At 71.0% G+C, this 115,343-nt stretch carries 80 protein-coding genes (2 of these 80 only partly in view); 43 read left to right on the top strand and 37 right to left on the bottom strand.

Going from position 1 to position 115,343, the window contains the following annotated elements; all coding sequences use genetic code 11:
- From NQZ70_RS25465 to NQZ70_RS25455, 3 genes are all read left to right on the top strand, one after another.
- Positions 1 to 1,286: the 3' portion of a vanadium-dependent haloperoxidase gene (locus NQZ70_RS25465; RefSeq protein WP_129576512.1), read on the top strand. The gene continues 43 nt to the left of window position 1, outside the view; only the last 1,286 of its 1,329 coding nucleotides appear in the window; the start codon falls outside the window, past its left edge; its stop codon occupies positions 1,284 to 1,286.
- Positions 1,287 to 1,592: 306 nt separating this feature from the next.
- Positions 1,593 to 6,830, top strand: a complete 5,238-nt coding sequence (locus NQZ70_RS25460; RefSeq protein ID WP_129576511.1) for an AAA family ATPase — start codon at positions 1,593 to 1,595, stop codon at positions 6,828 to 6,830.
- 139 nt (positions 6,831 to 6,969) lie between these two features.
- Positions 6,970 to 8,187 (top strand): PAS domain-containing protein, encoded by a 1,218-nt coding sequence (locus NQZ70_RS25455; RefSeq protein WP_129576510.1) that lies wholly within the window; start codon positions 6,970 to 6,972, stop codon positions 8,185 to 8,187.
- A gap of 60 nt (positions 8,188 to 8,247) precedes the next feature.
- On the opposite strand, the gene NQZ70_RS25450 is transcribed toward NQZ70_RS25455, so the two are convergent.
- Together NQZ70_RS25450 and glmS are read right to left on the bottom strand one after the other, a co-directional pair.
- The gene (locus NQZ70_RS25450; RefSeq protein ID WP_129576509.1) at positions 8,248 to 9,549 is read right to left on the bottom strand and encodes a nucleotide sugar dehydrogenase; all 1,302 of its coding nucleotides are present in this window, start codon (positions 9,547 to 9,549) and stop codon (positions 8,248 to 8,250) included.
- 110 nt (positions 9,550 to 9,659) lie between these two features.
- Positions 9,660 to 11,480, bottom strand: a complete 1,821-nt coding sequence (gene glmS, locus NQZ70_RS25445) for a glutamine--fructose-6-phosphate transaminase (isomerizing) (protein ID WP_129576508.1) — start codon at positions 11,478 to 11,480, stop codon at positions 9,660 to 9,662.
- Positions 11,481 to 11,955: 475 nt separating this feature from the next.
- Between glmS and glmM the strand changes: the two genes are divergently transcribed.
- Genes glmM through trpA form a run of 11 tightly spaced genes read left to right on the top strand, consistent with a single transcriptional unit; the run spans position 11,956 to position 25,194 of the window.
- Positions 11,956 to 13,311, top strand: a complete 1,356-nt coding sequence (glmM, locus tag NQZ70_RS25440) for a phosphoglucosamine mutase (RefSeq protein WP_129576507.1) — start codon at positions 11,956 to 11,958, stop codon at positions 13,309 to 13,311.
- 23 nt (positions 13,312 to 13,334) lie between these two features.
- Positions 13,335 to 14,519, top strand: a complete 1,185-nt coding sequence (locus NQZ70_RS25435) for a Gfo/Idh/MocA family protein (protein ID WP_165374152.1) — start codon at positions 13,335 to 13,337, stop codon at positions 14,517 to 14,519.
- Positions 14,516 to 15,658 (top strand): DegT/DnrJ/EryC1/StrS aminotransferase family protein, encoded by a 1,143-nt coding sequence (locus tag NQZ70_RS25430; RefSeq protein WP_129576505.1) that lies wholly within the window; start codon positions 14,516 to 14,518, stop codon positions 15,656 to 15,658. Before NQZ70_RS25435 ends, NQZ70_RS25430 begins: the two co-directional genes overlap by 4 nt.
- Positions 15,655 to 16,764, top strand: a complete 1,110-nt coding sequence (locus tag NQZ70_RS25425; protein ID WP_129576504.1) for a DegT/DnrJ/EryC1/StrS aminotransferase family protein — start codon at positions 15,655 to 15,657, stop codon at positions 16,762 to 16,764. Before NQZ70_RS25430 ends, NQZ70_RS25425 begins: the two co-directional genes overlap by 4 nt.
- Entirely contained in the window at positions 16,757 to 17,626 is an 870-nt protein-coding gene (locus NQZ70_RS25420; protein WP_129576503.1) for a sugar phosphate isomerase/epimerase, read from the top strand. The genes NQZ70_RS25425 and NQZ70_RS25420 overlap by 8 nt, the downstream gene beginning before the upstream one ends.
- Positions 17,623 to 18,945: a M20/M25/M40 family metallo-hydrolase gene (locus NQZ70_RS25415; RefSeq protein ID WP_129576502.1), complete on the top strand. Its 1,323-nt coding sequence runs from the start codon at positions 17,623 to 17,625 to the stop codon at positions 18,943 to 18,945. The genes NQZ70_RS25420 and NQZ70_RS25415 overlap by 4 nt, the downstream gene beginning before the upstream one ends.
- A complete protein-coding gene (locus tag NQZ70_RS25410) occupies positions 18,942 to 20,063 on the top strand; it encodes an Ldh family oxidoreductase (RefSeq protein ID WP_129576501.1) in 1,122 nt (373 codons plus the stop codon). The genes NQZ70_RS25415 and NQZ70_RS25410 overlap by 4 nt, the downstream gene beginning before the upstream one ends.
- 2 nt (positions 20,064 to 20,065) lie before the next feature.
- On the top strand, positions 20,066 to 21,397 hold the full coding sequence (locus NQZ70_RS25405; protein ID WP_324293065.1) for a Gfo/Idh/MocA family oxidoreductase: 1,332 nt from the start codon (positions 20,066 to 20,068) through the stop codon (positions 21,395 to 21,397).
- A gap of 1 nt (position 21,398) precedes the next feature.
- Positions 21,399 to 22,433, top strand: a complete 1,035-nt coding sequence (trpD, locus tag NQZ70_RS25400; protein WP_129576500.1) for an anthranilate phosphoribosyltransferase — start codon at positions 21,399 to 21,401, stop codon at positions 22,431 to 22,433.
- Positions 22,434 to 22,441: 8 nt separating this feature from the next.
- On the top strand, positions 22,442 to 24,394 hold the full coding sequence (gene trpB, locus NQZ70_RS25395; protein WP_165374151.1) for a tryptophan synthase subunit beta: 1,953 nt from the start codon (positions 22,442 to 22,444) through the stop codon (positions 24,392 to 24,394).
- Positions 24,395 to 24,396: 2 nt separating this feature from the next.
- Positions 24,397 to 25,194 (top strand): tryptophan synthase subunit alpha, encoded by a 798-nt coding sequence (gene trpA, locus NQZ70_RS25390; RefSeq protein ID WP_129576498.1) that lies wholly within the window; start codon positions 24,397 to 24,399, stop codon positions 25,192 to 25,194.
- Between the two features lie 192 nt (positions 25,195 to 25,386).
- On the opposite strand, the gene NQZ70_RS25385 is transcribed toward trpA, so the two are convergent.
- The 4 genes from NQZ70_RS25385 to NQZ70_RS25370 all read right to left on the bottom strand — a co-directional run bounded on the left by NQZ70_RS25385 (position 25,387) and on the right by NQZ70_RS25370 (position 32,008).
- Complete coding sequence (locus NQZ70_RS25385; protein ID WP_165374150.1) at positions 25,387 to 26,286, bottom strand: DMT family transporter; 900 nt, start codon at positions 26,284 to 26,286, stop codon at positions 25,387 to 25,389.
- Between the two features lie 211 nt (positions 26,287 to 26,497).
- Positions 26,498 to 29,263: a hypothetical protein gene (locus NQZ70_RS25380; protein WP_237245598.1), complete on the bottom strand. Its 2,766-nt coding sequence runs from the start codon at positions 29,261 to 29,263 to the stop codon at positions 26,498 to 26,500.
- Between the two features lie 269 nt (positions 29,264 to 29,532).
- Complete coding sequence (locus NQZ70_RS25375; protein ID WP_129581571.1) at positions 29,533 to 30,993, bottom strand: NCS1 family nucleobase:cation symporter-1; 1,461 nt, start codon at positions 30,991 to 30,993, stop codon at positions 29,533 to 29,535.
- A gap of 115 nt (positions 30,994 to 31,108) precedes the next feature.
- Entirely contained in the window at positions 31,109 to 32,008 is a 900-nt protein-coding gene (locus NQZ70_RS25370; RefSeq protein WP_237245596.1) for a PAS domain S-box protein, read from the bottom strand.
- Between the two features lie 590 nt (positions 32,009 to 32,598).
- On the opposite strand from NQZ70_RS25370, the gene NQZ70_RS25365 reads away from it, so the two are divergent.
- Positions 32,599 to 33,681 (top strand): transaldolase family protein, encoded by a 1,083-nt coding sequence (locus NQZ70_RS25365; RefSeq protein ID WP_129576495.1) that lies wholly within the window; start codon positions 32,599 to 32,601, stop codon positions 33,679 to 33,681.
- A 133-nt stretch (positions 33,682 to 33,814) separates the two neighbouring features.
- Here NQZ70_RS25365 and NQZ70_RS25360 read toward each other — a convergent pair whose 3' ends face one another.
- The 11 genes from NQZ70_RS25360 to NQZ70_RS25310 form a co-directional block, all read right to left on the bottom strand.
- Positions 33,815 to 34,702: a MurR/RpiR family transcriptional regulator gene (locus NQZ70_RS25360; RefSeq protein ID WP_129576494.1), complete on the bottom strand. Its 888-nt coding sequence runs from the start codon at positions 34,700 to 34,702 to the stop codon at positions 33,815 to 33,817.
- On the bottom strand, positions 34,703 to 36,202 hold the full coding sequence (locus tag NQZ70_RS25355; RefSeq protein WP_269467653.1) for a CoA-acylating methylmalonate-semialdehyde dehydrogenase: 1,500 nt from the start codon (positions 36,200 to 36,202) through the stop codon (positions 34,703 to 34,705).
- A gap of 31 nt (positions 36,203 to 36,233) precedes the next feature.
- A complete protein-coding gene (locus NQZ70_RS25350; RefSeq protein WP_129576493.1) occupies positions 36,234 to 37,022 on the bottom strand; it encodes an SDR family NAD(P)-dependent oxidoreductase in 789 nt (262 codons plus the stop codon).
- Between the two features lie 7 nt (positions 37,023 to 37,029).
- On the bottom strand, positions 37,030 to 37,803 hold the full coding sequence (locus NQZ70_RS25345) for an SDR family NAD(P)-dependent oxidoreductase (RefSeq protein WP_165374149.1): 774 nt from the start codon (positions 37,801 to 37,803) through the stop codon (positions 37,030 to 37,032).
- A gap of 9 nt (positions 37,804 to 37,812) precedes the next feature.
- Positions 37,813 to 38,430, bottom strand: a complete 618-nt coding sequence (locus NQZ70_RS25340; RefSeq protein ID WP_129576492.1) for an ATP-binding cassette domain-containing protein — start codon at positions 38,428 to 38,430, stop codon at positions 37,813 to 37,815.
- Positions 38,427 to 39,116 (bottom strand): ABC transporter ATP-binding protein, encoded by a 690-nt coding sequence (locus NQZ70_RS25335; RefSeq protein WP_129576491.1) that lies wholly within the window; start codon positions 39,114 to 39,116, stop codon positions 38,427 to 38,429. Before NQZ70_RS25335 ends, NQZ70_RS25340 begins: the two co-directional genes overlap by 4 nt.
- Positions 39,109 to 39,858 carry an ABC transporter ATP-binding protein gene (locus NQZ70_RS25330; protein WP_129576490.1) on the bottom strand — a complete coding sequence of 250 codons (750 nt, stop codon included), beginning with the start codon at positions 39,856 to 39,858 and terminating at the stop codon, positions 39,109 to 39,111. Before NQZ70_RS25330 ends, NQZ70_RS25335 begins: the two co-directional genes overlap by 8 nt.
- A complete protein-coding gene (locus NQZ70_RS25325) occupies positions 39,845 to 40,822 on the bottom strand; it encodes a branched-chain amino acid ABC transporter permease (RefSeq protein WP_129576489.1) in 978 nt (325 codons plus the stop codon). The genes NQZ70_RS25330 and NQZ70_RS25325 overlap by 14 nt, the downstream gene beginning before the upstream one ends.
- Before the next feature lie 72 nt (positions 40,823 to 40,894).
- Complete coding sequence (locus tag NQZ70_RS25320; protein WP_129576488.1) at positions 40,895 to 41,800, bottom strand: branched-chain amino acid ABC transporter permease; 906 nt, start codon at positions 41,798 to 41,800, stop codon at positions 40,895 to 40,897.
- 3 nt (positions 41,801 to 41,803) lie between these two features.
- Positions 41,804 to 43,093: an ABC transporter substrate-binding protein gene (locus NQZ70_RS25315; RefSeq protein ID WP_129576487.1), complete on the bottom strand. Its 1,290-nt coding sequence runs from the start codon at positions 43,091 to 43,093 to the stop codon at positions 41,804 to 41,806.
- Positions 43,090 to 43,989: an NAD(P)-dependent oxidoreductase gene (locus tag NQZ70_RS25310; RefSeq protein WP_129576486.1), complete on the bottom strand. Its 900-nt coding sequence runs from the start codon at positions 43,987 to 43,989 to the stop codon at positions 43,090 to 43,092. Before NQZ70_RS25310 ends, NQZ70_RS25315 begins: the two co-directional genes overlap by 4 nt.
- 600 nt (positions 43,990 to 44,589) lie before the next feature.
- Here NQZ70_RS25310 and NQZ70_RS25305 point away from each other — a divergent pair.
- The gene (locus tag NQZ70_RS25305; protein ID WP_165374148.1) at positions 44,590 to 45,966 is read left to right on the top strand and encodes a porin; all 1,377 of its coding nucleotides are present in this window, start codon (positions 44,590 to 44,592) and stop codon (positions 45,964 to 45,966) included.
- Positions 45,967 to 46,009: 43 nt separating this feature from the next.
- On the opposite strand, the gene NQZ70_RS25300 is transcribed toward NQZ70_RS25305, so the two are convergent.
- Together NQZ70_RS25300 and NQZ70_RS25295 are read right to left on the bottom strand one after the other, a co-directional pair.
- Entirely contained in the window at positions 46,010 to 46,513 is a 504-nt protein-coding gene (locus NQZ70_RS25300; protein ID WP_129581568.1) for an SRPBCC family protein, read from the bottom strand.
- 2 nt (positions 46,514 to 46,515) lie between these two features.
- Positions 46,516 to 46,839: a helix-turn-helix transcriptional regulator gene (locus tag NQZ70_RS25295; protein ID WP_129576484.1), complete on the bottom strand. Its 324-nt coding sequence runs from the start codon at positions 46,837 to 46,839 to the stop codon at positions 46,516 to 46,518.
- A 144-nt stretch (positions 46,840 to 46,983) separates the two neighbouring features.
- Between NQZ70_RS25295 and NQZ70_RS25290 the strand changes: the two genes are divergently transcribed.
- Positions 46,984 to 47,718 (top strand): TetR/AcrR family transcriptional regulator, encoded by a 735-nt coding sequence (locus NQZ70_RS25290; protein ID WP_165374147.1) that lies wholly within the window; start codon positions 46,984 to 46,986, stop codon positions 47,716 to 47,718.
- A gap of 6 nt (positions 47,719 to 47,724) precedes the next feature.
- Positions 47,725 to 48,936 (top strand): cytochrome P450, encoded by a 1,212-nt coding sequence (locus NQZ70_RS25285; RefSeq protein ID WP_129576482.1) that lies wholly within the window; start codon positions 47,725 to 47,727, stop codon positions 48,934 to 48,936.
- A gap of 35 nt (positions 48,937 to 48,971) precedes the next feature.
- On the opposite strand, the gene NQZ70_RS25280 is transcribed toward NQZ70_RS25285, so the two are convergent.
- From NQZ70_RS25280 to NQZ70_RS25270, 3 genes are all read right to left on the bottom strand, one after another.
- On the bottom strand, positions 48,972 to 51,707 hold the full coding sequence (locus tag NQZ70_RS25280; RefSeq protein WP_129576481.1) for a bifunctional acetate--CoA ligase family protein/GNAT family N-acetyltransferase: 2,736 nt from the start codon (positions 51,705 to 51,707) through the stop codon (positions 48,972 to 48,974).
- A gap of 281 nt (positions 51,708 to 51,988) precedes the next feature.
- Complete coding sequence (locus tag NQZ70_RS25275) at positions 51,989 to 53,587, bottom strand: hypothetical protein (RefSeq protein ID WP_165374146.1); 1,599 nt, start codon at positions 53,585 to 53,587, stop codon at positions 51,989 to 51,991.
- Between the two features lie 410 nt (positions 53,588 to 53,997).
- Positions 53,998 to 54,825, bottom strand: coding sequence for a TetR/AcrR family transcriptional regulator (locus NQZ70_RS25270; protein ID WP_207217941.1), 828 nt, complete (start codon positions 54,823 to 54,825; stop codon positions 53,998 to 54,000).
- 1,079 nt (positions 54,826 to 55,904) lie between these two features.
- On the opposite strand from NQZ70_RS25270, the gene NQZ70_RS25265 reads away from it, so the two are divergent.
- The gene (locus tag NQZ70_RS25265; protein ID WP_165374145.1) at positions 55,905 to 59,291 is read left to right on the top strand and encodes a glycosyl hydrolase 115 family protein; all 3,387 of its coding nucleotides are present in this window, start codon (positions 55,905 to 55,907) and stop codon (positions 59,289 to 59,291) included.
- Between the two features lie 232 nt (positions 59,292 to 59,523).
- Positions 59,524 to 60,597: a mannonate dehydratase gene (gene uxuA, locus NQZ70_RS25260; RefSeq protein ID WP_207217940.1), complete on the top strand. Its 1,074-nt coding sequence runs from the start codon at positions 59,524 to 59,526 to the stop codon at positions 60,595 to 60,597.
- 165 nt (positions 60,598 to 60,762) lie between these two features.
- Here uxuA and NQZ70_RS25255 read toward each other — a convergent pair whose 3' ends face one another.
- Entirely contained in the window at positions 60,763 to 61,236 is a 474-nt protein-coding gene (locus NQZ70_RS25255) for an SH3 domain-containing protein (protein WP_129576478.1), read from the bottom strand.
- 642 nt (positions 61,237 to 61,878) lie between these two features.
- Between NQZ70_RS25255 and rnk the strand changes: the two genes are divergently transcribed.
- The 4 genes from rnk (at position 61,879) to NQZ70_RS25235 (ending at position 66,778) form a co-directional block, all read left to right on the top strand.
- Complete coding sequence (gene rnk / locus NQZ70_RS25250; protein WP_129576477.1) at positions 61,879 to 62,301, top strand: nucleoside diphosphate kinase regulator; 423 nt, start codon at positions 61,879 to 61,881, stop codon at positions 62,299 to 62,301.
- A gap of 257 nt (positions 62,302 to 62,558) precedes the next feature.
- Positions 62,559 to 63,539, top strand: coding sequence for a mechanosensitive ion channel family protein (locus NQZ70_RS25245; RefSeq protein ID WP_129576476.1), 981 nt, complete (start codon positions 62,559 to 62,561; stop codon positions 63,537 to 63,539).
- Positions 63,540 to 63,669: 130 nt separating this feature from the next.
- Positions 63,670 to 65,361 (top strand): serine/threonine-protein kinase, encoded by a 1,692-nt coding sequence (locus NQZ70_RS25240; RefSeq protein ID WP_129576475.1) that lies wholly within the window; start codon positions 63,670 to 63,672, stop codon positions 65,359 to 65,361.
- Between the two features lie 73 nt (positions 65,362 to 65,434).
- On the top strand, positions 65,435 to 66,778 hold the full coding sequence (locus tag NQZ70_RS25235) for a PEGA domain-containing protein (protein WP_129576474.1): 1,344 nt from the start codon (positions 65,435 to 65,437) through the stop codon (positions 66,776 to 66,778).
- Between the two features lie 119 nt (positions 66,779 to 66,897).
- Here the strand turns inward: NQZ70_RS25235 and NQZ70_RS25230 are convergent, their stop codons facing one another.
- Entirely contained in the window at positions 66,898 to 70,545 is a 3,648-nt protein-coding gene (locus tag NQZ70_RS25230; RefSeq protein ID WP_129576473.1) for a hydantoinase B/oxoprolinase family protein, read from the bottom strand.
- A 139-nt stretch (positions 70,546 to 70,684) separates the two neighbouring features.
- A complete protein-coding gene (locus NQZ70_RS25225; RefSeq protein WP_129576472.1) occupies positions 70,685 to 71,323 on the bottom strand; it encodes a winged helix DNA-binding protein in 639 nt (212 codons plus the stop codon).
- 195 nt (positions 71,324 to 71,518) lie between these two features.
- Between NQZ70_RS25225 and NQZ70_RS53145 the strand changes: the two genes are divergently transcribed.
- The 4 genes from NQZ70_RS53145 (at position 71,519) to NQZ70_RS25210 (ending at position 75,343) form a co-directional block, all read left to right on the top strand.
- Positions 71,519 to 71,743 carry a hypothetical protein gene (locus NQZ70_RS53145; protein WP_324293074.1) on the top strand — a complete coding sequence of 75 codons (225 nt, stop codon included), beginning with the start codon at positions 71,519 to 71,521 and terminating at the stop codon, positions 71,741 to 71,743.
- Positions 71,685 to 72,578, top strand: a complete 894-nt coding sequence (locus NQZ70_RS25220) for an Rpn family recombination-promoting nuclease/putative transposase (RefSeq protein ID WP_324293064.1) — start codon at positions 71,685 to 71,687, stop codon at positions 72,576 to 72,578. The genes NQZ70_RS53145 and NQZ70_RS25220 overlap by 59 nt, the downstream gene beginning before the upstream one ends.
- A gap of 151 nt (positions 72,579 to 72,729) precedes the next feature.
- Positions 72,730 to 73,545 carry a hypothetical protein gene (locus NQZ70_RS25215; RefSeq protein ID WP_129576471.1) on the top strand — a complete coding sequence of 272 codons (816 nt, stop codon included), beginning with the start codon at positions 72,730 to 72,732 and terminating at the stop codon, positions 73,543 to 73,545.
- Between the two features lie 130 nt (positions 73,546 to 73,675).
- Positions 73,676 to 75,343, top strand: a complete 1,668-nt coding sequence (locus NQZ70_RS25210) for a serine/threonine-protein kinase (RefSeq protein ID WP_129576470.1) — start codon at positions 73,676 to 73,678, stop codon at positions 75,341 to 75,343.
- 18 nt (positions 75,344 to 75,361) lie between these two features.
- Here the strand turns inward: NQZ70_RS25210 and NQZ70_RS25205 are convergent, their stop codons facing one another.
- Positions 75,362 to 76,318 (bottom strand): LysR family transcriptional regulator, encoded by a 957-nt coding sequence (locus tag NQZ70_RS25205; RefSeq protein ID WP_129576469.1) that lies wholly within the window; start codon positions 76,316 to 76,318, stop codon positions 75,362 to 75,364.
- A gap of 160 nt (positions 76,319 to 76,478) precedes the next feature.
- Between NQZ70_RS25205 and NQZ70_RS25200 the strand changes: the two genes are divergently transcribed.
- Positions 76,479 to 77,333 carry an SDR family oxidoreductase gene (locus NQZ70_RS25200; RefSeq protein WP_129576468.1) on the top strand — a complete coding sequence of 285 codons (855 nt, stop codon included), beginning with the start codon at positions 76,479 to 76,481 and terminating at the stop codon, positions 77,331 to 77,333.
- Positions 77,334 to 77,355: 22 nt separating this feature from the next.
- Here the strand turns inward: NQZ70_RS25200 and NQZ70_RS25195 are convergent, their stop codons facing one another.
- Positions 77,356 to 78,300, bottom strand: a complete 945-nt coding sequence (locus NQZ70_RS25195; protein WP_129576467.1) for a bifunctional methylenetetrahydrofolate dehydrogenase/methenyltetrahydrofolate cyclohydrolase — start codon at positions 78,298 to 78,300, stop codon at positions 77,356 to 77,358.
- Positions 78,301 to 78,512: 212 nt separating this feature from the next.
- Positions 78,513 to 79,319, bottom strand: a complete 807-nt coding sequence (locus NQZ70_RS25190; RefSeq protein ID WP_129576466.1) for a hypothetical protein — start codon at positions 79,317 to 79,319, stop codon at positions 78,513 to 78,515.
- 576 nt (positions 79,320 to 79,895) lie between these two features.
- On the opposite strand from NQZ70_RS25190, the gene NQZ70_RS25185 reads away from it, so the two are divergent.
- A complete protein-coding gene (locus NQZ70_RS25185; protein WP_129576465.1) occupies positions 79,896 to 84,821 on the top strand; it encodes an MG2 domain-containing protein in 4,926 nt (1,641 codons plus the stop codon).
- A 55-nt stretch (positions 84,822 to 84,876) separates the two neighbouring features.
- Here NQZ70_RS25185 and NQZ70_RS25180 read toward each other — a convergent pair whose 3' ends face one another.
- Positions 84,877 to 86,451: an endo alpha-1,4 polygalactosaminidase gene (locus NQZ70_RS25180; RefSeq protein ID WP_237245592.1), complete on the bottom strand. Its 1,575-nt coding sequence runs from the start codon at positions 86,449 to 86,451 to the stop codon at positions 84,877 to 84,879.
- A gap of 252 nt (positions 86,452 to 86,703) precedes the next feature.
- Between NQZ70_RS25180 and NQZ70_RS25175 the strand changes: the two genes are divergently transcribed.
- Complete coding sequence (locus NQZ70_RS25175) at positions 86,704 to 88,215, top strand: sigma 54-interacting transcriptional regulator (protein ID WP_129576464.1); 1,512 nt, start codon at positions 86,704 to 86,706, stop codon at positions 88,213 to 88,215.
- Between the two features lie 341 nt (positions 88,216 to 88,556).
- Here NQZ70_RS25175 and NQZ70_RS25170 read toward each other — a convergent pair whose 3' ends face one another.
- The 3 genes from NQZ70_RS25170 to NQZ70_RS25160 are packed head-to-tail and all read right to left on the bottom strand — an operon-like array spanning position 88,557 to position 92,213.
- On the bottom strand, positions 88,557 to 89,411 hold the full coding sequence (locus NQZ70_RS25170; RefSeq protein WP_129576463.1) for an SUMF1/EgtB/PvdO family nonheme iron enzyme: 855 nt from the start codon (positions 89,409 to 89,411) through the stop codon (positions 88,557 to 88,559).
- Positions 89,411 to 90,451 carry a hypothetical protein gene (locus NQZ70_RS25165; protein WP_165374144.1) on the bottom strand — a complete coding sequence of 347 codons (1,041 nt, stop codon included), beginning with the start codon at positions 90,449 to 90,451 and terminating at the stop codon, positions 89,411 to 89,413. The genes NQZ70_RS25170 and NQZ70_RS25165 overlap by 1 nt, the downstream gene beginning before the upstream one ends.
- A 4-nt stretch (positions 90,452 to 90,455) precedes the next feature.
- Positions 90,456 to 92,213 carry a serine/threonine-protein kinase gene (locus NQZ70_RS25160; RefSeq protein ID WP_129576461.1) on the bottom strand — a complete coding sequence of 586 codons (1,758 nt, stop codon included), beginning with the start codon at positions 92,211 to 92,213 and terminating at the stop codon, positions 90,456 to 90,458.
- Between the two features lie 356 nt (positions 92,214 to 92,569).
- On the opposite strand from NQZ70_RS25160, the gene NQZ70_RS25155 reads away from it, so the two are divergent.
- Positions 92,570 to 92,776 (top strand): hypothetical protein, encoded by a 207-nt coding sequence (locus NQZ70_RS25155; protein WP_129576460.1) that lies wholly within the window; start codon positions 92,570 to 92,572, stop codon positions 92,774 to 92,776.
- Positions 92,777 to 92,854: 78 nt separating this feature from the next.
- On the opposite strand, the gene NQZ70_RS25150 is transcribed toward NQZ70_RS25155, so the two are convergent.
- The gene (locus NQZ70_RS25150) at positions 92,855 to 93,250 is read right to left on the bottom strand and encodes a VOC family protein (RefSeq protein ID WP_129576459.1); all 396 of its coding nucleotides are present in this window, start codon (positions 93,248 to 93,250) and stop codon (positions 92,855 to 92,857) included.
- Positions 93,251 to 93,524: 274 nt separating this feature from the next.
- Between NQZ70_RS25150 and NQZ70_RS25145 the strand changes: the two genes are divergently transcribed.
- Entirely contained in the window at positions 93,525 to 94,553 is a 1,029-nt protein-coding gene (locus NQZ70_RS25145; protein ID WP_129576458.1) for a hypothetical protein, read from the top strand.
- A 61-nt stretch (positions 94,554 to 94,614) separates the two neighbouring features.
- Here NQZ70_RS25145 and NQZ70_RS25140 read toward each other — a convergent pair whose 3' ends face one another.
- The 3 genes from NQZ70_RS25140 to NQZ70_RS25130 are packed head-to-tail and all read right to left on the bottom strand — an operon-like array spanning position 94,615 to position 98,393.
- Entirely contained in the window at positions 94,615 to 95,589 is a 975-nt protein-coding gene (locus NQZ70_RS25140) for an SUMF1/EgtB/PvdO family nonheme iron enzyme (RefSeq protein ID WP_129576457.1), read from the bottom strand.
- Between the two features lie 6 nt (positions 95,590 to 95,595).
- Positions 95,596 to 96,228, bottom strand: coding sequence for a hypothetical protein (locus NQZ70_RS25135; protein ID WP_129576456.1), 633 nt, complete (start codon positions 96,226 to 96,228; stop codon positions 95,596 to 95,598).
- Positions 96,225 to 98,393: a hypothetical protein gene (locus NQZ70_RS25130; RefSeq protein ID WP_237245590.1), complete on the bottom strand. Its 2,169-nt coding sequence runs from the start codon at positions 98,391 to 98,393 to the stop codon at positions 96,225 to 96,227. The genes NQZ70_RS25135 and NQZ70_RS25130 overlap by 4 nt, the downstream gene beginning before the upstream one ends.
- Positions 98,394 to 98,633: 240 nt before the next feature.
- Here NQZ70_RS25130 and NQZ70_RS25125 point away from each other — a divergent pair, with 240 nt between their 5' ends.
- The gene (locus NQZ70_RS25125) at positions 98,634 to 99,500 is read left to right on the top strand and encodes an alpha/beta hydrolase (RefSeq protein WP_324293055.1); all 867 of its coding nucleotides are present in this window, start codon (positions 98,634 to 98,636) and stop codon (positions 99,498 to 99,500) included.
- A gap of 97 nt (positions 99,501 to 99,597) precedes the next feature.
- Entirely contained in the window at positions 99,598 to 100,788 is a 1,191-nt protein-coding gene (locus NQZ70_RS25120) for a cytochrome P450 (RefSeq protein WP_129576455.1), read from the top strand.
- 15 nt (positions 100,789 to 100,803) lie between these two features.
- Here NQZ70_RS25120 and NQZ70_RS25115 read toward each other — a convergent pair whose 3' ends face one another.
- Complete coding sequence (locus NQZ70_RS25115; RefSeq protein ID WP_237245589.1) at positions 100,804 to 101,658, bottom strand: hypothetical protein; 855 nt, start codon at positions 101,656 to 101,658, stop codon at positions 100,804 to 100,806.
- Between the two features lie 520 nt (positions 101,659 to 102,178).
- On the opposite strand from NQZ70_RS25115, the gene NQZ70_RS25110 reads away from it, so the two are divergent.
- The 8 genes from NQZ70_RS25110 to NQZ70_RS25075 form a co-directional block, all read left to right on the top strand.
- The gene (locus tag NQZ70_RS25110) at positions 102,179 to 103,498 is read left to right on the top strand and encodes a CmpA/NrtA family ABC transporter substrate-binding protein (RefSeq protein WP_129576454.1); all 1,320 of its coding nucleotides are present in this window, start codon (positions 102,179 to 102,181) and stop codon (positions 103,496 to 103,498) included.
- A 55-nt stretch (positions 103,499 to 103,553) separates the two neighbouring features.
- A complete protein-coding gene (gene ntrB / locus NQZ70_RS25105; RefSeq protein WP_129576453.1) occupies positions 103,554 to 104,351 on the top strand; it encodes a nitrate ABC transporter permease in 798 nt (265 codons plus the stop codon).
- Between the two features lie 5 nt (positions 104,352 to 104,356).
- Complete coding sequence (locus NQZ70_RS25100) at positions 104,357 to 105,187, top strand: ABC transporter ATP-binding protein (protein WP_129576452.1); 831 nt, start codon at positions 104,357 to 104,359, stop codon at positions 105,185 to 105,187.
- Entirely contained in the window at positions 105,184 to 106,065 is an 882-nt protein-coding gene (locus NQZ70_RS25095) for an ABC transporter ATP-binding protein (RefSeq protein ID WP_129576451.1), read from the top strand. Before NQZ70_RS25100 ends, NQZ70_RS25095 begins: the two co-directional genes overlap by 4 nt.
- Positions 106,066 to 106,397: 332 nt before the next feature.
- A complete protein-coding gene (locus tag NQZ70_RS25090) occupies positions 106,398 to 111,479 on the top strand; it encodes an AAA family ATPase (protein ID WP_129576450.1) in 5,082 nt (1,693 codons plus the stop codon).
- Between the two features lie 173 nt (positions 111,480 to 111,652).
- Positions 111,653 to 112,702, top strand: a complete 1,050-nt coding sequence (locus NQZ70_RS25085) for a sugar-binding protein (RefSeq protein WP_129576449.1) — start codon at positions 111,653 to 111,655, stop codon at positions 112,700 to 112,702.
- 46 nt (positions 112,703 to 112,748) lie between these two features.
- Positions 112,749 to 114,272, top strand: a complete 1,524-nt coding sequence (locus tag NQZ70_RS25080; RefSeq protein ID WP_129576448.1) for a sugar ABC transporter ATP-binding protein — start codon at positions 112,749 to 112,751, stop codon at positions 114,270 to 114,272.
- Between the two features lie 36 nt (positions 114,273 to 114,308).
- Positions 114,309 to 115,343: the 5' portion of an ABC transporter permease gene (locus tag NQZ70_RS25075; RefSeq protein WP_129576447.1), read on the top strand. The gene runs 99 nt beyond the window's last position; the window shows 1,035 of its 1,134 coding nt (coding positions 1-1,035); it begins with the start codon at positions 114,309 to 114,311; its stop codon lies beyond the right edge, outside the window.

The raw sequence follows: 115,343 nt of genomic DNA, 5'->3' as shown, positions 1-115,343 counted from the left end.
CGGCCGCCGCGCTCGTGTGGTCCGAGGACGCCAGAGCCAACCAGGAGGTCCGCGACTGGAACACGGTGATGGCGCAGATGGAGCCGCTGACGGGGTTCTTCATGGCGTCGAGGCTCTCGGCGCTCCTGCACGTCTCGATTCATGACGCGCTCAACTCGATCCCCGAGGCCGCGCGCTACGAGACCTACCTGCCGCCCGTGGACGCCGAGGGGCCCGCCTCCCCCGAGGCGGCCCTGGCCGCGGCGGGGCGGACGATGCTGGCGACGTACATCGATTTCTACTCGAACCAGAGCCTCCCGCCGGAGTTCGCGAGCCCGGGCCTCCAGGACCTCTTGCCGATGGTGGAGGCCGTCTACGACGCGCAGCTCTCGGCGATCCCCGACGGCCCCGAGAAGGAGGAGGGCATCCGGATCGGCGAGGCGGCGGCGATCAACCTGTGGAACGAGCGCCTCGGCGACGGGTGGAACAACCCGGATGATCTCGAGTTCGAGTGGCCCGACAACGACGGCGACGGCGACCCGATGACCGGCCTGCCGGGGGAGTACGTCATGCTCGACCCGGCCGACACGTTCCCCGGCACGTCGCAGCCGTTCTTCTTCTGGTGGGGGGACATGACCCCCTGGACGATGCGGGACAACGACCAGTTCCTGCCCCCGCCGCCGCCCCGCCCCAGGAACGGCGCGTTCCGCAGGGACCTGGAGGAGACCCGCGCCTACGGCGCCGTGGACAGCGCCGTGCGCACCCCGCAGCAGGCCTTCGAGGCCCTCTGGTGGGAGGCCTGCGACGGGTTCGTCTTCAGCGGCACGTACGCGTTCACCCGCCAGCTCGTCTCGGACTTCGAGCTGGACAACTACGAGGCCGCGCGGGTGTTCGCGCTCGCGATGCTCACCCAGGCCGACGCCATGATCTCCAACGTGAACAGCAAGAATCACTACAACTTCTGGCGGCCGATCACCTCGATCAACGACTACCATCCGGGCTCGGACTGGAAGCCGCTCATGACCACCTCGCCGAACCAGGAATACCCCGCCGGCCACCCGATGGTGAGCGGCGCGACGCTCTACGCGCTGATGGAGTTCTTCGGCGGCGGCGACCTGGATGAGCCGCTCGTCGGGACGAACACGTGCGGAGACATCGTGTTCGACTCCCTCAAGGACGCCGTCGAGGGGGTGATCAACGCCCGCGTCTGGGGAGGCATCCACTACCGCGGCTCGGGCGAGGTCGGGGCCAGGACGGGCAAGAAGATCGCCAAGTACGTGCACCAGCGCTTCCTCGAGCCCCTGTAGGCCCGTCGCGCGGCGTGCTCAGCCGCTTCGGCGCCGCCGGACGGTGTGCCTTCATGCGCCGACACGACCTCATGATGGCACCGCTCGGAATGTTTTCGTTCCCACTTGTTTGAGCCAGGACAACCGGAATAGTATGGTCTCCTGACCAGGGGGCCTTGGTCTTGCCGGTTCGGACGCCGCCACGCGCTCGTGGCCGCCTGTAGTGTCTGTGGGCCTGGGTGATGTCTTCGCTCGGGGGATGCTACATCGGCCTCCAGCGCACGGGCAGCTTCGAGCCGGGCTCGATCGCGGGCGCGGGAGGTTTGAGTGAGCCGGTTCACAATCACGGAGGAGATCCAATCGGGTCTGGATACCGCTCTCTACCGCGGTTACCGCAATTCCGATCATGCGCCGATCTCGGTGAAGCTCCTCAAGCGCTCACACGAGAGCCCTCGAGAGGTCGCGAAGCTCCGCTACGAATACATGATGATGCGCGACCTCGGGCTGCCCGGGGTCGTCGCGGCGTACGGCCTGGAGCGGCACGAGAGCGGCCTCGCCCTCGTCATGGAGGACCTCGGCGGGCAGGCGCTCCACGACGTCGTCAAGGCGCAGCGGCTCGACCTCCGGACGGCGCTCAGGATCGCCGCCTCCGTCGCGGAGACCCTGGACGCGCTCCATCGCCGGCACGTCATCCACAAGGACATCAACCCCAGGAACATCCTCGTCAACGTGCGCACGGGCGCGGCGAGGCTGAGCGACCTCAGCGTCGCGACGCGCCTGTCCCAGGAGACCCAGCCGGCCCAGAGCCCTGACGCGATCGAGGTGAGCCTCGCCTATATGTCGCCGGAGCAGACCGGCCGGATGAATCGCACCCTCGATCACCGGACGGACCTCTACTCGCTCGGCGTCGTGATGTACGAGGCGCTCACGGGCCGCCTGCCGTTCCCGGCGTCGGACCCGATGGAGATCGTGCACAGCCACATCGCGAGGAGGCCGGCGCCGCCTCACGAGGTCTCGCCCGAGGTCCCGAGGGTGGTCTCGGACATCGTGATGAAGCTCCTCGCGAAGGCCGCGGAGGACCGCTACCAGGGCGCCTTCGGGCTCGCGGTCGACCTGAGGGAGTGCCTGGCGCAGATCGAGGCGAGCGGAGAGGTCGCGCCCTTCCCGCTGGGCCAGCGCGACCTCTCCGGCGAGCTCCACATCCCCCAGCGGCTCTACGGCCGCGAGGCCGAGACAAGGGATCTCCTGCTCGCGTTCGATCGCGTGGGCCAGGGCGGCGTCGAGCTGCTCCTGGTCGCCGGCTTCTCGGGCATCGGCAAATCGGTGCTCGTCAACGAGGTCCACAAGCCGATCGCGGCGCGGGGCGGCGCGTTCATCTCGGGCAAGTTCGACCTCCTGAACCGGAGCGTCCCGTACGCGCCGATCGCGAACGCCTTCGGGGACCTCATCCGGGGGCACCTCCAGGGCTCCGACGAGGAGCTCGCGGGCCTGAAGGAGCGGCTGCTCGCCGCGCTCGGGCCGAACGCGCAGCTCATGATCGACCTCATCCCGGAGCTCTCGGGCATCCTGGGGCCGCAGCCGGGCGTGCCGGAGCTCGGGCCCACCGAAGCGCAGAACCGGTTCGTCATCGTCTTCCAGAGCTTCCTCCGGGTCTTCGCCACGAGGGAGCGCCCGCTGGTGCTCTTCCTCGACGACCTGCAGTGGGCCGACTCGGCGTCGCTCCGGCTGCTCCAGGCCGTCCTCGCGAACCCGGAGAACGCGTATCTCCTCGTCCTCGGGGCGTACCGCGACAACGAGGTCGGCCCGGCCCACCCGCTCGCGCTGACGGTCGAGGAGATCAGGAAGGCGGGGGCGAAGCTCGGCGAGATCACGCTCAAGCCGCTCGCGCCGTCGACCGTCGCCCAGATCATCGCCGACACCTTCGCCACCGACACGGACCGGGTGGCGCCCCTCGCCGCGATCGTCTCCGAGAAGACGCAGGGCAACCCGTTCTTCATGAGCCAGCTCCTCGGGGCGCTCCACCGGGACAAGCTGATCGGCTTCAACGCGGGGACCGGAGCGTGGGAGTGGGATCTCGCGCGCATCCAGCAGGCGGACATCACGGACAACGTGGTCGTCCTCATGGTCGGCAAGATCCGGAAGCTCGCGCCCGGCACGCAGCGCATCCTGAAGCTCGCCGCGTGCATGGGCCACCAGTTCGAGCTGAGGACGCTGGCGATCATCCACGAGAAGACGCCCGCCGCGACGGCCGCCGATCTGTGGGAGGCGCTCCGCGAAGGGTACGTCGTGCCGCTCACGTCCGAGTACCGCTTTCTCCACGCGCCCAGGGGAGAGGACGTCGAGGACCAGCACGACCTCGAGGCGCTCCGGATCTCGTACAAGTTCTTGCACGACCGCGTCCAGCAGGCCGCTTACTCGATGATCGAGGAGGACCGCCGGCAAGAGGTCCACCTGCGGATCGGCAGGCTGCTCAGGAGATCTCGCGCGGACGAGGGGCACGTGGAAGACGTGTTCCAGATCGTCCACCACACGAACCTGGGCGCCGCGCTGATCGCCGAGCGCGGCGAGCAGGTGGACGTCGCGCGGCTGAACCTCGCGGCCGGCAAGCGGGCGAAGGCCGCGACCGCGTTCCAGACCGCGGTCGGGTATTTCCGGGCAGGCGCCGCGCTGCTCGGCGAGGCCGGGTGGGGAGACGAGTACGCGACGACGTTCGAGCTGTCCGCCGAGCTCGCCGAGGGCGAGTACCTGATCGGCCGCCACGAGGAGGCGGAGGCGCTCTTCGACGTCATCCTGCGCCGGGCGCGATCGACGCTCGAGCGCGCGCAGATCCTCAACCTGCGGGTCGTCCTCTACTGCATGCAGATCCGGTATGTCCAGGCCATGGAGGTCGGGCGCGCCGCGCTCGCGCTCCTCGGCATCCGCGTGCCGGAGGCGGAGGACGAGTGCCGGGCCGCGCTCGAGGCGGAGCTCGCGGCGGTGCGCGTGAACCTCGGCGGGCGCCGGATCCGCGAGCTCATCGACGCGCCGTCGATGACCGATCCCGAGCAGCTCATCGCGCTCAAGATCCTGGCGAACCTGTGGGGGGTGGCGTTCATCATCAACCCCGTGCTGCTCGCGCTGGTCTGCGTGATGCCGGCGAACATCTCCCTCAAGCACGGGCACTCGGAGGAGGCCGCCTTCGGATACCTGACCTACGGCTTCGTGCTGGCCACGCGCGGCGAGTACGACGCAGCCCACGAGTTCGGCCAGCTCGCGCTGGATCTCAACGAGAGATACAACAACATCTCGATCAAGTGCCGGCTCCACTACATGTTCGCGCTCAACGTGAGCTTCTGCAAGAAGTCGCTCCGTCTGTCGCTCGAGCATGCCCGGCGCGCCATGCGCGCAGGGCCCGAGTCGGGCGACCTGAACTATCTGTCGTATACCCTGTCGAACATCGTCTGGACGCGGATCGCCCTGGGCGACGAGCTCGGCGCCGTCGGCGAGGAGATCGAGAAGCTCCTCCTCCTTGTGCGGCAGACGTACAACGCGGCGAGCACGGCGAACGTGACGATCGGGCGGCAGCTCGTCGCCTGCCTCCGGGGACGCACGGCGGGTCTCCACTCCATCGGGGACGAGACGCTGGACGAGCCGGCCTTCGTGGACAGCATCGTGGCGCCAGAGCTCGTGAGCACGCTGTGCTGGTACGCCGCGGCCAAGCTCCGGCTGGCGCTGCTCGCCGAGGACTACGCCGGCGCGATCGAGATGGGGACCATCGCCGACCAGACGATCGGCGGGAGCGCGGGCCTCATCCTGTCGGTCGACATGGCGTTCCACCTGTGCCTCGCGATCCTGGCGCTGCCCCCGGCGCGGGCGGCCCGGGAGCCGCTCGGCGGCATGCTCGCCCGCTACCGGGGCAAGGTCTTCTCGTACGCCGCGGGCTGCCCCGAGAATTTCGAGCACAAGCGCCTCCTGATCGAGGCGGAGGAGGCGCGCGCCGCCGGGCGCCGGGTCGAGGCGATGGACCTTTACGACCGGTCGATCCAGGCGGCCAAGACGAACCGCTTCGTGCACGACGAGGCGCTCGCGAGCGAGCTCGCGGCCAGGTTCTACCTCGGCCTCGGCCGGGACAAGGTCGCCGGCGTCTACATGACCGAGGCCCACCGGTGCTACCGCGCGTGGGGCGCGTCCGCGAAGGTGGCGCAGCTCGAGGGGCGATACGGCGCCCTCCTCGCCGCGCGCGCCCCCTCGGCGTCGGAGCGGCTCGGGCTGCCGGCGGGGCCGTCGGCGATCGATCTGATGGCGGTCATCAAGGCGTCCCAGGCGCTCTCCGACGAGATCGACCTGGAGCGGCTGCTCCAGAAGCTCATGAGGATCACGATCGAGAACGCGGGCGCCGAGAAGGGGTACCTGCTCCGGGATCAGGCGGGGACGCTGCTCCTCGAGGCGGAGGCGTCCGCCGCCGGCACGGTGGTGAGCGTCTGCAGCCCCGCGGCGCCGCTGCCTTCGTCGGCCGCGCCCATGACCCTGCTCGGGCATGTCCGGCGGGCGAGAGAGCGCGTCGTGCTCGACTATGCTGCGGGCGAGCCGCGGTTCGCGGACGACGAGTACGTGCGGCTGAACCGGCCGAAGTCGGTGCTGTGCATCCCGCTCCTGCGGCAAGCGGCGCTCGTGGGTCTCCTTTACCTGGAGAACAACCTGACCGCCGGTGCGTTCACGCCGGAGCGGGCGCTGACGCTGGATCTCCTGGCGTCGCAGGCCGCGAGCTCGCTGGAGCACGCGCGGCTCTACGCGGCGCTGTCGAGGGAGAACGCCGAGCGCCGGCGGGCGGAGGAGGCGCTCCGGGAGCTCAACAGCGAGCTGGAGCTCCGGATCCAGCAGCGGACGGCGCAGCTGCGGGTGGCCAACAAGGAGCTGGAGGCGTTCAGCCACTCCGTCTCGCACGACCTGCGCGCGCCGCTCCGGGTCATCGACGGGTTCAGCCTCGCGCTGCTCGAGGATTACGGCGACAAGCTCGACGAGGAGGCACGCGACTTGCTCTCGCAGGTGCGCCGGGGGAGCCAGCGGATGTCGGAGCTCATCGATGACATGCTCAGGCTGTCGCGCGTGACGCGCGCCGAGATGCAGCGCGAGCGCGTCGACATGAGCGCGCTCGCGCGCGAGGTGCTCGCCGCGCTGCAGCGGCCAGAGCCGGATCGCGCCGTGGAGTGCGTGGTCGCCGAGGGCGTGGCGGCGGACGGCGACCCTCAGCTGCTCAGGATCGTGCTGGAGAACCTGCTCGGCAACGCGTGGAAGTTCACGAGCAAGCGGGCGGACGCGCGGATCGAGCTCGGGCAGATGGAGGGTGGGCAGGAGGAGCAGCGGGGCGGCCGCGCGACGTATTTCGTGCGCGACAACGGGGCCGGGTTCGACATGAAGTACGCCGCGAAGCTGTTCGGCACGTTCCAGCGCCTGCACACCGAGGAGGAGTTCGCGGGGACCGGCGTCGGCCTCGCGACCGTACATCGCATCGTCGAGCGCCATGGAGGCCGCATCTGGGCCGAGGGCGCCGTCGGCCAGGGAGCGACGTTTTATTTCACGCTCTAGGCCAGGATCTCATCTGTTCGCGAGGAACGCCATGAACCACGGAACGAACCCCCTCGTCGATGACAACGCGCGGGCCGCTCGCGCGGGCCACGACCACCCTCGGATGAACGCGGTCGCGCGGCCGGGGAGCGCGTCCTAGATGGGCGCGCCGCTGCGCGTCCTCCTGGTCGAGGACTCCGAGCAAGACGCGCGGCTGATCCTGCGCGAGCTCAAGCGGGGGAGCTACGATCCGTCGCACGAGCGGGTGCACACGCCCGAGGGGATGACCGAGGCGCTCTCGCGGCAGGCGTACGACGTCGTGCTCTGCGATCACAGCATGCCCCGGTTCGACTCGCTGGCGGCGCTGCGCATGATCAAGGAGCGCGGGCTGGAGCTGCCCTTCATCATCGTCTCGGGCAGCATCGGTGAGACGACCGTCGCCGAGGTCATGCGAGCCGGCGCGAACGATTACGTCCTGAAGAGCGAGCTCAGGCGCCTCGCCACCGCGATCGAGCGCTCGCTGCGCGACGTGGCGGAGCGGGCGGAGCGCCGGCGCGCCGAGATGGCCCTCAAGGAGAGCGAGGAGCGGTTCGCCCTGGCCGTGCAAGGCTCGCGCGACGGGCTCTGGGACTGGAACCTGGCCGCCGGGGGCGCCTATTACTCCGAGCGCTTCAAGGACATCCTCGGCTGTCGGGACGGCGAGCTCGGCGATTCTATCGAGTCCTTCCTGCGCCTCGTCGGCGAGGAGGACAGGGACCTGGTGGAGGCCGCGCTCCGCGGCCACCTGGATCGGCGCGCGCCGTACGACGTGGAGTTCCGGCGCCGCACCGACGCGGGCGAGCTGCGCTGGCTCTGCTCGCGCGGGCAGGCGCTCTGGGACGAGCAGGGGAGGGCCACGCGCATGGCGGGCTCGCTCAGCGACATCACCGCGCGCAAGCGGGCGGAGGCGGTGCTCCTGGACAAGCTCGACATCATCGAGCGGCAGCAGGAGGCGATCCGCCAGCTCTCGACGCCGATCATCGAGGTCTGGGAGGGCGTGATCACCATGCCGGTGTTCGGGTCCGTCGACGAGCGCCGCGCCGAGCAGATGATGGAGGTGCTGCTCCAGGCGATCATGCGCACCCGCTGCCGCTCGGCCATCATCGACCTGACCGGCGCCGACGGGCTCGACCACCGCACGGGCGATCACATCGTGAGGCTCGTCCGCGCCGTCGAGCTCCTCGGGGTGCGCGGGATCGTGGTGGGCATCCGGCCCGAGGTGGCGCAGACCATCGTGTCGCTCGGCGTGGATCTCTCGAGGATCGTCACCCTCGCGAACCTCCGGGACGCCCTGGTTCGCTGCATGCAGGGCCCCGCGCGGAGGGAGCGGCGGCCCTGAGCTGTCGCGGGGAGGGCCGCTCGTCGACCTCCTGGAAGACCCGCTCAGGTTCGCCCCGGCCTACAGGCGCACCACCTTGGACTTGTCGCCGTCCAGCGTCCGCAGCGCGTCCCGCGTGTCGACGATGAGCCTCGACTCCGAGAGCATTCGGGCATAGTCGGTGTCGGAGTGGTCGGTGACGACCACCACCGCGTCATAGCGTCCGTAGTCGACGCTCGGGCATACGCTCCTCATCTCCAGCCCGTGCTCGCGGACCTCGGGCACGTGCCGATCGACGTAGTCGACCTCGGCCCCCAGGCCGCGCAGGCCGTGGATCACGTCGATCGCCGGCGACTCGCGGTAATCGGCGACGTCCTTCTTGTAGGCCACGCCCGAGACGAGCACCTTCGCGCCGTTCGCCGGCACCCGGTGCCGGTTGAGCGACTCGTGCACCAGGGAGACGACCTCGCCCGGCATCGCGCTGTTGATGCTGTCCGCGACATCGATGAACCGCGCCTGGTACTTGAGGCCGCGCATGCGCCAGGACAGGTAGAGCGGATCGATGGGAATGCAGTGCCCGCCGAGCCCCGGCCCCGGGTAGAAGGGCATGAAGCCGAAGGGCTTCGTCGCCGCCGCGCGGATCACCTCCCACACGTCGACGCCGAGCCGCCGCGACATCAGCGCGACCTCGTTCACGAGGCCGATGTTCACGGCGCGGAACGTGTTTTCGAAGAGCTTGACCATCTCGGCCGTGTCGGTGCTGCAGACCGGCACGAGGGTGTCGATGATCGCCCCATAGAGGGCCCTCCCCACGGCGAGGCACGCCGGCGTCATTCCGCCGATGACCTTGGGCGTGTTGCGCGTCTTCCACCGCGCATTGCCCGGATCCACGCGCTCGGGGCTGAAGGCGACGAACACGTCCTTGCCGAGCTCGTAGACCCCGCGCGTCAGCGTTGGCGCGAGCACCTCGCGCGTCGTGCCCGGGTAGGTCGTCGACTCCAGCACGATCAGCATCTCGGCGTGCTGCCGCTCCGCGATCTCCTCCATCGCCTGGGTGACGAAGCTCATGTCCGGATCCTTGTTCTTGCTCAGCGGCGTCGGCACGCAGACGACGACGGCGTCCGCGGTGCCCAAGACGTCCAGATCGGCGGACGCCGTGAGCTTCCCGGTGGCGATGAGCGGCTCGAGCTCCGCGGAGCGGATGTCGTCGATATACGATTCGCCGCGGCCGAGCCGGCGCACCTTTTCGGGATCCTTGTCATAGCCCGTCACGGCGAAGCCCGCCCTGGCGAGCTCGACCGCGAGCGGCAAGCCGACGTAGCCCACACCCACCACCACCACGTTCGCGTCGCGGCGCTCGATCTTCCTGAGGAGTCTTTCCATATCTCGGTCTCTCTGTTTGGTTCATTCGATGCTGGCGCGCGGGCGGCGCGGCGCTGCCCGTCGGCGCGATCGCCTCGCCTCACGGGCGCGATCAGGTTGGGGTTGTCGCCTCACTCGACCGTGACGCTCTTGGCGAGGTTGCGAGGCTTGTCGACGTCCCTCCCGAGGAGGGACGCGACATGGTACGCGAGGAGCTGCAGAGCCACGGCGTTCACCACAGGGCTCAGCAGCTCGTCGGTGCGAGGGAGCCGGATCAGGTCGTCCGCATAAGAGGCGGCCTCCGTGTCTCCATCGTTGACGAGGGCGATGACCCGCCCGGAGCGCGCCCTGACCTCCTGGATGTTGCTGAGGACCTTCTCGAGGAGGGAGCACTCGGTCGCGATGACGACCACGGGGAGGCCTTCGTCGACGATGGAGATCGGGCCGTGCTTCATCTCCCCGGCGGCGTGCGCTTCGGCGTAGACGTAGCTCAGCTCCTTCAGCTTGAGGGCGCCTTCGAGCGCGCTCGGGGCGTTCACGCCGCGGCCCAGGAACAGCCAGCCGCGGGCGTCCCTGTACTTGGCGGCGATCCGCTCGATCTCCGCGACGCGCGCCGCGTCGAGCGCCTCGTCGACGACGCGCGGCAGGTCGCGGAGCTCGGCGGAGAGCTGGGCCGCGCGCGCGGCGCTCACGACCCCGCGCGCCTGGCCGAGCCAGAGGGCGAACAGGAACAGCGCGCAGAGCTGGGCGGTGTACGCCTTGGTGCTGGCGACGCCGATCTCCGGCCCGGCGTGGACGTAGAGGACCTCGTGCGCCTCGCGGGTCATGCTGCTCCCCTGGACATTGATGATGCCGAGCGTCTTCGCGCCGAGCCGCTTCGCCTCGCGGAGGGCCTCGAGGGTATCCATGGTCTCGCCGGATTGGCTGATGGCGATCACCAGCGTCCGCTCGTCGACGATCGGCTGGCGATACCGATATTCGCTCGCGATGTCGACCTCGACCTGCACCCGGGCGAGCCGCTCGATGAGGTGCTCACCGACGAGGCCAGCGTGGTACGCGGTGCCGCATCCGATGATCTGGACGCGATCGATCGAGGAAGGGTCGAGGCGCAGATCGAGCCGCGCCTCGCCGGCGCCGCCGCGCAGGCCGCCCGCGATGGTCTGCGCGAGGACCCGGGGCTGCTCGTGGATCTCCTTGAGCATGAACGTATCGCAGTCGCCCTTCTCGGCGGCCTCGGCGCTCCAGTCGACGACGGTGGGGGGGCGCGCGCGCGGCCTTCCCCCGAGATCCGTGACGTCGTAGCTCTGGCTGCGCAGGACGACGAGATCGCCGTCCTCGAGGAATACCACGCGGCGGGTGTACGGGAGCAGCGCCAGCACATCCGACGCGAGGAACATCTCGCCGTCTCCGACGCCGATCACGAGGGGGCTGACGCTGCGGGCCGCGACGATCTCCTCGTGCTCGGCGTGCGCGACGACGATGGCGTACGCGCCGCGCACCTCCGTGAGGGCCGCGCGGACGGCGCCCGCGAGGTCTCCCCGGTACCTCTCCTTGATGAGGTGCGCGAGGACCTCGGAGTCGGTCTCGGAGCGGAACGCGTGGCCCTGGGCGGCGAGCCGCTCCTTGAGCAGGCGGTAGTTCTCGATGATCCCGTTATGGCTGATGACGACGGTTCCATCCTCACTGGCGTGAGGGTGAGCGTTGCGGTCGTCGGGCGCGCCGTGCGTCGCCCACCGGGTGTGACCGAGGCCGAGCATCCCGCGGACAGAGCGCAGCTCCAGCTCTCGCGCGAGGCCCGCGAGCGGCCCGCCCTTCTTGTAGACCTCGATACCCGTCACGGTGCGAATCGCGAGGCCCGCGCCGTCATGGCCGCGATACTCGATCCGGGCGAGCTTTTCGAGGAGCACTTCCTTTGCGTCACGATAACCCACATAGCCAACGATTCCACACATGGTTTGCACCCGATGACGCGGAGGCGCCTCACATCACAGGACGCGTCGTGAAGCGATGGACCGCTGTTCGTCCGAGGGCGCTTGCACCCGTCGTGCCATCCCGCGCATTTCGACGAGGACCGTGCCTGGACCTGGCCGCGCGACGGACAGGCGGACATGACCGCGGACGCCGCGCAAGGTGGGGTTGCGCGACCACGCCAATCGTTGCTCGCCGCCGCGCGCTCCTGTCAGGCGGCTCGCGTGGAATGCGAGCGCGTCGGCCCTCCGATCCAGCTGGACTCGCGACGGCCGCGCCCGACATCGGCACGCGGCACGGCCGTTGCTGAAGGCACGGGGCAAGAGGCCAGCGCGCCTGCGCAGGATGAGCCATCCAGCAGGGGAATCGGGCGCGCGCCGAGCAAGCTCGCCGTCCGGCGCGCCTGCTTTCGAACGAGCTCTCCGCACGCGCGGAGGGCTCGCGGAGAGGTGGAACTACATGGGAAAATACTTCGGCACCGACGGCGTTCGCGGTATCGCAAACCTGGAATTGACGCCAGAGCTCGCCTTCCGGCTCGGTCGCTGCGGCGGCCACGCGCTGGCGGGCGAGGCGAGCGGCGCGACCTTCGTCGTCGGGCGCGATACCCGCGTCTCCAGCCCCATGCTGGAGGCGGCGGTCGTCGCTGGGCTCTCGTCCATCGGTGCTTCCGTCATCCATCTCGGCGTCGTGACGACGCCGGCCGTCGCGTACCTCACCAGGCACTTCGGCGCGAGGGCAGGGGTCATGATCTCGGCGTCTCACAATCCAGCCGAGGACAACGGCGTCAAATTCTTCGGCGCGGACGGCTTCAAGCTGCCGGACGGGATGGAACAGGCGATCGAGCAGCTGCTCGACGCGCCGGAGGACAGGCTGCCACGCCCGGTCGGCGGACAGCTCCGCGCGACGTCGGTCGACGTACAGGCGACGGAGGCGTACCTGCGCCACCTGAAGGCGGCCGTGCCGGCGCGCCTCGACGGGGCGCGGGTCGTGCTCGATTGCGCCAACGGGGGCGCGCATGAGCTCGCGCCCCGCGTCTTCCGGGAGCTCGGCGCGGACGTGGTCGCGATCGGGGTGGCGCCCAACGGATTGAACATCAATGACGCGTGTGGCTCGCTGCACGTCGAGGCGCTGCGAAGAGAGGTCTTGCGGAGCGGCGCGCAGCTGGGGCTGTCCTTCGACGGCGACGCGGACCGGCTGGTGGCCGTCGACGAGCTCGGTGCGGCGGTCGATGGTGATGAGATCCTGTATGTCTGCGCGTCGGCCGCGACGCGAGAGCGCCGGCTGGCGAACGACACGATCGTGACGACGGTGATGAGCAATGCGGGGCTCGCGCAGGCGGCCGGCAAGCTCGGCGTCGCGACGAAGCGGACCGAGGTGGGGGACCGCCACGTCATCGCAGAGATGCGGCGCGGCGGCTACAACCTGGGCGGCGAGCCGTCAGGGCACATCGTCTGGCTGGACCACGCGACGACCGGGGACGGGATCTTGTCGGGGCTCTTGTTGCTCGACGTCGTGAGGCGGACGGGCCGTCGGCTCAGCGAGCTGACACGACCGTTCGAGAGGCTCCCGCAGGTTCGCGCCGACGTGATGGTCGCCGACAGGAACGGGCTGAGGAGCAATCCGACGATCGCCGCGGTCGTCGGCAGGGTGGAGCGAGAGCTCGGCGCCGCCGGGCGCATGGTGGTCCGCGCGTCCGGGACCGAGCCGGTCGTCCGCATCATGGCGGAAGGCCCGGAGCAGCCTCGGCTCGAGGCGTACGTCAAGGAGCTCGCCGACGTGATCGCGCGCGAGCTGTCGTGTTCGCTGAACGCATGAGCGCGCACGACCAGGAGCGAAATATGTTTCAGCAGTTGATTGTTGGGTTCGGCAAGGCAGGCCGAGATCTGCACCTGACCTGCCTGCACAAGGCGCGACGCCGACCGGAGGGGCGAGGGCTCTTCGATGATCGCATCGGCGTCGTCGATCCGCTCGTCGCCTCGGGCGCCGCGCTCCAGGGCGCGGCCGGCCTCCCGGCCTATGCCTCGATCGCCGACGCGCGCAGCGCCTTCGATCCGCGGCGCACGGTGGTCCACATCTGCACGGGGCCGTCGGAGCACTACCCGGTGTTCGTCGCGGCCGTCTCCGCCGGCTTCCGCCGCTTCGTCGTGGAGAAGCCGTTCACCATCCATGTCTCCGACGCGCGCGAGATCCTCGCCCTCCAGCGGGAGGCCGGCCTCGACGTCGCCGTCGTCAGCAACTGGCTCTCGAGCCCGGTGACGGCGCGCCTCAAGGCGATCATCGACGGCCGCGAGCTCGGCGCGCTCGAGCGGATGGTCATCGAGAGCAGCAAGCCGCGCATCAGCCGCACGCTGGCCAACAGCAGCCACCAGACCGCCTTCGACGTCGAGATGCCTCACCAGGTCGCGCTGGCGCTCGCCCTCGGCGGTACCGAGGCCGCGGTCCTCCACGCCGAGTGCACCGATCTCTCCTCCGCCTCGGGCACCGTGCCTCACATGGGCGGCGCGACCATCGCCACGACGCACGGCGATCGCGTGGCCGCGGTCTGCCACTCCGATCTCGGCTGCCCGATGCGCAAGCGCGACGTCATCCTCGAGCTCGAGCGCGGAACGGTCATCGGATATTACCAGACGGGCGCCGACGACAACCACGCCTGGGTCAAGCGCTTCAGCGGCGACGGCCGCCTCGTCGCGACGGACGTGTACGAGGACGACCCGCTGAGCACCTGCTTCATCGAATACTATCGTCATTTCGCCGCTCAGGGGCCGGAGCCGCTGAGCAGCGTGGAGTTCAACACGGCGGTGGTGGACGTCATCGCCCGCGCCAAGGTCCTGAGCGGCCTCCTCCATCCGGCCGGCGCGCCGGACGCCGTCCTGCGCGGCGCGGGGAGGTCGCGACCGCGCGCGGGCGCAGGCGCACCTGCCGCCTGCTCGGATCTCGCCGCCGAGCTCTCGTCCGGCGCCGCCCGGGCGCTCATGCCACCGCCCGCCGCGACGCGGGGTTTCAAGCAACGGAGTCGTACATGACATCAGCTATCCCGTTTTACACGTGCGCGGCGTCGCTCGAGCGGCAACGCGGCGAGATCGACGCCCTGATCGACGAGCTCTTCGCCGTCGGGTCGTTCACCGACGGCGCGCTCGTCCGTCGCCTCGAGCGACGCATCGCCCTCTTCACGGAGGCGCGCCACGCGATCGCCTGCGGCAACGCCACCGACGCCCTCACCATCATGCTCATGGCCGCGGGCGTCGGGGCCGGCGACGAGGTCATCGTCCCTTCGTTCAGCTTCTTCGCGTCCGCGTCTTCCATCGCGCACGCGGGGGCCAAGCCGGTCTTCGTCGATATCGATCCGGTCACGTACGCGATGGATCCAACCCAGGTCTCCGCGGCCATCACGCCGCACACCAGGGCCGTCATGCCGGTCCACCTGTTCACGCAGATGGCCGATATGGCCGTCATCGCCGACGTCGCCCGTCGCCACGGGCTGCTCGTCCTCGAGGACAGCGCGGAGGGCATCGGGATGTGGCTCGGCGGCAAGCACGCCGGCCTCATCGGCGACGCCGGGGTCCTGTCGTTCTTCCCGACCAAGACGCTGGGGGCGCTCGGCGACGCCGGCATGGTCCTCACGAACGACGACCGGCTCGCCGAGGCCGCCCGCATGCTCCGCAGCCACGGCCAGAGGGATGGCGAGCCCCAGGTCTATCACCGCCTCGGCTTCAACAGCCGCATGGACAGCCTCCAGGCGGCGATCCTCCTGGCGCGCCTCGGGCGCTTGCCCGAGGACATCGCCAGGCGCGCCGAGCTCGCCGCCCTGTACGATCGCGGCCTCGCCGGCCTCTCGCCCAGCGTCTCGACGCCGCGCGTCCGGTGCCGCCCCGAGCGCGCGAGCCCTGTCTACTATGTCTATCTGATCGAATGCGAGCAGCGCGACGCGCTCGCGCGCCACCTCGCCGACGAGGGGATCGGGACCGAGACCTACTACCCTGTGCCGCTGCACCTGCAGCCTTGTTTTCACGGCCTCGGCTACGCGCGCGGAGACATGCCCGTCGCGGAGCGCGCCTGCACCCGCACCCTCGGCCTCCCGATGTATCCGGACATGACGGCTGCCCACGTCGAGCGCGTCTGCGCCGCCATCGCCGATTTCTTCCAGCGCGGAGGGGTGCGATGAAGGTCGCGTACTTCGATGACGCGAGGCGCTTCGGCGCCGACGCGGCGCTCGTCAAGCGGCTCGTGGCCGAGGTGGGCAACTCGGGAGCGTTCATCCTGAAACAGCGCGTCTCCGCGCTCGAGGAGGCCATCAAGGGCCAGACCGGCGCCGCCCACGCCGTCGCCGTCTCCAACGGCACGGACGCGCTGCTCATCGCGCTGGCGTCCCTCGGCGTCGGCCCGGGCGTCGACGTGCTGACGCCCGCCTTCTCGTTCATCTCCACGGCGAGCGCCCCGGCCCTCCTGCGTGCCCGCCCGGTCTTCGTCGACGTGAACCCCGATACAGGCACCATCGCCGCCGATGAGCTCGCGCGGCGGCGCACGCCGGAATCGAAGGTCGTCATCGCCGCCCATCTCTTCTCCTCGCTCGCCGCGATGGCCGACGTCCAGGCCGCCGCGAGGGCGCTCGGCCTCCGCGTCCTGGAGGACAGCGCCGTCGCGCTCGGCGCGAGGACCGCGGGTGTTCCCGCGGGGCTCGCGGGCGACATCGGCCTCTATTCCTTCTTTCCCGCGAAGCCCCTCGGCGGCATCGGCGACGCCGGCATGATCGTGTCCAACGACGCCGCGCTCGGCGACATGTGCCGGCGGCTGCGCAACCACGGCCAGGATGGCGTCACGCGCTTTCTGCATCACCACCTGGGATGGAACCACCGGATGGATGAAATCATGGCCGCGTACCTCACGGCGAAGCTCGCGCGGCTGCCCGCGCTGCACGCGCGCCGCCGCGCCATCGGCGAGCGCTACGACGCCGAGCTCGGAAAGCTCGGCGCCGGGATCAGGCCGCTCGCGTCCGCGCCGGGCGAGCGCGTGTTCTATACCTACGTGATCCGCGCCCAGCGCCGTGACGCGCTCCGCGCGCACCTCTTCGAGCGCGGCGTCGAGACCCAGCTCTACTACCCGGTGCCCCTGCACCTGCAGCCGTGCTTTGCCCACCTCGGGCACGAGGCAGGCGACTTCCCCGGTGCCGAGACGCTCTCGCGCGAGGCGCTGGCGCTGCCCCTCTATCCGGAGATGACCGACGCGGAGGCGGATCACGTCATCTCCGCGGTCAGGAGCTTCCATGCGTGAGGCGTCTGATGTGCTCCTCGCCGGCGTGGGCGATGAGGCCTCTCGGGACCTCGACGGCCAGCTCGAGGCGCTGCGCCGCCTCGGCTTTCGGGGCATCGAGCTCCGCAGCCTGGACGGCGTCGCCGTCGCCGACGTCGACCCCGCGCGCTTCGCCGCCGCCGCGCGGCGCATCGCGGACGACGGGGTGAACGTCGTGGCCTTGGCGAGCCGGATAGGCGGCTGGGCGCGCCCGATCTCCGGGCCCTTCGGCCGCGACCTGGGAGAGCTCAGGATCCTCGCCGACCGCGCCCACGCGCTCGGCTGCAGGTTCATCCGCATCATGTCCTATCCGAACCAGGGGCTCGATGGCGCCGGCTGGCGTCGCGAAGCCATGCGCCGGGTCGCCGCGCTCGTCGAGCTCGCCGCGGAGCTCGACGTCACGCTCCTCCACGAGAACTGCTCGGGCTGGGCCTCCCAGGGCGTGGAGCAAACCCTCGCGATGCTGCGCGAGATAACGAGCCCCCATCTGGGGCTCCTGTTCGACGTCGGTAACGCGCGCTTCGCGGGTCAGGACCCCGTCGCGTTCCTCGGTCGCGTTCTCCCGCACGTGCGCCACGTCCACGTCAAGGATGTTGTTCAGGACGCCGACGGAGCCGCCCAGTTCACCTGGCCGGGCGAAGGTGAAGCCCGGCTCGCCGAGTGCCTCTCGATGCTCCAGGCGGCGGGCTACGCCGGCGCCATCGCCATCGAGCCGCACCTGGCCCACATCCCTCATCTCGGCGTCACCGCCGACACAGCCACGCTGCGCGAGAGCTTCGTCGAGTTCGGCCGCCGCTTCGAGCGCATCGCCCGGGCGGTCTGGCGAGCAGGGGAGAGCCAATGAACGATCCGCGGACCCGTTTCACCCCCGAGCACCTGGAGCACCTCCTCGGCTTGCTCGCGATCGACACGATCAGCCCCATGGAGACCGGCGCGCCGAGCGCCATCCCGGACGCGCAGCGGGCCTTCAGCGACTTCGCGGCTTCCCGCGGCTTCAGCGAGGTTTTCCTGGGCGCTCCCTGCGCTGCGCTCCTGACCGGCGCCCACGTCCCCGTCTCCGTGCGTGAGGTGGCCGCGAGGATGGGCGGCGCGTTCCTCTCGTCGCAGCCGAACCTGGTCCTCCGCGCCGGCGCCGAACGTCCGGCGGCTCGCACCCTGATGTTCAACCTCCACATGGACACGGTCGCCGGGCACGTCCCCGTCGCGTGCGAGGGCGGGATCGTCACCGGCCGCGGCGCCGTCGACATGAAAGGCCCCGGCGTCGCGGTGCTCGCCGGCATCGAGGCGGCCATTCGACAGGATCCCCGGCTCGCGGGCGAGATCCAGGTGCTCGTCCAGTCGGTGGCCGGCGAGGAAGGCGGCGCCATGGGCGTTTACGGGACGAAGGCCCTCGTGGACCTCGGCTATGTCGGCCGATTGAACGTCTTCGCCGAACCGAGCGAGGGCTACTTCTTCGACCGTTCGACCACGTCGATGACCGCCCGCGTGTCGGTCGATGGGGTCGGCTCGACCGACGACGCGCCCCACGCAGGCCAGAACGCCACGGTCATCCTCGCCGCCGTCGCCATGCGGTTCGCCCGCGATCTCGTTGCGGACGTCCGTCGCATCGGCGGCAAGACCTGTGTCGCCGGCATCCACACCGGCAGGATGCATAACCGGGTTTACGGCGAGGGGGCGCTGCTCGTCAACTTCGCGTACTCCACGATGGCCCAGGCCGCGGCGATCGAGGAGGCGACCGAGATCCGCTTCGCGGAGGCCCTGCAGGGCCTCGCGACCGATTTCGCCGATTCCGAGATCCTCGGCGCGACGGCCTCGGCCGCGCGCGCCGTGACGCGCCTCGAATGGCTGAAGCGGCGCCTCCCGACGCTCGACAACCGCGATGGGGCCATGAGTCGCGTCCTCGCGGCAGCCGGCATCGGCCGGACGCCGCCCGCGCTCGCGCATCGCGCGTTCACCTGCGACGCCCTGTGGGCGCAATGCCCCGACGCCTACACGGTCGTCTACGGCCCTGGCAGCCTGGAGCACAACCGCGCGCACGCCGACGGCGAGTTCATCGCCGTCGCCGACCTCGAGCGGTTCGCCCGCGAGGTCGAGGCCATCGTCCTGGCGTTCGGCGACCACTGTCGCGGCGACGCCGCGCTTCTCGACGAGGAATCGATATGAGCAAGCTGAGCATCTCCCTGGACGAGCTGCGGCGCTTCGCGGCCGAGGCCCTGACCCGGGCCGGCCTCGCGCCGGCGCATGCCCGCATCGCGGCCGAGCCGCTCGTCTACGCGGACAGGAAGGGCTTCGATACCCACGGCATCGCCAATCTCGGCCGCATCTACGTGGCCAAGCTGAAGAGCGGCCGCATCCGCGGCGACGCCGAGCCGCGCATCCTCGAGGAGGGGGGCGCCACGGCGCTCATCGATGGTCAGGACGGCCTCGGCCTCGTGACCGGCGTCAAGGCGATGCGCCTCGCGATGGACAAGGCGTCGGCGTCCGGCGTCGGCGCCGTCGCCGTGCGCCGCAGCTCCCATTTCGGCCCGGCCGGCTACTACGCCGAGCTCGCGCTCGAGCGCGGCATGGTCGGTATCGCCATGTCGAACCTCGGCTCTCAGACGATCGCTCGCCCGCCTCATGGCGGCGTGAAGATCGTCGGGACCAACCCGATCTGCCTCGCCGCCCCCGGCGGGGAGATGCCGGCCTTCGTCCTGGATATGAGCACGACCGTCGTCTCGACCGGCAGGGTCCGCGCCGCGGCCCGCCAGGGCGAGCGCATCCCCGAAGGCTGGCTCGTCGACGAGCACGGCGCTCCGGTCACGGATCCGGCCGCGTACGACGCCGGGACGGGGCACCTCCAGCTGCTCGGCGGCCAGCCCGAGACCGGCGGGTGGAAGGGCCTGGGCCTGGCCCTTTGGGTGGATATCCTTTGCGGCGCCCTCGCCGGCGCCGCGGCCGGCCCGGATCCAGACCTCTTCGGCCCCTCGGGCGAGGCCCGTTCGCGCGACGATCGCGACGTCGGCCACTTCTTCCTCGCCCTGGACATCCGCCGCTTCGGTGAGCTGTCGGAGTTCCGGCGGCGAATGGACCGGATCCTCGCTGGCGTCGTCGAGTGCCCCGCCAACGGGCCGGGACGGCGCGTCACTTACCCTGGATATCTGGAGCACGAGCGCCGCCGCGCCCTGCGCGTCGACGCGGTGAGCGTGGACTCCGACCTGCTCGCGGCGCTCGGCCAGCTGGCCCGTGAACTGGGGATCAAGCCCCTCGAGACCCTCGTCGAAGAAGGAGATGCAGCGTGACGATGCGTATTGGTATGATCGGTATGGGAGTCATCTCGAAGTTCTATGTCGCGGGCTTTCCGCGCGTGGACGAGGCGAAGCTCGTCGCCGTGTGCGACCTGCGGAAGGAGCGCGTCGCGCCCTTCGAGGCGCGCGGCATCGACGCGACGCTCGATTACCGGGAGCTCTTGGCCCGCGCCGACATCGACGCGGTCATCATCAACGTCCCCAACGACGAGCATTACGCCATCTGCCGCGACGCGCTGGCAGCCGGCAAGCACGTTTGCTGCGAGAAGCCTCTGACCATCCGCCGCGCGGACGCCGAGCGCCTCGTCGACCAGGCGCGCGCGGGCGGCCGGACGTTGTTCACCGCGTTCCACCGCCGCTACAACGTCAACGTCGTGCGCGCGTTGCCGCAGCTCGCCGACCGGTCGCGCATCGCCGCGGTCACCGCCCGCTACCTCGAGAGGATCGAGGAGCACGCGGGCGACGACCGCTGGTACCTCGATTCGCGCCGCTGCGGCGGCGGCTGCCTCGCGGACAACGGCCCGAACGTCTTCGACACGCTCGCCTCGTTCCTCGGCCGGCTGGACGTCACCCGCGCCGCCGTCGAGCGCGACGGCGCCGGCATCGACCGTGAAGCCGACGTGGACCTCGTGAACGAAGGCGGCATCCCGGTGCACGTCCGCCTCGACTGGGCGTACCCGCGCGGCGAGCGAAAGGACATCGAGGTCTCGCTCAAGAGCGGCGAGCGCATCGCCATCGACATGCTCGCTGGCTTCGACGAGTTCAAGGGCTCTCTCTGGCACGAGTACGAGGAGATCCTGCGCGACTTCGTCGCCACGATCCGGGCGGGCGGCTGCCACGGCGAGGACGGCCTCGACGCCGTGCGGCTCGTGAGCGACGCTTACGCCGCGGAGGGGCCCTCCCGCGCGGCGCAGGCGCGCAAGCGCGCCGTCCCGACGACGGTGGTGAAGCTCCTCCAGCACAAGCGGAGCGATCGCGGCTTCGTGCTCGAGCGACACGCGACGCGCTGCGTGCGCGCCGGCGAGGTCCACGAGCTCGTCACCACCGACCAAGCGACCGCCGGGCCGGGCGACCGCGTCGATCGGGTGGGCTTCCTCGGCTTCGTCGAGGCGCGCGCCGCCGGCGTCATCGAGCGCGGCGACCTCGTGGTCCACGGCGGCACCGTGATCGGCAGGGTGCTCGGCTTCGACGCCTGCCATTTCCCCAACCACTACAACGTCCTCGTCGCCGCCGCGGCGCCCCTCACCGCGGGCGAGCTCGGTCTCGTCGTCGAGGACACCGTGAAGTTCCTGCCGGGCGAGCCGTCGCCCGAGATCGAAGGGCGCTGACATGAAACCCGTCGAGGTCCTGACGCGCGCGGCCGCCCGCGAGCACCTCCTCGCGAGCGAGGCGCGCGACGCCATGCTCGCGCTGCTCGACGGCGCCTTCACGCCGGCGCAGGCCGCGGCGTGGCTATCGATGCTCGCCTGCAAAGGTGAGACGGTCGCCGAGCTCGAGGGCTTCTTCGCCGCGCTGATGGCGCGCGCCGTCCGTGTCACGCAAAGGGCCGATGCCATCGACACCGCCGGCACCGGCGGCGACCGCCACTCCAGCTTCAACGCCTCCACGGCCGCCGCGCTGATCGCCGCCGCCGCAGGCGCCGTCGTCGCCAAGGCGGGCAACCGCGCCGCCTCGAGCCGCTGCGGCAGCGCCGATCTGCTGGAGGCGATGGACATCGATATCGAGCTCGGGCCTGCGGAGGTCGACCGGTCGCTCGACGAGACCGGCTTTGCCTTCCTCTTCAGCCAGCGCTTCCACCCGGCGCTCCGCGGGCTCGCGCCGCTGCGCCGCGAGCTCGGCCTGCGGACCGCGCTCAACCTCCTCGGACCGCTGGCCAACCCAGCCGCCCCCGCGCGCCGCGTCCTCGGCGTGGCCAAGCCGGCTTTCGTCGATCTCTACGCCGAGATCCTCCCGGCGATCGGCGCCCAGCGCGCGCTGATCGTGCACGCCCGCGACGGCCTCGACGAGCTGAGCCTCGCGGCGCCGACGGACATCGCCGAGCTGCGCGACGGCGCTCTCTACCGGTTCACGGTGACGCCGGAGGACCTCGGCGTCGCCCGCTGCGATCTCGCGGCCTTGCGCGGCGCAGGTCCGGCCGAGAACGCGGCGCTGCTCCGCGCGCTCTGCCGAGGCGAGCGCGGGCCTCTTCACGATTTTTGCGCCGCAAATGCAGCCGCGGCGCTGTACCTCGCCGGCCTCGCGAGCGACCTGCGCGATGGCGTCGAGGTTGCCCGGCGCGCCATCCGGTCGGGGGCGCTGGCTTCGCTTGTGGACGACCTCATTGCGCGCTCGGCGACGCGCCGGGCCGCGGAAGGACGACGATGATTCTCGATGTGATCCTCGAACACAAGCGCGGCGAGATCGCCGCGAGGGAGCGAAGCGTTCCGCGCGCTGCGCTGGAGCAGCGGGCCACGACGGCCCGACCACCCCGGGATTTCGCGGCGGCGCTGCGCAGGGACGGCGTGTCCGCCATCGCCGAGATCAAGCAGAAGTCGCCCTCGAAGGGCGTGTTCCGCGAGGGCCTCGACCCGGTGGCCACCGCCCGCGCCTATGCGGCGAACGGCGCCCGCGCCATCAGCGTGCTCGCCGACCGGGAGTTCTTCGGCGGCGGCCCCGAGATCGTCGAGGCCGTGGCGAACGCCGCGGGGGTGGATGTCCCCGTGATGTACAAGGAGTTCGTCGTTCACCCGTATCAGGTGATCGAGGCCCGCGCTGCCGGCGCCGACGCCGTGCTGCTCATCGCGCGCGGCGTCGACGCGGCGCTCCTCACCGAGCTGATCTCGCTCGCGCGCTCGCTCGGCATGGAGGCTCTGGTCGAGACCTTCGACGCCGACGAGATCGAGCGGGCCGTGCGGGCCGGCGCTCGCATCATCGGCGTCAACAACCGCGATCTGTCGACGTTCGCGGTCGACCTCGACAGGTCCCGCGCGCTCCGCCGGCTCATTCCGGCCGACGTGCTCACGGTCAGCGAGAGCGGCCTCAAGACGGCCGCGGACGTGGCCTCCGTCGCCGCCATGGGGTTCGACGGCATCCTCGTCGGCGAGGCGCTGGTCAGCGCGCCCGACCCCGGCGCGGCCCTCAGGTCGCTCCTCGGCGCTGCGGCGCCGGCGCCGGGGATGTTCGGCGCGTTCGGCGGCCGCTTCGTCGCCGAGACGCTGATGAGCAGCCTCGAGGAGATCGAGCAGGGCTTTCTCCGCTACAAGGACGACGCCGAGTTCAATCGGACGCTCGGATCCATCCTCACGAGCTTCGTTGGCCGCCCGACGCCGCTCACACCCCTCCTGCGCCTCAGCGAGTCCCTCGGCGGCGCGCGCATCTATGCCAAGCGCGAGGATCTCGCCCACACCGGTACCCACATGATCAACAACGCTGTCGCCCAGGCGCTGCTCGGGGTCCGGCTCGGCAAGCACCGCGTCGTCGCAGAGACGGGGGCCGGCCAGCACGGCGTCGCCGTCGCGACCGCGTCGAGCCTGCTCGGGCTCGATTGCACGGTCTACATGGGGGCCGCCGACGCGGAGCGCCAGGCGATGAACGTCCAGCGAATCCGCGTGCTGGGCGCCGATCTTCGGATCGTCCACAGCGGTTCGAGGACGTTGAAGGACGCGAGCAGCGAGGCCCTGCGCGACTGGATCTCCAATGTCGACTCGACGCATTACCTGCTCGGGTCCGCGGTGGGACCGCACCCGTTCCCCACCATGGTTCGCCACTTTCAAACGGTGATCGGCGTCGAGTGCCGGGCGCAGGTGCTCGAGCGCGAGGGGCGCCTGCCCGATGTCGTTGTCGCGTGCGTCGGCGGCGGCAGCAATGCGATCGGCATCTTCGCGCCGTTCCTGGACGAGCCGTCGGTCGAGCTCATCGGCGTCCAGGCCGCCGGCGAGGGCCTCGCGAGCGGTCAGCCCGCGGCGCCGCTCATCACCGGCAAGGTCGGCGTCCTCCAGGGCTACAGGACCTACGTCCTGCAGGATGACGACGGCCAGATCCTCGAGACCCACAGCATCGCGCCGGGCCTCGACTACCCGGGCGTCGGCCCCGAGCACGCCCACCTGCGCGACACGGGCCGCGTCCGGTACGTCGCCGTCGACGACGCGCGCGCCCTCGACGCGTTCCAGACGCTCTGCCGCATGGAGGGCATCCTCCCGGCGCTCGAGCCCTCGCACGCGGTCGCGCACGCCCTGGAGCTCGCCCCGAGCCTCGGCCGCGACGCGATCCTGGTGGTGAACATCTCCGGCCGCGGCGACAAGGACCTCGCCTCGGCGATCGAGCACATGCACAGGGAGGGAGTCTGACGATGAGAAAGCTCGAAGCCCGGTTCGCGGAGCTCTCGCGCCGCGGCGAGCGGGCGCTGATTCCGTACGTGACCGCCGGCCACCCGTCGCGGGAGTCGCTCATCCCGCTGCTCGTGGCGCTCCAGCGCGCCGGCGCCGACGCCATCGAGGTCGGCGTACCGTTCTCGGATCCGGTCGCCGATGGCCCGGTGATCCAGAAGGCCAGCTACGAGGCGCTGGCCAACGGCGCGAGCCTCGCCTGGGTGCTCGCCGAGGTCGCCCGGGCCCGCGCGGCTTCCGTGTCGGTGCCGATCGTGCTGATGGGTTACAGCAACCCGTTCCTCGCCTTCGGTCTGGACAGGCTCGCCGCGACCGCGGTCCAGGCGGGCATCGACGGCCTCATCGTCCCCGATCTGCCGACCGATTGCGCCGACCCCTGGCTCGAGGCTCTGGCCGCCCACGGCCTCGGCGTCGCCTTCATCGCCGCGCCGACGACCAGCCCGGTTCGCCTCCGCGTGGCCGGCTCCAAGGGCAGCGGCTTCGTCTACTGCGCCTCCGTGAACGGCGTCACCGGCGTGCGCGAACGCGTGGCGGACGGGCTCGACGCCGTGATCGACCGCATCCGGGCCGCCACGGCGCTCCCGGTGGCGGTCGGCTTCGGCATCGCGACGTCGGCGCACGTCCGCCAGGTCACGCGCTGCGCCGACGGCGCCATCGTCGGCAGCGCGATCCTTCGCCTCCTCGACGCGACGCCGGCGCCGGCGCGGCTCGCCGCGGTCGAGGGGTTTGTCCGCGAGCTGAAGGACGCGACGCGCGGGTAGGCTGCTCGGGGCTGCCCCGAGCAGCACGGCACGCTCTAGGACGTCGATCCGAAGATCGATTCATGGAAAGAGGACCGCGAGGGCGCAAGGGACGCTAGGGGAAGAGAAGAATACAATTCCATCTCTGTCCCGTTGCGCCTCTTGCGCCCTTGCGGTCTCTCCTCTCAGGTGACTTTCTACCTCATCGGTACTCTAGCGCTGCCGGGCCGCGCACACGATCCCGCCGAAGATCAGCAGGATGCCGAGCCCGTGCGCGGCGCGGAGCTCCTCGTGCAACACGAGGTAGGACAGGATCAGCGCGCTCACGGGCAGGACTCCCGTGAAGACCGCCGCCGTGGCGGCGGAGACCTTGCTGACACCCCGGTACCACAGGACGAAGCCGAGGACGGTGACGGCCAGCGCGTAGTGCACGATCGACAGCCAGCCGGCCATCGAGACCTGCGAGAAAGAGAACGAGCGGGCCTCGTAGGCCGCCTGCGGCAAGAACAGCACGAAGCCGAAGGCGACCACCATGGTCGAGACCGCGAGGGGGCTGAGCCTCGCGGTCATGACCTTTCCCAGGATCGTGAACAGGCTCTCGCACACGACCGCTCCCAGGATCAGGACCGTGCCGAGCAGGTGAGCCGAGCCGCGGGGGCCCTCCGCGCCGCCCTCTCCGCCGGACCCGAGCTGGAGCGCGGCGATCCCGGCGACGCAGAGACCGACGCCGGCCCACTTCCAGCGATTGAGCCGCTCGCCGAGGATCAGGGCCGCGAGGAGGGCGGTGACGCCCGGTGTCGTGCTGGTGATGATGCCGCTCTCGGAGGAGGTCGTGTAGCGCAGTCCGTACAGGAGGAAGAGGCTGAACAGGAACACCCCCGTCAGCGCCTGGAGGAAGAGCACGCGGTAGTCGCGCCAAACGAGCGCCGGCAGGCGCTTTTCCTTGGCGAGCAGGAGGAGAATGAGCACGGGCATCGCCAGCCCGAAGCGCAGGCCCGAAGCCAGGAATACCGGGAACTCGCGGGTGATGATCTTGCCGGCCACGACGGAGCTGCCGACGAGGGCCATGGCGAGGGTGAGGTCCAGGAAAGGTCCAGCGCTGCTTCTCTTCATGTTCCCGCGCTCTTCGGAGCCGTGGAGAGGCCAGTCCGAGAGCGGTTGATGCAGACTGCAAACCGCACGCCATCGAGGCGGACGCCTCTCCGAGCGCCGTGGCAGCGCGGGCCGCGGCGCTCTGGTCTGGACGCGCTCGCCGGGCCGCTGGCCGGCCCGGCGCGTGCGCCGACGGCGTGAGCGCGCGCGAGGGCGCTGTCCCGGCTCAGCCTCAGGGATGGCTCGCCGGATCCGCCGGATCGGTCTCCGCGTCCTCCTCGTCGCCGTCGAGCGCTCCATCGCCGTCGCGGTCGAGCGCCATCCGCACGCCCGAGCCCGGCGGCGCGCAGGTGTACGTCAGCGCTCTCCCCGCGGCCGCGAGCTGGCGCAGCGCCGCCGCGCCGATCGCCGCGCTCCCCGCCCGGTTCCGGCGGAACGTGCCGTCGCCCTGGTAGAGGAAGCCCGCCTCGTCGCCGTTCACGCGGCCCCTCACCACGAGATCGCACTCGCCCGCGCCGGCGCGCGCGATCAAGAGGTCCACGCGCTGCTCGGCCGCCGTGTCGCCGGCGCCGGCGAGCGTCGCCTGCTGGCCCACGATGGGCGCCAGGTTTGTATCGAACGCGTGCAGATACGAGGTCACCTGCCGGCGCAGCACGTCGCCCGCCTCGCCCGGAGGGAACCCGGCGACCCCGGGCGCCTCGTTGAAGCCGCGCTGATCGTGGAAGCGGAAGATCGTGTCGACCGTCCCGTCGTGGGCGAAGCCGAACCCGCGGATCTGGTCGCCCTGGAACTCGGTGTCTCGATCGTTGAAGCGGGGGTTCTGCACCATGCCGAACATCCCCACCTTCTGATAGACGTTGCGCAGCTGGGCGACCTTGAAGCTCTGGAAGATGAAGTCGAACGTGTAGCGCCCGTCGGTCCCGAAGAAGCCCGGGAATGCAACCCCATGCTCGGCGTTGCCCGCTGGATCGAGCACGTGGCACGTGCTGCACGCGCCGCCCGGCTCGATGAAGAAGGCCTTGCCCGCCTCCTGGTCGGGGGTGAGCGTGTTGTCCAGCCGGCGGATGGGGTTCGGCGGATACATCACCTGGAGGATGAAGTCGGTGAACGCCTGCATGTCCGCTTGAGGGATGGGCGCGCTGCGCCCGAGCAGGCCGACGAAGGCGACGTTGAACTTCTTGAACGCCGCCTCCTCGTCGAAGGTGCCGCTGTCCGGCTGCGCGCTCGGCGCGTCGTTCCCGCCGGTGCGGTCCCCTCGCCAGTGCATCGGGCCGTGGTTGGCCATGCCGCGCAGGCTCTGCGTCGTCATCGGCCCCTTGAGCGCGGCGAACTCGGCGGGCTGGCCGAAGAGCGTTGGATCGAGCACGAAGGGCCCTGGCATCGGCGTGGTCGTCGCGTCGGGGTCGCCGAGGTCCCACGCGAGGCTGTCGACGTCGCCGAAGACATGGCAGCTCGCGCAGGCCGAGTCGCCGTGGCTCGACGAGAACGAGGCGTCGTAGAGGAAGCGGCGGCCGCGGACCACGCTCTCCGGCTCCGGGCTGTACATGGGCACGTGCGCGATCTCGGCCTGGGCGTCGAGGTCGATGACCGCGATGGAGTTGTCGAACCGCGTGAGGGCGTAGAGCTGCTCGCGCGCCTCGTCGAGCACCACGCCGGTCGGCCCGCCGCCGGAGACGGGGATCTGGCGCGCGCGCCTGGGCACGAAGGTGTCGGCTTCCAGCGCCGCGGTCGAGAAGACGCCGATCTTGTCGGAGCCGAGCGCGGCCACGTAGAGCTTCTTTCCGTTCCGCGAGACGGCCATGCCCTGCGGCAGCGCGAGGCTCTTCCGGCTCTCGGCGTTCGGGACCGGGGCGCAGCACGCGCTGTAATCGATGTGCTTGTTCAGGTGCCGCGGGGCCACGCCGCCCGTCGCCGGATCGAGCACCGTGATGCGGTTGTGGTTGAAGCGGCCGCGCACGCTGTGGCCGGCGAAGACGCCGGGACCCTCGAAGCGCTGCTCGTTGAACGCCTCGGTGTTGGCCACGTAGACGCGCCCGCTCACCGGGTTGACGGCCATGTTGTAGAGGACCGTGCCCACGCCCTGGAAGGCGCCCGCGGGGCCCGCGACCTGCGCGGGCGGGTCGGCCATGGCGTCGAGGACGAAGACGTCCTTGTCGGGCAGCGCGAAGTTCACCTTGTCGTCCCAGGCTCGATTCAGCTCGTCCACCCAGTGCTGGCCGTCGAATTTGACGATGAGGGGCGCCGACGGCTGCGCGGCCCCGGCGGCGTTGGTGGTCGGCGGGGGCAGGCCGAGGCCCAGGTTCACCACGTTGGTCTCGACCACCGTGGTGCGGTTGCCCGAGTGGAAGGCCGCCGCGTAGACGCGCGCGCCGTCGGGCGTGGCGGCGAGCGCGCGCGGCGTGTCGCTGAACAGGGTGACGATGGTCAGCGGCGCGGGGCTCTGGCTCGCCGCGGAGAAGACCCAGACGTCGGCGCGGCCCACGCCCGGCGTGGTGAGCGCCGGGTCGACAGGGCTGTTCTGGCCGCGGTGCGCGGTGGTGATGAAGGCGCGGTCCTTGCCGGGGCCGGCGAAGACGATGTCGCGAGGCTCGTCGCCGACGAGGAGCGTGCGCACCACGCGCGGCTTCCTGGGCCTCGAGACGTCGACCACGCTCACGCTGTCGGAGAGGTGGTTGACGACCCAGACCTCGTCGTCGCTGCGGGCCGCGACCGCGACGGGCTCCAGGCCGACGGCGACCGAGCCGCGGTGCACGAGCGCGCCCCGCTTGACCTTGAAGATCTCCAGCCGGTTATCGGGCGTGTTGACGGCGAAGAGCGTCGAGCCGTCTGGCGAGAGGGCGAGAGGGCGAACCTGGCCGCTCTCGAAGAGGGTGTAGGGCCGGGCGGGGGCGAGGGCGCTCGGGGCGCTCGCGGCTGCTCGGGGTTCGTCCACGGATGCGCCGGTGTCGCCGCAGGCGGCGAGGGCGAGCGCCGAGAGCGACAGGAGAAGGAGCTTCATGATGGGCACCTCGAAGGTTACGGGAACATTCAAGGATACCACCGAAACACAGACACCGAGCAATAGCGCCGAGTCAGAATGAGATTGGATTGTTTGGCAAGACACCTTTCAAGGGCGAGCGCTCCTCGTGGATGGATCGCTCCACAATGTGCTACAGGTCTTCTGCGGTAGGGGCCTGACCCACCGAGACGATGCGGTCGCGAAGACGCCCTGTCGCGGTGGTGAGGGAGGTGGCATGTCGCGGCGCGCCTCGGCTCGGGCGGCGAGGATCAAGCCGCGGCGAGCTTGGCCGGGCGGCGCATCAGCGAGAGGGCGACGTAGACCACGAGCGAGATCGAGAAACCCGAGAACCACGCGTAGTGGTAGAAATCCATCCATGCGGCGGAGACCGTCAAGACATCGATGGTGCCGAGGAAGCCAGGCAAATTGGGCAGGACGCCGGCGACGAGGGCGACGATCGCGATGGGGTTCCACCCGTTCGTGTACCAATAGGGCCCCTCCCGCTTGTAGAGCTGGGCGAGATCGAGCTCGGTCCTGCGGATCACGTAGTACTCTGCGATCAGGATCGCGCCGACGGGGCCGAGCAGCGCGGAGTAGCCGACGAGCCAGGTGAAGATGTACCCCGTCGGATCGCTGACGAGCCGCCAGGGCTGCATCAGGATCCCGATGATGCCGGTGATGAGGCCGCCCGTGCGGAAGGAGATCCGTGACGGCCAGAGGTTCGAAAAGTCGTTGGCGGGGCTCACCACGTTCGCGGCGATGTTCGTCGCCAGGTTGGCGATGCTGAGCGCAGCGAGCGAGACGACGAGGACGACGGGGCTCTCGAAGCGAGTGATGAGGACGACCGGGTCCCAGATGGTCTCCCCGTAGATGACGACCGTGGCCGACGTGACGGCGACGCCGATGAACGAGAAGAACGCCATGGTGGGCGGCAGACCGACGGCCTGCCCGAGGGCCTGATCGCGCTGTGAGCGCGCGTAACGGGTGAAGTCGGGGATGTTGAGCGCCAGCGTGGACCAGAAGCCGACCATCCCCGTGAGCGCAGGGAAGAAGAACCTCCAGAGCTGGCCGTCCTTGGGCTGCCCCGCCGCGAAGGCCGAGGGCTTCTCGAGCATCGGGCCGAACCCGCCGGCGCGGCCGTGCGCCCAGAAGAGCAGGAGCAGGCCGAGGGCGACCAGGAGGGGCGCCTTGATGTTCAGCAGGATCCGGATCGACTCGATGCCCAGGTGAATGATCCAGACGTTGATGCCCCAGAACAGCAGAAAGCAGGCGAGCTGGGCCGCGTTGATGCCGAGCGGCGTCGCCGGCATCTGCTCGATCGACGGCATGAAGACGGCGACGATCTTGTAGATGGCCCACCCGCCGAGCCATGTCCCGATTCCGAACCAGCCGCACGCCACGAGGGCCCGGAGCACCGCCGGCACGTTGGCCCCTCGGACGCCGAACGCGCTCCGGCAGTAGACGGGAAACGGAATGCCGTACTTCGTGCCCGCGTGCGCGTTCAGGATCATGGGCAGGAGCACGATGACGTTGCCGAGGAGGATCGTGAGCTCGGCCTGACCCCAGCTCATCCCCTCGGCGATCAGACCCGAAGCGAGCATGTACGTGGGAGTACAGGCGCACATGGATATCCACAGTGCGGCGATGTCCTTCATCCCCCATCTGCGCTGATCCAGGCGCACGGGCGCGATGTCCTCGTTGATGTAGCGGGAGTCGACCTCCCCTTCCATCCGAGGACCGCCGCTCTCTCTCGCGCGTCGAGGAGCGGGCTGCGCGTCGTGCTGGACGGTCGTCTGCGCCATGGTCCATGACGCTACACGAGTCGATGTGAGATTGGATAGAGGGCTAGCGCGACGGAGGTCGAGGTCCGGCGGGGCCGCGCTTCAGCGCGAACGCGATACCCTCCTTCAGGGTCCGGAGCGTCACGACGCCGCCTACACCGACGCCCAGCTCGACCAGCGTCTGCGCGATCCGCGGCTGGATGCCGGTGAGCACCACCTGCGCGCCGAGGAGCCGCACCGCCTTGGCCAGCCGGATCATCGCGTCCGCTACCTGGGTGTCGATCACCACCACGCCCGTGATGTCCAGGACCACGGTGGTGGCGTTGTGCGCGATCACCCCCTGGAGGAGCGTCTCGAGCGCCGCCGCGGCGCGGGCGCTGTCGAGGAAGCCGATCAGCGGCATCGCGATGACCTGATCCGCCACCGGCATGAGCGGGGCCGACAGCTCGCGGACCATCTGCTCGAGCTTCATCGTCTTCTCCGCCACGCGCAGCTCGAGCTCGGCGTTGAGCCGCCGCACCTCCTCCTCGGCCTGCCGGCGATCGGTGACGTCGACGCCGATCGCCTGGAACTCGGCGCTCGCGCCCCCCTCGCCGAGCGGGGCGCGGTTGGTCCAGTGCAACCAGCGGATCGACCCGTCGGGGCGCACGACCCGGTGCTCGGTGTGGACGATCGGGTTGTCGGGGCCGAGCTTCGCGAACTGGCGATCGAGGGCCGGCCGGTCCTCGTCGGGGACGAGCGGCGTGAAGTGATGACCGACCAGCTCCTCCCGCGTCTTCTCGAAATACCGGCAGTACACGTCGTTGACGAAGGTCAGCGTGCCATCCATCCGGAAGCGGCAAATGAGCTCGGTCTGGTCCTCGACGATGCCCCGGTAGCGCGCCTCACTCTCCCGCAGGGCCGCCTCCACCAGCCGTTTCTCGGCGAGCTCCCGCTCGAGCTCGGCGTTGCGCCGGCGGAGCATCTCCAGTTCCACCTCCGCTGTACTGCCACTCCTCGCTTCGCCATCGTTCATGATCCAGTGGCCCTTCGAAGCGCCGACGGACGGCGCCGTTCTCCGTCAGCGTACCAAAACCACGGTCGCCGCGGGTGAACTTCGTACGTGCGGTCGCCCTGCGCAGCGCCTCCGACCCCGTACGACCCGCACATTCGATCGACGCACGCGAGCGCACCGTGACCCAGCTTCGTGGCTCACCGCGGCCGTCCCCTTACCGAACCTTGTTCGTTTCCTATGTTCGCTGCTTTACCTTCTCGGCCGCGCCGTCCTTCTCGAGGGCTGTCGACGTCGACGACAGCGCCGGTCCTCGCGACAGGGGACGGCGCGGGCCCGAGCATCAGCGGCGTCGCGCGGCGCCCATCCAGCGTGAACTCCGGGGAGGGGATCGCCCTCCCATCCACCTGTTGGTCGACCCAGTCCACCGACACGAGCAGCCCCCGCGCGGGCCAGCCCCATCCACTCGATGGCCAAGGCCTCGAGGCAGCGGCCGGGATCCCTCTCATGGAATTTTTGTTCCGGTTATTGCCCATCTTTAGAAAATATGTTCTAATGTCAACATGTCCACCAAGTTCCGCAGCCCCCTGCACGAGATGGCCTCCACCACCCCCACGGACTTCTGGTGCGACTCGTGCGCGGTGGGCGAGCTCAAGTACGCCCTCGAGCACGGCGCGGTCGGCGCCACCAGCAATCCCACCATCGTCGCCAGCGTGCTCAGGACCGAGTTCGACGACTGGAAGGCGCGCGTGGAGGAGCTGATTCAAGCGCAGCCCACGTGGACGGAGGCGCACATCGCCTGGGAGCTGATGGAAGAGATATCCGTGAAAGCTGCCAGCCTGCTCTCACCCGTGTTCGAGCAGACGGGAGGCAAGAAGGGCTGGTTGTCGATTCAAACCAACGCGGAATTTCACAGGAGCCCCCACGCGCTCGTGAGCCAGGCGCTCCGTTTCGCGTCGCTCGCCCCCAACCTGCAGGTGAAAATTCCGGCGACGGCGGCCGGCATCCAGGCCATCGAGGAAGTGACGGCGGAGGGGGTCAACGTCAACGCCACCGTCTCCTTCACGGCGCCGCAGGCCGTCGCCGTCGCCGAGGCCGTCGAGCGAGGGCTCAAGCGCCGTGAGGCAGCCGGACATTCCACGGCCAACATGGTCCCGGTCTGCACCATCATGGTCGGCCGCCTCGACGACTGGCTGAAGGTCGTGTGCGAACGACAAGGCAAGGTGCCGACCCCCGGCACGCTGGATTGGGCCGGCATCGCGGTGTTCAAGAACGCGCTCAAGACGTTCAAGCAGTCCGGATACCGCACGCGCCTGCTCGCCGCCGCCTATCGTCATCACCTCCACTGGTCGGAGCTGGTGGGCGGGGACGTCATCCTCACGATTCCACCGGAGTGGCAGCGCAAGTTCAACGCCTCCACGATCCCGGTCATCCCGCGCATCGACAACCCGGTTCCGCAGCAAGCCATGACCGAGCTCTCGGAGCAGCTCGAGGACTTCCGGCGCGCCTACGACCCCAAGGGAATGAAGGTGGCCGAGTTCGACGACTTCGGCGCCACCCGCCGCACGCTGCGCACCTTCCTCGATTCGTATTACGGGCTGCTCAGCTTCATCCGCGACCTGCGCATTCCGAATCCAGACACGTGAGCTGACAGCGCCGGCCGGGGAGCTTAGGCGGGTGGGCTGCCGCGTCGCAGCTCGCCCCGCGGGCCGCCCCCGCGTCGCCGTACCCCTCCGCGACCGCTCGCCTGACGCCTGGCGGTGCGCGGAGCCGTCAGGTCTATCGCTTCGACCTCTTGCCGTTACCGTGGCTGCGCTTGGCTTCCACGGCGCGGCCGAGGCCGACGATGAGCGTGACGGCCAGCGTCATGGTGACGGCGAGCGAGCGGAACATGCCGACCGAGGCTTCCTGTACCTCCAGGCTCACGTCTGCGTGCTCGGCGAGCGGGCTGAGCGGGCTGTCCGTCAAGGCGACGATCTTGACGCCACGCTGCTTGGCTTCACGCACGACCTGCGCCACGTCCGGCGAATAAGCCTTGGAGCTGATGGCGATGATGACGTCGCGGCTCGTGGCATGGCCGACCTGCTGCATGAACATGCCGCCCACGCCGTCCACCAGCACGTTGCGCACGTTCATCTGGCTGAAGGCGTAGGCCAGGTAGCACGCGATCGGGAAGGAGCGGCGGTGCGCCACCACATACACGATCTCGGAGTCCGTGATCAGCTTGTAGGCTTGGTCCAGCAGCGGCCCCACCCGCCTCTGCTGCTGCAGCCGGCGCAGGCCGACGATGTCCGCTTCGACGAACTGGTCGAGCAGCGCGCTGGCGTCGCCCTTGGCCTCTTCGCTCGGAGCGCCCTCCGTGCCGTTGAGGGAGCGCAGGCGCTCTTTGTAGTCCGGCATGGCGTCGGTCAGCCGCGTGCGGAACACGCGCTGCATGTCGCTGTAGCCGGAAAAGCCGAATTCCTTGGCGAAGCGGATGAGGCTGCTGGGTTGCACGCCGGCGCGCTGCGAGACCTGCGCGATGGTATCGAGCGCGAGCTCACTGGGATTATCGAGAGCGTGGCTGGCGATCTGCTGGAGACGTTTGCTCAGGCTGGGGAATTGTTTGATGATCGCTTTTTCCAGCTGATCGTACGTCTCCGGATGCGTAGCTTCGCTCTTCTTCATTCATTTCACCGTAGGCATGGCGAAGCTCGCCCCGACGCTGGCCCCTCGCGGCCAGCGCGACGTGACGGTCTTCAGGCGCGTGAAGAATCGGACACCCTCCGGACCGTGCATGTAGTGATCGCCGAACAGCGAGCCCTTCCAGCCGCCGAAGCTGTGGAACGCCATCGGGACGGGGATCGGCACGTTCACGCCCACCATGCCGATCTGGATGCGCTTGGTGAACTCATCCGCAGCCTCGCCGCTGCTGGTGAAGATGGCGCCGCCGTTGCCATAGCGGTGGGCATTCACCAACTGGATGGCGGCGTCAAGCGTCGGCACGCGGACGACGGCGAGCACCGGGCCGAAGATCTCTTCCTGGTAGATCTTCATGGACGAGGTGACGTGGTCGAACAAGCAACCACCCAGGAAGAAGCCGCTCTCGGATCCGGGAACTTTGAGGCCGCGCCCGTCGACCACCAGCCTGGCGCCTTCCTTGACGCCGAGGTCCACGTAGCCGGAAACCTTCTCGAGGTGCTGCTTGGTGACCAGGGGCCCCATGTCCAACCCCGGCTGGTCGCCGGGTCCGATCTTGAGCGCCTTGACCTTGGGGATGAGCGCATCGACCAGGCGGTCGCCCGTTCCGGGGCCGACGGCGACGGCCACCGAGATGGCCATGCAGCGCTCGCCGGCCGAGCCGTAGGCGGCGCCCATCAGCGCGTCGACCGTGTGGCTCAGGTCGGCGTCGGGCATGACGATCATGTGGTTCTTGGCGCCGCCCAGCGCCTGCACCCGCTTGCCGGCGCGCGTGGCGCGCTGATAAACGTCCTCGGCCACGGGCGTGGAGCCGACCAAGCTGATGGCCGCGACGTCCGGATGCTCGATGAGAGCGTCGACGACCTCCTTGTCGCCGCTCACGACGTTGAACACGCCCGGCGGCAGCCCAGCCTGCGTCCACAGCTCCGCGAGGCGCAGCGACAGCGACGGCACCTTCTCCGACGGCTTCATGATGAAGGTGTTGCCGCAGGCGATGGCGATCGGCGCCATCCACAGCGGGATCATGGCCGGGAAGTTGAACGGCCCGATGCCGGCGCACACACCGAGCGGCTGGCGAAAGGACCAGCTGTCGACGCCGCGCGCCACGCCCTCCGAGTACTCACCCTTGAGCAGCTGCGGAATACCAGCGGCGAACTCGACGACCTCCATGCCGCGCGTCACGGAGCCGCGCGCGTCGTCGAGCACCTTGCCGTGCTCGGCGGTGACGAGCGCCGCCAGCTCGTCCACGTGCCGGTCGATCAGGCTCTTCAGCTCGAACATGACGCGCGCGCGCCGCACCGGCGGCGTCGCCGACCAGCCCTCGAAGGCCTGCTTGGCGACCAGCACGGCGCTCGACACCTCGCCGGCCGTCGACATCGGCACCTGGCTCGTGACGGCGCCGAGCGCTGGGTTGAAGACGTCGCCCCAACGCTGAGTGGAGCTGTCCGTCATCTTGCCGCCTACGTAGTTCTGCAGTTTCTTGATCATGGCTTCATTACCTATCGAGGCTCGTGCCGCGCTATTGGCAGGCCGTCAGGCCTCCGTCCACGTACAGGATCTGCCCGGTCACGAAATCGCTGCCGGGGCCGCAGAAGAACAGCGTCGGTCCGACGACGTCCTCCGGCTCCGCGACCCGTCCGAGCGGGATGCGATCGAGCAGCTTGGCTCGTTGCTCGGGGGTGTTGAGTACATGTTGCGCCATTTCGCTCTGCACGAAGGTCGGCGCCACGCCGTTCACGTTGATGCCATGCGGCGCGAGCTCCACCGCGTGCTGTCGGACGATCATGGCCAGGCCGCCCTTGCTCGACGTGTAGGCCGAATAGCCTTTACCCTGCAGGGCGAGGGAGGCGCGCACGGACAGGATATGCACCTGGCGCCCGCCCTGACCTTGCTGCACTTGACGCCGCGCGACGGCCTGCCCCAGGAACATGGCCGCCTTCAGGTTGAGGTCGATCACGCTGTCGAAGCTCTCCTCGGTCGCCTCGAGCACGCGCTGCTCGCGATGGATGCCGACGGCGTTCACCAGGATGTCGCAGCGCCCGAAGTAGTCGCAGACCGCGTCGACCGAGCGCCCGATGTCCTTCACCGAGCGGGCGTCGAAGGCGACTCCCCTGGTCTCCGCCCCGGTAGCGAGCACCGAGCCTGTCACCGCGCGCAGCTTGCGCTCGTCGGTGCCGCCCACGACCACCTTGGCGCCGGCGTGGCCCAGGCCGCGCGCGATCGCCGCGCCGAGCACTCCGGTGCCGCCAGGTACATAAGCGACCTTGTCGAGCAGGGTCCTCGAGAACTGGTGCGCGGTGGTCGTCATGGTGGCCTCAATCCAGGTGTAAACCGCCGTTGATATCGAGCAGCTCCCCGGTGATGAAGCCAGCCAGGGGCGACGACAGGAACACAACGGCGTGCGCGATCTCCTCCGGCTCGCAGAAGCGACCGACGGGGATCTGCTCCAGCGTCCGCTGCCGCTGCTCCTCCGTGAGCTGCTCGGTGATCATCTTGGTCTTCACGTAGGCCGGCGCGATGGCGTTCACGGTCACGCCGTGCGGCGCCAGCTCTCGCGCGAGCGAGAACGTGAGTCCGCCGAGCGCGCCCTTGGACGCGGTGTAGGCGGTGCCGGCCGTGAGCCCGCCGGTCTTCATGGCCACCGAGCACATGTTGATGATGCGGCCCCACCTGCGCTCGCGCATGGAGGGCGCCCACTCGCGGCTCAGGTGGTACGGTCCGTCCAGGTTGACGGCCATGATCTTGCGCCACTCCTGCGGAGTGGTCTCCGCCAGCTTGTGATTGGAGAGCACGCCCGCGTTGTTGACCAGGATCTCCACCGCCCCGACGCGCTCGCGCACGTCGGCGCACGCGGCCTTGACCTGCGCCGAGTCGCTCAGATCGAACAGGATCGGGTAGGCGCCATCGCCCAGGGAGGCCGTCACGGCATCGAGCGCCGCGCGATCCGCGTCCGCCAGCACCACGCGGTGGCCTTCGGCGAGCAAGAAGCGCGCGATCGCCGCGCCCATGGCGCCGCCGGCGCCCGTCACCATCGCGACGCGGCTCGGGTTGTTCGTCTTGTCCTTCGTTTCGATTCTAGTTGGAGTCATCTTCTCTGCTCAGCAATCCGCGAGCGCGCCCAGGTAGTCGCGCACGCCCGTATGTTCCAGCAGCCTGCCGTACGTCGGCAGCTCCGCGACATGACCACCGGCCACGAACAGGAAGCGCTCGCAGTGGTCACGCATGATGTCGATGTGAAACGGCTCGTAGGGATGTACGCACAGCATGACCACGCGGCCGCTGGCGCGGAGCTGCTTGAAGAAGCTCAGCATGAAGCCGATGTAACCGTCTTGCGTGCTGAACTGCGGCTCGTCGAAGATGTGCACCAGCGGGTAGTCGGACCCCGCCGGCTGCAGCATGAAGTCGGGCTTGGTCTTCTTGACCGAGCGCACCTGATACGACTGGTGATAGTGAATGACCAGGCGGTCACGCTCGCGGTACTTCACCGTTTGTATGTCGCGCCCGCCGCACAGGATTTGACCGCTGGTCGGCACGTCGCTGCCCGACAGCATCTCGAACAAGGTCGTCTTGCCGGCGCCGTTCGGCCCCATCACGCCGATGATCTCCGGCCCTTCGATCGCGAACGAGGCGCTGAGGCTGAACGTCTGCTTCCTGGCGAACAGGCCGCGCGAGTACGTCTTCTTCAGGTTCCGCACCTCGAGGACCGGCGTCGTCATGACAGCTCTCCCAGCAGGCGTGCGTCCTCTAGCAGCGCCTTGGCCGGCCCGTGGTGCACGACGCGGCCGCCGCGGATGACGTACGCGCGATCGCACACCGCCAGCGCGCTGCGCACGTTTTGTTCCACCACCAGCACGCCGATGCCCTCGTCGCGCAGGCGCGCGATGGTCTTCATGACGTCCTGCACCAGCTTGGGCGCCAGGCCTTGCGACGGCTCGTCCAGCAGCACCAGGCCGGGACCGCCCAGCAGGGCGCGGCCGATGGCGACCATCTGCATCTCGCCGCCGGAGAGGTTCTCGCTGTCGCGATCGAGCAGGTACTCCAGCGCAGGGAACAGGCCGAACACCTCCTTCTCGCTCCAGCTGCGGAACGCCGTCTTCTTCTTGCCCAGCTGAAGGTTGGTCCTCACCTTGAGCGCGGGGAAGATGCGGCGATCATCCGGCACCCAGCCGATGCCGGCGCAGGCGATGTCGCTCGTGGCCGCGCGCGTGATCTCGCTGCCGCCGAAGCGGATTGCCCCGCGGCGAGCCGGCGTGAGACCGAGGATGGAGCGCAAGACGGTCGTCTTGCCGGCGCCGTTCGGCCCCAAGAGCGCCACGGCCTCGCCCTTGCCGACGCTCAGATCGACGCCGAACAGCGCCTGCGTCTCGCCGTAGAAGGTCTCGATACCCTGGATTTCAAGCATCCGCCGGCGCTCCCAGCTTCGCCCGGCGCACCCACGGATCCGAGCGCAGCTCGTCGGGCGTGCCCTGCGCGATCACCTGGCCCCAGTGGATCACCGATACGCGATCGGCCAGTCGGAACAAGAAGTCCATGTCGTGCTCGATCATGACGATGGTGAAGCGGCGCTTGAGCGTGAGGATCAGCTCCAGCAGCCGGTCGCGCCCTTCGGCGCCCATGCCTTGCGTCGGCTCGTCCAGGAAGAGCACGCGCGGCTCCGCCGCGACCGCCACGGCGATCTCGAGCGCGCGGCGCTGGCCGTAGGGCAGGTCGATCGATTTGCTGTCGAGGCGCTGGCCGAGCCCCACCTGCTCGACGACGCGGATCGCCTTGTCCATCGCGGCCGAGTCGGCGGCGACGCTCTTGAACGGGTTCATGCCGGAGCGGCGCATCTCCGGCACGGCGAACAGCACGTTCTCCAGCACCGTGAACTCGTCGAACAAGCTCATGATCTGGAACGAGCGCGCCACGCCCCTCTGCGCGATCTGCCGCGGCGACAGGCCGGTGATGTCCTGTCCATCCAGCAGCACCTGCCCGCGATCCGGCGGGAAGTGACCGGTGAGCACGTTGAAGCAGGTCGACTTGCCGGCGCCGTTCGGGCCCATGATGCCCGCCAGCTGGCCCTGTTCGAACGACAGCGTGATGTCCTCCAAGACCACCCGGTCGCCGAAGCGCTTGCTCAGGTGGATGGCCTCAAGCAGAGCCATTTTCAGCCTCCGTGGGCAGCCGCTCGGATCCCGCCGCGCGAGATCCGCGCGAGAGCTTGGCGCGGTAATGCTGAAACGCGCCGGCGATGCCCTCGGGCTGGAACAACACCACCGCCATGAAGAGCAAGCCGTACCAGAGCAGCCAGGTCTCGGTCGCGGCGCCGAGCAGGTCGCGCGCGACGATGAACACCAGCGCGCCCAGCACCGGCCCCCAGAAGCTCACGGTGCCGCCGCCGATCAGCACCGCCATGACGATGAAGCCGGAGCTGTGCACGTTCATCACGTCCGGATAGGCGCTCTCTTGCGCCACGGCCAGGAGCCCGCCGGCCAGCCCGGCGAACACGCCGGAGAGCGCGATCACGGCCCATTTCGTGAGCCACACGTCGTAGCCGACGAAGCGCGCGCGAGGCTCGTTCATACGGATGGCTTGCAGCGCCTTGCCGAACGGCGAGTGCACCAGGCGCCACAGCGCCACGATCGCGAGCGCCAGGATGGCGAGCACCACGTAGTACAGCGTGGCGTTGTCCTTCAGATCGAGCCCAGCCAGCGCCGGCCGGCGAATGTCGAGCAAGCCGTCCTCCCCGCCCGTGATCGAGTGCGCCTTCATGGCGACGAACCAGAACACCTGCCCGCAGGCGATGGTGAGGAGGGCGAAGTAGATGCCGCGCCGGTGCGCCACGAGCGCCCCGACGAGCGCAGCGCCGAGGCCGCCCGCGGCCGCGCCGAGCGCCAGGCAAACCAGCGGGTTCTGCGACCAGCTCAGGTAAGACAGGCCGTAGGCGTAGGCGCCGACGCCCAGGAACGCGCCCTGGCCGAACGCGGGCAGGCCCGTGTAGCCCATGAGCAAGTTGTAGCCGAGGGCGTACAACATCCAGATCGCGACCTCGATGCCGAGGTACTGGTAGAGCCCGACATGCTCGGCCCAGAGCGGGAAGGTCGCCATCGAGGCCAGCGTGATCAGCATGGGCCTCGTGACCCAGGCTTGCCCGCGACCCTTCCGGCCTCTGGTGGTGACGGGTGTGTAAAGCGGCATCGATCAGGCCTCGAGCGCGCTCTTCTTACCCATCAGCCCGCGCGCGCGGACGCTGAGCACCAGGATGAGCAAGAGGTACATGGACATGACCGACCACTCGGCGGCGTATCCACCGGTGATGCCGACCGTGATGCCGACGAGCAGCCCGGCGAGCACGGCGCCCCAAAAGCTACCGACGCCGCCGAGCACGATGATGAGAAACGAGGGGATCACCGCGTCCACGCCCACGTGCGGGCGCAGGCCCCAGATCGGCGTCAGGACGATGCCGGCCAGCGCCGCCAGACCCGCGCCCATGGCGAACACGAACAGCCGCAGTCGACCGATGTTGATGCCGAGCGCGCGCACCATCTCGGCGTCGTGCGCGCCGGCCTTCACGCGGGCCCCGTAGGGCGTCTTCTCGAGGAACAGCCACACGAGCGCCATCATCACGACGCCCAGAGAGGCGGCGAAGAACCGATACCTGGAGTAGACGAGGTCACCGGCCATGAACGCGCCGTTCACGGCCTCCGGCACCGGCAGCTTCTTCTCGCCCGGGCCCCACACGATGCGAATGCCTTCTTCGAGCACCAGGGAGGCGCCGAAGGTGAGCAAGAGGCCGTACTCGGGCTTCTTCCCGTATGTGCGGCGGACGCAGCGCTCCAGGCCCATGCCCACGACCCCGAGCAGGAGCGGCGCCACGATCAGCGCCAGCGCGTACCTGAGCGCCAGCGGCAGCTCCAGGTACGTGCCGGCCGCCTCGCCCATGAACCCGGGATTGATGATCTCCACCGCCAGGTAGGCGCCGAGCGCGAACAGCGAGCCGTGCGCCAGGTTGATCACCTCCATGACGCCGACGATGAGCATGAAGCCGAGCGCCAGCAGCCCGAACAGAATGCCGAGCGAGACGCCGTTGATCAGGTGGGGCAGCACGGCTTACGGCTCGTAGACGGGCGTCGACTCGAGCGGCTCCAGCTTGCACTTGGCGTCCGCGTCCTTGTCGACGACCTGGCTCGGATCGGCGTGGCTGAGGATCTTGAACAGCGCGTCGGGGTTCTGGGAGTCGAGGTCGGCGGTGGCCAGGTAGATGGTCTGCTGCAGCTGGTGCGTCGCCGGGTTCATGTAGGCGTCGTGGTGCTGCATGCGGTCTCTGGCTGAAATTTTCAGGCCCTCCAGCTCCTTGATCACCGCGTGGTTCTTGGTGGTCTTGGCGCGCTCGACCGCCTCCAGCAGCGAGCGGGTCGCCCAGTAGCCGTTGTAGAACACGTTGCCCGGCGTCTTGATCTTGGAGTCGGGGTTGGCCTTGGCGTACCTGGCGTTGAACTCCTTGACCCCGGGCAAGTCGAGCCCCTGGTACCATGTCGTGCCGAACACGCCGAACAGGTCCGTGCGCGGCAAGCCGTAGATGTCCGGCCAGTCCTGCTGGTTGTTGATCCAGGCGTACTTGTCGCCCAGCTTCATCTGCGCGACCTGCGCGCGCAGGGCCTTCAGGTCGTCACCGCCGACGGCAGCGGCGATGACGTTCGGCGCCTTCTGCTGCACCTTGAGCAGGATCGCGCTGAAGTCACGCGTGCCTTGCGGCACGAGGATCTCGTCGATGATCTCGCCGCCGCTCTCCGTCACCACCTTCTTGGTGGCCTTGGCGGTGTCGTGACCCCACACGTAGTCGTTGGTGAGCAAGAGCCACCTCTTGCCGAACGCCTCGATCGCGCCCTTGGCGGAAGCCTGGGTGAAGTTGCTGCCGTTGGCGTCCCACACGAACTTCACGCGGTGGCAGTTCTCGCCGGCCTCCGTGGCGGAGCTGCTGTTCGTGTTGAGGTAGATGACGCCGTACTTCTGCGCCACCTGCGAGATGGCGTTGGCCACGCCGGAGCTGACGCCGCCGACGAGGAAGGCGACCTTGTCCTGCTTGATCATGCGCTCGGCGACGCGGGATCCCGTCGCCGGCGTCGTCTCGGTATCCATGTGCACCCACTTCACGGGCCGACCGAGCACGCCGCCCTTGGCGTTGGCCTCTTCGATGGCCATGATGATGCCGCGCTTGTCGGAGTCGCCGCTGTTCGCATACTGCCCGCTGGCGTCCGCCGTGATGCCGATCAGGATCGGCGGCTTGCCTGATTCCGCCTGCGAGGACGAAGCGCCCTCGGCACCCGCCTTCTTGCTGCACGCCGCCGCGAGCACGCAGAGCGCGCCCACCGCCGCCAGGTTCAGGGTGCGAGAGGTCATTTCCCGAGCTCGACGCCGTTCTGCTTGCAGTGGGAGGCGACCATGTGTCCGACCAGCCCGTCCGAGTAGCCGGAATTGAGCGCGGACACGAGCGAGTTGAGCACCGCCGGCCCCATCGGCGCCGTGAGCGGAACGTCCGCCACCATGCGGTTGTAGTAGCGGAGATCTTTGGCGGCGTTGGCGAGCGTGAAGTTGAGCCCGCTGAAGTCGCCGCTCTCCAGGATCTTCGGCACGATCAGCTGGAAGATGCCGCTGTTGGCGCCGCCGCTGCCCACCACCTTGGCGAACTTGCCGAGGTCGACGCCCGTGGCCGCGCACGCGCACATCGCCTCCGCGATCAGCGCCGCGTGCCCCATCGTGATGAGGTTGTAGATGAGCTTGGTGCGGGCGCCGGAGCCGACGCCGCCCATGTAGAAGATGTTCTCGCAGAACGCTTCCAGCACCGGCCGCACGTCAGCGAACGTCTGCTCGTCGGCGCCGACCATGGTGTTCAGCTTGCCGGCCTCGGCGTCCTTCGGGCTGCGCGCCAGCGGTGCGTCGGCGTAGGACGCGCCGAGCGCCGCCAGATCGTTCGCGACGCGCTCGCTCATGGCCGGCTCGCTCGTGGAGCAGTCGAGCAGGATCATGCCTTTCTTGAAGGCGCCCAGGATCCCGTTCTCTCCGTACACGACCTGCTCGACCTGCGGAGCGCCGGTCACGCACAGGATGACGAGATCGGAGGCTCCGGCGATGGCGCGCGGCGTCTTGGCCTCGCTCGCGCCTTGCGCGAGCAGGTCTTCGATCGGCTTGCGATTCCTGTGAGCCATCACGGTGACGGGGAAGCCCTTGGCCAGGAGGTTCTTGGCCATGCCGTGTCCCATCAAACCCACTCCGACGAACCCGATCTTCTTTGCCATGATGAACTCCTACCAGGGCGCTGATCGCAGGATCTTCGCCTCCACGCGCTCCGATTTGTTCTCGCCAGCGGCTCTGGCCCAGGGAGCTCTGTCGTAGAATATTTGTTCTATTTTGTCAACCGTTAGAACACGGTCCCACAGCGGTTTTCAGAGGGGTCTGGTACAGCCCCGAGCTTGCCCGCAGAGCTCGTGGCACAGGATGTGCCTGGGGCGCTCGCATGGGCGCCGACGGCCTCAGGGCCAGCGCGTGAGAGCCTCTAAATATTCAATAACAATCATGATTTCATGCGCTCATGCTGTTTGGGATGCAGTGAGTTTGCAACTTTATGCACTTTGATGCGCTCGCCCTCCGCCTACAGCCTCGACCTCCCGCCGGCGAATCGTTGATGCCCTACGCCAATGTCGACAGGAGCTGGGCGAGCGCGTTGCCGCCGCTCCGAACGCCGTTCAGCAGCGCTTTTTAGAATTTTTATTTCAATTTTTATCGTCTTGGACTACTCGTTCCTGTCGCTGCGTGCGCCGCCGGCTGCGCTCCACGCCGGCCTTCGTTCGAGATCCAGGCAGAGGAGATCGACAAGCGTGCTTCATTCAAAGAGAGTCGTGCGAGCCCTCGTGGTCTGCGCGGGCGTCGTGCCCGCGCTGCTGTCGTCGTTGCCGGCGCGAGCCGAGATCTTCCTGCTCAAGAAGGAGAAGGCGGACGACTGGGAGGTCTCGACGAGCGGCCGCGTCGACGCCTACCTCAACTGGATCGGTGGCGAGACGATCGACGCGGATGGCCTAGGCAACGAGGTCGACCCCGACGACCCTGCCTCGACCGATCGGTACATCCTGGTAGGACCGCAGATCTCGATCCGCGGCAACCCGACGCCCGCTGGCGCCGTCGGCAACACCGTCACTGACACGGATCTGAACACGTTCCGCATCCGCGGCGGGTTCGCCAGCACGATCCTGGCGTTCAACGTCTACAAGCAAGTTTTGCCGGACGTGAAGCTCACCATCAAGCTGGCGTTGTGGGCCGGCATTCAGAACGCCCAGAACAACAACGTGCGCCAGTTCAACGACGCGGCCTCGGTGGACTTCCGCGAGCAGTATGTGGACCTGTCCGGCAGCTGGGGCGCAGCGTGGGGCGGCCGCCGCCTCGGCCTGTTCAATCGCGGCGGCATGAGGATGAACTGGACTCTGATCCACCAGCACGGCGTGGGTCACCCGTGCAACGTGGACTCGTCAGGGGCGGCCACCTGCGGCCACACCGGCGTGGGCTCGATGTTCCCGTCTCGTCACGCGCAGCTCGGCTACGCCACGCCGGAGCTCGCCGGCGTGCAGCTCTCGGTGGCGGCGCTCGACCCGGCCATGATCGACGCCTCCTGGAATCGCACGGTCGCGCCCCGCTTCGAGGGCGAGCTCACCCTCCGCAGGGTGCTGGACGACAAGCCCGTCGTGAAGGACGAGGTCAACGCCTGGATCAATGGCCTGACGCAGATGGTCGGCCGCACCAAGGAGTCGCCGAGCAACCCGGACACGCAGGATCCTGGCATTCCAGCGGACGCGGTGCGCAACGTGTGGGGCGCCGGCGGCGGCGCCTGGGGTCGTTACGCCGGCTTCGGCATCGGCGCCACGGGCTGGTTCGGCGAGGGGCTCGGCACCGCGTGGGCGCTCGGCAACACGGCCATCGACAGCGTCGGCGAGCTGCGCACCCATTACGGCTACCTGGCAGCCGCGAACTACCGCGCGGGTAATCTCGAGGTCGCGGTCACCTACGGCTCCACCAACGTGGTGGAGACGGATTGGGACAGGGCCGCCTCGAACCCGGTCAAGATCAGCGTGATCGAGGAGGTGCGCGGCATCGGCGGGAAGATCGCCTACTACATGAACCCTGTGGTGTTCTCGATCGACGGCATGAATCTGAAGCACACCTGGCATCGCGGTGAGACGCAGAACGCCAACGTCGTCAGCGCCGGCGTGCTCGCAGAGTGGTAGCTGGAAGCATCGCGTCGCCTCCGCACACCAGCGTGCGGAGGCGTCATGAGGCGCTCGCCGGTTCGAATCCACCCGAGGCGAGCGCGGGGAGGATCTCGGCGAGGCGATCGAACGTCTCGCGCATGCCGGCCTCCATGCCGGACTGCAGGTGCGCGTCGCGATCGGCCTGGGACTGGTAGACGATCCGGCTCGTCAACGTCGTCTTCCCGTCGCGCTCATCGTACGTCGCCGTGGCGAGCATCTCGTGGCCCGGACCGAGCGGCTCGTAGTTCTCGGTACACACGACCCGCTCGGGCCGCACGATCTCTCGGTACACGCCCGTGAACCCGTGCTCGCTCCCGTCGGGCGCGCGCAGGACGTAGCGCCACCTCCCGCCCACGCGCAGGTCGATCTCGCAGACCGACATCGTGAGGACCCGGAGGCCGTACCAGCGCTTCACGTACTCTGGCTTCGTCATCGCATCGAACACGATGCTCCGGGGCGCCGCGAACGTGCGCGTGATGACGATCTCCCGCTCTGACCTGACGTCAAGGTTCGTCGTCTCCATCTTCACCCTTTCTCTTCGTTGCGTTGGATCTCGGCCAGCAAATCGTCGAGCTGCTCGAAGCGCTCGTCCCAGATGTCCCGGAAGCGCTCGAGCCACGCGCCGAGCTCGCGCAGCGGCGCCGCGCGCAGCCCGTAGATGCGCTGCTGCGCGCGGGGCTGGACGCCGACGAGGCCGGCGTCCCGCAGCACGCGCAGGTGCTTCGAGACCTGCGGCTGCGGGAGCGGCAGGCGGTCGCAGATCTCGCCGACCGGCAGGGGCCCGGCGCGAAGCAGCTCGACGATGCGCAGGCGGGTCGGATCGGCGAGCGCCGCGAACGTCTGCATCATCGACGACCTATATTCCATTCTCGGTATATGCTTGTCAAGGAATATACGTCTGAAAGTCCTGGAATTTGGCTTGCGTCAACCATGACTGATCTACACTTGACCAATTTTCGAAATCAGTCATTTATCAAGGCGCGGAGGGCGAGGGTGGCCGACGGAGATTTCTCGAAGCAGCGGCAGCGGGCCGAGCGGATCCTGGATGCAGCGGCGGAGCTGGTGCTCCGCTGGGGGTACAAGCGCGTCACCATCGACGAGGTCGCCAAACGGGCGAACATCGGCAAGGGCACGGTCTACCTGCACTGGAAGACGCGCGAGGCGCTCTTCCTGGCGGTCCTCGCGCGCGACGCCCTGCGCATGTTCGACAGGTTCGCCGAGGTCATGCGCGAGGATCCGGCGGAGATCCTGCTCCACCGCGTGATGCGGCGCAGGCTCCTCCTCCTGGAGGAGTATCCGCTGCTGCAGGCGCTGTTCTCCCGCGACACCGAGGTGCTCGGCAGCCTCGTCACCGACAGCACGGCGCGCCCGCTCCAGGCGAACAAGTTCGCTTACCTCCGCGAGTACTGCGGGCTCCTGCGGTCGCACGGGCTGCTGCGCACCGACGTGGATCTGGACGCCCAGATCTACGCGATCAACGCGGCCGTGCTCGGCTTCTACATGATCGATCCGCTGCTCGTGGCCGAGCAGCGGCGGCCGATCGAGGAGCGGGCCGACATGGTCGCCACGATGGTGCGCAGGGCCTTCGAGCCCCCCGAGCCCCCCGATCCCGGCGTCGTGCGCGCGCTCGCGCCCGCGATCGTCGACCAGTTCGACCAGCTACGCGCTCACTACGCGCGGTTCGCACACGGCAACATCACCTCAACGCGGGAGAGCCCCGAGGAGTGATCCGATATGAGCACGACCGACGTGACCCAGCCGACCCAGCCCACGCTGGACGCCTTCCTGACATGGCTCCGCGAAGCGCGGGAGTCCACCCCGGTTCTCCACGACGAGAAACAGCGCATCTGGCATCTCTACCGCCACGCGGACATCCTCCGCGTACTGTCCGATCCGGCGACGTTCTCGTCGGACATGTCCAAGTTCATCCCGCCGCAGGCCGACTTCGACCTGTTCTCCAGGGGCAACTTCGTCCGGATGGACCCGCCGAAGCACCGGAAGCTCCGCGATCTCGTCAGCCAGGCGTTCACGCCGCGCGTGGTGGCGGGGCTCGCGCCGCGGATCGCGGCCGTCACCGGCGAGCTGCTCGCCGACGTCGGCGACGCCGAGCGCTTCGACCTGGTCGGGAGCGTGGCCCATCCGCTGCCGGTGATCGTCATCGCCGAGCTGCTCGGCGTCCCGGTCGCGGACCGCGGAGCCTTCCGGACCTGGGCCGACTCGATGCTGTCGAGGGAGACCCAGGGCCCGGGCCAGTTGCCGGATCAGGCCATGTTGGACCGCCTCGGGCCGGTGCTCGGCGAGATGAACCGCTACCTCCTTGCGCACATCAAGCAGCGCCGCGAGCGCATCACGGACGATCTCATCGGCCAGCTGGTGCGCGCGGAGGTCGACGGGCACCGTCTGGAGGACGAGGAGATCGTCGGCTTCGTCGGCCTGCTGCTGATCGCCGGGCACATCACGACGACCGCGCTCCTCGGGAACGCGATCCTCTGCCTTGACGAGCACCCCGCCGCCGCGGCGGAGCTCCGGGCCGACCCGGCGCGGATCCCGGCGGCCATCGAGGAGGTGCTCCGCCACCGCTCGCCGTTCCCGCGGCTCGCCCGGCGGACCACGAAGGAGGTCGAGCTCGGCGGGCAGCTGGTCCCCGCCGAGCAGCTGATCATGCTGTGGATCGCCTCGGCCAACCGGGACGGCGCCCACTTCCAGGATCCCGACACGTTCGATATCCACCGCAAGCCCAACCAGCACCTGAGCTTCGGGCACAGCATCCATTTCTGCCTCGGCGCCCCGCTGGCCAGGCTCGAGGCCAAGATCGCGCTGGAGATCCTCCTCGACCGGTACCGGACGATCGCGGTGGCCAGCGACGACCGCTGCGAGCTCCACAACCCGTGGAACATGATCAGCGTCCGGCGACTTCCCGTGGACGTCCAGCGGAGCTTGCGCTGAAGGGGTAGGCAGCGCGCGCCGACCGAGGGGCTGCCCTACAGGAGGAGCTCCGCCCTCGAGGTCGAGTCCTCGAGATCGCGGGTGATCCGGAAACCGAGCTTCTGCGCGACGCGCTGCATCTCGGCGTTCTCGGCGAGGATATCGGCGCTGATGCGGGAGAGCCCCTCGTCCCGGGCGATCTGCACGAGGAGGCCGAGGAGCCGCGACCCGAGCCCCTTTCGCTGGTGCTCGTCGCTGATCAGCAGGGCGAACTCCGAGTCGTTGGTGCCGGGCAGCTTGCTCAGCCGGCCCACCCCGATGATCTCGCGATCGGCGCCGTCCGCGGGCGGCTTCTCGACGACCAGCGCCATCTCGCGGTCGTAGTCCACGAAGCAGACGCGCGTCAGCCGCTCGTGCGCGGTGCGCAGGTCGAGCTGCATCGGGTAGAAGTACCGGAGCCGTACGGTGCGCTCGGAGAGCGTCTGGTGGAACTTGACCAGCAGCGGCTCGTCCTCGGGGCGGATCGGGCGGATCGTGAACGCCTGTCCGTCTCGGCTCTTCAGCTCCGTCACGTACTGCGTCGGATACGCGCGGATCGCCGACCGGGGGAGCGCCGACGCGGGGGTGTCCGCCGGGTGCAGGACGACGCGCGCGTCGAGGGCGATCATCCGCTCGGCGCTCACGGCCAGCGGGTTGATGTCGATCTCGCGGATCCACGGCTGCTCGATCACCATCTGCGAGAACCGCACGAGCAGGTGCTCGAGGGCCGCGAGGTCCACCGGCGCGCGGCCGCGCACGCCCTTGAGGGCGCGGTAGATCTTGGTCTGCTCCATCATGCGCCGGGCCAGCGTCGCGTTGAGCGGCGGCAGGGCGAGCGCGCGGTCCTTGAACACCTCGACGAGCTGCCCGCCGGCCCCGAACAGGAGCACCGGGCCGAACTGCGGATCGATCGAGCTGCCGAGGATGATCTCGTAGGCGTCGTTCAAGGCGATCATCGGCTGCACCGTCACGCCCTGGAAGTGCTCCGCGCCCGCCTTCTGCGAGACGCTCTCGTGGATCTCCGCGAACGCCCGGCGGACGGCGTCGTCGTCGCGCAGGTTGAGCTTCACGCCGCCCACGTCGGTCTTGTGCGTGATCGTCGCGCTGTACAGCTTGAGGACGGCCGGATACCCCATCTCCCGGGCGATGGCCGAGGCGTCCTCGACGCGCTGAGCGACGGCGGTCTGCACCGTCGGGATGCCGTACGCCGCCATGAGCTGCTTCGACTCGAACTCATCCATGAGCGTCCGGCCCGACGCGCGGACGCCGGCGACGAGCGCCGCCGCCTTCTCGTGATCGACGTTCTGCGCGCGCTCATCCAGGCTCGGCGTCTCGTACAGGCCGCGCAGGTTGTACGTGTAGCGGTACATGGAACAGAACGCGCGCGCGGCGGTGTCGGGGTACTCGAAGGTCGGGATCCCGGCGCGGTTCAGGATCGACTTGCCCGCCTCCACCTCGGCGCCGCCCATCCAGCTGGCCAGGACCGGCTTGCCCTCGATGTGCGCGTGCTTGCGCAGGGCCTCGGCGGTCTCGGTCGATTGGGTCATGTCCTGCGGCGTGAGGATGACGAGCACGCCGTCGTTGTTCGGGTCCTTGGCGCAGATCTCGAGGGCCTTCTGGTAGCGGTCGGCGCCGGCGTCGCCGAGCACGTCGACCGGGTTGTTGCGGCTCCACGCGGCGGGGAGGAAGCTGTTCAGCTCGCCCAGGATCTCCGGCGAGATCGGCGCCAGCTCGCCGCCGTGGGCGACGAGCGCGTCGGTCGCGAGGACGCCCGGGCCGCCGGCGTTGGTGACGACGCACAGGCGGTTGTTGCGGGGCCGCGGCTGCTTGGCCAGCGTCTCGGCCATCGAGAACAGGTCCGCGATGTCGTTCACGCGCAGCACGCCCACGCGCCGGAACGCCGCGTCGAGCACCTCGTCCGAGCCGGTGAGCGAGCCCGTGTGCGAGGCGGCCGCCTTCGCCGCCGCCTCGCTGCGGCCGGGCTTGATCACGATGATCGGCTTGTTCAGGGCCACCTCGCGGGCGGCCGACAGGAACGATCGCGCGTCGCCGATCGATTCCATGTAGATGAGGATGCTGTTCGTCTTGGGGTCGTTGCCGAGGTAGTCGATGAGGTCGCCCCAGCCGACGTCGAGCATCGAGCCGACGCTGACGAACGCGCTGAAGCCGACCTGTTCCTGGAGGCTCCAGTCGAGCACCGCGGTGCAGAGCGCGCCGGACTGGCTGATGAACGCCACCTTGCCCGGCCGCGCCTGCCCCTTCGCGAACGTGGCGTTGAGCCCGCCGATCGGGTTCATGACGCCGAGGCAGTTGGGGCCGATGATGCGCATCTTCCCGCGGGCGCGCTCCATGATCTGCCGCTCGAGCGCGACGCCCGGAGGGCCCATCTCCTTGAAGCCGGCGGAGATGACGATGGCGCCGGGGACGCCGGCGTCGACGCACTCGCCGAGCAGGCCCGGCACGCTCGCGGCCGGCGTCACGAGGACCGCCAGGTCCACCTTGGCGGGGACGGCCGCGATGCTCGGGTAGGCCTTGATGCCGAGGACGCTGGACCGCTTGGGGTTCACCGGGAAGACCGTCCCGCCGAACGGGTTGCTGATCAGGTTCCAGAGGAGGGTGCGGCCGACGGCGCCGCTGTTCTCGGTCGCGCCGATGACGGCGACGTTCCGCGGCTTGAAGATCGGGTCGAGGCTCTGAAATTCCTGACGAAGCACGTCGTGGGCGCGGTCGGTCGTGGGCAGGGGATCAGGCATGACGCTCCTCGGGAGGCTCTGCTTGGCGGTGTCGCCGCGGGTGCTCCTCGGCGCGTCGCCCGGCGGCGACGGCGGCTGTCTTGCCACGCGGTCGGGCTCGGCGCACCGGCCGTCTCGTGGAGGATGCGAGAAGCAGATTCCGTGCCCCGAGCAGGCCCCGCTCGGCCGGCGGGCTCAGCCATCGAGTCGTCATGGCCTCACCATCGAGGGGCAGCGCTGGCCGTGTCGCCCGGGCGAGCCGCGGAGCTTCGGCTCGCAGCCCGCCCGGCGCGGCGGCCGGCTCAGTCCCAGATGTACTGCATCACGTCGAACGAGTCCTTGTGCCAGACGAAGAGCCCGTCACTGATGTAGTGCGGGTGATGCTCGCCGCCGCACATCACATAGCCTTGCAGCGGGTCGCAGTGCGGGGCGCCGAAGAGGTGCCCGGTCTCGTGGACGGAGATCAGCTGGCTGACGCCCACGTTCAGAGCGGAGCTGAACTGTCCGCTCACCTGCACGCCGAGCCAACCGCACGCGGCGCCGCCGCCGTATTCGGGCGTGAGGCCGATGAGGATGTCGAACCCGTGGTGGTCGGGATCGGTGATGTTGCCATTGAGCTCGTCGATGTCCCAGTCGCGGGTCAGGCCGAGGGCGGTGCGCCCGTAAGCGCCGGCGTGCTCGCAGAAGCCGCCGCTCGACGGGTTGTTCGGGAGCCCGCCGACGGCGTGGAAGATCTGCCGGATGCCCATCATCTCATCGAAGCCGTTCGGGTAAAGCACGTAGGTGCCCGAGCTCGATCCCGGGCTCGACGGGGTGAAGAGCTCGGTGGGCCGCGTGAACGCGTCGAGCAGGTAGGCCTCGGCGGTGCCGGTGTAGCCGATCGCGTCGAAGTAGTCCTGATCGTAGACCACCGCGTTGAAGAGCACGTCGCTCGCGCCGATCGTGAACGCACCGCCGGTGAAGGAGGTGTCGACGGACGCCGTGCCGCCCGCCGGCTCGACGCGCACGCCGGAGAGGGTGTAGGCGCTGCGGCCGAGGGCGAAGCGCTTGCCCTGCGCCGCGTCGACGAGGATCGGCCCCGCCGTGAGCGTGACCTGCTTCGTCTCCCCGGCGGCGAGCGAAGCGCTGACGCTGCCCGCCTCGACGTTGGTGAAGTCGTTGAACCGGGCGCTCGTGACGCGGGGCCGGAGCACGGCCGTGCCCGCCGCGGTGCCGGGGTTCGTCACCGTGAGCGTGATCTTCAGCGGGTCTCCCTTCACGGGCGCGAGGCCCGCCTGGTTTGTCACGGCCACGGCCATGACGTTGGGCTCGAACCCCGCGGCGGCGTCCACGACGTCGAGCCGGTCGAGGAGGTGCGGCCCGCTGCCGGACGGCACGTTCACGGTGACGGAGAACGACAGATCGGACGCCCCGGTCGCCAGCGCCAGCTGGACCGCCGAGGGCACGTTGAACGAGAGCCGATGGAACGTGCCCTGCGCGAGGCCCGTCAGCGGCTTGGTCCCGAGGGTCTGCGACACGCCCTTCGAGGGCGCCTGCACGGCGAGCGAGATCTCGCCGGCCCACCAGGGGTTCGGCTGCACCGACGGCACGCGCACGTCGAGCGAGACCACGCTCTTGATCGGCTCGCTGATCGCGAGCGGCCCGCTCTGGACCACCGTATACGCGGCGTTCGCGACCGAGAGCGCGCTCGCGCCCTCGACCCGCGTGGTGCTCAGCGACAGCGTGCCCGCGCTGGCCGTCCAGCCGGTCAGCGTCTCGAACCCGAGCACCGCGGCCGCGGCGGCGCTGAGCGCCGAGGCGGACTCCCCGCAGTCCTCGCAAGAACCCACGTCCTCCTCGAGAGCGCAGCCCGACAACATGATCCCCATGCAGAATGCAGCTGACGCGTACGAATAACGCATTCGAATCCTCCTCGAAGCAGTGCGGCCGGGCGCCATGGCGCCTCTCTCTCACGGCCCATTCGCAGCCCATTTGACGATGAAACGGAATTGCGATTGATCGAGATCGATCGTCGACGGAGCGCGAATCGTTTGTATCGACGATGTGTGGATAGGAGTCGTCTCGTGGGCTGTCAAGCGCGCGTACACGCTGCGATCCATGCGTTCATCTCGGGGATGATGCCTGTTAATTATTCTTAATTAGTGTTGCGCTCCGGTGATCGTCGACTGGCCACCTCCTGCGGTCGCGCCGCTTCTCCTCCCCTCGGACCGGCGGCGCGGGCCGGGCGCGGACGACCGCGGCGCCGCGGCCCGCCCGCGCGGCGCTCGCCGCGCGGGCCGCGAGGGCAGGGGACCTTCGGCCCCGCTCGCCCTCAGGCCCGGCCTTCGCCCGGGCCGCCGCGCCGCGCCGCGATCAGGAGCGAGACGGCATCGAGGATGCGCTCCACGCCGAAGTGAAATGCGTGCTCCGGGCTTGACGCCCCTTGATAGGCCTGACCCGCGGATTGTCCGACGCGCGTCGCCACGGGGAACCGCTTCGCGTCGACGACCTTGTCGAGCAGCGGGGCGGTGGCGACCCACCACTCCACGTCCGTCATGCCGCTCTCCTGCCGCGTGCGCCGCGCGCTCGCCTGCGCTCGCGCCGTGCCCTCGACGTGCGTGAGCAGGAGGGTGAGCACCGAGTCCATCTCCACGTCGGTGAGGCCCAGGCCGTCGAGCGGCCGCAGCTCGGCCTCGTACTTGAGCGAGGCGTTCGGCCCGATCACGGGGCGCGCGCTCACGATCTCGAGCAGCCACGGGTGCCGCTGGTAGAGCTCCCAGTTGCGCGCGGCGATGTATCCGAGCGACGCGCGCCACCCGCCCGGCTGCCGCGAGGGCGCGTCCACGTCGTCGTAGAGCTCGCCGTAGACCGTGTCGATCATGAGATCGGTCAGCTCGGCCTTGCTGGGAACATGCGTGTAGAGCGACATGGTCCCGACCTTCAGCTGGTCGGCGAGGTGCCGCATGGAGACGGCCTCCAGCCCGCGCGCGTCGGCGAGCGCGATGGCCGCCGTCACGATGGCGCGCACCGTCAGCCCCGACCTCCCGGGCTTGCCGTGAGAGCCCCAGAGCAGCGCGAGGCTCCTCGCCGGGTCGACAGCGCGCCCTTCACCCTCGCGCGGCGCGCGCTGGCTGGCCGGCTTCGCGGGGCCCTTCCTCATCGAGACGCCCTCGCGCCCTCGGGCCCGACAGCGGCCCGCCGAGCCGCGCCGTGTGTGGTGCACATCACGGAACGCCGCATCGGCGGGAGTATGGGCGGGAGCGAAGCGGCACGTCAACGCAAGACGTCGCCGCCGGGCCGACCGCCGCGCGGCCACCTCCGCGCGGCGTCCCCGCGCGGCCAGAGAATGAGAGGGCTCGTGGCGCAGCCGCCCGCGCTCGGAGCGCCCGGAGCCACCAGGCCGGGCGTGTCACGCGCGCCTTCCCGTGCCCGGCCAGCGGGTGTAATAGCGGAGCGTGTCTCACCTCATTTCTGTCCAGCTCCCGCTCGCCGCCGCTCGCCGCGCCTCCAGCGGCGATCCCGGCGGGGGCTCCGGTTCGAGCGGCGCGGGCGCGGCCGGCGGCGGTGCCGGCACGGGCGCCGCCGGCGCAGGGGAGGGGGAGACAGAATGATTCGAGGATGTCAAGTCGAATCACCGCGCCTGCAGCGCGCGACCGGAGATCCCTTGTGCGGGCCGCTCGCCTTCCCGGAAGAGGATTGGGCCATCGATGATGTCTCCACGCCTCGAGGGGCCCGCCTCCGGTCGACCGCGCACGGCGGCCGGCACCTCGCGAGCTCGGGAGTGACGAGCACGTGAGAGAGGACAAAGGCGGGGAATCCGGGCGGCGCGCCGAGCAGCGCAGAACCTGGCGAGCTGCCGCTTCGGAGAGGCCTTTTCGCGCGCCGCAGGCGGCGCTGGCGCGATGAGGGGCGTGTCGCTCACCTCCTGCCACGGAAGCGCCGATGGTGAGATCAGAACGGACCTTGGCGGGAATAATAACAACGCCTAGATCTCATCAAGTTCGTCGGGTTACTTACGGGCTCGAAGGCTGACACTGTTGGAAGAAATTTTCAGCCGTGGTCGACAGGTCCGCGGCTCCGTTGATTCAACACGAAGCGGACCACTGCAGGCGCACGTCTTCGAGGGATATCGGTCAATGCACAGGAGCGGCCTGCCTCGGCGCCGGATGACACGGCCGGCGCTCGGCGCGGGCGAGCCGACCAACACCGGTCAGCCGCATCAACGAGGAAAATACCGTCATGAGCTATGCACGCATTGCCATCAGGAAGGGTCGAATCGGACCCTCGCTACTCTGCTTGTTGCTCCCCCTGTCGCTCGCCACGTTGACCGCCTGCGGGTCGGACGCCGAGAAGGGCGAGCCGGGCGAGCAAGGCCCGCCGGGCGAGCAGGGGCCGCCGGGAGAGCAGGGGCCGCCGGGAGAGGACGGTAATCCGGGAGAGAACGGCGCGTCGGACGGGCCAGGGGCCGACCCGGGCAAGTACGTCTCGACCGAGGGCGGCGCGGGTCGCTTCGCCCTCGCCGTGAACGGCGAGGTTCCTCCGCTGGTCGTCAGCGCCGACGATTACGAGGGCGTGCGCCGCGTCGTGGACGACCTCGCGGCGGACATCCGGCGGGTGACCGACGCCCCGGCGCAGGTCGAGAACGAGATCCCCGCGTCGGCGACCGAGGTGGTCATCATCGGCACGCTGGGCAAGAGCCCCCTCATCGATCAGCTGGAGGAGAGCGGGAAGCTCGACGCCTCGACGCTCACCGGGAAGTGGGAGACGTTCGTCACGCAGATCGTCGAGGACCCGGTGGAGGGCGTGGAGCGGGCGCTCGTGATCGCGGGCAGCGATCAGCGCGGCGCCATCTTCGGCGCGTACGACCTCTCCGCGCAGATCGGCGTGTCGCCCCTGTACTGGTGGGACGACGTCCCGCCCCAGAAGAAGGGCGCGCTGTACGTGCTGCCCGGGGCCCACACCCAGGGTGAGCCCGCCGTGAAGTACCGCGGCTTCTTCGTCAACGACGAGAACCCCGCGACGGGCAACTGGGCGGCGAAGATGTTCGGGCCGGGCAAGGCGCCGAACTACCCGGGCGGGCTCAACCACCTCTACTGGGAGAAGGTCTTCGAGGCCGCGCTCCGCATGAAGGCGAACTACATCTGGCCGGCCGTGTGGGGCCGGGCGTTCGCGGAGGACGACCCCGAGAACCACAAGACGGCGACGCGCTACGGCATCGTGATGGGGACCTCGCACGAGGCCCCGATGATGCAGGGCATCGAGGAGTGGAATCGGCACGTCGTCCCCGAGGTGAAGGACGCCCAAGGCAACGTCGTCACCCCGAAGACGGACCCGTACGGCGGCACCGGCGACTGGCGCTTCTCCGTCAACGCGGAGGCGCTGAAGAAGCACTGGACCAAGGGCATCCAGCGCATGGCCGACGAGAAGATCGAGGGCGTCGTCACGCTCGGCATGCGCGGCCCGGGCGACGTGAGCCTGCCCCCGGAGGACGGCATTCCCCTGATGGAGGACATCATCGCCGCCCAGCGGAAGATCCTCGCGGACATCACCAAGAAGGACGTGGAGACCATTCCCCAGGTCTGGACGCTCTACAAGGAGATCCAGGGGTACTGGGACGCCGGCATCCGCGTGCCGGACGACGTCACGGTGGTCTGGGCCGACGACAACTGGGCCAACATGAAGCGCCTGCCGGCGCCCGGCGAGCAGCGGGCCGGCGGATACGGCCTGTATTACCACTTCGATTACGTCGGCGGCGGCCGCAACTACAAGTGGGTCGACACGACGCTCCTGCCCAACGTCTGGGAGCAGCTCCACCTCGCCTACAACTACGGCGTGGATCGGCTCTGGGTCGTCAACGTCGGCGACTTCAAGAACGAGGAGCTCCCGCTCCAGTTCTTCCTGGACTACGCCTGGAACCCGGAGCGGTGGCCGGTCGAGCGCATCGGCGAGTGGTACGAGCGGTGGACCGAGCAGCAGTTCGGCCCGGACTACGCGGACATCATCGCCGACATCCTGCACGGCTACTCGCTGCTCCAGTCGGATCGCAAGCCGGAGCTGACGAACCGGAAGATCACGGTCGATTACGACCTCCTGTACTCCGATCCGACGACCCAGCAGCCGGACCCCGACACCGCGGCCGTCACGTACGACGACAGCGCCAGCCCGTTCAGCCTCACCAACTACCAGGAGCTCGAGCAGGTCGCCGGCGAGTGGGAGTCGCTGGCCTCGCAGGCGGAGTTCGTGGCCAAGCTCCTGCCGCACGAGGCGCAGGACGCCTACTTCCAGCTCGTGCTCTACCAGGTGAAGGCGACCGCCAACCTGTACGCGCTGCGCCTGGCGGGCTTCAAGAACAAGCTCTACGCGGCGCAGGGGCGGGCGGCGACCAACGACATGGCCGCCGTCGCGGAGGCGCGGCTCCAGGACGACCTGGCGCTCTCCTACTACTACAATCACGATCTCTCAGGCGGCAAGTGGGAGGGCTTCCAGACGCAGCCGCACATCGGCTACGGCGCGCCTGGCAACCCGTCCTGGCAGCAGCCCGAGTACCAGTACAACAACATCCAGGAGTTCATCTGGCCTGAGCTCGTGTCGATCGAGGTCCCCGCGGCGGCGGAGCTCGGCGTGGCGATCGACGGGTCGAGCGACTACTGGACGGCGGGCGGGGGCAGCGAAGAGGAGCCCGTGCTGCCGGCGTTCAGCCCGTACCAGACGGCGCCCGAGCAGTACATCGAGGTGTTCAACCGCGGCAGCGAGCCGCTCGAGTACACGATCGAGGCCGAGCTGCCCGTCGACTGCCCCGCCGGCTGGGCCAGCTGGGGCGGCGGCGCCCCGTGCCCGCCCTGGCTGACCATCTACCCGAGCCACGGCGTCGTCGACAAGGAAGTGCGCGCCACGGTGCGGGTCGACTGGACCATGGCCCCCACGACGTTTCCCAACCCCGAGGATCCGTCGCAGCAGCTGCCGCTCCAGTTCCCGCTCGAGATCCCGATCACGGTGAGCGGGTCGGACGGCAGCTCGGTGGTGGTCAAGGCGCACGTCGAGGACCCGAGGAAGCTCGACTGGAAGCCCAACCGCTACATCGAGGCCAACGGCTATGTGTCGATGCAGGCGGAGCGCTACAGCCGCGCGATCGAGACGGACGAGATCTGGTGGAAGCAGATCCCGGACATCGGCCGCACCGGAGACGGCATCACGCCGTTCCCGGTGACGGCGGCGGCCCAGCAGCCCGGCGGCAACTCGCCTCGGCTCGAGTACGACATGCACCTCACCAGCAGCGGCCAGGTGAACGTCTATGTGTACGTGTCCCCCAGGAACAACTTCCAGAACTGGAAGGACGGGATGCAGTACGGCGTGTCGATCGACAACGGCGCGATCCAGCGGGTCAACATGACCCACGCCATCGAGCTCAACGGCAATGGCAACAAGATCTGGGAGCGGCACACCTCGGACAACGTCAACATCATGCGCACCAAGCACACGATCAACGCGCCGGGGGATCACGTCCTGAAGTTCTGGATGGTCCATCCTGGCGTGATCCTCCAGAAGATCGTGGTGGACACGGGCGGCGTGAAGGACAGCTACCTGGGCCCGCCCGAGAGCTACCGGATGGGCAACGGGACGGAATAGTCGCACGTCGGCTGTAAGCGACCTCGGAGGGCCCGCTGCGCACGGGGTGCGCGGCGGGCTCTCGCCGTTTGTGGCGCCCCGCTCTCGGCGCCCGCGAACCCTTTGCCCGGCTTGCGGCTGGTTGTACGATGCCGGCGCTCGCAGCGACGAGACCGCGCGGCTCTGCCCCGGATCTACCCCGGATCGAGGCCGCGCCGCGCGCTCCCGCGCGCCGCCCGAGGAGACCGCAACGATGAAGATGACCTTTCGCTGGTACGGAGAGAACGATCCCGTCAAGCTGGAGTATATCCGCCAGATCCCGGGCCTCTACGGCATCGTCTCGGCGATCTACGACGTGCCGGTGGGCGAGGTGTGGCCGATCGAGAAGCTGGAGGCGCTCCGGGCGCGCATCGAGGGCGTCGGGCTGAAGTTCGACGTGGTGGAGAGCGTGCCGGTGCACGAGGACATCAAGCTCGGCAAGCCGGCGCGCGAGCGTCTGATCGACAACTTCTGCCAGAACATCCGCAACTGCGCGGCCGTCGGCGTGAAGGTGATCTGTTACAACTTCATGCCGGTCTTCGACTGGACGCGCACCGAGATGGCCAAGGAGCTCTCCGACGGCTCGCTGACCCTGGCCTTCGACGCCGGGGCCGTGGCGAGGATCGACCCCGAGCAGGGCATTGCGCTGCCCGGCTGGGACACCAGCTACAAGCCCGAGGAGCTCCGCGCCGTCCTCGGCGAGTACAAGAACGTCGATGAAGAGGCGCTGTGGGCGCACCTCGAGCACTTCCTCCGGCGCATCATCCCGGTCGCCGAGGAGGTCGGCGTCCGCATGGCCATGCACCCGGACGACCCGCCCCGGCCGATCTTCGGTCTGCCGCGCATCGTCAAGAACCGCGACGACCTGATGCGCCTCGTGAAGATCGTCGACTCCCCGGCGAACGGCATCACGCTGTGCTCCGGCTCGCTGGGCGCGGACCTGTGCAACAGCATCGTGTCGCTGGTGCACGAGTTCGGCGGCATGGGTCGCGTCCCGTTCGGGCACATGCGCAACGTGGCGGTCCAGGAGGACGGCACGTTCTTCGAGTCCGCCCACCTGTCCTGCGAGGGCTCGCTCGACATGGCCGCCATCGTGAAGGCGTATCACGACGTCGGCTTCGACGGCTATGTGCGCCCGGACCACGGCCGCATGATCTGGGGCGAGACCGGCAAGCCGGGTTATGGTCTGTACGACCGCGCGCTGGGCCTGGTCTACCTCAATGGCCTGTGGGAGGCGACGAGCAAGCTCTCGCGCGGGAGCGGCAGCAAGGGCGTCGGTCCAGCGTGAGCGGGCAGGGGAGGCCCGCGGATGCCGACCGAGCTCGCTCCTCGTCCTCGATCGCGACGAGCTGCTCGACCACCCTCGGCGCGCGTGCCGTCCTGTCACAGCGGCATCGGGCGCGTGCCAGTCGCGCCCCGACCCGGGTCGGCTCGACCCGCCGCGCTCCAGGGCTCAGGACGAGCCGCTCGCGCCGTCGAGCCTCTTCATGCCCCAGGCCAGATCCTCGCGCACCCAGCCCTTCCCGCCCTTTTCGTCGATGACCTGGAGCCAGCGCCCCTTGCGCTCGAGGACCTTGAACACCTCGCCGCGCTCGGCCTGGAACGCGACCTCCGCGGAGGTCGTCGGCGCCTCGCGGATGTTGCCCCGCGTCGCCTTGATCACGATCGTCTTGACCCGGGCCAGCAGCCGATCGGCCACCCACGCGAGATCGCCCTCGAAATCCTTGATCTTGCACCACCCGCCCTCGCGCTCCAGGACCTTGACAGGGTAGTACCGGGTCGCGGTGAACTCGACGGGCTCGCGCGTGGACGGGCCCGCGCGGAAGTTCGCGACCGGGACCTTGACGCTGAGCATCTCGGCCTGCGCCGCGCTCGGGAGCGCGACGACGAAGAAGAACAGAACTGGCACCATCGGCCGGATGTTCACGTTTGCCTCCTCTGTTGATGGTCATGCGGCCGCGACGGCCGTGGCGCGGAGCGATGCTGTCATGGGATCGAGCCCGGTCGCCGCGAGCGCCCGCGGTGATGCGCACCGGCGCGCCCGCGCCGGCCGGCCTCGTCCGAGGCGGCGGCGCGGCCGCGGCCGCTGTCGTGGGCAAGCGTCGCGCCATCGCGCGGCGTGGCTGTCCCGACGTCCGCCGTCGCCGCGGGCACGAGCGCGGCGCGGCCAGCGGCGCGGCCGATTCGCGTCGGCGGCGGATGGCACGGAGACGCGCAGCGCCTGGAAGACGTGAAGCGCTGGTCGATGGCTCGCGGAAGACCACCGTGCTACCGTCTGAGCGGAATGAACGCCCGCCTCTACCTCGAGTCGTGTTCGCGGCCTCGCCGCGGCGCGCGCGGCGCGTTCCTTCCCCTGCGCACCCGGCTGCTCTGTCCGAGGTCGCCCGCACGCTCGTAAGGGAGCGGTCTTTCGGCGCTTTTCGCCGGCCGCTCCCGGGATGAAGCGCGGGTGTCGTCGAGCACGCCCGCGTCCGGACGAGCTGGACGGGCGCGCCCGCCGGCCTGCTCGCCCCGCGCGGGCCGCCGGCCGCGGCCTGGCTCGAGTCGACAACACAAGGAGATCCTGCTCATGGCACCTCACACGAACCCCATCATCATCACCGAGTTCGACCGCCAGCGGCTCATGCGGTTGCTCGAAGCGCTCCGCGAACGGCCAGGCGCGGAATCCCCGAACCTGGAGGCGCTCGAGATCGAGCTCGAGCGCGCCGACGTCGTGAAGCCGCACGAGATCCCGCCGAACGTCATCACCATGAACTCCAGGGCCCAGCTCGTGGACCTCGACACGCAAGAGGAGCTCTGCGTGACCGTTGTGTTCCCCGGGGCCGCAGAGGTGAACAGCGGGCGAATCTCGGTGCTCGCGCCGATGGGGCTCGCGCTGCTCGGCTGCCGAGAAGCAGAAGAGGTGGAGTGGCCCACGCCGAGCCGAACGCGCCGCCTCCGGATCGATCGCGTCGTCTACCAGCCCGAGGCGTCCGGTCGCTTCGATCTCTGAGGCCGCTCCGAGCGCCGCACGATCCCCCGCGCCCGGGGCCGGCGCGAGCCCGCGGCGCTGGCCCCAGCACCTCGGCGAGCTCGACGCCCGGGTGCACGACCCCTGCGACAATTCGACTCCTCTGCGACATCGTGTCGCACCGTCTCGCGCGCGGCGCGTCCGCCGCGTCACCGCGCGCGCCCGCTGCCGGACCTCGCGCCCCCCGAGCTCGCTGGCATGTGGGTTGCGGGCGTCATGCGGAAGAGGTGCCATCGCCCATGCCGCAGCTCGACTCCTGGCTCGACGTCACATCCTGGCGGGACGTTCTCCGGCGCGCCGTCGCGTGGGTCATCCACGCCTTGCCCACCGCGCTGCTGCTCCTCTTCGTCACGCTCGTGCTGCTCAAGGGGCTCCACCTCCTGTGCAGGCGCGTCGAGGTGTCGTTGATGAGGCGCAGCCGCAGCGGCGACGTCAAATCGGTGCGCGAGATCGAGAAGCGCTCCGAGGCGCTGCTCGGCATCATCCGGACGACCGGGAGGGTCGTCATCGGGGTCGTGGTGGCGATGATCCTCCTCGTCCAGCTCGGGGTCGACATCGCGCCGCTCCTCGTGGCCGCCGGCATCGCCGGTCTGGCCATCGCCCTCGGCGCGCAGGAGCTCGTGCGCGACGTCATCTCCGGCTTCTTTCTGCTCCTCGAGAACCACCTTCGGCCCGGCGACGTGGTGATCGTCAACGGAACCTCGGGTGTCGTGGAGCACATCGGCCTCCGCACGGTCTCGCTGCGCGACGACGCCGGGGTGGTGCACGTCTTCCAGAACGGGAAGATCGACGCGCTCTCGAACACGACCAAGGAGTGGTCTGCCGTGATGTTCGACGTGGCCGTCGCCACCACGGAGGACGTCGACAGGGCGATGCGGGTGATGCGCGAGGTCGCGCGCGAGCTCCAGGAGGACAGGCGCTACAAGGCGAGCCTCCTCGAGCCGCTGGAGCTCGTCGGCGTGGAGTCGTTCGACGAGCGGGCGGTGGTCGTCCGCGCGCGGATCAAGACGCAGCCCGCCGAGCAGTGGCGGGTGGGCCGGGAGTACCGGAGGCGCCTCGCGAAGGCGTTCGGCGCGCACGGCATCGAGATGCCGCCCGTCGACCGGACGAGCCACGCGGCCCAGGCGAAGCCTCCGCCCAGGGCCGACGCGAGGGCGGCGAACGGCGCGGCGAGCGGCGAAAGCGGCGCGCGGCTCGAGGGAGCCGGCGCGCAGGGGTGACGCGCGCCGCGGCGCGCGGAAGATCCCCGGACGCCGCGGCGCGCAGGCCGAGGCGGCCGGCCGCGCGGTGTCTGCGCGTGAGCTGCGCCTGATTTGCAGCCGGGCGCCCTTCGACCTACCCTGCTCCGCCTTGGAAGGCGAGATCGTCGACCGCAAATACCGCCTTACCCGCTTGATCGGCGAGGGAGGGATGGGCTGCGTCTACGACGCGCGGCAGATCGACTCCGGCGAGCGGGTCGCGGTGAAGCTCATCAGCTCGCAGAAGCGCCGGGAGAGCGGCACCGCGCTCGGCCGCTTCCAGCGCGAGGCGCGCGCCGCGGCCGGCATCGAGACCCCGCACATCGTTCGCCTGCTCGACGCCGGGACGGATCCCGCGACCGGCTCGCCGTACCTCGTGATGGAGTACCTCCACGGAGAGGACTTCGGGCAGCTCTTGCACCGCCTCGGGCCGCTCCGGCCCGACGTGGCGTTGCGCATCGTCGTCCAGGCGTGCCTCGGCCTGCAAAAGGCCCACGAAGCCCGGGTGATCCACCGGGACATCAAGCCGGCGAACCTGTTCCTGGCGCGCTCCGACGACGGGGAGATCGTGGTCAAGCTCCTCGACTTCGGGATCGCGAAGATCAAGCCGTCGGAAGGCGGCGTGACGACCGGGCTGACCACGACCGGGAAGATGCTCGGATCGCCGCTCTTCATGGCGCCGGAGCAGATCGAGGACATCCGCACCGTCGATTACCGCACCGACATCTGGTCGCTCGGCGTCGTCCTGTACGCCGCGCTGGCGGGGAACGCGCCTCATCATCACATCGCCTCGATCGCGCGCCTCTTCGTCCTCCTGTGCACGGAGCCGGCCCCGCCCATCCAGGACGCCGCCCCGTGGGTCCCGCGCGAGATGGCCGCCGTGGTGCACCGCGCGCTGGAGCTGAAGATGGGCGATCGCTTCCAGAGCGCGGAGGAGATGCTCGCCGCGATGCTCCCGCTGCTGCCCGGCGGCCACGCGCTGCGGGAGGAGATGCTCGTGGCCGTCACGGACGAGGAGCGCGCCGTGCTGGCGCCGAGGCTCGACGTCGGCCCCGCGGCGCGCCGGGAGGGTAGCCTGGCGAACGCTGGCGAGGGCCGCCCGAGCGACTCGACGGCGGACGGCGGGCGCGGCCGCGCCGTGAGCGCGACGTCCGGCGCTCCGACGACGAGCGGCGCGGCGGGCGGCGCGTCGGCGGGCGGCGCCGCGGCGCGATCCCGGGCGCCGGCGGTCCTGCTCGCCCTCGGCGTCGCCGGCGCGATCGCGTATCTCGCGGCGCCGCGCGCGGCGGAGCCGGGCGCCGACGCCGCCGTGGCCGCCAGCGCGGCGGCCAGCGAGGCGGCGAGGGCAGCGCCTGCGGCGAGCGACGTCGCGGCGCCCAGCGCGTCGCCTGCGGCCAGCGCGTCGCCTGCGGCCAGCGCCGCGTCCGTGACGCCGCCCGAGGCGACCGATCCTGCGCCCGTCGCCCTCAGGCGGGTCGTCCTGGCCGTCGCGCCAGGCGACGCCGCCGTGGAGGTCGACGGGGCGCCCGCCGAGGTGCGCGGCGGGCTGGTCGAGATCTCCGGTGTGCTCGGCAGCAAGCACCGCGTGCGCCTCGTCCGCGCGGGGGCCGAGCGGGTGGAGGAGGTCGCCGTGACCGAGAACGGCGCGTCTCCGGCGCGGATCGCCCTCGATGTCCCGGCGGCCCGAGCGACCGGCGCGCCGCCCGGCAGACCGCAGCCGCCGCGCCGGCCGCCACCGGCGAAGGAGCCGTCGGCGGCGCCCAAGCCGCCGGCGGACCCGCTCGTCCCGAGCACGCTTCAGTAGCCGGCGTCGCCCCGAACCAGGTTGCGGGAAAGGGACAGGGTTCCTGTAAGCTGCGGGCGTCGCAGCCTCGATCATGCGAATCCGGATCTGTCCTCCCCGACGCGCCGCTGCGGCCGTCGCATTGCTCCTCGCCGCGTGGTCGGCGCCGCTCTTCGCGCAGGGCGCCGGACGCGCGCAGCCCACCGCCAGCAGGCCTTCGGCCGCGGCTCCCGCCACCAGCGGGCCCGCGGCCAGCGCGCCTTCTGCCGCCGCGGGCGCGCCTTCTGCCGCCGCCCCCGCCGCCGCCGCGAAGGCGGATGCCGAGGCCCGCTTCCAGCGCGGCCTGCGCATGTACAGGGCCGAGGCGTGGGAGGCCGCCGCGGCCGAGTTCCTCGAGTCGCGGCGGCTCTTCCCGACGTGGGGGGCCACCTCCAGCGCCGCGCGCTGCTTGCAGAAGCTCGGGCGCACCACCGAGGCGCTCGAGCTGTTCGAGTCGCTCCTTGCCGACTTCGACGACGTGCTCCCGGCCGACGCGAAGCAGGCGGCGCTCGCCGAGGTGGAGCAGCTGCGCGAGCTCGTCGGCGCGATCGCGATCGAGGGGGGCGCGCCCGGCGCGGTGGTGCTCGTCGACGGCGAGCGCCGCGCCGAGCTGCCGCTCCCGGCCCCGCTGCGCGTCGCGGCGGGCGCGCACGCGGTGCGCATCCAGAAGGACGGCTTCGAGCCGTTCGAGGCGCGCGTCGACGTCCTCGGCCGAACGACGGCGCGCGTCGCGGCGAGCCTCAAGGCGATCGAGACGCGCGGGCGCCTGCGCATCTCCGAGATCACGGGCAAGCAGCTCGGCGTCGCGCTCGACAGCGTGCGCGTGGGTACGACCCCCTGGGAGGGAAAGGTCGAGCCCGGCGCGCACGTGATCGTGCTGTTCGGCTCCGACGGCTTCGGGACGCCGCCGACCACGGTCTCCGTCAGGGCGGGCAAGGTCGTCGACGCGCCGCTCCGGGCGGTGAAGGCGCGCCCCATCCTCACCGCTGCCGACCCGGTCGAGCTCGACTACAAGAAGGGCGACCCCATCCCCCTCGGGTACCGCCTCGAGACGAACGCGCGCGGCGGGCTCATCTCCGCGGGAGCGACCATCCTCGGCGTGGCCTATACGCCGTTCTCGGTCTCGGGCACGCTCATCGGCTACCCGATCCTCGCCGTTCCGGTGGCCGGTCCGCTGATCCACGCGGCGCGGGTGGCGGACAGCGGGGACGAGGCGATCTTCGTGATCGACGGCGTCTTGCAGGCGGCGGGCCTCGCGATGATCGCGAGCGGCATCCTGGTCCGGAAGACGACGCTCGTGCGCGAGGACGTCGCGCGCTCCGGCCCGCGCCTCCTCGGCGCCTCGCCCGCCCGGCTCGGCCGCGACGGCCTCGGCGTCCAGGTGGTCGGCGGCTTCTAGCCTCGGCAGCTCCTAGCCTCGACGCGGACACGGCTGCCGATCGCCGGTGTCCGCCTCGAGACGACGCGCCGCTCGAAGCCGCGGCCCTTTGCCGCCTCGATCCGCCGCTTCCCGCGCGCTCAGCCGGGCGCGGGCGCTCCGTATCCGCCGCCCCCGGGCGTCTCGATCACGAACACGTCGCCGACCCCCATCTCGACCGACCCGATGTGCGGCAGCACCTCGGTCGAGCCGTCCGCGCGGACCACGAGGTTGCGCCCGGGCGCGCCCGCGCCCCCGCCGGCCAGGCCGAACGCGGCCGTCGAGCGCCCGTTCGACAGGATCGACGCCGTCATCGGCTCGAGGAAGCGCACGGCGCGCGTGCCGCCGTCCCCGCCCGGAAAGCGCCCGGCGCCCCCCGAGCCCGCGCGGATCTCGTAGCGGTCGATCCGCACCGGGAACCGGTGCTCGAGCACCTCGGGGTCGGTCAGGCGCGAGTTCGTCATGTGCGTCTGCACGACGCTCGTGCCCGGGAAGCCGCGCGCTCCGCCGGCGCCGAGCTCGATGCCCGCGCCCGAGCCGCCCGAGATCGTCTCGTAGTACTGGACCCTGTCGTTGCCGAACGTGAAGTTGTTCATGGTCGGCTGGCTGCTGGCCAGCACGCCGAGGGCGCCGTACAGCGCGTTGGTGACGCAGGTCGACACCTCCACGTTGCCGGCCACCACCGCGGCGGGCGGGCGCGGGCTCAGCATCGAGCCCTCGGCGACGATCACCTCGATGGGCTTCAGGCACCCGGCGTTCAGCGGGATGTCGTCGTCCACGAGCGTGCGGAAGACGTAGAGCACGGCGGCCATGGTCACCGCGCGGGGCGCGTTGAAGTTGTTGTCCATCTGCGCCGACGTGCCGGTGAAGTCCACCACCGCCGAGCGGCGCGCGCGGTCGATCCGGACGGACACCGCGATCGTCGCGCCGTTGTCGAGCGGCAGCGTGAAGCGCCCGTCGCGGAGCAGCGCCGGGTCGAGCCGCGCGATCGCGAGGCGCACGCTCTCCTCGGCGTTGTCCTGCACGTGCTTCATGTAGGCGTGCACGGTCTCCAGCCCGAACTGGGCCACCATCGCCGAGAGCTCCTGCGCGCCCTTCTCGTTCGCCGCGATCTGCGCGCGCAGGTCGGCCAGGTTCTGCTGCGGATTGCGCGCCGGATACGGGCCGCCGCCCAGCGCCGCGAGGATCTCGGCCTCGCGGAGCCGCCCGGCCTCGACCAGCATCACGTTGTCGAGCAGGACGCCCTCCTCCTCGATCGTCCTGGAGAACGGCGGCATGGACCCCGGGGTGATGCCGCCGATGTCGGCGTGATGCCCGCGCGAGGCCACGTAGAACAGCGCGCGGGCGCCCTGGTCGTCCCAGACCGGCGTGACCACCGTCACGTCGGGCAGGTGGGTGCCGCCGTGGTAGGGGTCGTTCAGCACGTAGACGTCCCCCGGCTTCATCCCGGGGTTTCGCGCGATCACGGTCCGGATCGACTCGCCCATCGAGCCGAGGTGCACCGGCATGTGCGGCGCGTTCGCGATCAGGTTGCCCTCCGCGTCGAACAGCGCGCAGGAGAAATCGAGCCGCTCCTTGATGTTGACCGAGTGGGCGGTGTTCTGCAGGCGCAGCCCCATCTGCTCGGCGATGTTCATGAAGAGGTTGTTGAACACCTCCAGCATCACCGGGTCGACCTCGGTGCCCACCGCGCGGCGCTCGGGGCGCGGCGCCACCCGGGTGAGCGTCATGTGGCCGAGCGCGGTGATCTCGGCCTGCCAGCCGGGCTCGACGACCGTCGTGGCGTTGGCCTCGGCGACGATGGCGGGGCCGTCGATGACCGCGCCCCGCCCGAGCCGCTCGCGCCGGTACAGCGCCGCGTCGCGGAAGGCGCCCTCCGCGAACATGCGCGCGCGCGCGTCGGCCTCGGGGCGGTGCGGGCGCGCCTCGGCGGGCCGCTCCTCCGCGGCGTCGCCCGGCCCGATCGCCTCCACCGACACGCTCTCCAGGACCAGCGCCTTGTCGGGCATCAGGAAGGCGAACCGCTTGCGGTAGGCCGCCTCGAAGGCGGCGCGGATCGCCTCCGCGCTGCCGTACGGCACGACGAGGGCGGTGTCGGTGCCGTCGTAGCGCACGTGCGCGCGCCGGATCAGCCGCGCGCGCTCCGGCGAGAACCCTTGCCCCGCGAGCTCGGCCTCGGCGTCGCGGCCGATGCGCGCGAGGGCCTCGTCCGCCGCGGCCAGGCCGGCCTCGTCGAGGCGCCGCTCCACCGCGGCCTCGCGCATCGCGCTCTGGTCGGAGAGGCCCATGCCGTAGGCGGACAGGACGCCCGCGAGCGGGTGCACGAAGACGCGGCGCATGCCGAGGGCGTCGGCCACCGCGCAGGCGTGCTGGCCGCCGGCGCCGCCGAAGCACTGGAGGGTGTACTGCGTGACGTCGTAGCCGCGCGCCACCGAGATCTTCTTCACCGCGTTCGCCATGTTCGCGACGGCGATCTGCTGGAAGCCCTCGGCCAGCTGCTCCGGCGTGATCGGGCGCGACGTCTCGCGGCGCACCTCCTCGGCCATGGCCTGGAAGCGCCGCTCGACGACCTCGCGGTCGAGCGGCTCGTCGGCGCCGGGCCCGAACACGCGCGGGAAGAAGTCGGGCTGGATCTTGCCGAGCATCACGTTGGCGTCGGTGATGGCCAGCGGCCCGCCGCGGCGGTAGCACGCCGGGCCCGGGTTCGCGCCGGCCGACTCCGGGCCCACGCGCAGCCGCGCGCCGTCGAACGTGAGGAGCGAGCCGCCGCCCGCGGCCACGGTGTGGATGCTCATCATCGGCGCGCGCATGCGCACGCCGGCCACCTGCGTCTCGAAGGCGCGCTCGAGCTCGCCCGCGTAGTGCGACACGTCGGTCGAGGTGCCGCCCATGTCGAAGCCGATGACCTTCTCGTGCCCGCCCGCGAGCGCGGTGCGCACCATGCCGACGATGCCGCCGGCCGGCCCGCTCAGGATCGCGTCCTTGCCCTGGAACCTGTGGGCGAGCGTCAGCCCGCCGCTCGACTGCATGAAGTAGAGCGGCACGCCCGGCATCTGGCGCTCGACCTGCTCGACGTAGCGGCGCAGGATGGGCGAGAGGTACGCGTCGACGACCGTCGTGTCGCCGCGCGAGACGAGCTTCATGAGCGGGCTGACCTCGTGCGAGGCGGAGACCTGGGTGAAGCCGATCTCGCGCGCGATCTCGGCCGCCCGCCGCTCGTGCGCCGTGAAGCGGTAGCCGTGCATGAAGACGACGGCGCAGGCGCGGATGCCGGCCTCGAACGCCTCCTCCAGCGCGCGGCGCAGCGCCGCGCCGTCGAGCGGCTCGACCACCTCGCCCCGCGCGTCCACGCGCTCGCGCGCCTCGATCACGCGCTCGTAGAGCAGGTCGTGCAGCGCGATGTGGCGATCGAACAGGCGGGGGCGGTTCTGGTACCCGATGCGCAGGGCGTCGCGGAAGCCGCGCGTGGTCACGAGCGCGGTGCGGTCGCCCTTGCGCTCGAGCAGCGCGTTGGTGGCCACCGTGGTGCCCATCTTCACGCACGCGACCTCGGCGGGGGTGATGGCCCGCCCGGGCGGGAGGCCGAGCAGGCGGCGGACGCCCTCGACCGCCGCGTCGGCGTACTGCTCGGGGTTCTCCGACAGCAGCTTGGCGGTCGTGAGCGAGCCGTCGGGCCGCCTGGCCACGACGTCCGTGAACGTCCCGCCGCGGTCGATCCAGAACTGCCATTGGCTCGAGGTCGACGTCATGGATTCCACTCCTTGCCAGAGCACGGATCACGTTGGAACAAGCGAGGAATGAACCGCCGAGGCGCAAAGGACGCCAAGATTCGATCCTCTTCTTGGCGTCCTTTGCGCCTCGGCGGTTCGGAGCTCTGCGCTTTGGGGCTCACAGCGCGGCGGCGGCGCGGGCCGCCTGGTCGTACACGCCGGAGAGCCTGCGCAGGAGCCGCGCGAGCTCGCCGATCTGCCGGTTCTGCGCCTCGTCGGGCTCGAGCGTGCCGATGAGGAAGGCCTCGCGGTGCTCGGCGTAGCGCCTCACGTGCTCGCGGCCCTGCGCGGACGTCGCATAGGTCACGTCCTTGCCCCTGCGGCTGACCTCGACCACGCCGAGGGCCTGCAGCTTCTTCAGCGAGTAGCTGATGACGTGGGTGTCCTCGTTCATCACGAAGCAGATGTCCGACAGCCGCTTGTCGCGCTCGCGGTGGTTCACGTGGTGCAGCACGCGCACGTCGAGCGGCGTCAGGTCCGGCAGCCCGGCGGCGGTCATGCAGTGGACCATCCAGCGCGAGAACGCGCTGTTCGCGACGATCAGGCCGAACTCGAGCTCGCTCAGCTCCGGGCTGCGCGGCGAGACGAGGTGCGCCGACGACACGATGTGCGGCGCGGCGGCCTGGCCCTCCGTGGGCCCGGCGCCCGGGCGACCGCGCGCCTCGCTGCTCGGACGACCCGCCTGTTCCGGGCCGTTCGCCGGGCCCTTCGATGCGGCGCTGCGGCGCTTCGCGGTGCGCCCTCGGGGGTTCTCCATGGCGTGAGGATGGATCTGGATGGCGACATTTTACCAACAAAATATTAACATTTTCACATGTTATTGAATTTGTTCATGATCCAGCCCCTGCGCGTCGCCCGTGCGCCATGCTCCCGCGCGACGCAGGCGTGCCTGGGGGCGCGCCGGCCCCCTGCGGATGGCCAGGCGAGGCCTGAATTACGGAGAGGCGCCTCGATGGATGCGCAAAAACCCATCTCCAAAAAGGGTGTCAGCGGCGTGCCCATGAGGCATGGTGTCGCCCGACCGATGCAGACCAACGCGCATGATGCGCTGTTCAAAGCCGCTTTTTCGCAGGTCGAGCACGCGGCGGGAGAGCTTCGGCAAGCGCTGCCGCCCGAGCTTGTCGTCGCGGATCAACTTCGCGGATCTGCGGCTGTGTCCTGGCAGCTTCGTGGATGAGGCGCTGAAGGAGCGGCAGAGCGATCTCCTCTTTTCGGCCTCGATGGGCGAAGCCCGCGTGCTCCTGTATCTCCTGTTCGAGCACCAGAGCACGGTGGAGCCGCTGATGGCGTTCCGCCTGCTCCGCTACATGGTGCGGATCTGGGAGCACCACCTTGCCGAGCACCCGGGGTCGAAGCGCCTGCCGGCGATCGTGCCGGTCGTGCTGCACCACAGCGAGAGGGGCTGGGCCTCGGGGACGTCGTTCGAGGAGCTGCTCGACCTCGACGAGGGCGCGCGGGCCGCGGTGGGCGAGCATGTGCCGCGGTTCCGGTTCGTGCTGGACGACCTCAGCCAGGAGGCGGACGAGGCGCTGAAGGCGCGGTCGATGAGCGCGTTCTCGCGCCTGGTCCTCTGGTGCCTGCGGCACGCGCGGGAGCCGGAGGAGCTGCTTGCGCAGCTGGCGAAGTGGCTCGACCTGATGAATGACGTGCGGCGCGCGCCCAACGGGGTGGAGGCGCTGCGGACGATATGGCGGTACATTCTGGCGACGAACGAGCGCAACGATGCGGACGAGGTCCTGCAGCGGCTCCTGGCCGCGGCAGGAGAATCCTGGAAGGAGGAGATCGTGTCGGCAGCCGATCAGCTGGTGGAGCGCGGAAGGCAGGAGGGGCTGCGGGAGGGCCTGCAACAGGGGCGCCGGCACATGTTGCTGAGGCAGCTCGGCGCGCGGTTCGGCGCCCTGCCCGACGCCGCCGTCGCCCGGGTCAACGCCGCCGACATCGGGGAGCTCGATCGGTGGTCCGAGCGCGTGCTCACCGCGCCCACGCTCGCCGACGTGCTGAGCGAGCCCTGAGGGCGTGTTCTGCCGCCGAGCACCCGGCCGGACCGCCTGATCACGGCCCGCCCGCGTGCACCGCATCCGGAACCGGCGCCCAGCGCTGTACAACCGTTCGCGCGGCGTGGTAAACGCCTGAGCAGGTCTCAGCGCGAGAGAGCCTGCTCGAATGGCCAGCCAGAAACCCTTTCCGCACGTCACCGCCGCCCGCGCGGCGGGGCTGGCCGCGCTCCTCGGCGCGACGGATCCCGCCGCGGCGGACGAGCGCGCGGGGATCGCGGAGCGGCACTTCGAGCGGGCGCGGCGGGCGCGCGCCGCGCGACGCCAGGCGCCCGCGACGCCCGACGCCGGCGCCCCTTCGCCGCCGGGCGGCGCGCCAGCCGCGGAGCGCGCGCGGGAGTACCTGCACGCGGCGCCGACGCGCTCGCCGGTGCTGAACGCCTTCCTGAACGAGCTCGGCGCCGAGCGCGAGGCGCTCGTGCCGGCGAACGTCCACGTCTTCGACGAGCACACGCTCGCGCCGAGGCTCGTCGAGATCGCCCGCCAGCGCGTGGTCTCCATGCTGCTCGCCGTGGGCCGGACCGACGTCGCCCTGACGCTCGCCCAGATGCCGCGGATCGCCAACGAGCGCGCCGCGCGGCTCTTCATGCGGCAGGCGGTCCACGTGGGCGGCGACCTCGGGGCGATCACGCGCGACTACGCGCGGCACTACCGGCGCTCCGGGGCCCCGGAGCGCGACGACCAGCGCGCCGCCTGCATCATGGCCACGTTCGCCGGGCGCCTGAGCGCCATGGCGGCGAAGCTCCTCGGCCCCCACGTGCGCGCCGAGCTGCGGGCGGCGCTGGAGCAGCTCACGTCGCAGGGCGGCGCCCCCGCACGGCGCGCGCGGGCGAGCGAGCTCCGGGCCCCGCAGGGCGCCGGGCGATCCGCCGCCCCGAAGGCGGCGCTCGGCGCAGGCGCGACGACGCGGCCGAGGGGCAAGTAGGCGGCTCGCCCTCTCCTCGGCCGGATCCTGTTGCGAGGGGCCCGTTCGTTTGCTTCGTTGGGTGCGAGGCGCCCCGGAGCACAGGCTCCCGAGGCGTCGGAGACGTCATCCCAGCGAGAGGCCGAGGCTCATGAGTTCGCTCGCAGAAGGCAGTGTCATCGCTGGAAGATACCGCCTCGAGCGGATGCTCGCGCGGGGCGGCATGGGGGCGATCTGGGTGGCCCGGCACGTCCAGCTCGACGCCGCGGTGGCGATCAAGCTCATGGCGCCCGAGTACGCCGCCTCGTCGACCGCGCGGGCGCGCTTCGAGCGCGAGGCGAGGGCGGCGGCGCAGCTCAAGATCCCGAACGTCGTCCACGTGCACGATTACGGGATCGAGGGCGAAACGCCGTTTCTCGTGATGGAGCTCCTCGAAGGAGAGGACCTCGAGACGCGGCTCGCGCGCGAGGGGCGCCTCTCGCTTTCGGCCACGCTGAGCGTCGTCGCGCAGGTGTGCAAGGCCCTGCGCCGCGCGCACGAGACGGGGATCATCCACCGCGATCTCAAGCCGGCGAACCTGTTCCTCGCGCGCCAGGACGACGAGGAGACCGTGAAGGTCCTCGACTTCGGGATCGCCAAGGCCCAGGGCACGCTGCTCGCCGGCAAGGAGACGAAGACGGGCACGCTCGTCGGCTCGCCCTACTACATGAGCCCGGAGCAGGTGCGCCGGAGCAAGACCCTCGACTGGCGCAGCGATCTCTGGTCGGTCGGGGTGATCGCCTATCGCTGCGTCACCGGCAGGCTCCCGTTCCCGGGCGAGGAGATCGGCGAGGTGTTCGTGGCCATCTGCACGGAGGACGTGCCCCTCGCGTCCAGCCTCGCGCCGGAGCTCGGGCCCGAGGTGGACCGGTTCTTCTCGCGCGCGTTCATGCGCGAGCCCGAGCGCCGGTTCCAGAGCGCGAGCGAGCTCGCCGAGGCGTTCAGCGCAGCGGCCGCCTCGCCCGGGGCGGAGCCCGGAGCCCCACGGCCGCTGGCGCCCGCGGGGGGCGCATCTCCGCCGCTCGACCTCCGCGCCGGCGCTCCGGAAGCGAGCCCAGGTGCGATGGGGGTGAGTCCAGGCGCGATGGGGGTGAGTCCAGGCGCGATAGGGGTGAGCGCAGGCGCGATAGGGGTGAGCGCAGGCGCGATAGGGGTGAGCGCAGGCGCGATAGGGGTGAGCCCAGGCGCGATGGGGGCGAGCCCAGGCGCGATGGACTCGGACGGCGCGTTCCGGTCCACGCTGCCGGCCGCCCCAGGGGCCCTCCCGCGGGGCGCGCCGGGCAGCGGCGCCGACCAGGGCGGCGCACCGGCCTTCCAGGAGACCGCCAGCACGCTGGCGCCGTCCGGAAGCATCCTCGTCGCGCCGCCAGGGAGCGGCCGCCGCGGCTGGATCCCGCTCGCCTTCGGCGCGAGCGTGCTCGCGCTCGGGCTCGTCACCTACGCCGTCCTCCGCGCCACCGCGCCGAGCGACGCGCCGGCGTCGCGGCTCGACCCGGCGGGCTCGCCTGCTTCCGCAGCTGCGCAGCCCGCGACAGCGCTCTCCGCGACAGGGCCCTCCGCGACGGAGCCCTCCGCGACGGAGCCCTCACCGCCGGCCTCTCCCGCCGCCTCCGCCGCGGCGAGCGCGCCTTCCACCCCCACCGCGGCGAGCGCGCCTTCCACCCCCGCCGCGGCGACCAGCGCCTCCGCACCCGCGCCGCCTTCACCGGCCCCCCGGAGAGGCACCCCGCGGCCCGCCAGGCCAAGGAGCGCTCCCGACGATCCCACCGATCACATGTGATCTCCTCCCAGGGGCTCCTCACGCGCTGCTTCGACCGGCGCCCGCTCCGCCCGCCCGCCGGCCGCGCAGCGCGGGGCCCAGGCGCTCGCGCACGAGGTCGACGAACACCCTGACCTTCGGCGACAGGTGCCGCGTGCCGGGATAGACGACGTGGAGCGGCACGTCGGCCGGGCTCCATTCGTCGAGCACGCGTGAGAGGCGCCCCTCGCGCACGTCCAGCTCGCACCGCATGGCCGGCAGCACCCCGATGCCGACGCCCGCGAGCACGATCCGGTGCAGCACCTCGAGGTTGTTCGCCGTCGCCCGCGGCGTCACGCGCACCTCCTCGCGCCGCGCGCCGCGGTGGAGCACCCACCGCGCGCCGGGCGGCTCCCCCGCGCGCGCCCCCGCGGACACGAGGACGTCGTGCCCCGCGAGGTCCGCCGGCGCGCGCGGGGCGCCGCGCCGCGCGAGGTACGCGGGCGCCGCCACGAGGTAGCGCGGGAGCGCCCCGAGGCGGCGCGCGACGAGCGACGTGTCGCTGGGCGCGCCGAACCGCAGCGCCACGTCGAACCCCTCGGCGACGAGATCGACCACGCGATCGGTGCAGACCACCTCCACGCTCGCCTCGGGGTGATCGCGCAGGTACTCGGCGACCACGCCGCCGATCCACCCGAAGTGCAGCGGCGCCGTGATCCGCAGGAGCCCGCGCGGCCCGTCCTGCATCTGCGTCACCGTCCGATCCGCCTCGTCGAGATCGGCGACGATGCGCGCGCAGCGCTCGTAGTACGCCGCGCCGACGTCCGTGACGCTGAGCTTGCGCGTGGTCCGCCGCAGCAGCTGCGCGCCGAGCCGCGCCTCGAGCTCGGACACCTTCCGGCTCACCGTCGACTTCGGCATCCCGAGCTCGCGCGCAGCCCGCGTGAAGCTGCCCGCCTGGACCACCCGGGTGAAGACAGCGATCTCGTTGAGGTCGGGCAGCATCGATTGTCCCATGGTTGGAACTATTTTTCCTACAGGTCCACACTAATCAAGCCCATGGAACATTCGTAGGTTCCCTCCAGAACGGGTGGCTCGGCCCGGTCGAGCGCGCGATGCGGCGGATCGGCCGCGATTCACGGCTCGATCCGAGGAGCCCACCTGGAAGGAGACACGCATGTACTTGGTCACGGGTGCCACCGGGAACGTCGGCAAGGAGCTCGTCGAGGAGCTCCTCGCCGCGGGCGAGAAGGTCCGGGTCTTCACGCGCGACGAGCGCAAAGTGGCCCACTGGGGGGCCAGGGTCGACAAGGCCGTGGGCGACCTCGCGCGACAGGACACGATCGCGCCGGCGCTCCAGGGCGTGAGGGCGGCGTTCCTGCTGCCGGTCGCGGAGGCCGACGGCATCGATCACGTCCGAGGCTTCCTCGCGGCGGCGCAGGCGAGCGGCGCGCCCCGCGTCGTCCTCCTGTCGAGCATCAGCGCCGGCGCGCCGGAGGTCGAGCTCGCCCGCCGCCACGCCGAGAGGGAGCACCTCGTCAGGTCGTCCGGGCTCCGCTGGACCTTCGTCCGCCCCGGCACGTTCATGTCGAACACCTTCCAGTGGGCCCGGTCGATCCGGGCCGAGCGCGCGGTCTACAACCCGCACGGGGACGGCAAGACCGCGCCCATCGCGCCGCGCGACATCGCCGCGGTCGCCGCGCGCGCGATGACCACGGAAGAGCTCCTGGGACAGGCGCTGGAGGTGACGGGCCCCGAGCTCCTCAGCACGCCGGAGCAGGTGGAGATCCTCGCGCGCGTCCTCGGCACGCCGCTCCGGCGGGTGGACGTCCCGGTCGACGCCGCCCGACGGAGGATGATCGAGGCCGGGGCGCCCCCGTCGCTCGCCATGGCCGTCGGCGAGCTCATCGAGCGCATCCGCGCGGGCAAGGGCGCCATGCAGACCGACACCGTCGAGCGCGTGACGGGGCGCAAGCCGAGGACCTTCGAGGCCTGGGCGCGCGATCACGCGCGGGCGTGGACCGGGGGCTGACGCGGGCGCGCGCGCGCCGGGCTCACCCGGTCGGGTGGGTGTTCTTGTAGAGACGCAGGCTGTTGCGGATCGCCATCGTCACGGTCATGGGGCCGACGCGCGGCACGAACACGCTCGCCTTGGTCTGGATATCGTCGCTGAAGTTCTTGAAGGTGGAGAAATTGATGCAGAGGCTGCCCTCGCGGATCTCGGCGGCCTGCACGTGGGGGAAGCTCCGCGACGGCACGCCGGTCACCACGATGTCCGCTTGCCGCAGCGCGCTTGCCCGGTCCACCGTCGTCTCGTGCACCTCGTGCGTGTCGCCGGACGAGCTCGGGACGAAGAGCAGGGGACCGTCGATGTCGAACGACGTCACGTGCGCTCCGTCGTGCGCCATCATGCTCGCGAGCGGCCTCCCGACGACCTCGCTGCGGTTGAAGATGCACACGCTCCTGCCCTCGAGCGGCCGCTCGCCCTGACCGAAGAAGCCGGCCGCCTCCATCAGCTTGAGGATCGCCAGCGGCGTGCAGGGAAGGATCGCCTTCTGCGTCTTCGCCTCATCCAGGAAACGCTGGTTCCCGTACAGGCAACGTGCCCAGAACGTGTGGAGCCCCTCGATGTCCTTGGACGGATCGACGCTGTCCCGCATATAGACGTCCTGCTCCGTGCCGAAGATCGGGTAATAGACCATGATCCCGTGCACGCCCGCGTCCTCGTTCGCCGAGCGGATGGCGGACTCCGCGCTGAGCCGCGTGGCGTGGCGGATCTCGAAGCGCACCCCCACGTCCTCGCACGCCTTGCGCGTGTACTCGGCATACGTGTACGAGGGCCCGTGATCCGCCGCGAGCACACCGACCAGGAACAGCGGCTCAGGCAGGGCGGCGAGCTCCGCCCGGATCTCGCGACGGAACGTCTCGGCCACCGCGCTCGGATCGAGAACCCTGGCCGCGCCCGTGTCCCGGCTCGGCGGCTTGTCGTGTGGACCCATCGGGGGGCGGAGACGAGCACGCGCCAGCATCGATGTCAAGGCCGCGGGCGGCCGGCCCCCGCGGCGCGAGCTCGACTCGGACGCTCCATGGCATGCAGTCCCGCGCCGCCCTCGATCGCGCGAGTGCGGGCGCACCGGAGGGCGCGGAGGAGGACGCGCCGAGACCGGAGCTCCGGTCGAGAGGAGCTCAGGTGAGCGGCCGGCGCGCGCGCTCAGCGGGAGGGGCGCTGCCGCTCCGCGCCCGCGGCCGCCCCCGCGTCGACGGGCTCTGCGGCGCGGCGGTCGGCGGCCTCGCCGGGGCCGCTCGCGCCGGGGATGTTGAGGACCATTCCGCCCTTGTCGCGCAGCTCATCGACGAAATCCGCGCCGAACACCTCCTCGGGCGTGTCTCCGTCGAGGCCGCCCATGCCCGAGAGCCCCTCGAGGTCCGCGAGGTTCCCGTCGCGGCGCCTGGGCGCGGGGCGCGACCGCAGGACGTCGTCCCGGGTCACGGTCAGCGCCACGACGTCCTCGCGCATCACCTCGATCCACGACGCGGGGAAGTCGGCCTCTGCGCCCGCAGGGCCGCGCACGTGGAGCCGCGAGATGTCATTGCCGGGGTCGTTCGCGCCGATGCCCACGAGCTGCACCTCGGCCTCATCGGCGGTCATCACCCGCGTCTCGGGGCCGAGCTCGACCGTATCGTCGGTGACCCCCAGCGCCTCTTCCAGCGCCTGCCTCTGCTCGGGCGGCTGCGGGACGAGCGAGGTGTCGACCCGGCCCGGCGGCTGCGCCGTCGTCCGCCCCTCGTAGTACCGGGGCAGCGAGAGGAGCTCGTCTCGCCCTCGCCGCAGGCGGAGCTGGCCCCCCGCCGTGCCCTGCACGAGATCCATCGACACCAGGAGCTCTTCGCTCGAGAGCGGCGAACGGAGCACCACATGGGTCAACACGCCCCGTTCCCGGTCGACCAGGACCCGGTCGAGCACGCCCGCATCGAGGCCGCCTTCCGCGATCACGGGCATATCGAAGTCGATCTGCATGGTTCCTCCTAGCGAAGCGCCTCTTGCTCGAACGAGAGCCTTGGACGGCCCGACGCCGATGTCCAGGGGAGCGCCGGCGAGCCTCCGCCCCGGCGCCGGAACATCGCCGGCGCGCGCCGTCTGCCTCGCGCATCGCCGCGCCGATCGCGCGCGCCGCTGAGCGGGCGGCCCCATCCCATGGGCCGGGCTTGCGGGATGTCACGATAGGGGCGAGTGGGAACTCGCGATCTCGATACGCGAGGTGGCCAAAGACCAGCTGTTCTGCGCATGGCCATCGGCCGCGGCTGCGCCGCCACCCTCGATGAGGCGCGAGGCGCTTCACGGCGGCCGCGCCTTCCGACCGGCGCCACGTGCCGGCGCGACGCGCCGCCGTCGCCCCCGCGAGCGCGGGGCCGCCTCCACGAGCGCAGCGCCGGAGGCCTCCCGTGATCCGGATCCGGGGCACAAGGTGGCACAGCCCCCGGGACGACCCGCGTCTATTCCCGCGGAATTGCTGCTTCGATAACCTGGTACATCCCATGCAACCTACGCGCCGGCCGCTGGGGTGTGCCAGCGCCGTTCGGGAGGACTGGATTCATGCGCGCACGCTTCGATGCATTTCGCCGACGCTGGAGCTCACCCCACCTGCTGGCCGCGCTGGCGCTGGCGCTCGCGGGCGCGGGCTCGGGGGCGGCTTGCTCCTCCGATGAGCCGGTAGAGCCGCCCTTCGGCCGCCCCGATCAGCCGCGGAACGGTATGATCGAGGTCGACGAGGCGAAGCTGCGGGGCGTGATCGAGGAGGGCGACCTGCGCCTCCAGATCCCGGTGCGCAACCTGACCGCCGGGGCGACGCGCGGCCACCTGCGCGTGACGCTCGTCGACCTCGGCGCGGACAAGGAACAAGGCACGACCGAGGTCGACGTGGACATCTCGAGCTCGGCCGTGGCGACCGCGGAGGCTCGCCTGCCGGCGCCGGCCGTGAGCGCGCAGCCGGGGCTCGCGCGCTACCTCGTCCGCATCGACGACGGGTCGGAGGAGGGGCTGCTCGTGACGCGGAGCCTGCTGCGCGTCATCCCGCCCTACGACGTGCAGCTCGAGGGGCCGGCGCGCGTGGTGCGCGGGCGCGCGGCGAGCTACCGCGTGCGCGCGACGGACGCCTTCGACCACCGGCCCGTGCCGAGCGTGGAGGTCGAGCTCGCCGTAGGCGAGGGGGCCGCGGCGCGGGAGCTCCGCGGGACGACCGACGCGCTCGGCGCCGCGGTGTTCGAGGTCGAGCCCGGCGAGATCGGCGATCTCCCCGTCTCCGCGCGGGCGCTCGGCTTCGGCGTGAGCGCGGTCGTCGACGAGCGCGTCACCGTCGAGGGCCCCGGCCCGAAGCTGCTCCTCACCACCGACAAGCCGCTCTACAAGCCCGGCCAGACGATCCACCTCCGCGCGCTCGCGCTCGAGCGGGGGAACAACGCGCCGCTCGCCCGCGAGCGGGTCACGTTCGAGGTGGAGGACGGCAAGGGCAACAAGATCTTCAAGAAGCCGATCGAGACCGACGCCTTCGGCGTGGCCGCCACGACGTTCCAGATCGGCTCCATCGTGAACGTCGGCGAGTTCAAGGTGCGCCTCGTGAGCGGCGAGACCACGACGGAGAAGACCGTCACCGTGGGGCAGTACGCGCTGCCGAAGTTCGAGGTCGCCGTGAAGACCGACCGGCCCTGGTACAGCGCGGGCGACACGCTGACCGGCACCATCGACGCGCGCTACTTCTTCGGAAAGGACGTCGCCGGTGGCAGCGTGACCATCGAGGCGGCGTCGCTGGACGTCGGCCAGACGACGTTCCAGCGCATCATGGGCACGCTCGACGCCCAGGGGCACTACGGGTTCAGCCTGACGCTGCCGCAGCACCTCGCGGGCCTGCCGCTGGAGCAGGGCGACGCGGCGGTGACGCTCACCATCACGGTCGCCGACACGGCAGGGCAGGAGGTCACCAAGGCGATCCCGGTGAAGGTCGCCGCGGACGTGGCCTCGCTCGTGCTCGTGCCCGAGGCGCGCGAGCTCGTCCCGGGGGTCCCGAACACCCTGCTGCTCTTCGTCACCGATCCGCTCGGCGAACCCATCCCCGAGATCGATGCGGTCATCACGGCGCCGGACGGCGCGCGGCTCACCGCGCGCACCGACGCCTTCGGCCAGGCCGCGGTGAGCTTCACCCCGCCGGTCGGCGCGGCGGACGGCGAGTTCTCGGTCCGAGCGACGGTGGGCGAACGGGCGGTGCAGCAGAAGTTCTCGTTCGCCGCCCAGGCGGGCGGCGAACACCTGATCGTGCGCACCGATCGCGCCGTGTACGAGGCCGGCGAGACGATCGAGGTCGCCATCGAGTCGAGCGAGGCGACCGGCAGCGTCTATGTCGACTGGCTGAACGACGGCCAGGCGGTCGATATGCGCTCTCTCGAGCTCGAGGGCGGGCGCGCCCGCTTCAGCATGCCAGTCGACGCCAGCCTGCTCGGCAATAACCGGGTCGAGGCGTACCTGGTCGACGACGACGGCAACCTGGTCCGCTCGGGCCGCACCGTCTTCGCGCGGGGCGACTCGGCGCTGAACATCAAGATCGACGCCGACAAGCCCCTGTACGCGCCGGGAGAGACGGCGACGCTGCGGCTCTCGGTCAAGGACGACGCCGGCAACCCGAAGGTCGCGGCGGTCGGCGTGCAGGTCGTCGATCAGGCCGTCTTCGCGCTGGTCGACGCGCAGCCCGGGCTGCTCCGCACCTATTTCGAGCTGGAGGACGAGTTCGCGAAGCCGAGCTACCAGATCCGCGGCCCCTCGGCGAACCTCCAGAACCTCCTGTTCAGCGCGACCGCGAGCGAGGATCCCGCGCAGGCCGAGGCCGCGCAGCGCACGACCCAGGCGTCGCTCGCCGCGCTCGCCGGCACGTCGGTGACCGGCCTCCAGGCGCGCACCTGGCCGGCCGTGCTGACGAAGGTGAAGGCCGAGCTCGAGCCGTTCTACGAGCGCCAGCGGGGCGCGCTCCGGCCCGTGCTCGCCGAGGCCGCGGCGGGCGCCGTGCAGGACCTCCGGGCGCTCGGCTGCGACCCCAGCCAGTACTACTGCGACGGGCAGGGCGAGTACGCCACGGTGCTCGCGGGCCGGACGGCCGAGCGCCTCCGCGCCTTCGACGTGTGGGGCAACGCGTACCGGGTGAGCTCCAGCTGGAGCGGGCTCACGGTGCTCTCGTCGGGGCCCGACGAGGTCGCGCAGAGCGCGGACGACGCGACGATCGCGTTCGAGTTCGCCGATCTCGGGGTGAACGTGCCCGCGCCGCCGCCGTGGCCCGAGGCCGCAGAGGGCGACGGCGACTGGGCCAACGGGGGAGGCAGCACCGGAGCGGGCGGCGTCGTCGGGGACCCCGGCGGCGGCGGCGAGAGCGGGCCGCGCGTCCGGCGCGAGTTCCCGGAGACCCTGTACGTCAACCCGAGCGTGATCACGAGATCCGACGGCACGGCGACCCTGAGCATCCCGCTCGCGGACAGCATCACCGAGTGGCGGCTGTCCGCGCTCGCGAACTCGGCCGACGGCAAGCTCGGCGGCGTGCAGAGCGGCTTCAAGGTGTTCCAGGACTTCTTCGTCGACGTGAGCTTCCCGGCCACGCTCACGCGCGGCGATGAGGTCGAGTTCCCGATCGCCGTCTACAACTACCTCGAGACGCCGCAGACGGTCGATCTCAGCCTCCAGCCGGGGAGCTGGTATACCGCGCTCGGCGCGACCACCGCGCAGGTGTCGCTCGCGCCGGGCGAGGTGCGCGGCGTCCGGTTCCCCGTGCGCGTGGACACGGTGGGCGTCAACGCGCTCACGGTCACGGCGCGGGGCACCGAGGGCGCCGACGCCGTGGCGCGCACCGTGCGCGTGGTCCCGGACGGCAAGCCGTTCGCCGAGAGCAAGTCCGGGATGGTCGAGGCGGGCAGCGTCACCCACGCGCTGTCGTTCCCCGAGGGCGCGGTCGCCGGCTCGAACCAGCTCTATCTCGAGATCTACCCCGCGTTCCTGTCGCAGGTCGTGAGCGGCATGGACAGCATGCTCCAGGTGCCGTCGGGCTGCTTCGAGCAGACCACCTCGACCACATGGCCCAACGTGCTCGTGACGCAGTACATGAAGCAGACGGGCCAGATCACCCCGGAGATCCAGATGAAGGCCGAGTCGCTGATCTCGGCGGGCTACCAGCGCCTGCTCACCTTCGAGCACGCCGGCGGCGGGTTCTCGTGGTTCGGCGAGCAGGACGGGCACCCGTACCTGTCGGTCACCGCGTTCGGCGTCATGGAGTTCGCCGACATGATCAAGGTGCACGCCGTGGACGAGGCGATGCTCGCCCGCACCGTGGCCTGGCTCGCCGGCCAGCAGAAGGCGGACGGCACGTGGGAGGGCGATCAGACCGAGTTCTTCAGCTTCCACACGGGCACGCTCCGCAACAGCGCCTTCGTGCTCTGGGCGCTCGCGAGCGCGGGGTACCAGGGACCCGCGATCGCGCGGGGGCTCGAGTTCCTGGGCACGTCGTTGCAGCCGGCGACCGACGACCTGTACACGCTCGCCATCGCGGCCAACGCGCTCGCCGTGGCCGCCCCCTCCGGCGCGCTGACCGACCGGGTGCTCGACGCCCTCGACGAGCGCAAGACGGCCGAGGGCGGCGCGATCTTCTGGGACGACGGCGGCACGCAGACCGCGTTCTATGAGGTCGGGAACGACGCCAAGGTCACGACCACCGCGCTCGCGGCGCACGCGCTGCTCTCCGCGGACGCGCACCGGTCGAGCGCCGACGGCGGCGTGAAGTTCCTGACCGAGTCGAAGGACGCGAATGGCAACTTCGGCTCCACCCAGGCGACGATCTGGAGCCTGCGGACGCTGCTCCTCGCCGCGAGCAAGGGGAGCGAGGGCGCCGTGGGGTCGCTGAGCGTCGCGGTCGACGGCGAGGCGGTGAGCACGGTCGCCCTGCGCGAGGACCAGGCCGACGTCATGACCACGGTCGATCTCACGCACCTCGCGACCACCGGCGCGCACGACGTCACGCTCGCGTTCGAGGGGGAGGGGAAGCTCAGCTACAACCTCGTGAGCCGCCACCACCTGCCCTGGAGCGCGGTCCCGAGCGACGGGGGAGGGCCGCTCTCGGTCAGCGTGAGCTACGACAAGACCGCGCTGTACGTGAACGACATCGTGACCGCGTCGGTGGACGTCCGGAACACGACGAGCTCGGCGCAGAGCATGGTCCTCGTGACGGTCGGGCTCCCGCCGGGCTTCCAGGTCCTGACCGAGGATCTCCAGCAATACATCGCCGCGGGCCAGCTCTCGAGGTTCGAGATCACGGGCAAGCAGCTGATCCTGTACGTGAAGGAGATCCCCGCGGGCGGCGCGGCGAGCTTCGATTACCGGCTGCAGGCGACCATGCCTGTCCGGGCGGAGGACGGCGGCGCCGAGGTGCACCCGTATTACCAGCCGGAGCAGCAGAGCTTCGCCGGAGCGCAGGTGCTGGAGGTGAGGGGGGAGTGAGCGGCTGAGCGGGCGAGGCGCTGGCCGCGGTGGGCGGCCAGCGCTCGCGCGTGGATCAGGGGCAGGCGACGCGCCAGGCGTCGAGGTCGAGCCGCTTGATCAGCGTCGAGAGCCCGAGCGGCTTCGTGGCGGCGCAGACGGCGTTCGCCTGCGACGCGGCGACGTACTCCGCGTGGAAGACCGCTTTGCCGGCGCGGATGAACGGCGTGAGCATCTCGCACTCGCCGTACGCGTGGCACTCCTCGTTGAGCGCCCAGTCGAAGTGCCCCACGAGGTCTCTCACCTGATCGAGGTCGTTCTTCAGGCCGATGGACAGCCCGCGCGCGTGCGCCTCGGCGGCCAGGAAGCGGTTGTAGTCGAGCTGCGTCGCCGCGGTGAGCGGGAAGCCGGAGCCGTTGGTGTAGCCGTCGACGTTGTCCGGCTCCACGCCGTCGCAGCGCTTCTGCACCGCCAGGTCCAGCCGGGCCTTCATGACGTCGCGCACGCCGGCGCTGCGGGTGTCGAGCCACCGCTCGCCCGGCCACCCGTCGAGCGGGTTGCCGAGCGCCGCGGCGGGGAACTTCGACGCGTCGCTGCGCCAGTCCTCGGAGCTCCCCGCGCTGAAGTAGCAGATCACCTTCTTCCCGGCCGCGCGCAGGGCGTCGATGGTCGCCTGCGGCGCCTCGAAGAGGTCGATATCGTACATGGCGACGTTCAGGCTGGTGTCGATGGTGCCCGTGAGCTGCCATTGCCACGTCGTCCCCGGGGCGGGCACCCAGACGCCGCCGCCGGAGCCGCCGGAGCCGCCGGAGCCGCCGCTGCCACCGGAGCCGCCGGAGCCGCCGGAGCCGCCGGAGCCGCCGGAGCCGCCGGAGCCGCCGGAGCCGCCGGAGCCGCCGGAACCGCCGCTGCCGCCGGAGCCGCCGCTGCCGCCGGAGCCGCCGCTGCCGCCGGAGCCGCCGCTGCCGCCGGAGCCGCTGCCGCCGCTACCGGTCGCACCGCCGCTGCCAGTCGAGCCGCCGCCGGTCGCGCCCGTGAGGACGAGCTGGTCGAGCTGCGAGCTGTCGGCGGAGCTGGTCGTGGCATACCGGATCTTGAGCGCCCCGCCCGACACGAACCGCGCATGAGGCGCCGGCAGGCTCAGGCTCGCGCTCGTCCAGGACCAGTCGCCCGCGAACGCGTTGTCGCCGATCGGGACCCACGCGCCGGCGGCCGCGTCCCAGGCCTCGAAGGTCCAGCGCATCGCCGACTTCTTCGGACCGCGGTAGTTGACGCCCAGCGCGAGCGACGAGAGCTGCGCCGCCGACGTGCCGGCGGGGAGCGCGTACTCGCACGTCGCGCTCGTCCTCGGCGCGAACTCGACGTACTTGGTCCACACGTCCTGCTCGCCCGTGAGATCGGCCGTCGCGAGCGCGGCGGCCGTCTGCCCGGCGCCGGTGCTGCCGCGGCTCACCGTCAGCTTCGAGCACGCCATCGTGAAGGCCCCGCTGACCGCGTCGCCGCTCGCCGCCGACGCGACCTCCGCGTCGACGGCTGGATCCGCGCCGCACCCGGCGGCGGCGAGCGTGGCGGTGAAGCACACGACGGCGTGGGCGCGGCAAAGCGCGCTGCGGATCGCGAGGGCGGACGCCGGACGGCTGGAATAAGTCATGGGTTCTCTCCTGGTTCGTGGGCTCGTGAAGCTCGGCGCACGTCGGCGCAGGGCGTCTCGCGACGCTCCGGTCCCCGCGATGGCTCCCGGCGACGGCGGCTCCCGCGTCGTCTCCGTGCGCGCCGGAGCGGCACTGCAAGGCGGGGGCCAGCGCGCGGCCCGCGCCTCTCCCCGCGATCTCGCGCCCGCGCCGCGCGGCGCCGTCGCTGAGGGTTGCGCAAGCTTCGTACACGTGCGCATCCTTCGAACGGCATGGCGGAGCGAGATCCTCGTCGACAGCCGGCCCCTCCGTCCGGCGAGGCGCCGCCGCCCCTCGCGGCCGAGGTCGCGACCGAGCTCGAGGCCGCGGAGGGCGCCGCCGATCGGACGCCGCAGGGGCAGGCGTCGCTCATCGTGCGCACCGGCGACGGCGCGGCGCGGGTGATCGACCTGACCGACGGCGACGCGGTCGCGATCGGGCGCGCGCCGGAGTCGACGGTCTGCGTGGACGACCCCCGCGTCTCGCGCAACCACGCGCGCATCGCGCGGCGGGGCCACGCCCTCGAGCTCGTCGATCTCGGGAGCCGCAACGGCACGTCGGTGAACGGCGCCGCCGTGCGCGGGGGCGAGCGGCTCCTCGCCGGCGGCGACGTGGTCCGCGTCGGCCCGGCCGAGATCGTCGTCGCGATCGCCGCGCCAGCGCTGCCCTCGCGGCCCGCGCCGGCGGACGCCGCGCCGGCCGGGGTGGCGGACGCGCTGTCCGGCGCCGGCTTCGTCGTCGCGGACGAGGCGATGGTGAAGGTCTTCCAGGTGGTGCAGCGCCTCGCGCGCGCCCAGACGACGGTGCTCGTCCTCGGCGAGACGGGCTCGGGGAAAGAGGTCGTCTCCGAGCAGATCCACCGCGCGAGCCCGCGCGCCGGCGGCCCGTTCGTCCGGCTCAGCTGCGCGGCGCTGCCCGAGACGCTGCTGGAGAGCGAGCTCTTCGGCCACGAGAAGGCCGCGTTCACCGGGGCGGATCGCCGCAAGATCGGCTATTTCGAGGCCGCGCAGGGCGGCACGCTGCTGCTCGACGAGGTCGGCGAGCTGCCCCTCGCCATGCAGGCCAAGCTGCTGCGCGTCCTCGAGAGCCGGCGCGTGGCCCGCATCGGCGGCACGCAGGAGATCGAGCTCGACGTGCGCGTCGTGTGCGCCACGCACCGGGATCTCCAGGCCGAGGTGGCGGCCGGGCGGTTCCGGCAGGATCTCTACTACCGCATCAGCACGTTCGTCCTCCGCGTCCCGCCGCTCCGCGAGCGGCGCGCCGAGATCGCGCTGCTCGCGCACCGCTTCGCGCGGCAGGTCGCCGAGCGCATGGGGGAGCCGGCGCCGCGGTTCGCGCCCGCCGCGATGCGGGTGCTCGAGGCGCACGCGTGGCCCGGCAACCTGCGCGAGCTGCGCAACGCGGTCGAGCACGCCGTGGTGCTGGCCGAGGACGGCGTCATCGAGGTCGAGCACCTGCCGGCCTCCGTGGCGGGAGCCGAACCGGCGCCGGTGAGCGCGGGGCCGCCGGCGAGCGCGGGGGCCCCGGCGAGCGTGGGGGCGCCGGCGAGCGCGGGGCCGCCGGCGAGCGTGGGGCCGCCGGCGGAGGACGCGCCGATGCCGGCGCGCCTCGCCGAGCTGGAGAAGAAGAGCATCGAGGACGCGCTCGCCGCCGAGGGGAACAACCAGACGCGCGCGGCGAAGCGGCTCGGCATCTCCCGGCGCGCGCTGCTCTACAAGCTCGAGAAATACAACCTCCGGCGGTGAGTGCGGGGAACACCGTCAGCGTGCAGGCCAAATCTTGGTAGTGCTCAAATTTGCCCGAAGAGAGCTCACATGAAGGCGGAAAGACGGGAAGAACATTGATCTTTTCTTCCCGCCTCCCCATCTTCATGCTCAATTTGAGCGCTGCCCGAGTCTTCGAAGAGAAGAATTGAACCATAGAGGCGCAGGGGCACAGAGGGAGAGAGAAAGAGAAGAACCCTTTCACCTCTTCTTCTCTGCGCCCTCTGTGCCTCGGTGGCTTGTCTCTCTTTTGTTCACGGGCTTTCTACGTTGACGAGGAGAGCCTCTGGTGAATGCAAGAGGCACCGCGGGTGCATCGGGCGCTACCCGCTGCAGCAGCGGAACCCGATCGTGTGATCCGTGTCGGCTCGTTCCCGCACGTCGCGCGCGTCGCACCGGAGCTCGTCGAGCGAGCCCCCGCTGTCGAACGCCCCGCCCCGCGTCCTGCAGAGATCGCCCGGGCCGGTGTCGTCCGAGCACGCGTCTTCCCACTCGCGGACGTTGCCGCTCATGTGCTGCAGGCCGAAATAGCCGCCCTCGCACGCCATGCTGTCGTCGTCGCCGACCGGCACGGTCGCCACCCCGTCACCGTTGCAATGCTCCGTGTCGAGCTCGCCGGTCGAGTGGGCGAGCGTGCCCCGGTGGCTGCACGCCTCGAACCACTCGCCCTGCGCCGTGTCGCCGCCGTAGGGCAGCGGGCCGCCGTGGATCTCGCCGCAGAGGCGCTTTCCCAGGCTCTTGCAGTAAGCGCGGGCGTCGCACCAGTCGACGCAGGTGGCGGGGTGCCCATCGTCCTCGCTGCGCGTCTTGCACACGTCGGGCGCGCCGGGCCCGGTGTCGAACGCGAAGCTGTCGTTGAACAGGCAGAACGGCTCCTGCGCGGCGACGTCCGGCTGCGTGGCGAGGAAGGCGCGGTAGGCCGCGTTCGACACCTCGGTCTGGTCGATGCAGAACGAGCTCTCGATCGTCACCATGCCGACGGGGCACTGGCAGACCTCGGCGACGCACGAGGCCGTCGCGCAGTCGGCGTCGGCCTCGCAGGGCTGGCCGTACAGGCACGAGGCGTTCCCGGCGCCCGGCTCGCAGGTGAGGCCGTGCAGCGGGCGCACGAGCGTGCACGCGGAGGCGAGGGCGGCCGCGAGCGCGGCCGCGGCGGCGTGGGCCGGCCGGAGGCGCATCAGAAGGCCCCCTCGATGCCCGCGGCGGCGCCGGCGACGAACGGCCGCAGCGCCGGTCCGGGCGCGGCGGCGCCGGCGTTCGGCGGCCTCGCCGCGGCCGGCCGCGTCAGGTAGAGCCACGCCGCGGCGCCGAGGGCGACGACGCCCACGCCGAGGCCGACGTCGGCGATCGCGTGCTGGACGCGGATGGCGCGCACGTCGTCGCCGGGGCAGCGCGGGGCGCACGTGGCGCGCAGGTCGGCCTCGGCGCTCAGCGAGAGCGCGCCGGCGACGGCGAACACGGCGAGCCCCGCGGCGCCGAGGGCGCCGGAAGCCCACACGAGCCCGGGGACCGCGGGCTCCTCGGGCGGGGCGGACGGCGGGGCGGACGGCGCGGCTGGCGGCGCCGGCGATGCGGCCGGCAGGGCGGGTGACGCGGGCGACGCGGCCGGCAGGGCAGGTGACGCGGGCGATGCGGCAGGCGAGGCGGGTGACGCGGGCGATGCGGCCGGCGAGGCGGGCGTCGGTGTGGCAGGCGGCGCGCCGGCCGAGGAGGCGCCCAGGATCACGGTGATGGCGCGGTTCTTCTCGCCCTCGCGGATCAGCACGCGCTCCTCGACGGCGGGCCCCGACGCGGGCTCGTACCGGAAGGTGTGCGGGCCGGGATCGACCGGCAGCGCCTTGCCGTCGAGCGCCGCGGCGAGGGGGCGCCCGTCCACGAGCACGCGCACGTCGAGCCGCTCCCGCCCGTGCGCGTCCCTCGCGGCGATGACCACGGTGGGCAGGCTCTTCTCGACCTCGGCGAGCCATGGCCCGCAATCGGCCACGGCGGCCGCCGGGCAGGTGGGCTGCGAGCACGCGATGAGCGCCTCCCGCGCGGCGAGGAGCTTGCCGTCGCGGCGGAGGCCCTGCGCGCGCTCGTAGGCGGCGGCGCACGCCCGCTTGTGAGGCTGGGCGTGGGCGCGGGCGCCGGTGAGGGCGAGCGCCGCGGCGACGGCGACGGCGACGGCGACGGCGAGCGGGCGCGCGGGCCGCGCGCGGGCGGGAGAGGAGGCGTTCATCGGGTCACATGCACTCGGGCTTGAGCCGGCGTATGCCGGCCTTGTCCACGGTGTAGGGCGGAGAGCAGCGCTGGGCGTCGGCGCCGGCCGGCCGCGGCGTGGGCGCAGGGGCGCGCGCGCCCGCGGCGGTGCGCGCCGGCTTGCGGGCGGGCGCGGTCGCGGTGGCGCCCGACGCCGACGGCGTGCTCGGCGCGCTGCCCGGGCTCGACGCCGGCGGCGGGCCCGGAGCGGCGGGCGCGGCGCTCGTGATGTCCGGCGCGCCGGGCGCCGGCGGGGCCGCGGCCGGCGGCGCGCCCGACGCACCGGCGCCGGCGGGCTGCACCGCGGGCGCGTGGGCCGCGCTCGCCGCGTTTTCCGGCCCGGGCGGGCCGCGGCGCGCCCACTGTACGGCGAGCGCCGCCGCGCTGCCGAGGAGCACCGCGCCCAGCAACGCGAGGACCGGCCGCGCGCGCCTCGACGTCGCGGCGGGCGGAGCGTCGCGCGGCGCGCCGTCTCCCGGGGAGAGCGCCACGGAGAGCCCGCTGGACGTGGCGGACCCCGGCGGGGGCACCGCCGCGAGCGCGACCTCATCGAGGGCGCTGGTCGGGATCGCGGGCGCGGTCTCGGCCAGCCCGCCTGCGCGCGGGCCCGCCGACCTGCGTTCGTCGCGCCCGTCCTGGAGGTCGCGCCCGCTCTGGAGGTCGCGCCCGCGCTCGCTGCCGGGCTCGCGCCCGCTCTGCATCCCGGGCTCGCTCGACCCGCCGCGCGCTGGCGCCCCCGCGCCGGCCACCGCCGCGCTGCCGGGGGCCGCCGCCGAGGCGCCCTCGATCTCCGCGACGCGGGCCGCCCGCCGCGCGAGCGCGTCACCCGCGAGCTCTTCCACCCACTCGCCCACCGCGCGCGGCGACGCGAGCGGGACCGCGTCCTCGACGGCGATCGCGAGCTCGCGGGCGGTCGGGTAGCGGCCCTCGGCGTTCCGCTCGAGCGCCCGGAGGACGATCGCGTCGAGGGCCGGCGGCACGTGCGCCGCGAGCGAGCTCGGGGGCGGGATCGGCCGCTCGAGCACGGCCCCGAGGATCGCGGCCTCGTCGACGCCGTCGAACAGCCGCTGGCCCGCGAGCGCCTCCCAGAGGACCACGCCCGCCGCGAACACGTCGGTCCTCCGCGTCACCTCGCCGCAGAGGAGCTGCTCGGGCGATATGTAAGCTAGCTTGCCTTTGATCTGCCCGCCGCGGGTGGTGCTGAGCCGCCCGCGCGCCTTGGCGATGCCGAAGTCGAGCAGCCGCGCCGCCCCGTCGACGCCGACGAGCACGTTCTCGGGCGAGACGTCGCGGTGCACGATGCCGAGCGGCTCGCCGGACTCGCTGCGCGCCTCGTGGGCCGCGTGCAGCCCGTGGAGCGCTCCGCACGCGATGCTCGCGACGACGGGTATCGGCGCCGGCGCGCCGCGGTCGCGCGCCGCCCGGAGCAGGCGCGCCAGCGACTCGCCCCGCACGTAGTCCATGACCAGGAACGCCTCGTCCTCGGCGATGAGGAGGTCGAGCGTGGCGACCACGTTGGGGTGCTGGATGCGCGCGACGATGCGGGCCTCGTCGCGCAGGCTCTCGGCGATCTCGGGCGCCGCGGCGAGCTGGGGGTGCAGCCGCTTGACGGCCACGGTGCGCGCGAACCCCGCCTCGCCGACCAGCCGGCCGAGGTGCACGGACGCCATCCCGCCGGACGCAATCGGGCCGTAGAGCAGATACCGCCCGATTCGCCTCGGATGCGACGGCTCCGACCACATGCCGGGGCGATGATACACGAGCGCGCACGGCGCCGCCGCTCGCCAGGACGGCCTCGCCCGCCGATGCGCCCGCGAGCCCTGCGGATCCGATCTCCTGGATCGAGCGCTCTCGCCCGCGGCGCTCGCCGCGAGGGTCGAGCGGGCGGGGGAGGAGGGGGCGGTGAGCGCGCTCCGGAGCCCGCCGAGGCGGGCCCCGGAGGCGCGCAGGGAGCAGGAGCCTGCGCGCGCGAAGCGCCGTGACGAACAACACGGTTCGGCCCCGCGGACCCACGGCGCGAGGAGGCCATGGGCGCGCTCGGCGGCGCCGCGAGCAGGGCAGCTCGGATCAAAAGGGGATGGTGATGTTCTGGTGAAGCGTGAGCGTCACGACGCCGATGCCGGGGATGTACCTGGTCATGACCGGGCCCTGGCAGGCCATGTCCCAGGATGTGTCGAACCTCCAGGGGAAATACCGGATGTGGAGGACGCCTGTCGGCGAGACGTCGATATCGAGCTCGTCGGCGCGCTCGGCGTCGAACGGCCAGTGCGGATTGGCGGTGACGATGCGATCGGAGAACAGCTGATCCGCTCGAGGTGATGGCGCTGTCTGCCCGGCCGGCGCTGTCCGGGCGGCTCGCCGCGCTCGCGCGCGGGCGGGGACGTCAGCCCCGCAGGGATGTGCTCGGCTCGACGAAGCAGAGGCGGTAGCCGTCCGGGTCGGTGACGACGACCTCCCGGGTATGCCACGGCTGGTCGCGCGGACCGTCGACGGCGGCGCCGGCGGCCGCGGCGCGCGCGGCGATGGTCTCGATGCCGAGGTCGCCGGTCGCGCTGAAGCAGACGATGACGCCGAGGCCGCGCTGGCCGGCCAGCGAGACCCCCGGCGGCGTCGCCACGAGGAAGAGATCGGCATAGCGCGCCCAGCGCAGGTGAACGAACACCGGATCCTGGTGAACGCGGGTGAAGCCGAGGAGCTCGAAGAACGAGGCGGAGCGCTCCGCGTCGACCACGAGGAGCTTGACGTAGGCGGGCATCACGTAGGGATCGTCGCTGTGCATGGTGGCTGGGCGCGAAGGTGCGCCGCGCCGGGCCGGAACGCAAGCCGCGCGCCTCGGGCGGCGCAGGCGTCCGCGGGGCGCGCCTTCGGAGGCCCCGGCGGCAGATGGTCCCCCGGCCCGGGCCGGCGCGCCAGACGCGGCCGAGCATCGGTGTCGATCGAATGTATGAATGAAATTGTGTGGTCTCCGTAATGCCCCCTCGACACCGCTCGTGACGACGCGCGCGATGTCGCAAAGTGTCCGTTCGAGCCCTGGTGTGGTATCGGCGGCAGTCATGTTTTTCCGGCTTGATCAGCTCGCCAAGAACATCCTCCGGGACTTCTTCGTGCTCGTGGGCGCAGCCGAGACCGAGGTGGAGGTGCCGGCCGGGGACGCCCAGCGGATCGACGTGTGGCACGTGCCCGATCCGGCGTTATTGCGCGCGCATCCCGAGATCGAGCCGGGCCTGCTCCGCTCGATGGCGGCCGAGGCGGGGATGGTGGAGGTGTTCAGCGCCGCGCCGGGCGCGGCCGAGCTCCACGGCTGCATGCGCAAGCGCTACCAGTGGCACCACACGCTCGAGTTGCGAGCGCAGCGCGCGCTCCAGCTGCCGTCGGCGTGGATCGTGAGCGCCGGGCGCCAGGACGGGGTGCTGCGCGACTTCGGTTTCGTGCAGGACGCCTCCGGGCTGGAGGGCCTCTATGCGGGGCCGGCGCCGGGGTGGCGGATCCATGCGGTGGTGATCGCGGAGCTGCCGCGCGTGCGGGGTACGGTGCTGCTGCGCTTGCTCGGCGCGCCCCGGGTGCGCCGAGCGGCGCTGCGGGATCTCGCGGCGCTCCCCGGGGACGCGTGGGAGCGCCGGGTGGCGATGCCGTGGCTCGTTCGGTTAAGCTTCGAGATGCCGGAGCAGCTCCTTCCAGGGCTGCCCTCCGAGGAGAGGGATTTCATCATGGAAACCCGGGAATGGTTTGAACAGTTCACCGCGCGGAAGGTCGAAGCGGGGGTGGAAGCGGCGCTGAAGGAGGCGGTGAAGGAGGCGGTGAAGGAGGCGGTGAAGGAGGCGGTGAAGGAGGCGAAGAAGGAGGCGGAAAGGGAGGCGGAGCAGCGCGCGGAGGAGGCGAAGAGGGAGGCGGAGCAGCGCGCGCGGCTTCGGTTGACGGCGCCGATGTGCGAGCTCCGGCTCGGCAGGCCGCTCGCCGAGGCGGAGACCGCGGCCCTCGGGGAGCGGCTCGCCCGGCTGCAAGAGACCCGGGTGGCGGAGGTGATGCTCTCGTTCTCGGCGGAAGCGCTGGCGACCTGGCTCGCCGATCCGAACGCGACGTAGCGCAACGGCGCCGGGCGACAGATCCGCCGGACCCGATGGACGCCGGCTGACGCGGCGCGAGCTACTGGGCCGGCTGGGCCGCCTGCGCCGCCGGCTCGACGACGCAGCGGATGCCGAGGAACCCGCAGCGGTACGTCGCCTCGAAGCCGCCGGGCCGCGCCGTCCTGACGAGCGGCGGGATGCCGTCGCGCCAGCTGCCGCCGCGGGCGACGCGCATCTTGCCCCTGCCGTCGTTGGCGCTCGTCGTCCACTCGAAGACGTTGCCGGCCAGGTCCTGGATGCCCTGCGGGCTGGCGCCGGCGGGGAAGCTCCCCACGTCGCATGCGGTCTTGCGCACGGCGCCGCCGCCGGACCAGCAGAGCTGATCCTTCGGGGCCTCGCCGCCCCACGGGTACGGCCGCGCCTCCTCGCCGCCGCGGGCCGCCCACTCCCACTCGTCGTCGCGCGGCAGCCGCTTGCCCTGGGCCGCGCAGTAAGCCTTGGCTTGCGCGAAGTCGACGCAGACCATCGGCTGCTTCTCCTTCCCGGCGACGCCGTACGTCGACGCCTCCTTGGCGCAATTCGCCAACGTATCCGTGCACTTACCCGCCTTGACACACGCGGCGTAGGCCTCGGCGGTCACCTCGGTCCTGTCCATGCAGAGGTCCGCCACGGTGGCCTTCACCTTCAGCGGGCCCATCACGAAGCTGCCGCCTGGGACCCGGGCCATGCCGTCCGGACATCCGTCCGAGGGGGGCACCGCCGGGGCGGAGGCCTGCCCGCTGCCGGCCTGCGCAGCGGCCGGGTCGCCGCCGGCCTGCGCGGCGGTCGCGCTGGCGCCGGCCGGCGCCGGGGCCGCGTCGGACCCGGGCTGGGGCGACACCGGGGCCGTCGCCGCGCCGCCGGAGGCGCTCGCCGGCGCCGCCTGCGCGGCAGGCGAAGGCCCGGCGGGCGGGGGCGCGGCCGGGGAGGCGGCGCACGCGGCGGCGAGGACGCCGCTCGCGATGGCAGGGAAGAACAGCGCGGAGAGGGCGAGGGGCGTGCTGTCGGATCGCATGGTGTCTCAGGAGGCGGTCACGGTCGGCGCCGGCTCGTCGTCGAGCCATTGCTCCTGGACGACGATCGCCGGCAACAAGGTGAACGGCCCATCGTAGCCAGGGCCGAAGGTCAGGATCTGGATCACGCGCCGATCGCCGCGGCGGATCGGGAACATCACCTCGCCGCCGCGGGGGAGCTCGCTGCCGCCGCGGGGCGGATCGATCCAGAAGGCCACGCCCTCGGTCTTCCCGCCGAGCAGCGAGATGGCCGAGACGGTGAGCTCGGGGCAGCGGATGCGCAGCCACTCCCTCATCCGGTAGGCGCGGCAGCCCGCGGCCGCGGGGCCGGTGCGGGAGAGGCGGACGCGCGGCGCGGCCTTCCACTCGGCGGCCGTGGGCTGCTTCGACGGCTCGGCGGGGAACGGCTCGGCGTCGAGGGGCCGCTCCTCGCCGGCGTCGGTCGCTGCGGCCGAGCGCGCGCCGTCCTGCTGCGCGCTCGCCGTGGCGGCGGCCGAGCGCGCGCCGTCCTGCTGCGCGCTCGCCGTGGCGGCGGCCGAGCGCGCGCCGTCCTGCTGCGCGCCGGAGGTGCCGGCTGCCGCGGCCAGGACGCCGGCCATGCCGGCGGCCGTCCAGGCGATCCACGCGAAGCGCAGCCTCATAACGTCTCCAGGAACGCCACGAGCGCCGCCCGATCCTCGGGCGACAGGTGGCTCGTCTTGCCCATCCAGTCGGCGTTCTGCTCGATCAGCTCCGCCAGCGTGCCGGCCCGCCCGTCGTGCAGGTAGGGCGGCCGCCCGCCCACGAAGCGCAGCGACGGCGTCTTGTACTCGGGGCGCGGATCCTCGTCGTAGCCCCGCAGCGGCGGCCGCTTCGGCATCGGGTACGCCATGCGATCGGTGTAATCGCTCGCGGGCACGTGGCAGCGCGAGCACTTCGCCTCGTCGCTGTGGAAGATCTCCCGGCCGCGCTTCACCCGCTCGTCGGGCGCCCCCTCGCCGCGCGGCGGCGTCACCAGGCTCCGGCGGAGGAACATCGCGAGGTACGTGGCCCTGGCCGCGAGGCCGGCCGGCGTGTGGTCGATCGGCAGCCCGCCCCAGCGGTGCAGCCCCATGCCCGTCTGGAGCCTGCCGACCAGATCCTCGCTCTCGCCGTGCCAGCCGTACGGCCCGGCCGCGCCGACGTTGCCGGCGAGCATCGGGGTGCGCCGCGGAAACCCCTTCCTCTTGGCGACCTCCGGGATGTTCTCCGGCCGGCCGACGAAGTTCGCGTGCTCGCCGTCGGCCGTGCTGAAGGTCGCCTCGCGCCAGACGTACCCGTCGTCGCGCCCGTCGGGGTGGCACCCCGCGCAGCCGAGATTGCCGCTCACCGTGCCGTCGAGCGCGTTGTAGAAGAGCCGGCGCCCCTTCGCGACCTCGGGGCCGAGCGGATCGTCGGCGAGGTGCACGAGCGCCGCCGGCCCCTCCGCCGCGGGCGCCGCGCCGGGCGCTCCCGTCGCGCCCGCGCCCGCCGGCGCCGCGATCGAGCCCGCCGCCGGATCGTGCAGCCGGAGCGCCGCCACGTCGCCGGTCGAGCGGCAGAACACCCACGCCGTCGCCTCGTCCGCGGACAGCGCGAGGCCGGTCGGCGCGCCGCACGTGCCGGCCACGCGGATGTGCGGGTCGTAGCGGCCGCCGACCGGGTAGCTCTTCACGATCGCGAGCGTCGGATCCACGGCGGTCGCGTCCACCTCGAGCACGAGGTCGTCGCCCTCGCCCGCGACGAGCAGCGTGCGCGCGCGCTCGCGGTAGACCGCGGCGCGCGGCTGGGTGACGGGCGTGACGCTCGCGCCCGGCAGGGTGATGACGCTCTCCGGCGTGATCACCTGCTCGGCGAACGCCGACCGGAGCACCGGCAGGTTGCCGTGGTGCGGCGGGGCGAGCGGCTCGTCCCGGCCGGTGATCAGCACGTCCACGGTCGCCGCGCCGAACCACGCGGCGTGGCCCATGGCGCCGAGCGCGTGCCGCGCCGCGAACAGCCGCCGCCCGTCCTCGGAGAGCGCCAGCGCATAGCCGAGCGACGCCGCGAGCCGCTCGCCCGACGGGGCGCGCAGCGGCGACGCGGGCAACGCGACGCGCCGGACCCTCGGCGCCCCGCCGAGGTCGTCGATCCGCGTGAGATCCGCGCCGACGAGGTGGCTCACGTACGCGGCGCTGCCGTCGGGCAGCACGGCGACGCCCCGCGGCTCGCGCGCCACGTCGACCGTCCACCTCGCCTTTCCGGCCTCGAGGTCCACGGCCGAGACCTTGTGCGTCCACGCCGACGTCACGATCGCGGTCTTCTCGTCCGGCGTCACCGCGATGCCCCACGCGTCGGCCGGCAGCGGGACGCGGCCGACCTCGACGAGAGCGGCCGACGCGTCCGGCCGGAAGATGAGCAGGAGCCCCGGGTCGCGGACCGTGGCGAGCACGCGCGCCTCGTGCCCGCCGCGCCCGCCGAGCGCGAGCACCTGCGCGGGCCGCCCCGGCGCGGGCACGCCTGCGCCGGGGCGCGCGGGATCGAGCGGCAGCGGCACGACGCGAACGACGCCGTGATCCTCGTCGGCCACGTAGAGCGCGTCCTCGCGCGCCGCGCGGGCGAGGGCGCCCCCCTCGCGGACCGGCGCGCGCGCGGGCGCGGCGCCGGGCGGTGCCGGGGGATCGGCCGGCGCGCCCGCGCTGCCGACCGGGGCGCCCGCGCTGCCGGCCGGGGCAGCGCCCGCGTCCGCGCCAGGGGAGGGGCCGCGGGAACAGGCGCTCGCTGCGAGCGCGAGGAGTGCGGCGAGAGAGCGTGTCGCGGGGCGGCGCAAAGGGATCGCCGGATCTTCGCCCGCCCTCGCGTCCCGGGTCAACGGCGCGGCGGCGGGCCGCAGCACGCCGGCGGCGGGCCGATGCGCGGCATCGAGCGCGCGCCGCTTCCCCAGGGCGCAGGGCGCCGGGGAGCCCCGTCCCCGGCCCAGACGAGCGACGTGCAGCGCTCGAGCGCCGCGACCGACGAGCTCCACGCGGCGTTTGATCCGTGAGCTCGAGCGAGCTATCGCCGCCTGGGTATGGAATCAGCATCTCTGTCGGAACATGGCGGCTCGGACGGCGCCGACGCACCTCGGTCGATGGATGTGAACGGCGCCCGCCTCGCCTATGCAGAGCAGGGGCAGGGCGCTCCGGTGGTGTTTTTGCACGGGGCGGCCTCGGATCATCGGATGTGGGACCGTCACCGCGCCATCGTGGGCCAGCGGTACCGGGCCATCGCTTACAGCCAGCGCTATTTCGGGACCGGCGCGTGGGACACGAGCTGGCCCCCGTTCGGCGTGCAGACGCACGCGGACGATCTGGCCGCGTTCCTCCGCGGCCTCGACGCGGGGCCCGTCCATCTGGTCGCGTGGTCCTATGCCGGTCACGTGGCCTTGACCGCGGCGCTGAGCCACCCCGAGCTGCTGAGGAGCGCTTTCATCTACGAGCCCGGGGTCCCCTCGTACGTCACCGATCCCGCCGAGCTGCGCGCGCTGGGGGACGACCTGAACGCCATGTTCGGCCCCGTCTTCGGGGCGGTCCAGCGCGGCGACAGCCGAGAGGCCTTGAGGCTCCTGCTCGACGGGTCGGGCCAGCGCCAGGGATACTTCGACGCTCAACCCGCGGAGCGACAGGCCGTCAACCTGGACAATGCGCGGACCATGCCGCTCCTCCTCTCGCAGCCTCAGCCGCCAGCCATCACCCGCGAACAGCTGGCGAGCCTGAAGGTGCCGGTGACCGTCGCTCATGGCGAGCTGTCGCGGCCAGCGTTCAGCGTGGTCTCCCGCGCGGCGGCCCGCTGCATCCCCGGGCAGCACCTGGTGGCCCGCGGGGCCACCCACATGTGGCCCGAGGAGGACGCGCCGGCGTTCTGCGCCGCGGTCATGGACCTCCTCCGGGATCGCTGATCGGCGCCGGCTCGGCTCCGACGTCGCTTGCGGCGCGCCCTCGCGTCAGGCGACCATGCCCGCTCCATCCCTGACCCGCCCGGGAGGTCCTCGATCCATGAGCGAACGGCTGAACCTGATGTCCCCCGCGATGCTCGCCGACCCGTACCCCACGTACGCCCGGCTGCGGCGCGAGGCCCCCGTGTGTCAGGTCGACCCGGGCGGCTTCTGGGCGGTGACCCGTCACGACGACGTCATCGCCGTCCTCAAGGACCCCGCGCTGTTCTCGTCGGAGGGGTTCCGCGCCGCCACAAAGCCCGCGTGGCTCGGGCACAACCCGTTCGGCGACTCCATGCTCGTCCTGGATCCGCCGGCGCACGGCCGCCTGCGGTCGCTCGTGAACCGCGCCTTCACGCCGGCGGCCATGACCCGCCTGGAGGCGCGCGTGCGCGCGTTCGCAGAGGACATCGCGGCGCGCTTGCCGCTCGGCCAGCCGGTCGACTGGGTGGAGTCGCTCGCCATGCCGCTCCCCGCGAGCGTCATCGGCGAGCTCCTCGGCCTCGATCCCTCCCTCCACGCGCGCTTCAAGCGCTGGACCGACGACCTCACCAGCATCAGCCCGGTCACGCCGGACATGACCGCGCGCATGGAAGAGATCCGCACCACCGTGCGCGAGGCGGAGCAGTACCTGACCGAGGTGCTGGCCAGCCGCGGCCGCGCGCCCGCCGACGACATGGTGACGGACCTCCTCCGCGCTCAGGTCGACGGCCAGTCGCTCACCGACGCCGAGCTGATGAGCTTCCTCTTCCTGCTCCTCGTCGGCGGCCTGGAGACCACGGTGCACCTCCTGAGCCACAGCGCGCTGCAGCTCATCGCGCACCCGGAGGTGCTCGATCGCCTGCGCGCGGATCCGGCGCTGATCCCGAGGTTCATCGACGAGGTCCTGCGGTACGAGCCGCCGGTGCGATCGGTGTACCGGCTCGCCATGGCCGACGCCGAGATCGGCGGCGTGCGCCTCCCGAAGGGCGCCAAGGTGCTCGTGATGATCGGAGCCGCCAGCCGGGACGAGGCGCACTTCCCGGACGCGCACCGGTTCGACATCGACCGGGGTGGGGTCACGCACCTGCCGTTCGGGCACGGCATCCACTTCTGCCTGGGCGCGCCGCTCGCGCGGCTCGAGGCCCGCCTCCTGTTCACGGCGCTCTTGCCGCGCGTCCGCCGCCTCTCCCCGGCCGGGCCGCCGGAGTGGCGGCGCGCCCTCTCCATGCGCGGGGTGACGTCGCTGCCGCTCGTGGCGCACCCGGCCTGAGCGCGCCGGGCGCGCTCACCAGCGGGTCCAGCGCGAGATCCGCTTCACCCGCGTGTAGGCGCTGCCGTCGTCCGAGAGCCCGAACGACGTCGCGCTCAGGGTCCTCACGTGCGGCCCCCAGCCCTCGTCCTCGATCGGCGCGTCGTCGTCCGCGCCGAGGTTGTAGACGAAGCAGTGCCCGTAGTGCTGCGTGACCCCCACGTAGGAGCTCGCGCAGTTGCCGTCGCCCTTGGTGTCAGCGTCGAAGTCCGGCGACGACCACCCGGTGGCGAACTGCCACGTGAAGAGCTCCTCCTCCCCGGAGACGCGGATCGGCGTGAGAAAGTGCATGTCCGCCGTATCGATGCCCTCGGCCGTGGCGCGCATGACCTCGGCGACCGTCCCGGCGATGTCCTCGATCTCGTCGCGGTATTCACGGCCAACGACGTACAGGGAAGGCTGGTAATGGTTGCCGGTGATCGACGGCTCACCCTTGGCGCTGAGCCGGTCGGCATACAGGATCTTCCAGAACGCGAGCGTGGCGCCGTCCGCCGCGCCGACGCTGTTGTAAACGAGCGCCCACCGATCGCCCTCAGCCGCCTCACCGCAGTAGGCCTCAAACTGCTCCTGCGGGCCGGTGTCGTCGGGGTCGAGCGTGTAGACGCCGCCCGGCGCGCTGGCCGGGACGGCGCCGCACCGCGCGTAGACGCACCCTTCGCTCACCTCGTCCTCGCACCCCACGGGGGCTCCGCCGCCTCCGCCGGCGCTCTCCCCGCCCGCGCCACCGCCGTCCATCAGGTGAAACGGCTTGTCGAGCCCGGCCACGGCCGTGCACCCGCAGGCCATGAGGCACGCCGCCGCCCACACCCATGTAGCGGACCCGCTCGTCATCTCCCTTCCTCTCCTACCGCATCATGCCGTCACGCCCTGCAGGCGGTGCGCCGCGTGGCGCGGACGCTACCGTCTCACCTGCGGCCTTGCAAGCAGCGCACGTGGATCCGCCGGCCGCCCGAGGGGGCGAGCGAGCCCGGTGCGGGGGAGACGCCCGCGAAGGCCGCCGGCGCCCGCGCCGCGGCGGCCTGCTCGGCCGGCCGGCCCCGGCGCGGCGCCGGGCGGACGCCGCGTGTCCCGCGTCGCTCGGGACGCGGCCATGACCTCTGCAAAGGATCTCGGAAGAGACGAAGACAAACCGCCAAGGCGCCAAGAGCGCCAGAGACGCGAAGACTGCAAATCGACCCTCGACCGCCGGCCCAGCGAGGGTGGTCCGTCCCGGCGCCGGCTCGCTGCCGCCCGGCAATCGACATGCACGACTCGAATGCAGAAAAAATATCCCACAGAAACTTGAATGAAACACGCACCCATGCATCGTCCTTAGCGCATCATGGGGTCATTCCCAGCAAAGGACGATGGAATGAAGAGACGAGAACCTTCGCGTGAGGCACCGAGCGAGGCGCCCCTCCGCCGCCGGCGCTTCCTCGGCGGCGCCCTCGGGCTCGGGGGAGCGGCGCTCCTCCCCGCCTGCGGCTCGCGCTCGGACGAGCCGGGGCCGCCGGCCGCGAACGCCGCGCCGCTCGTCGCGACCGCCGACAAGCCGGAGGTGTCCGATCTGCGCTTCGGCATCATCGCGCTGACCGACTGCTCGCCGCTCGTGATCGCCCACGAGAAGGGGTTCTTCAAGAGGTACGGCATCAACGCGACCATCGTGAAGAGCGCGAGCTGGGCGGCGATCCGCGACGCGCTGTCGAACGGGGACCTCCAGGCGACGCACATGCTCTTCGGCATGCCGCTCGCCTCGACGATGGGGCTCCTCGGGTCGCCGAAGAAGCCCATGATCATCCCGTGGCTGCTCAACCGCAACGGCCAGGCGATCACCATGAAGAGCGATCTCAGGGGCAAGGTGGCCGGGGATCCCAAGGCGCTCCGGCCGTTCGTCGATGAGGCGAAGGCGAAGGGCGCGCCCATGACCTTCGCCATGACGTTCCCGCCGGGGACGCACGCCATGTGGACCCGTTATTTCCTCGGCGCGGGCGGCGTCCACCCGGACAAGGACGTCGCGCTCGTGACCATCCCGCCCGCGCAGATGGTCGCCAACATGAAGGTGGGGAAGATGGACGGGTTCTGCGTCGGCGAGCCGTGGGGCGCCAGGGCCATCGCCGATCAGATCGGATACACCGCCGTCACCACGCAGGAGCTCTGGAAGGACCACCCCGAGAAGGTGTGCGCGTTCACCGCGGAGTTCGCCGACAAGAACCCGAAGACGGTGAAGGCGGTGCTCAAGGCCCTCCACGAGGCGAGCGTCTGGCTCGACAAGCTCGACAACCGCCCGGAGCAGGCGGACATCGTGTCGAGGCCCACGTACATCAACTGTCCTCCGGAGCTCATCCTCGGCCGGCTGAAGGGGCAGTACGACTACGGCGACGGCCGCAGGAAGGATGACAAGGATTACATGATCTTCAGTGACCGGAGCTGCAACTACCCGCAGCCGAAGTACGCGCTCTGGTGGCTCAGCCAGTTCCGGCGCTGGGGCATGGTGGAGGGGAAGCCGGACTACGAGGGCGTCGTCAAGCAGGTCATGCGCCCCGACCTCTACGAGGAGGCGATGAAGGAGCTCGGGGTCGCGCACGGCGGCCCGGACGACCAGCCCGAGACGCTGTTCGACGGCGTGACGTTCGATCCCAAGGACCCCGAGAAGTATGCGACGTCGTTCCCGGTCAACGCCCTGAAGGGGTGAGCCCCAACATCGCCGGGAGCCGACGGGAAGCGCGGCGGCGGCGGAGGAGTCCTGCATGAGCGAGGCGAAGGCGATCTCTCCCAAGATTCGAGTCGACCACATGATCCTGCCCCTCTTCGGGGTGGCGTGCGTGATCGGGCTATGGGCCGCCGCGAGCAGCCTGTGGGCCCAGACGCTGCCCTCTCCGCTCAAGACGTGGGAGGTGAGCAGGCCTTACATCTTCGAGCCGTTCGAGAAGCGGGGAGAGCTCGACCAGGGCATCCTCCGCTTCACGTGGTACTCGCTCCAGCGGGTCGCGAAGGGATACACGCTGGCGATCCTGCTCGGGACGCCGATCGGCTTCTTCCTCGGCGCCTCGAGGCTGTTCAAGTCGAGCTTCGATCCGATCATCCAGATCCTCCGCCCCGTCTCCCCGCTCGCGTGGCTCCCGCTCGGCCTCGTGCTCTTCCAGAAGCCGGACCCTGCCGGCGTCTTCACCATCGCGATGTGCTCGATGTGGCCGACGGTCCTGAACACCGCGCTCGGGGTGCGGTCGATCCCGCAGGACTATATCAACGTCGCCCGGGTGCTCCGGCTCTCCCGCATGAAGACGCTGCTCAAGGTGCAGCTGCCCGCCGCGCTGCCGTACATGTTCACCGGCTTCAGGCTCAGCCTCGGCATCGCCTGGCTGGTGATCGTGGCCGTGGAGATGCTGACGGGCTCGCCCGGCGTCGGCGGCTTCCTCTGGCAGGAGTACAACAGTCTCATCTACGAGCACATCATCCTGTGCATCATCACCATCGGGGTCGTGGGCTTCCTCCTCGACGCGCTGATGAGCCTCGTCGAGCGCAGGCTCAAGCTGGCGGGAGGGTGACGGCGATGGCGCTCGTCAAGCTGCGCAACGTCGACAAGAGCTATGGCGCCGGGGCCGCCCGCACCGAGGTGCTCCGGGACATCAACCTGGAGATCGAAAAGGGCGAGCTCGTCGCCGTCGTCGGCTACTCGGGGGCCGGGAAGACGACCCTCATGTCGCTCATCGCCGGGCTGGAGCGGCCGGACGCCGGCGTGGTGACGCTGAGCGGGAGGCCGATCGAGGGGCCGGGGCCCGACCGCGGCGTCATCTTCCAGAACTACTCCCTCTTGCCCTGGCTCACGGTCTACGAGAACGTCTATCTCGCCGTGGACCAGATCTTCTCGGCCTGGCCCGCGGAGAAGAAGCGCGAGCACGCCGAGCGCTACATCGCCATGGTGAAGCTCACCCCGGCCCGCGACAAGAGGCCGGCGCAGCTCTCCGGCGGCATGCGCCAGCGCGTCTCGGTGGCGCGGGCGCTCGCCATGGATCCGGAGATCCTCCTGATGGACGAGCCGCTCGGCGCGCTCGACGCGCTCACGCGCGCCACGCTGCAGGACGAGATCGCGCGGATCTGGCGGGCCACCCAGAAGACCGTGCTCCTCATCACCAACGACGTGGACGAGGGCATCCTCCTCGCCGACCGCATCGTCCCGCTCAGCAAGGGCCCGGGCGCGACGCTGGGCCCCAGCGTGATCGTCGATCTCGAGCGCCCGCGGGATCGCAAGGCCCTCAACCACGATCCGCGCTTCAAGGAGATCCGGGGCGCGGTGATCAATTACCTGCTCGGCCCGGGCGCCGGGCCGAGCGCGGGCAAGGGCGTGTCCGGCGCAGCGCGGAGCGCGGAGGCGGTCGCATGAAGAAGTATCTCGAGATCTGGAACGTCACCAAGACCTTTCCCACCCCGAACGGCCCTGCGGTCGTCGTCCGCAACTTCGACCTGAACCTGAGGAAGGGCGAGTTTCTGTCCCTCATCGGCCACTCCGGCTGCGGCAAGTCCACGGTGCTGTCGATGGTCGCGGGCCTCAGCGAGATCACGAGCGGCGGCATCGTCCTCGCGGGCCGGCAGATCCACGGGCCCGGCCCGGACCGCGGGGTCGTGTTCCAGTCGCCGTGCCTGCTCCACTGGATGACCGCGCTCGAGAACGTCCTGCTCGGGGTGGAGCAGGTCCACCGGCAGAAGAGCAAGAAGGACTGCCTCGAGATCGCGACGCACTACCTGGAGCTCGTCGGGCTCGAGGAGTCGATGCACAAGAAGCCGCGCGAGCTGTCCTCCGGGATGCAGCAGCGGGTCGGGCTGGCGCGCGCCTTCGCCCTGTCGCCCAAGATGCTCTTGCTCGACGAGCCTTTTGGCATGCTCGACTCGCTGACCCGGCTCGAGCTCCAGGAGGTGCTCATGAACCTGTGGGCCGAGGACCAGAAGACCGCGCTGATGGTCACCCACGACGTGGATGAGGCCCTATTCCTGTCGGACCGCATCGCGATGATGACGAACGGCCCGGGGGCGCGGGTGGGCGAGATCCTGGAGGTGCCGTTCCCGCACCCCCGGGACCGTCAGGCGGTGCTCGACGATCCCATGTACTATCCTCTCCGAGAGCGGCTGATCGCGTTCCTGGAGGGGCAGGCGCACAAGGACGAGCCCGCCGCGGACAGCGCGCAAGCGCCTGCCCGGGAGGCCGCCGTGAAGACGGGACGGTTCTGGACCGCGCTCTGGAAGGGGAGCAGGTCGTCGGCGTAGCCCCGCAACGTCGGTGGCTCCCTGCCATCGAGCGCGAGGCAACCCACGGCGCATGGCGCGCCGCGCCAGAGACGCCGCGGCGCGCCGGTGCCGCCGCCGCGCTCGGCACCGGGCGCGACTGCCGCGATAGGCCCGAGCCGGAGAGCTGGAGCACAAAGGCGGCAAAATCTCAGTCAAATGCGAACGGACGCCCCGGATTCGGGGGGTGACCCGCGGACGAGCGATCTAGACAGAATCCGCCCACGGTGCGATTCTGCCAAGCCACCGTCCGTCCTTTCTGCTCGGCACATGCGCTGTGCGGCCCGGACGGTCAAGCGCCGTGGCGAGGTGACATGCTCTCCGCAACGTGTACCGTGAGCCAGCAGATCTATAGCGACTCGAGCATCGAGGTGTTCGAAGGCACCTGGGGCGACGAGCGCAAGCCTGCTGTCTTCAAGGTCCTGAAGAGCGAGTTCCCGAGCTCGCGCGAGCTCGCGTCGCTCCGGCACGAGTACAACGTCCTCCGCGAGCTCGACGTCGAGGGCGTCGTCAAGGCGTACGGGCTCGAGAAGCACAAAAACGGCCTCGCCCTCGTGCTCGAGAGGCCGAGCAGGACGACGCTCCACGACATCCTGCGCGCCGGCCGGCTGGAGCTCAAGCCGGCCCTGACGATCGCCCGCTCGGCGGCCCGGGTCCTCGACGAGATCCACCGCCGCAAGGTGATTCACAAGGACGTCAAGCCGCACAACCTCCTGGTCGACCCGGACACGCTCAAGGTCCATTTCGTCGGCTTCGGCATCGCCACGCTCCTCCCGCAGGAGACGCAGCAGGCGGTGAGCCCCGAGGCGCTCGAGGGGACGCTCGCGTACATGTCGCCCGAGCAGACCGGCCGGATGAACCGCGTGATCGATCGCCGCACCGATCTCTACTCGTTCGGCGTGACCCTCTACCAGATGCTCACCGGCGTCCTGCCGTTCAACGAGAGCGATCCGATGGATCTCATCCACGGCCACATCGCGCGCACGCCCGTGCCCCCGCCCGAGCGGGTCCCGGGCGTGCCCGAGGCGGTGTCCCGGATCGTGATGAAGCTCCTCGCCAAGAACGCGGAGGACCGATATCAGAGCGCCTTCGGCCTGTTCGCCGACCTCGACGCGTGCCTCCGCCAGCTCTCGACCGCCGGCGCGGTGGCGCCGTTCGCGCTCGGCCAGCGCGACATCCCGGACACGCTGCGCATCCCGCAGAAGCTCTACGGCCGCGCCGAGGAGGAGCGCGCGCTGCTCGTCGCCTTCGAGCGCGCCGCCGGCGGGGAGGGGGAGCTCCTGCTCGTGTCGGGGTACTCGGGCATGGGCAAGTCGGCCCTCGTGAACGAGATCCACAAGGCCATCGCCCAGCGAGGCGGCTATTTCACCGCCGGCAAGTTCGATCCGCTGAACCGCGGCGCGCCGTACACCTCCCTCGCGCGGGCCTTCCGGGAGCTCATCCGGCACATCCTCACCGAGCGGCCGGAGCAGCTCGCGCGCTGGAGCACGGAGCTCGCCCGCGCGCTCGGCACGAGCGGCCAGCTCCTCGTCGACCTCATCCCGGAGCTCGAGTGGATCGTCGGCCCGCAGCCCCCGGTCCAGAAGCTCCCGCCGGCGGAGTCGCAGGGCCGCTTTCACGCGATCTTCAAGGCGTTCGTCCGCGTCTTCGCGACCGCCGAGCACCCCCTCGTGCTCTTCCTGGACGACCTCCAGTGGGCCGACCCCGCCTCGCTCAAGCTGCTGGAGGTCCTCGCCACGGATCCGGAGCGCGGCTATCTGCTCGTGATCGGCGCCTACCGCGACAACGAGGTGTACGCGGCGCACCCGCTGCGGGTCGCGCTCGGCGAGATCGAGAAGGCAGGCGCGCCGCTCTGCGAGCTCAGGCTGCGGCCGCTCGCCCTCGGCGACGTGGTCGAGCTGCTCTCGGACGCGCTCTCGGCGGCGCGCGACGAGGTCGAGCCGCTCGCCCGCGTCGTGTTCGACCGGACCCAGAGCAACCCGTTCTTCGTGCGGCAGTTCCTGGCCTCGCTCCACGCCGAGGGCCTGCTCCGCTTCGAGGCGGGCGCGTGGACGTGGAACATCGAGAGCATCCGGCGCCGCACGGTCACCGACAACGTCGTCGAGTTCATGGCGCGCAAGATCGAGGAGCTCGATCCCGAGTTCGTGCGCGTCCTCCGGCTCGCGGCGTGCATCGGGCACGAGTTCGATCTGCGCACGCTCGCGGTCATCAGCGAGCGGCCGCCGCACGAGACCGTGACCGCGCTGTGGAAGATCCTCCAAGAGGGCCTGATCGCGCCCGTGGACACCGACTACCGCCTCGCGCACGCGAGCGACGGCGACGCGCGGGCCGGCGTCGACTGGCGCGTCACCTACCGCTTCTTGCACGATCGCGTCCAGCAGGCGGCCTACTCGCTCATCGGCGAGGATCGAAAGAGGGAGGTCCACCTCAGGATCGGGCGGCTCATGGTCGCGAGCAGCGAGGGCGCCGCGCGGGAGGAGGCGCTCTTCGACATCGTGAACCACTTCAACATCGCGGCGCCGATCGTCACCTCGCCCGCCGAGCAGGCCACGGCCGCCGAGCTGAACCTCGCCGCCGGCAGGCGGGCCAAGGCGGCCACCGCCTACGAGGCCGCGGCCGGCTATTTCCACGCGGGCATGGCGTTTCTGCCCCGCGGCGGCTTCGACGACCACTACGAGCTCGCCCTCGCGCTCCACCGGGAGCGCGCCGAGGTCGAGTCGCTGTGCGGCGCGTTCGAGGAGGCCGAGCGGCTGTGCGCCGCGGCGCTCGAGCGCGCCCGGACCGAGATGGACAAGGTCTCGATCCACCTCGTCCAGGCGAATCAATACCTGCTCCAGTGGCGCAATCACGAGGCGACCCTGGTCCAGAAGGCCGGCCTCCGGCTCCTCGGGTGCCCGATCCCCGAGGACCGGGAGGAGGTCGCCGCGCTGCTCGCGCAGGAGCTCGAGGCGGTGCCGGTCCTCCTCGGAGGGCGGAGCATCGAGGAGCTCGCCCACGCCCCGAGGACGACGCGCCCCGAGGTCCCGGTGACGCTGGAGCTCCTCGTCAACCTGTTCTTCGGGGCCTACAACTCGAGCGATCAGACGCTCGCGAACCTCGCCATCGTGAAGATGGTGACGCTCTCGCTGCAGCACGGGAACAGCGACATGTCCGCCTTCGGATACGTCGCGTACGGCATGGTGGTGGGCCCGCTGCTCGGCGAGTACGAGACGGCTTATCGATTCGGCAGGATGGCCATCGAGCTCGCGGACCAGCTCGACAACCTCGTGCTCCGGGCCAAGACCTACCACATCTTCTCCGCGGACGTGCACAGCTGGACGCAGCCCCTGCGGAGGGCGGATCCTTATTACGACCGCGTCTACGATCTAGGGCTCCAGGCCGGCGACTGGACGGCCATGGGCTACATGATCAGCCAGAGCGGCTCGGACCGGCTCACCTACGGGATGCCGCTCGCGGAGCTCTCGCAGCTCACCGAGGTGCACCTCGCGTTCCTGCGGCGCGCCCGGAGCCACGACATCATCGATATCCTCCTCGCGGGCGTCATCCAGCCCATGAAATGCCTGCAAGGGCTCACGAGGAGCCGGCTCAGCTTCGACGACGGCGCGTTCGACGAGGCGTCCTACACGGCGAAGCACGGCGGCTCGCCCTACCACATGGGGTGGCTGTACTACGCCAAGATCCGGAATGCGTACCTGTTCGGCGACCGGGCGAGCTATCCCGATCTGATGCAGAAGCTCGCCGTGATCGAGGGCGCGCTGCCCACGCACGCGAAGGTGCCCGAGGCGACGTTCTATGCGGGGCTCATGCGGATCGCCGCGCTGGAGGGCGCGGAGGGCGCCGAGCGGCGGGAGCACGAGGGGCAGCTCGGGCGGCTCCTTGGGCGGATGAAGCGCTGGGCGGACGCCGGGCCGGACAACGTGCGTCACAAACACCTGCTCTTGCTGGCCGAGCAGGCCCGCGTCGAGGGGCGGCGCGCCGAGGCCATGGACCTCTACGAGCAGGGCATCGAGGCCGCGCGGCAGGCCGACTACATCAACAATCAGGCGCTCGGGAACGAGCTCTACGGCAGGTTCTGGCTCGCCCAGGGCAGGGCCGAGTTCGCCGGCATCTTCCTGCGCAGGGCCGTTTACCTGTACGAGCGCTGGGGGGCGAGCGCGAAGGTCGAGGCGCTGCGCGAGGCGCTCGCGCCGGCCGCCCCGTCGGCCGCGGACGGGGCCGTCGCGCTCTCGCCGACGAGCACCGCGCTGCCGGGGCTCGTCGCGGGGGAGAGCTTCGACCTCGCCACGGTGCTGAGGACCGCTCAGGCCATCTCGAGCGAGATCGTGCTGGACAAGGTGCTCGATCAGGTGCTGCGCAGCGTGATCAAGAGCGCCGGGGCGAGCCGGGGGTTCCTGATCCTCTCGCGCGGCGAGGTGCTCACGGTCGAGGCGATGATCTCGGTCGACCCCGACACGGTGAGCCTCGGGCTCGCGATGCCCCTGGAGACGCGCCTCGATCTGGCCCGCGCGGTCGTGCACTACGTGGCGCGCTCGCGCGAGGCGCTCGTGATCGGCCGGGCGGAGGACGACCCGCGCCTCGCCGGCGATCCGCACGTGATCGCGCGCCGGCCGAAATCGATCCTCGGCTTGCCGCTGCTCCACCAGGGCCGGCTGAGCGGCGTCCTGTACCTCGAGAACCACCTCGCCGAGCACGCGTTCACCGCCGATCGCATCGAGCTCTTGCGCCTGCTCTCGTCGCAGGCGGCGGTGGCGGTCGAGAACGCGCTGCTCTACGCGGATCTGGAGGCCGTGAGCGCCGAGCTCCGGGCCGCCAACGAGCGCCTGGAGCGGGAGGTCGAGGAGCGGACGGAGGAGCTGTCGCAGGCGAACGAGCGCCTCTCGGCGCAGAGCGAGGAGCTCCGGGACGCCAACCTGCGCCTCCTCCACGAGCTCGGCGAGCGCGAGCGCGCCGAGGAGGCGAGGGCCCAGCTGCAAGAGGAGGTGATCCGGTTCCAGCGGGAGAAGATCTCCGAGCTGTCGACGCCGCTCGTGCCGATCACGAACGACGTGATGGTCATGCCGCTCATCGGCACGCTGGACGAGGAGCGCGCGGAGGACGTGCTCCAGACCTTGCTCGACGGCGCGATGAGGAGCAGCGCCCGCGTGGTCATCATCGATGTCACGGGGCTCAAGGGGGTCGATCACCGGGTGGCGAACGCGCTCATCAACGCGGCGAACGCCCTCCGGCTGCTCGGGACCCAGGCCGTGCTGACCGGCATCCGCGGCGAGGTCGCGCAGGCGCTCATCCGGCTCGACATCGACATGTCGCGCATCGCGATCCGCGGCACACTGCAGAGCGGGATCGCCTACGCCATCGGCCGATCCGGCGCCCTGAGGGGGTCGGGGACACGCGCCTAGGGACGGCCCGGAGGCCCGTACGTCGAATCGTGTAGACACGTCCGGAGCGGATGGCGCATCATGAGTCCGCCAGTCCGCCGGGGGGTGCCTGCTTCATCGTGCGCCGTGCGGCGGCACGAGGCGTCTGGATCCGTCGAGTCGGGCGGCTCCGCGCGGGTGGAGGGGTGAGGCGCATGATGAAGAGCATCGGACGGTTCATCGTCGGGGTCTGCGTGGCGGCGGGGCTCGCGGCCCTGGGCTGCGACAACAGCGGCGCCGGCAGCGCGCCGGGGGCGCCGGGCGCGCCGGCAGAGGGCGCGAAGCCGAAGCTCGCTTACATCACGAACGGGGTCGCCCCGTTCTGGACCATCGCCGAGAAGGGCGTCATCGACGGGGCGAAGGAGTACAACGCCGAGGTGAGCGTCGTGATGCCGAGCGACGTGAACGACCAGATGCATCGGGTCGAGGACCTCTTGATCCGCGGCGTCGACGGCATCGCGATCAGCCCGATCGACGCGGAGAACCAGGTCCCGCTGCTCAACAAGGCGGCGGCCAAGACAAAGCTCATCACGCAGGACTCGGACGCGCCGAAGAGCGATCGGCTCGTGTACATCGGGATCGACAACTACGTCGCTGGCCGGATGGCGGGGCAGCTCGTGAAGGAGGCGATCCCCGGCGGGGGCAAGGTGGCCATCCTCGTCGGCCGGCTCGAGGGCGACAACGCCCGCAAGCGCCGCCAGGGCGTGCTCGACGAGCTGCTCGATCGGAAGGACACGAGCGGCGGAAACGACCCGCTGAACCAGGAGCTGAAGGGGGCGAAGTACACGATCATCGCGACCCTGACGGACCAGATCGACGCCGCCAAGGCGAAGAGCAACGCCGAAGACATGATGTCGGCGCACCCGGACCTCGTGGGCCTCATCGGCCTGAACGCCTACCACACGCCGGCCCTGCTCGAGGCGGTCAAGCAGGCCGGGAAGATGGCCTCGATCCAGGTCGTCGGCTTCGACGAGCAGGACGCGACGCTGCGCGCGATCCAGGACGGCGAGGTGGTCGGCACGGTGGTGCAGAATCCGTACATGTACGGCAAGGAGTCGGTGCGGGTGCTCGCGGCGCTCGTGCGGGGCGACACCTCCGTCGTGCCCCCGGGCGAGTTCATCTCCCTGCCGGCCCGGCAGATCCGCAAGACCAACCTGGCCGAGTTCTGGGCGGATCTGAAGCAGAAGGCGGGCAAGGCCGAGTGAGCCCCGGCGGGCCGCGCGGCGCCGCCGGACCGACCCCCTGACGCGAATGACAGCCTCCTCGCCCGACCCGGACAGGGCGCCGCTGCTCGAGGCGCGCGGCCTGACCAAGCGCTTTCCCGGCGTGCTCGCGCTCCATGACGTTCACCTCGCGCTCGGCCGCGGCGAGGTGCTCGGCATCGTCGGCGAGAACGGCGCCGGCAAGAGCACCCTCATGAAGATCCTCGCGGGCGTCGAGGCGCCCGACGCCGGCGAGATGCGCCTCGACGGGCGGCCGGCCGCGCTCGGCTCGGTGCGAGAGGCGCTCTCCCGCGGGATCGCGCTCATCCACCAGGAGCTCAACCTGGCGGAGAACCTCGATATCGCCGCCAACATCTTCCTCGGCCGGGAGCCGCGGCGGGGCGGCTTCATCGACGAGCGCAGGATGGAGCGGGACGCGCGGGCGATCATGGCGCGGGTCGGCCTCGCGTGCTCGCCGCGCGCGCTCGTCGGCGGCCTGTCGCTCGGGCAGCGTCACCTCGTGGAGATCGCCAAGGCGCTCTCCGCGAACGCCCGGGTGCTCATCATGGATGAGCCGACGTCGTGCCTGTGCCCGCCCGAGGCCGAGGCGCTGTTCGAGGTGGTGCGGGAGCTCCGCGCGGGCGGCATCGGCGTCGTGTACATCTCTCACCGCCTCGGCGAGGTGATGGCGCTGTGCGATCGCGTCCTCGTGCTGCGCGACGGCGAGAACGCGGGCGAGCTTCCGCGCGACGAGATGAGCCACGATCGCATCGTGCGGCTGATGGTGGGCCGCGATCTCTCCCAGTTCTATCCGCACGTCCCGCACCCGCCGGGCGAGCCGGTGCTCGAGGTCTCGGGCCTCAGGACGCCGCGGCACCCCGAGCACGCGCTCTCCTTCACGGTGCGCGCGGGCGAGATCGTCGGCGTGGCGGGGCTGCTCGGCGCGGGGCGCACGTCGCTGCTGCGGACGCTGTTCGGCGTCACGCCGGCGGCCGGCGGCGCCGTCCGCGTGGCCGGGCGGGCGTTCACCCCGCGCACCCCGCGCGACGCCATCGCCGCCGGGATGGGCCTGGTCCCGGAGGATCGCCAGCAACAGGGCATCATCCTGGAGATGGCGATCCGGGCGAACGTGAGCCTGCCGAGCCTCGGCGCGGCGCACCGCTACGGCGTCCTCGATCGCGCGGGCGAGCGCCGGATGTCGGCGCAGATCGTGCGCGAGCTCGGGGTGCGGACGCCGACCGACGTGCAGCCGGCGCAGCACCTCTCCGGCGGCAACCAGCAGAAGGTGGTGATCGGAAAGTGGCTGTCGATGTCGCCGCGCGTGCTCCTGCTCGACGAGCCGACCCGCGGCATTGACGTCGGCGCAAAGCACGAGATATACCAGCTGATGGAGCGATTGGCCGCGAGCGGCATGGCCACCTTGTTCGTCTCCAGCGACATGGAAGAGGTGATGGGGATGTCGGATCGGGCGCTGGTGATGCACGAGGGGCGCATCGCCGGGGAGCTCGGCCGCGCCGAGCTCCGCGAGGAGGCGATCATGCGGCTCGCGACCGGCAGCGACGCCGCGGCGTGACCCGGAGCCATCGGGCGGGATCGAGGCCAGAGGAGCATGCCTGTGACGACGACTCGTGATCTCGGGGCGCGCGATGACGCGCCCGCGCCGCTCGCGCCGAGCACGCGGCGCAAGGTGCTCGGCGTCTTCTGGCTGCTCGTCGCCGTGTCGCTCGGGACCGCGCTCCTGAACGGCAGGTTCCTCCTGGCGGACAACCTCGAGAACCTGATCCGGCGGACGGCGCTGTTCGGCATCCTCAGCATCGGGGCCGGCTTCGTGATCATCACGGGCGGCATCGACCTGTCGATCGGCTCGGTCGTGGCGCTCGCCGGCTGCATGCTGCCGTGGCTCCTCGCGGTGGAGCGCTGGTCGCCCGCGCTGGCGGTGCCGCTCCTGCTCGGCATCTCGCTGTGCATCGGGCTCGCGCACGGGCTGCTGATCACGAAGCTCCGGCTCCAGCCGTTCGTGGTGACGCTCTGCGGGCTCTTGCTCTACCGGGGCACCGCGCGCGGCATCTCGGGCGATCAGACGCAGGGGTTCGGCGTCGGGTTCGAGTCGCTGCGGTACCTGTCGGTCGGCAGCCCGTTCGCCATCCCGGTGCCGTTCCTCTCGTGGATCTCGGAGGGCCGCTTCAGCCCCTACGCGGTGAACCCGTTCACCGGCGCGAGGACGCGCCTCGATCCGATCACGTGGATCGACATCCCGATGCCGTTCCTCCTGTTCCTCGGGATCGCGGTCGCGGCGTCGATCTTCCTGAACCGCACCATCTACGGCCGTTATCTGATGGCGCTCGGCCGCAACGAGCAGGCGGCCCGCTACAGCGGGGTCGACACCGACAGGATGACGATCCTCGCCTATGTCCTCTGCTCGGTGCTCGCCTGCTTCGGGGGCATGCTGTTCGCGCTGGAGGTCAACTCGGCCCAGCCGGTCGATTTCGGCAACTTCTACGAGCTCTACGCCATCGCCGCGGCCGTGCTGGGCGGCTTCAGCCTGCGCGGCGGCGAGGGGGCGGTGATGGGCGTGATCCTCGGCACGGCGCTGATGCAGGTGCTGCGCAACTCCATCAACATGCTGGGGGTCCCGACCCAGATC

This window comes from Sorangium sp. So ce836, from assembly GCF_028553905.1.
Taxonomy (GTDB): domain Bacteria; phylum Myxococcota_A; class Polyangia; order Polyangiales; family Polyangiaceae; genus Sorangium; species Sorangium cellulosum_D.
This window is presented reverse-complemented; position numbering and strand designations above follow the sequence as displayed.

What these genes read in the sequence shown, in the direction of transcription:
- NQZ70_RS25455 (WP_129576510.1), top strand. Translation starts at nt 6,970, where the DNA reads ATGGGCGCGCCGCTGCGCGTCCTCCTGGTCGAGGACTCCGAGCAAGAC.
- NQZ70_RS25450 (WP_129576509.1), bottom strand. Translation starts at nt 9,549, where the DNA reads ATGGAAAGACTCCTCAGGAAGATCGAGCGCCGCGACGCGAACGTGGTG.
- glmS (WP_129576508.1), bottom strand. Translation starts at nt 11,480, where the DNA reads ATGTGTGGAATCGTTGGCTATGTGGGTTATCGTGACGCAAAGGAAGTG.
- glmM (WP_129576507.1), top strand. Translation starts at nt 11,956, where the DNA reads ATGGGAAAATACTTCGGCACCGACGGCGTTCGCGGTATCGCAAACCTG.
- NQZ70_RS25435 (WP_165374152.1), top strand. Translation starts at nt 13,335, where the DNA reads ATGTTTCAGCAGTTGATTGTTGGGTTCGGCAAGGCAGGCCGAGATCTG.
- NQZ70_RS25430 (WP_129576505.1), top strand. Translation starts at nt 14,516, where the DNA reads ATGACATCAGCTATCCCGTTTTACACGTGCGCGGCGTCGCTCGAGCGG.
- NQZ70_RS25425 (WP_129576504.1), top strand. Translation starts at nt 15,655, where the DNA reads ATGAAGGTCGCGTACTTCGATGACGCGAGGCGCTTCGGCGCCGACGCG.
- NQZ70_RS25420 (WP_129576503.1), top strand. Translation starts at nt 16,757, where the DNA reads ATGCGTGAGGCGTCTGATGTGCTCCTCGCCGGCGTGGGCGATGAGGCC.
- NQZ70_RS25415 (WP_129576502.1), top strand. Translation starts at nt 17,623, where the DNA reads ATGAACGATCCGCGGACCCGTTTCACCCCCGAGCACCTGGAGCACCTC.
- NQZ70_RS25410 (WP_129576501.1), top strand. Translation starts at nt 18,942, where the DNA reads ATGAGCAAGCTGAGCATCTCCCTGGACGAGCTGCGGCGCTTCGCGGCC.
- NQZ70_RS25405 (WP_324293065.1), top strand. Translation starts at nt 20,066, where the DNA reads ATGCGTATTGGTATGATCGGTATGGGAGTCATCTCGAAGTTCTATGTC.
- trpD (WP_129576500.1), top strand. Translation starts at nt 21,399, where the DNA reads ATGAAACCCGTCGAGGTCCTGACGCGCGCGGCCGCCCGCGAGCACCTC.
- trpA (WP_129576498.1), top strand. Translation starts at nt 24,397, where the DNA reads ATGAGAAAGCTCGAAGCCCGGTTCGCGGAGCTCTCGCGCCGCGGCGAG.
- NQZ70_RS25385 (WP_165374150.1), bottom strand. Translation starts at nt 26,286, where the DNA reads ATGAAGAGAAGCAGCGCTGGACCTTTCCTGGACCTCACCCTCGCCATG.
- NQZ70_RS25380 (WP_237245598.1), bottom strand. Translation starts at nt 29,263, where the DNA reads ATGAAGCTCCTTCTCCTGTCGCTCTCGGCGCTCGCCCTCGCCGCCTGC.
- NQZ70_RS25375 (WP_129581571.1), bottom strand. Translation starts at nt 30,993, where the DNA reads ATGGAAGGGGAGGTCGACTCCCGCTACATCAACGAGGACATCGCGCCC.
- NQZ70_RS25370 (WP_237245596.1), bottom strand. Translation starts at nt 32,008, where the DNA reads ATGCTCCGCCGGCGCAACGCCGAGCTCGAGCGGGAGCTCGCCGAGAAA.
- NQZ70_RS25365 (WP_129576495.1), top strand. Translation starts at nt 32,599, where the DNA reads ATGTCCACCAAGTTCCGCAGCCCCCTGCACGAGATGGCCTCCACCACC.
- NQZ70_RS25360 (WP_129576494.1), bottom strand. Translation starts at nt 34,702, where the DNA reads ATGAAGAAGAGCGAAGCTACGCATCCGGAGACGTACGATCAGCTGGAA.
- NQZ70_RS25355 (WP_269467653.1), bottom strand. Translation starts at nt 36,202, where the DNA reads ATGATCAAGAAACTGCAGAACTACGTAGGCGGCAAGATGACGGACAGC.
- NQZ70_RS25350 (WP_129576493.1), bottom strand. Translation starts at nt 37,022, where the DNA reads ATGACGACCACCGCGCACCAGTTCTCGAGGACCCTGCTCGACAAGGTC.
- NQZ70_RS25345 (WP_165374149.1), bottom strand. Translation starts at nt 37,803, where the DNA reads ATGACTCCAACTAGAATCGAAACGAAGGACAAGACGAACAACCCGAGC.
- NQZ70_RS25340 (WP_129576492.1), bottom strand. Translation starts at nt 38,430, where the DNA reads ATGACGACGCCGGTCCTCGAGGTGCGGAACCTGAAGAAGACGTACTCG.
- NQZ70_RS25335 (WP_129576491.1), bottom strand. Translation starts at nt 39,116, where the DNA reads ATGCTTGAAATCCAGGGTATCGAGACCTTCTACGGCGAGACGCAGGCG.
- NQZ70_RS25330 (WP_129576490.1), bottom strand. Translation starts at nt 39,858, where the DNA reads ATGGCTCTGCTTGAGGCCATCCACCTGAGCAAGCGCTTCGGCGACCGG.
- NQZ70_RS25325 (WP_129576489.1), bottom strand. Translation starts at nt 40,822, where the DNA reads ATGCTGATCACGCTGGCCTCGATGGCGACCTTCCCGCTCTGGGCCGAG.
- NQZ70_RS25315 (WP_129576487.1), bottom strand. Translation starts at nt 43,093, where the DNA reads ATGACCTCTCGCACCCTGAACCTGGCGGCGGTGGGCGCGCTCTGCGTG.
- NQZ70_RS25310 (WP_129576486.1), bottom strand. Translation starts at nt 43,989, where the DNA reads ATGGCAAAGAAGATCGGGTTCGTCGGAGTGGGTTTGATGGGACACGGC.
- NQZ70_RS25300 (WP_129581568.1), bottom strand. Translation starts at nt 46,513, where the DNA reads ATGGAGACGACGAACCTTGACGTCAGGTCAGAGCGGGAGATCGTCATC.
- NQZ70_RS25295 (WP_129576484.1), bottom strand. Translation starts at nt 46,839, where the DNA reads ATGATGCAGACGTTCGCGGCGCTCGCCGATCCGACCCGCCTGCGCATC.
- NQZ70_RS25285 (WP_129576482.1), top strand. Translation starts at nt 47,725, where the DNA reads ATGAGCACGACCGACGTGACCCAGCCGACCCAGCCCACGCTGGACGCC.
- NQZ70_RS25280 (WP_129576481.1), bottom strand. Translation starts at nt 51,707, where the DNA reads ATGCCTGATCCCCTGCCCACGACCGACCGCGCCCACGACGTGCTTCGT.
- NQZ70_RS25275 (WP_165374146.1), bottom strand. Translation starts at nt 53,587, where the DNA reads ATGCGTTATTCGTACGCGTCAGCTGCATTCTGCATGGGGATCATGTTG.
- NQZ70_RS25270 (WP_207217941.1), bottom strand. Translation starts at nt 54,825, where the DNA reads ATGAGGAAGGGCCCCGCGAAGCCGGCCAGCCAGCGCGCGCCGCGCGAG.
- NQZ70_RS25265 (WP_165374145.1), top strand. Translation starts at nt 55,905, where the DNA reads ATGAGCTATGCACGCATTGCCATCAGGAAGGGTCGAATCGGACCCTCG.
- uxuA (WP_207217940.1), top strand. Translation starts at nt 59,524, where the DNA reads ATGAAGATGACCTTTCGCTGGTACGGAGAGAACGATCCCGTCAAGCTG.
- rnk (WP_129576477.1), top strand. Translation starts at nt 61,879, where the DNA reads ATGGCACCTCACACGAACCCCATCATCATCACCGAGTTCGACCGCCAG.
- NQZ70_RS25245 (WP_129576476.1), top strand. Translation starts at nt 62,559, where the DNA reads ATGCCGCAGCTCGACTCCTGGCTCGACGTCACATCCTGGCGGGACGTT.
- NQZ70_RS25235 (WP_129576474.1), top strand. Translation starts at nt 65,435, where the DNA reads ATGCGAATCCGGATCTGTCCTCCCCGACGCGCCGCTGCGGCCGTCGCA.
- NQZ70_RS25230 (WP_129576473.1), bottom strand. Translation starts at nt 70,545, where the DNA reads ATGACGTCGACCTCGAGCCAATGGCAGTTCTGGATCGACCGCGGCGGG.
- NQZ70_RS25225 (WP_129576472.1), bottom strand. Translation starts at nt 71,323, where the DNA reads ATGGAGAACCCCCGAGGGCGCACCGCGAAGCGCCGCAGCGCCGCATCG.
- NQZ70_RS53145 (WP_324293074.1), top strand. Translation starts at nt 71,519, where the DNA reads ATGGATGCGCAAAAACCCATCTCCAAAAAGGGTGTCAGCGGCGTGCCC.
- NQZ70_RS25215 (WP_129576471.1), top strand. Translation starts at nt 72,730, where the DNA reads ATGGCCAGCCAGAAACCCTTTCCGCACGTCACCGCCGCCCGCGCGGCG.
- NQZ70_RS25210 (WP_129576470.1), top strand. Translation starts at nt 73,676, where the DNA reads ATGAGTTCGCTCGCAGAAGGCAGTGTCATCGCTGGAAGATACCGCCTC.
- NQZ70_RS25205 (WP_129576469.1), bottom strand. Translation starts at nt 76,318, where the DNA reads ATGGGACAATCGATGCTGCCCGACCTCAACGAGATCGCTGTCTTCACC.
- NQZ70_RS25200 (WP_129576468.1), top strand. Translation starts at nt 76,479, where the DNA reads ATGTACTTGGTCACGGGTGCCACCGGGAACGTCGGCAAGGAGCTCGTC.
- NQZ70_RS25195 (WP_129576467.1), bottom strand. Translation starts at nt 78,300, where the DNA reads ATGGGTCCACACGACAAGCCGCCGAGCCGGGACACGGGCGCGGCCAGG.
- NQZ70_RS25190 (WP_129576466.1), bottom strand. Translation starts at nt 79,319, where the DNA reads ATGCAGATCGACTTCGATATGCCCGTGATCGCGGAAGGCGGCCTCGAT.
- NQZ70_RS25185 (WP_129576465.1), top strand. Translation starts at nt 79,896, where the DNA reads ATGCGCGCACGCTTCGATGCATTTCGCCGACGCTGGAGCTCACCCCAC.
- NQZ70_RS25180 (WP_237245592.1), bottom strand. Translation starts at nt 86,451, where the DNA reads ATGACTTATTCCAGCCGTCCGGCGTCCGCCCTCGCGATCCGCAGCGCG.
- NQZ70_RS25175 (WP_129576464.1), top strand. Translation starts at nt 86,704, where the DNA reads ATGGCGGAGCGAGATCCTCGTCGACAGCCGGCCCCTCCGTCCGGCGAG.
- NQZ70_RS25170 (WP_129576463.1), bottom strand. Translation starts at nt 89,411, where the DNA reads ATGCGCCTCCGGCCGGCCCACGCCGCCGCGGCCGCGCTCGCGGCCGCC.
- NQZ70_RS25165 (WP_165374144.1), bottom strand. Translation starts at nt 90,451, where the DNA reads ATGAACGCCTCCTCTCCCGCCCGCGCGCGGCCCGCGCGCCCGCTCGCC.
- NQZ70_RS25160 (WP_129576461.1), bottom strand. Translation starts at nt 92,213, where the DNA reads ATGTGGTCGGAGCCGTCGCATCCGAGGCGAATCGGGCGGTATCTGCTC.
- NQZ70_RS25150 (WP_129576459.1), bottom strand. Translation starts at nt 93,250, where the DNA reads ATGCACAGCGACGATCCCTACGTGATGCCCGCCTACGTCAAGCTCCTC.
- NQZ70_RS25145 (WP_129576458.1), top strand. Translation starts at nt 93,525, where the DNA reads ATGTTTTTCCGGCTTGATCAGCTCGCCAAGAACATCCTCCGGGACTTC.
- NQZ70_RS25140 (WP_129576457.1), bottom strand. Translation starts at nt 95,589, where the DNA reads ATGCGATCCGACAGCACGCCCCTCGCCCTCTCCGCGCTGTTCTTCCCT.
- NQZ70_RS25135 (WP_129576456.1), bottom strand. Translation starts at nt 96,228, where the DNA reads ATGAGGCTGCGCTTCGCGTGGATCGCCTGGACGGCCGCCGGCATGGCC.
- NQZ70_RS25125 (WP_324293055.1), top strand. Translation starts at nt 98,634, where the DNA reads ATGGAATCAGCATCTCTGTCGGAACATGGCGGCTCGGACGGCGCCGAC.
- NQZ70_RS25120 (WP_129576455.1), top strand. Translation starts at nt 99,598, where the DNA reads ATGAGCGAACGGCTGAACCTGATGTCCCCCGCGATGCTCGCCGACCCG.
- NQZ70_RS25115 (WP_237245589.1), bottom strand. Translation starts at nt 101,658, where the DNA reads ATGACGAGCGGGTCCGCTACATGGGTGTGGGCGGCGGCGTGCCTCATG.
- NQZ70_RS25110 (WP_129576454.1), top strand. Translation starts at nt 102,179, where the DNA reads ATGAAGAGACGAGAACCTTCGCGTGAGGCACCGAGCGAGGCGCCCCTC.
- ntrB (WP_129576453.1), top strand. Translation starts at nt 103,554, where the DNA reads ATGAGCGAGGCGAAGGCGATCTCTCCCAAGATTCGAGTCGACCACATG.
- NQZ70_RS25100 (WP_129576452.1), top strand. Translation starts at nt 104,357, where the DNA reads ATGGCGCTCGTCAAGCTGCGCAACGTCGACAAGAGCTATGGCGCCGGG.
- NQZ70_RS25095 (WP_129576451.1), top strand. Translation starts at nt 105,184, where the DNA reads ATGAAGAAGTATCTCGAGATCTGGAACGTCACCAAGACCTTTCCCACC.
- NQZ70_RS25090 (WP_129576450.1), top strand. Translation starts at nt 106,398, where the DNA reads ATGCTCTCCGCAACGTGTACCGTGAGCCAGCAGATCTATAGCGACTCG.
- NQZ70_RS25085 (WP_129576449.1), top strand. Translation starts at nt 111,653, where the DNA reads ATGATGAAGAGCATCGGACGGTTCATCGTCGGGGTCTGCGTGGCGGCG.
- NQZ70_RS25080 (WP_129576448.1), top strand. Translation starts at nt 112,749, where the DNA reads ATGACAGCCTCCTCGCCCGACCCGGACAGGGCGCCGCTGCTCGAGGCG.